Origin of the sequence: Leptothoe sp. LEGE 181152 (assembly GCF_032906605.1) — a bacterium.
GTDB classification, from domain to species: domain Bacteria; phylum Cyanobacteriota; class Cyanobacteriia; order Phormidesmidales; family Phormidesmidaceae; genus Leptothoe; species Leptothoe turfae.
In genome coordinates this window covers 115,344-230,686 of the sequence record NZ_JASATU010000032.1, presented here as the reverse complement: position 1 = coordinate 230,686, position 115,343 = coordinate 115,344, and the positions used below count along the sequence as shown (strand labels likewise).

Sequence of the window (115,343 nt, the reverse complement as noted above, 5' to 3'; positions counted from 1 at the left end):
AAGCCGCCGCAAAAAACAGATCCACCTGTACATTGATCTGCATCATGCCCGATGAAAAGGTAGCTGGTCCCAGGACATTGAGCACATCTTTAACGGCTGGATCCTGGGTATTAAATCGCAGCCGCAGTCGGCCCAGGCCCTGTTTCCAGAGCACCGGTACCTGGACTAACCACTGGAGCACTGCGCCGACCAGCGTGCCGATGGCCAGGGCCGCACCGCCCACGAGGGCATAGCCAGGTTCCGAAATTTTGTCCCCCAGGGTGAACAAAACAACCCCCAAAGAGACAATCACGGCACTGCTAGAAAACAGGGGACTAATGGACGGTAGCCAATAGTGATCAGCCGCATTCAGGGTGCCAAAACCAATGCCGATGAGTCCGGCAAACATGGCCATGGGGGCCATAATGCGGAGCTGCAAAATGGCAATATCTCGGGTGATGGCACCCGCCTCTACGTTTTCGCTCAGCCGATTCCCCAATATGCCAATAATGGATGGGGCAAAGATAACAATGGCCAGGGTGACAAACAACAGGCCGATCCCGACTAAGGTTGTAATGGTTTCTACCAGCGGAGCGATTTCACTCTTTTTACGATTAGCGACGCCTCGCACAATAGCGCTGTGGAAGGGGCCATTAATGCCCCCCAACAACACCAATAAAAAACCAGGGATAGCGTAGGCTAGACCATAGGCATCGGCCACGGGTCCGACAGCAAATGTGGCAGCAATGGCCTGGGTTCTGACTAAGCCAAAGACTTTGCTAATTAATGTTGCGATCGCAACAATGCCGGCAATACCAGCTAAAGAACGTTTTGTCACTGGACCCTCAACATTGAATACTCAACTATGGCGTGTTGTGGAGCCAAGTACAAATTGATCAGTGACAATAGCTGACCCAATTTTATGACGACTACGTTTCAAGCCCTGTATAAAAGATAATCAAATCTGTACTAAAGAACAAAACTGTAGTGAAGACAAAAACCACCCTGCCCTTCTGCCAGTTTGCATTCCAAGAATTTCACAGGAATTAGAGATTAACAAGTTTTGCACCACAGTTCAATACGTAATTTTACGGGGGCTGACCGTTGAACAGCAGAAATTCGATAGAGGCTCTGGGGGCCTAAATTTTCGAAAAAGCGACCTGGGCGGTCTTTAGGGTGGTTTACCCCCCTACACTGAACTCATCTATTATTTGTTGTTGAACCTTATTTCTGATGAGTCCCATCCAGGTCCATACCTTTCCCCCCCTATTAGAAGGCAGGCTAATCAAGCGCTATAAGCGGTTTATGGCCGATATTGAACTGGCGTCAGGAGACATTGTTACGGCCCATTGCCCCAACACAGGCCCGATGACGGGGGTTTGTCACGTCAATGGTCGGGTCATGGTGTCCCAGAGTGATAATCCCAAACGCAAGCTTGCTTACACCTGGGAGCTAGCGGAGGTCAATGACAATGGGCCTGTTTGGGCGGGTGTGAATACGGCGTTACCGAATCGTGTGATTCAAACGGCCCTTAACGAACGCATTTTTGACCAACTGGGTGCTTACGACACGATTAAGCGGGAAGTCCCCTACGGCACCAAAAGTCGAATTGATTTTTTACTCACCACTGACGACCGACCGATATACATCGAAGTCAAAAACTCCACCTGGGCTCAGGGGCAGCTTTGCCTGTTTCCCGACACAGTGACTACCCGAGGGCAAAAACACCTACGAGAACTCACCGCACTATTGCCGGAATCCCGAGCCGTGATGCTGTACTTCATCAACCGAGGCGACTGTGATCAGTTTGCCCCTGGTGATAGTGCAGACCCTGACTATGGTCAGCTGTTGAGGGATGCGATCGCAGCAGGTGTGGAGGTATTACCATGCCGATTTGATATTTCTCCAACCGGTATCGACTACATCGGATTGGCTGAACTAGTGCTATAGCGCAAAACATTTCAAAACATTTAAATATGCCGCAAATGGAATGCATATGAACTTTTTTAGAGATTGTGCGTAGATGTTATGTGCTTTTTGATACGAATTTTCCGTGGCAATGGCTACCTTTTTGCAAAGAAATTGATTCTTATCTTTTGGCAAACTTTTCCCCACGGAATCCACAAGTTTTCCACAGGTAGGCGGGGGTTTTCCACAAGTTTTCCACAGGTTAGAACGAAAGATAAACCTGTAGCTCCAGTTCTGGGGATAGCAACGTGAATCTAATGATTATGAGAAAGAGTCGATTTAAGACAAAGTAATGTTAAGAAAAAAGCTGAAAACCCTATTGACTTCGTTCTTTTAAAAATAGTAATTGTGAGATGCTCAATCATATTGACGTTGACAATGCCTCTCGCCATTAGCAAAATTATTTGACCACCACCGGGTTATCACGGTCCCAACGACATGCGATTTTGACGTTCACAGTGTTTTCAATGGGATTGATGATTTCTTGCTGCCCTCCTGCAGTTACATTCCGTGCATTCTCAGGACGGACGTGCTGCAACTATTGAGGTTTTCCCATCCATGAAAATTACTGTTAGTATCCTGGCGGAGATTCCTGAAGAACTCCATGAATCCTTAAAGGGCTATTTGGAGAATCATCCTGCATGGGATCAAGATCGGGTATTTTCGGCAGCGCTGTCGTTATTCCTTCTGCAAAACGGTGACAGCGATCGTCGAACGTCCAAAGTTTATCTAGATACTCTGTTCAATTACGCTGCCTAAGAAGGGGTATTAGGGTGAATGGGGCCTACTGATTTAAGAGAGTTGTCTAACTCCAACGATTAACAAACAATAGAGCTATTTTCCTTTGTCAGTGAGGTGTTTTATCGCATTTACCTTCCTGATAAAGGGAAATAGGTTGATCGATGTCAACAACTCGAATTCAGAGGTATTAGACGATCTAGCTGCACTCTTCTGGAATGATAATTCTCGGAGTAGAAGGCTCTTCAGCCCTTATGGCCTAAGAGTTTTGGGTATATTAGTATCATGCAATAGTTTTTAGCTCTATCCATGGCTGAGCCCTCTGCCTACCCCAGTTCGCGTCCTTTAACTAGCCAATCTGCCCAAGAATTACAACAGGTTTTTCAGCAGATTACTCACCACAGTTGTCCCCATCACTACAACTTTCATATGCATACCCATTGCTCCGATGGGAAGCTTAGTCCTGGTGAGCTGATGGAGCAAGCTATTAGTCTTCAACTTAAGGGATTTTCCATTACGGACCACCATACGATTCAAGGCTATAAACAAGCCTGTCAATGGTTGGAAAATTGGCGTTGGAAGCACCCGTCAACTTGGTCGGCCAGTCATCAGGCAAAACTACCCAGGCTTTGGTGTGGTGTTGAAATTACATCTAGCTTGCTGGATGTGGATGTCCATATTCTGGGCTATGCGTTTAATCCAGAACATGCAGCCTTCAAGCATTATTTGCAAGGGGGATCTCCCAGCGGGAATGACCGGGATGCCGCAGTCGTCATCCGGGCAATTCAAGCGGCTGGAGGGGTTGCTGTTTTGGCCCATCCAGTGCGATACCGCCGCCCCCCTGAAGAGCTGATTCCAGCCGCCGCCGCCTTGGGCATTGATGGTGTGGAAACGTATTATGCCTACGACCACCCGCCTGAATGGCGACCGACACCCAAAAAAACAGAACGTGTGCAAGGGCTGGCAGATACCTATGATCTGCTTAGTACCTGTGGCACGGATAGTCATGGGATGACACTGACGCGTCGAGTTTAAGCATAGCGGTTCTATTATTCCGTTGCCCCAGGACTCTGCTCGTTACTATCTGGTGGTTCGTTAGGACTATTATCTGGTGCGGTAGAATCTGGTTCGCTGTTTCGTACGATTTCTAAGAGTTCTTCGGCACTTTTGCAAGCCTCAGCGTCGTAGTTGACGATGAGCTCAAAGGGATAGCGAGTGGCTTGTTCCGTAGCCGGAAATTCGCTATTCATCAGGGTGTCTATGGCTACCTGGTTAAGGTAGTCGTAGCCTGTGCTACGTAAGACTTTCGGATTGCTGGGGGTGCCGTCTGGAGCTACTAAAATACCCACTTCGCCATTGGTGGGAGGATTTTGAGCACACAGGTTAAAACTGGCATCAAGGTTTAGTTCTCCGATTTCTGCGGTTTCCACAGCTCCATCCATAGCGCTGTCAGTTTGCGCTTCCCATGCTTCGTAATTGTCTGCTATTTCTTCTGGAGTGGTGCTTTCAGCATCATAATTAAACTTCGCCTGTAGCCGCTCCAGTTGTGTGGGCTCGTCTGTGGCTTCTGGATTAGCCGCTACCTCTGTATTCTCGGTATCCTCAGATATTACTTCCTGGTCAGACTGTTCAGGCAGCTCAGGCAGTCCTTCATTGGCTTCAGTTTGCTCCGCTGCGGCCTGTTCAGCTTGCTGTTGTTCCAGTTCGAGTTCTCTCGCTAACGTGTCCTGGTCTGTATCGATCTCGGGCACCACACTGGGCGGTGGTGCTGGAATGGTAATCGTCGTCGTTTTGCGATCGCGACTTTGACCCGATTGTGTAGGCGTATCTCGAATGGAAATATTGGGCCGTGGAATGTAGGGATTCTGGAAAGGGCGGTTGCGCCTCAGGGTATTGGGTGAGCTGAGGGATGGATTCGTTGTGCGATTGCTGCTGGAGCGATTAAAAATATTTGGCCGCGTAAAAATATTAGAACGGTTAAGGGAACTTGCATTGGGCAAGTTATTGATGGAAGGGCGCGAATTAATATCAGGAATGGCCGGTAGTCGTGAACGATTGAAATCAGGCAGTCGGCCCTGCTCCGCCGGAGATAGGGTTACCAGAGGGACAGTGCGAGGTGCATCTGCCACCTCTTCTTCACTAAAGGCGGCGAAGGATGCTGAGGAAAAACGAGGCATAGCCGCAAACAGCACACCATGGAAGCTCAGGGAGGCAATCGCAGCCACACCGTAGGGACTGGTGACGAGTTCCTTGAGTTTACGCAGAGTGGTTTTGACCAAAGATGGGCGCTGGGGAGATAGCTCAGGAGAGTTAGACATGGCACGTTGAGAGCACTATTCCCAAGTGCAATGGGGCACTTGGCTAATCAGTAAGAAAAAGTCAGGAATCTAATAGATCTGCACTGGGTCTGAATACTGGGATCAGCATAGACAATTTAGGGAAAAAGTGTGGCATGGGTGGCCAGTTGCGATCGCTCTTATGGTGTTTGCACGCCGCCTGAAGGTTTATCCTGCGTTTCCCCAGCATCAGCCACGTTGGTGGCACTAGACTGCTGATCTAGAGAAGGCGCAGGTGCTGCAGAGGGGGGCAGGGTATCCGTCACCAAACGTCCGGTACGTTTACCGCCAGATAAGCGTCTCAGGAGTTGGGGCGTCGGATCGTGCATTAGGTAGGTAACCGTATCTCCTGGTTGCCAGGTCCCTTGCCCTAAAACCACATCTAGCTTGCCATTGCGCTGCACGGTAATAGGCAGCAAATCACCACTGGTAATCAATTTGTTCAGTTGCTCGCGCTGTTTTTCAAAATCCTCATTTTGCAGTTGGGTGGTTTTTAATTCAGCGGCGTCATCTTTTAAATATGTATTCCAGGTTTTGATGGCAAGAGGTGTCGGCCTAACCTTACTCCCTTTGCCATTGGCTTTTGGTTCCGTTTCCTTGTCGCTGCGGGGCAATACCGCCAAAACACGGGGGGGCTGAAATTCTTCAGCGGCTCTTTCGGCCACCACCGAATTCACTTCTCCATTGGTCGTTAGGGCTAAAAAGGTACCAATGGAACTGAGCCCTGCTTCATCCAGCAGTTCGGCGTCCAAAGCACTGCTCAAATAAACCCGGAGGCCATCTTGTTTGGCCAGCTCGCACGCCTCTTCATCGGTATCAAACATGACGACTGATTCCCCCTGCTGGTTAAATAATCGCCCGACCAAACGACCCACAGGGTTACACCCTACGATCACTACACCAGTGGCATCGGCTTGGGTAATGCCTAGAAATTTTGCCACACTACGGGCCGTCAGTCCTTGGATAAAGACAGTCATGATGATGGTCAGAAATACCAAGGCTTTAATGGAATCACCACCGTTGATGCCCCGATCGGTGAGCAAAATTGCAAACAAGGAAGCAACTGAGGCCGATACGATGCCGCGGGGGGCAATCCAACTGAGGAAAATCTTTTGCCGCCAGTTGAGATCACTATTGAGGGTACAGGCATAAATATTGAGGGGGCGTACCAACAGCATCAGTGCCAAAACTGTGAATACTGAGCCCACACCTAAAGCAAACACACTGTCAATGGACAGGTCTGCGGCCAGCAAAATAAATAAAACCGAAACAGAAAAGACGGTTAGCTGGCCCTTAAATCTGCGTAATAGCCGTTCATCTGGCACCGATAACGCCCGTAAGACTAGACCAGCGGTGACGGCGGCCATTAATCCAGATTCGCTGCGCACTTCTTGGGCCAGGCCAAACAGACCCCATACGCTAGCCAGCACCACCAGGTTACGCAATTCTTCTGACAAAAAATCGGCGCGTTTGAGAAACTGCCCTAGCAAAGCACCGCCCACACCGCCAATGACAGCACCAATACTGAGCCGCTGGGCCAATCCACCCACAATGAACCCCACATCGGTGTCACCGTTGAGCAAAATATCAAGGACGACGACGGCTAAAATGGCCCCCACCGGATCAATCAGTACGCCCTCGCCTTCTAAGATAGTGGCAACTTTTTTCTCCACCTGCACCTGACGTAGCAAAGGGGTGATTACCGTTGGCCCCGTAACCACCACCAGCGAACCATACAAAAAAGCCAGGGGCCAGGGGAATTCACCAAACCAGTGGGCTGCCATGCCACCCCCCAGCAAGGTAATAAACGTACCGATGGTAATTAAATTACGTAGACTGCCAGATACCTGGCCCAGTTCTTTGAGTTCTAAATTGAGGCCACCCTCAAATAAAATCAGCGCAACACACAGAGAGACAATAACTTCTAACCCTGACCCCAGCACCTTAGGGTCAATGATCTGCAATGTGTCAGGCCCTAAAAGCACCCCGAAACTGAGTAGAAAAATAATGCTCGGTAACCGCAAATATTCAGCGACAACCTGGGCTGTGATACCAGCTAGGACCGCTAATACAATTTGCAGAGTGATATCAAACGGGGTTGCCATTGGCTAGATTTAAAAGGGGGGCCCCATGGATGGGGCCTAAATAATAAAATGTCACTATGGGCAGGCTGATGGAGTAACGGTGATAGCTTGTATCAGCCCAGAAAAGCATTCAAATCCTTAATCTAACATCTAACGTGTGAGGGAAACGGTCAGAATATAGCTGGCCTCCCAGTGTATAAGCGTTACTGGCCAAAAAAAAGGGTGGACCAAGGCCACCCAAATCACAGGAGTTATAAGGAGATACGACAATCCGACCGCCGGTAACATACCAAGGTCGAATGCCATGTTGGGTAGCAATTTTTAGCATACGAAAACTGTAGACAATCTACGGGAATTCGTTGCTAAAAATTGCTACCCACGCATATATCTTAATGGGAGTTTTTTGAAAACGGTAAGTTTATGGAGAAAGCTGTAAGATTTTTTTTTCAATAGATAGTATTGATCGTAAATAAAATTACAACCTGTATCAACTCTAAAATCGATCTTAACAATCAGTCGCATTCCTGAAAGTAGTGGCTATTTTGGGAATAGGAAGAATGTAGTCGACCGCTGCAATGCCTAAGGTTCTTGAGCTGGTTAGAATGAAGCTCACAAGGCTTGGCTTAGGTGCCACAAGGCTTGGCTTAGGTGCCACAAGGCTTGGCTTAGGTGCATTTATAGACAAAGGTCTCGCATTAACTCCAGTTCTTAACGCCCCTTCTTTTCACACTAGTGTTGCGCTATCGCCAGTTTTTTAAGGATCGAGCCCTGCGCTCCCAAAAGCTAGTTCAAAAGATAGATTTGAGCGAGGTCTACCCCTGCCCGACCTGCCGCCATCGAGGCACGATTAAGGAGATCACTCTGACTGAAGCGTTTGGTTGCGATCGCTGTCAGCAAATCTATGTGATTCGAGATGGTGGCTTCGGTCTAGAACAGCTATCAGGAGCCCATCCATATCGTCGCCTATGGCGTTGGACAGGTCATCAATGGAAGCAATATAGCCAGTTACCTGCATCTAGTTGGCTAGGGTTGCTGGTAATCATAGCTATATTGCTGGCTATCTCAGGATTTTGGCTGCTCCTGTCCACATCATTTAGGATTTTGGCTGTATTACTAGCCGGTTTAGCGGGCGGCGCTATTTTGACATCACGCCGTTGATGGTAGCCGGTTGCCTGAGCGGCGCTATTTTGACATCACGCCGTTGATGGTAGCCGGTTGCCTAAGCTAACTCAATAAAGCCGCCTGTACATCTTCTTGCTTGGGTATTTTGACCTTGGTGGCCAGCCCCAACTTAGAGAGCAGTTGAATCGTCATCCAGGTGACATCAATTTCCCACCACTTAAGGCCATGGCGAGCTGAGAACTGGAAAGCATGATGGTTATTGTGCCAGCCTTCTCCGTAGGTGACGACAGCCACCCACCAGCAGTTGGTGGAGTAGTCGTTGGATTCGAAGGTTTTATAGCCAAACTTGTGGGTGGCGCTGTTGACAAACCAGGTGCAGTGGTAAACCGCAACGAGACGTACAAAAATGCCCCACAGGACAAAAGACCAACCACCGATGACATACAGCAGCAAACCCAAAGCAACCTGCATTAGCAAAAAGTAATTTTCGCAGAACAGATAGAACGGATCCCTAGCAATATCTTTAGTCAGCCGGGGAACGTCACCATCAGCGGGCACTTCATAGAAAATCCAGCCCATGTGGCTCCACCAGAAGCCCTTGGTAGAGCTATGGTGGTCAACCGGCTGGTCAGAATGGGCATGGTGATGCCGATGCAGGCCAATCCACTCAATGGGACCATGCTGACAAGCTAGACTGCCGCAGAAGACAAAAAAATACTCCAGCCACTTAGGTACCGTAAAACTACGGTGGGCCACCAGACGATGCCACCCTAAGGTAATTCCTAAACAACCTGTCACCCAATGTAAAAAGAGCGCTACCGCTATAGCGCTCCAACTAAAGTTTGAAGGTAAGAATGCCAATAGGGCAATGCTGTGTACAGCGACCATAAAGATCGCTGTAGGCCAATTAATAGGAGGTTTTGGAACGTTTGCAACAGTCATGTAAAAATCTCAGCGTTAACGTAGGGGCCAACTTGCGTCACAATTAGAGCCCGCGTCATTAGCCCAGGAAAGCGAGTGAATAGCCTGAAGACACTGCAGCCGACAGAGCAAGCACTATTTTCGATTTTTTATGCAATTGACTCCCAGGTCAAGAAAAATGTTGCTCGAATCTTGGCAGCGTTTCGACAACATAAGGTGGGAACGCACCATTTCTCAGGGGTTTCAGGGTATGGTCATGATGATTTGGGACGGCAAACTCTAGATCAAGTGTTTGCTACTGTGGTTGAGGCGGAAGCCGCAGCTGTCAGGGTGCAGTTTGTCTCCGGAACCCATGCCATTACCTGTGCCCTTTTTGGGGTGCTGCGACCTGGTGATGAACTCCTGGCGGTTACTGGCGCTCCCTATGACACCTTGGAAGAAGTCATCGGTGTGCGAGGCAATGGCCAGGGGTCACTCAAGGATTTTGGTATTAGCTACCGGCAGATGCCCCTCACCTCTGAGGGAGGTATTGATTGGTCTGGTTTGGCCACAGCGATTCGTCCCAATACCAAAATGGTGTTGATTCAGCGGTCGTGCGGCTATAGCTGGCGCAGCAGCCTGACTGTCGACGAAATTGGTCAAATTGTCCGGGCGGTCAAAGCCCAAAACCCTGACACCGTTTGTTTGGTCGATAACTGCTATGGCGAGTTTGTAGAGACCCGTGAACCCACGGCAGTAGGAGCAGATCTGATGGCGGGTTCGCTGATCAAAAACCCCGGCGGTACAATTGTGACCACAGGGGGATATGTAGCTGGACGCGCTGACCTGGTGGAAGCCGCCACCTGTCGGCTCACTTCGCCAGGCATTGGTAGCTCTGGTGGGTCTACGCTGAATCAAAATCGATTGCTTTTCCAGGGGCTTTTTCTAGCACCGCAAATGGTGGGTGAGGCCTTAAAGGGCAATTACCTATTGGCCCACACATTTAGTCAGCTAGGCTATGCCGTGAATCCAGCGGTCGATGCGCCTCAGCGGGATGTGATTCAAGCGATACGTTTGGAAGACCCCGATAAACTGGTGGCTTTTTGCAGAGCAATTCAGCAGCATTCCCCCGTGGAAGCCTATGTGGAGCCGGTACCTGCTGGCATGCCGGGATATGATAGTCAGTTAGTGATGGCCGGTGGTACCTTCATTGATGGCAGTACTTCGGAGCTTTCAGCCGATGGACCTTTGCGCGAACCCTATGTGGTTTATTGCCAGGGAGGCACCCATTGGACCCATGTTGCGATCGCAGCCGAAGCCGCCGCCGCCGCCATCGGCCCTGCCACTTAACCTGCCAATTCAATTGTTACAATAGCTACACATAGTTACCCATCAGTACTCACCAGCGCCCCCATGATTACCGTTGCACTACCGAAGGGCTCATTGCTCAAAGACACTATCCGGATGCTGCAAGGGGCCGGGTTAGACTTCAGTGGATTTTTAGACAGCAGCAACCGCCAGTTGCAAATTCTTGAAAGCAGCGGTCGCGCCAAAGGCCTATTGGTAAGAGCTCAGGATGTTCCGGTCTATGTCGAATACGGTCAGGCTCAGCTCGGTATCGTTGGCTATGACGTGCTCTACGAAAAAGAGCCCAATGTAGCTCAGCTCGCTGATTTAGGCTTTGGCGGCTGTCGTTTTTCTGTGGCGGTTAAGCAAGATGGTCCCTATCGTTCTGCCCTGGACCTGCCCCCCCACTGCCGCGTTGCCTCCAAATTTGTCAATAGCGCCCGTCGCTACTTCCAAAGCATTGACTTGCCCGTTGAAATTATCCCTCTGTATGGTTCCGTAGAATTAGGCCCCATCACCGGCATGTCCGAAGCAATTGTGGACTTGGTTTCCACAGGACGTACGCTAAAAGAGAACAACCTGATGGAGTTGGAAGTTCTGTTTGAAAGCACGGCTCGGTTGGTGGCCCATCCTTTGAGCTATCGTCTGAATGTGGATAATTTGAGCGAGTATGTTGATTTGATTCGACAGCAATTGACGGTGGCGGCTTAAGTGCTGCTGTTTTTTGACCGTTGTTTGTAGGGGCGCACCGATGTGTGCCCTTCTTCCCTTCTTTCTCACCCCAATGGTTTCTCCTTCCGTCACAACTCCCCGCAAGGGTTCAACTTACGATTGGCAACTTTTCCAGCGCCTTCTCCCCTATATTCTTCGGGAGAAAAGGCACCTAGTTTTACCCCTGCTTTTACTGGTTCCACTGGCCTTTGCTCAGGCATTTCAGCCAGTACTAATTGGTCAAGCGATTTCGCTCGTTGGCCAAGAATCTGGAGCCTGGAGCTTTTTAACAGAGCGGTCTCTGCAAGAAGGATTAAATATCCTGATTGTGCTGTTGCTGTTATGCATAGGCACCCGACTAGCCCTGGATGGCTGGCAGAGTTTTTTGGTGCAGAAGGTGGGGCAGGACATCACCCGCAATATTCGTAATGACATGTTTCACCATGTCATGGCCCTATCGATGCGATTTTTTGATCGCACGCCTGTGGGGCGGCTGATCACCCGTTTGACTAGCGATGTCAATGCCTTGGGAGATGTGTTTTCCACCGGGGCAATCGGCATCTTTAGCGACATGTTTTCGATCGTGGTGTCGGTGGTGCTCATGTTGCTGATCGACTGGCGCTTGGGCTTGATGCTGATGTTGTTGCTGGTGCCTGTGACAGCCATTATTATTTATTTTCAGCAACAGTATCGCAAAGCCAATTATCAGGCCCGTGAGGAGCTGTCGGCACTGAATTCAAATTTACAGGAGAATATTGCCGGCATTGAAGTAGTTCAGCTATTCCGGCGTGAGAATTTTAATGCCAATCTGTTTCGAACTACCAATGAACGTTACATGCTGGCGGTGGATCGCACCATCTTTTACGATTCGGCGGTATCAGCCACATTGGAATGGATCGCGTTGGTTGCGATCGCCAGTGTTCTTGGTTTTGGTGGTTGGCTAGTGCTGGGCGAGAACATGGAAATCGGCACCCTAACCACGTTTATCCTGTTTGCCCAGCGGTTATTCGAACCACTGCGTCAGTTTGCCGATAAATTCACCGCCATTCAAGCTGGATTTACTGCGGTTGAGCGTTTGAACGATTTGTTAGATGAACCGATCGACATTAAAGATAGTGATGATCCGGCAGTGTTGCCCGAACCCACTGACGAGAACGATAATGTCTTACCCGGTGAGATTCGCTTTAACCATGTGAACTTTGGTTATAAGGCCGATGAATATGTTTTACGTGATTTAGATTTCACCATTCGCCCCGGTGAGAAAGTGGCATTGGTCGGGCCAACAGGAGCCGGAAAAAGTTCAATTATTCGCTTGCTTTGTCGCCTGTATGAAGTCAACGATGGCCAAATTTTGCTCGATGGCGTTGATATTCGTGACCTGGCCCAGAGCGATTTGCGCCAGCGCATGGCCATCATTTTGCAAGATGGATTTATCTTCTCTGGAGACGTAAGTAGCAATATCACCTTGGGTGAAGAATACACTCCGGCGCAGATTCGCTATGCCGCCGAATCCACCAATGTGGCCAGCTTTATCGAACAATTACCCCAAGGCTATGACACCCTGTTACGAGAGCGAGGCACTAATCTTTCCGGTGGTGAAAAACAGCTATTGGCCTTTGCCCGTGCAGCGATCCGGAACCCTGGCATTCTGGTGTTGGATGAGGCAACCGCAAACCTGGATGTGGGCACAGAGGCGAAGATTCAGTCGGCCTTAAATACGCTATTGGAGAACCGAACAGCAATAATAATTGCCCACCGCCTATCTACAATTCGCAATGTGGACCGCATTTTAGTGTTGAAACAAGGGCATCTGGCAGAACAGGGTAGCCACGATGAACTATTAGCCGCAGATGGTCTCTATGCAAGTTTGTATAAGTTACAAATGTTGGGCCAATAAGTGCCCTGGTATTGCAAGGCATCCATCTCCCTTGCCCAGTTTACTCTTCGCAACTGTCGACGATTGCCGTTAGCGAATACTCCCCACCCCAATAGCCATAGGTGCCAACATACCAAAGACCACTGCTCAAGGCTGGCCGAGTTTGACTGTGCACGGTAATCGTTTCGTCACTACCATTTAACCAGGGACGAAAGTCATATCTACCCAGGGTGGGTTTGTCGTCTTTCCTCACATACAGGTCCACATCACCCGCTGCTGCTTCGGTGCCGAGCATTTGCAACTCCAGTTGAGCTGTCCCATCAGGTACATCAATATAATAATGTTGCCATTCGCCGTTGCTAACTCTGCCTGTGATTGGTTGGCAGCTTATCAGTGGAGGCGCGATACCGGTCTCTTCAGCAATCACAAAGTCTCTGATGACGGCCATATGTTGCATGTTGCGGGCACCGCTGTCGTTGCGACGAACAGGTGCGACATCTGATAGGGGAGAATAAACACGGCTGTCAAAAACTAGACCATTAGAAAATGTATTCTCTCCAATGGTGACGGGCACTTCATATTCTTGCAAATCAACATCGGCAAAAACCCAATCATAGGGACGACGACGGCTTGAATTAGTATCGCCATCCCCATTTTGATCCACGGGATAGGGAGGGCGAGTATTGACCACCGTTCCTAGAGTTCGCAATGCGGTTTCTGTGATATTACGAGTATTTAGATCTCCACCAATGACCAATAAGTCTTCGTTAGGCACATTATCTTCAACAAACTCGATTAAAGCATTGGCTTGAATATTGCGTGTATTTGCACTCCGGGTGAGAAAGTGAACGCTGATGGCCCATAGATCTTGGTCCCCCGGCAGATCAATCTTGGCCCAGGCAAAGTCACGGTTGCTGACGGCGGGGTCATCCCATTCCCCCGAATCAAGGATGGGATAGCGGCTGATGACACCGTTGGGGATTTGGGCATCGTCTTCTCTGTAATAAGAGAACTCGTCTCCAAAGGTGCTTTTAACCCAGGCTGTAATGTCGCTATCAGAGTTATTGCCAATGTTAAATTCTTGGATTAAAACAATGTCGGGTGTTAATCCTTGAAAGATGCGAGTACCTTCGCCTGGATCGTACGATTGGCGATTGCCACTGCTCGTGTTGGCAGCCATAATGCGCAGGGTGGTTTGGGAGACCGCTGGTTTTGCCATCAGCATAGCCAGGACCAAGGCAAGTAATGATAAAGACGATACACGCTGAGTTATGGGGGGCACTATGGTAGTTTCCTCAATGGAGAATACTTGTGTTGTAACTAGTCTGTAGGTAGTGTGCCCTGAGCCTATCAACTTTATTTGTATTGTGGGTGTTTTGTAATGACCCTATGGACTCCGGATATGTATACCAAGGCGTGGAATTTTGCGGCAGATGCCCATAGGGGGCAGCGGGTACCGGGGACGGAACGACCGTACATTAACCATTTGGGAAATGTGGCCATGGAGGTGATGCGGGCCATTGCGGCGACACCGACGGTGCAGCAGCCGGATTTAGCGGTGCAGTGTGCACTGTTACACGACACGATTGAGGATACGACGGTGACCTATGGGGTGATTGCGGCTGAGTTTGGGCCAGACGTGGCGGCTGGGGTGTTAGCCTTGAGTAAGGATTCTGCGCTGCCGAAGGAGGCGCAGATGGCAGATAGTTTGCAGCGGATTCGGCAGCAACCTGAGGCGGTATGGATGGTGAAACTGGCGGATCGCATTAGTAATTTGCAGAAACCGCCGAAGCATTGGGGAGTGGAAAAGATTCGGCAGTATGGAGTTGAGGCAGAGATGATTTTGGAGGCGTTGGGGGAGGCGAATGCGTGGTTGGCGCAACGGTTGGCAGAGAAGATTGTTGCCTATGGGGTGTATGGTGCGATGTGAAGGAAAATGCTACCCGTGGGTGCTAAGTTTATAACTAGGCTTGTATAAGCTGTTGCTTAGCTGTAGTTCTAAATTGATTTTAGGCTTCATGATATGCCAGTATCCCAAGCTACTAGAAGACGGATTGTCTTTCTGGTCTTCATTGCCCTAGTCCTCGGATTTTATCGGTTTCGCTGGGGAATACTTGGCCTCGTCAATATTGGGCCACTCTCCCAGTCGTGTGAAAACATAGAAGTGCTCAATACCTATTTGAGCACTGGTGGAAGTCCCTCAGCTTATCTAGGTCGTACACCATTAATTATGTGTGCGACAGAAAAGGAAAACTATGAAGTCGTGTCTAAGCTGATTGACTTAGGAGTTAATGTCGATGCTGGCAAAAAACGTCCATATGTACCGATTATTATGGATTCGAGTACTGGAACAACAGCCTTGGATGTGTCAGTCAGAGCGGGAAATTTTGAAATCACAAAGTTGTTGTTTGAGAATGGAGCAAATGTGAACTGGGCAGACAATGTATCTGCTTCACCTCTCAATCTTACAATCGTATACAATCGACCCGAGTTTTTAACATTGTTTTTGGAGAATGAAAATACTATCTATGAGTTTGATGAAAGTCGAATTGTTGGCGCAGCCCTTGACGGAGATCTGGCGATATTCAGGGTTCTATTTGAAAAAGGCGTTCATCTGGAAAGGATCTATGAGTCTGCATTAGCAGGTGCGGCATCTAAAAATCATATACAACTCGTCAACTTTCTATATGAGCAAGGCATTTCTGTTGATGCAAAAAATAGTCGAACAGGACAAACTGCACTTCACCTCCCTGCTAAATTAAATCACGTCAAGATGGTTGAGTTCCTGATCGATGTTAAAGCCGATATTAATGTCAGAGATAATAGAGGAAATACACCACTGCATTATGCAGCTATGTCAAATCATGATGAGGTTGCAAAAATATTAGTTGACAATGGTGCAGACACAAATCTTGAAAACAAAAAGGGCAAAACGCCTCTTGAAGTCTCAATCGAGAATGATAGTTGGGCCTGCGAAACCCAACACCCCGCCAATTGTTCTCGCGATCATTAACCGATGAATTGAGATTGCATGTATCTCAACCATTGGCAAATTACCGACACACAGAAATTGCAAATTTTATATATTCCCTCCAAATCACGCATATCGCCGAGACCCGTAGGTTGGCGTTGAGCCTGCGAAACCCAACACCCCGCCAATTGTCCTCGCGATCGCAATTTACCAATGAACAATTGCGATCGAATAAATGTACACCATTCATTCCTAAAGGTTGGCATTGGGAGATTTCGGCAAGTCGGGTTTCATAAATTCAACCCGACCTACTGTTTGAAATCTTCGTTACGTCACCACAATAACTATTTCTAGCTGAGCTAGCCAGGACAGCAGTTGCACTCATCTGTTTTTCCTGAACTAGAGCTGATGACGGATGATATTTTCCAGGCGGCTGAATTGTAGAGGTTAATGTAAACAAAACTATCCGTTTGCAACAAAGCAGCAGAAAATACAAACAAAACTTTAGCTAGTGAACACAATGGGAAGTAGGCACTCGCACAATCGGAGGTCAACCCCATGGTCGTCCAAGGTACACCCACCACACCCACCGCTGCTCCTGCCTACGAAACTACCACCCAAACCATTGCCAAAGAGCTGCTGGCTCAAACCCAAGAGCGCCAGGGTTGGCTCGGGCAAATTCGCGATCGCATCCAACTCCACGACCAGCTACTCGGCTTCGCCATGGCCAATCCTGGCCTGCGCGTTCAATTATTTCGCCTGATCGACTGCCTCCCGGCCCTCTCCGATAAAACCGAAATCGCCCGTCATATGGATGATTATCTAGGGCAAGACATCGTTGAGCTACCCGCCCCCCTCAAAGCGCTGCTCAACTTTACCCAACCCGATTCAGTGCCTGGTCATCTGGCGGCCACCACCTTCTCCACAACAGTTGCCACACTGGCCAAAAAATATATTGCAGGCGAAACGATCGACCAAGTTTTTAAGAGTTTAAAGCACCTTAAAAAACAAAATCTCACCTTTACCCTCGATCTATTGGGTGAAGCTGTTATTACTGAAACAGAAGCCGAAGATTATCTCAATCGTTATTTGTTGTTAATGGAACAATTGGCTACACGCTTTCCTACTCAGCCGGTGTCCCTTGAGCGAAGTCGAAGGGAACGCCTACCCAACGCTCAAGTTTCAGTCAAGCTAACGGCCTTTTATTCCCAATTTGATCCTCTAGACCCCATCGGCACCCAAACTAAGGTTAGCGAACGTGTCCGCAAATTGTTGCGGAAAGCTGGGGAGTTAGGTATCGCTGTCCATTTTGACATGGAACAATATGTCTACAAAGATCTTACCCTGGCAATTCTGAAAGATGTGTTGATGGAAGATGAATTTCGTCAGCGTAGCGATATTGGAATGACCCAACAGGCTTATTTAAGAGACAGTTATCAAGACTTGAAAGAGATTCTTCAGTGGGTGGCTGAGCGCGGTACTCCCCTCACCGTCAGGCTTGTTAAAGGGGCCTATTGGGACCAGGAGATGATCAAGGCTATCCAGCATGGCTGGGCACCGCCGGTTTATCGTCATAAAGTTTCGACCGATGCCAATTTTGAACGGATGACTCAGCTACTGTTGGAAAATCATCAGGTAGTGTACGCCGCGATTGGTAGCCATAATGTGCGATCGCAAGCCCATGCCATGGCCATTGCCGATGCCCTGCAAATTCCCAAACGCTGCATTGAGCTGCAAGTTCTTTATGGCATGGCCGATAAGCTTGCTGTTGCTCTAGCCAAGCGCGACTATCGTGTCCGTGTCTATTGCCCCTACGGTAAACTCATCCCTGGCATGGCCTACCTGATTCGTCGCCTGCTGGAGAACACCGCCAATACCTCATTCCTGCGGCAAAGGTTAGACGCAACACCGATAGAAGATCTCCTGGCTAAACCCACCTTTGCCGAAGTCGATGTGCAACCTGCTGACCCTGTCCCTGTGGAACAATTTGCCAATGCTCCCGATACTGACTATGCGCAGCGATTGGCCAGACAAACGGCCCAGCAGGCACTAACTCAGGTTCGTAATCAGTTGGGCCAAACCCATTGGTCTTGGGTGAATGGGCAATACCTACCAACGGAAATCCTGGTGCCGTCGGTGAACCCTTCGAATCCTGTCGAGATTGTGGGGCAGATTGGCTTGCTGGATACGAACCAGGCGGATATGGCTGTTGCCGCTGCTAAGGCTGCCGTTGCCAGCTGGCGACATACCCCAGTTTCAGAACGAATCGCCTGTCTGCATCGTGCAGGTGAATTGATGGCAGCTCGCCGTGCAGAATTGGTTGCCTGGATTGTTTTAGAGGTCGGTAAACCGTTGCGAGAGGCGGATGCGGAAGTGTCAGAAGCGATCGATTTCTGTCATTATTATGCTGATGAGATGGAGCGGCTGGAGCAGGGAAAAGCAGCTGATCTGCCTGGGGAGACAAATCGATATCGCTATTTCCCAAGGGGGATTGCGCTGGTAATTTCGCCGTGGAATTTTCCGCTTGCGATCGCAACTGGCATGACCGTTGCTGCCCTTGTCACTGGTAATTGCACCTTGCTCAAACCTGCTGAAAATTCCGCAATTATTGCTGCTAAACTGGCTGAGATTTTAATCGCAGCCGGTTTCCCTCCAGGTGTTTTCCAACTGTTATTTGCTAAAGGTTCGACCGTAGGGGCCCATCTCGTTCAACATCCCGACATTCACCTGATTGCATTTACGGGGTCCAGGGAGGTGGGTTGTCGTATTTATGCAGATGCTGCTCAGCTGAAACCTGGCCAGCATCACCTCAAACGAGTCATTGCTGAAATGGGGGGCAAAAACGCCATTATTGTCGATTCTAGTGCCGACCTGGATCAAGCGGTGCAAGGTGTGGTGCAGTCTGCCTTTGGCTACAGTGGTCAAAAATGTTCTGCTTGCTCACGGGTGATTGTTTTAGAGACTATCTATGAGACATTTGTTCAGCGTCTGGTCGAGGCTACTCGTTCTCTTAATGTAGGAGCCGCAGATTATCCTGACACTAAGGTGGGTCCGGTGATTGATGCCGTATCCCAACAACGAATTCAGAAATTTATTGAGATTGGTAGAAAAGAGGGTAGTTTGGCTCTCTCAATCGAACCTCCCGATTTTGGTTACTTTATTGGTCCTACTATTTTTATTAATGTTTCTCCCGATGCGCAGATTGCTCAACAAGAAATCTTCGGCCCTGTCGTTGCTGTTATCTCGGCGAAAACGTTTGAAGAAGGGTTGACTATTGCTAACAATACTGACTACGCCCTCACGGGGGGGCTCTATTCTCGTACTCCTGCCCATATAGAACAAGCTCAAACTACTTTTGATGTTGGTAATCTCTATATTAATCGAGGGATTACGGGTGCCATTGTTGCTCGCCAGCCTTTTGGTGGTTTTAAGCTCTCTGGTGTTGGTTCAAAAGCTGGTGGTGCTGATTATCTTCTTCAATTTTTGGAGCCTCGCGTAGTGACAGAAAATATTCAACGTCAAGGCTTTGCTCCGATTGATGGGTTTGATTAGTGTTCTTTGCGGGTGAAAAAATATAAAACAAGTACCCCTATACAGAGTGGTTCAATCACAATAGTCTTCTAACTTAATGACATAGTAACTCTGTGCCCTTCCAAAAAATCAATCAATCGAGGTGCCCAATAGATAGTTTCTCTTAATTCAGAATACTCATGTCCGCTACATAGACACTATGGATGCAGCAACCATCAATCCCTTGTTAAGAAACAGGTCGCTTACCCCGCTTCTGTAGTAGCGTTATTGACTGAAGTCTTAAACGCCCTACCGCAATGACAACTAACTGGTCCAGCCTGTTACAGCAGCTCATTGATAAGCACTCCCTCTCAGTCGATCAAGCTGAATCACTGATGCAAGGATGGTTGACAGAATCGATTGATCCGATCATGTCCGGAGCGATCCTGGCGGCCTTACAATCCAAGGGCTTCTCCGCTAATGAACTAGCGGGTATGGCCCATGTCTTACAAGGGCAGTCCCTAGGTGGCATGGAGGCCGATGATTCGTTGCCCACACCCCGCATCGATACCTGTGGCACTGGTGGAGATGGTGCCTCTACATTTAATATTTCCACCGCCGTGACGTTTGTGGCCGCTGCTGCCGGTATCCCAGTGGTAAAGCATGGTAATCGCTCAGCATCTAGCAAGGTGGGCTCGGCTGATGTGCTGGAAGGTTTAGGTGTAGACCTTAGTACATCCCCTGAAAAAGCTAAAGCAGCGGTTAAGGAAGTGGGGGTGACATTCCTGTTTGCCCGTGGTTGGCACCCAGCAATGAAGGCCGTTGCGCCCCTTCGCGGTACGTTGAAAATTCGCACGGTTTTTAACTTGCTGGGGCCATTGGTTAACCCCTTGCGGCCTACGGGACAGGTCATTGGTGTATTCGACCCAGCGGTCATTTCTACCATGGCCGAAGCGTTGAACCAGTTAGGGATGGGGCAAGCCATGGTGCTCCATGGTCGCGAGGGTTTGGATGAAGCTGGATTGGGGGATGCAACGGATGTGGCTGTCTTAGCCAATGGTCAGGTGACTACTCAGGTGATCGATCCAAAACGTTTGGGGTTAGCCCATGCTGATATTGGTGCTCTGCGGGGTGGTGAACTAGAAGAAAACATGACCATCCTGCGTAATGTACTTCAGGGTAAAGGTACCCAGGCTCAGCAGGAAGCTGTGGCCCTAAATGCCTCTCTGGCCTTGCAAGTGGGGGAAGTGGTGACAGGTGATACCTTTGAAGCTGCCTGCGCTCAAGGTGTTATCAAAGCAAAAGAGATTATTGCCAGCGGTGCCGCTTGGGACAAGTTAGAGCAACTAGTCGCTTTCTTGAAAAATTAAAAACAACAACGTGAGAATAATTACTCATAAATCTTAGGGTGGGCTATGCCCACCCTAAGATTTATGCCATGGAACTTATGGCATAAGGTTTTCCTGCTGATGGGGAATCCATTGCGCCAAAATGGCTGCAATGGCCATTGAGAAACCGCCAAGGACGACAATACTAATCCGATCGCAACCGAAACAGGTCATCACCCAACCCAGCCCTAAAGAGGCAACAATCTCGGGGAGCACAATAAAGCAGTTGAAAATGCCCATGTAGAGGCAATTTTTTTCTGGTGGAATGGATTTAGTTAGTAGCGCATAGGGTAGTGAATGCATGCTGGCGATGGCAATGCCTACGCCAATCATCGGCAATAATAAGAATTCTGGCTGATGAATCCAGTTAATGGAGATTAATCCAATAGCACCACACAGCAGACTAAGACTGTGGGTGTGGCGTTCTCCTAACCTCGCAACAACACTATAAATACCTAGAGCGGCAACACAACACACCAGATTGTCGACTGCTAAACAAATGCCTGACCATTCAACACTTTTGGCATAAAGTGGTGTACCTGGCACAGCACCAAAAATATGATGGGCGATGGCTGGGGGCAAATAAAGGAACATGCAAAATACCCCTAGCCAGCTAAAGCATTGCACCCAAGCCAGATGTCGCATTGTGGGCGGCATGGTTGCGATCGCATCCCAAATTTGTTTGACCATACCGTCTTCAGAAGCCGAGGATGGCTTAATATCGTTTGACTCTGGTGTTGTCAGCACGGTCCACACCACGGTCCCCAAAAACACCGCTGCCCCTAAATAAAAGGACAACTTAATCGACAGCGGAATATGGCCTGCCATGGCGGCAGTATCTAACTCACTGAAGGGGTCGTTATTCAGGTGGGCTATCAACCACGGCATGGCTGATGCCAGTACTGCCCCAAGGCCACAGAGCAGACTTTGTACAATAAACCCCTGGGTTTGCTGCTCTGTGGGCACCAAGTCCGCCACAAATGAGCGAAATGGGGTCATGCTGACGTTAGCGGATGCATCTAGCAGCCAAAGCAGCCCTGCCGCTATCCATAGGCTCGATGCATTGGGCAGCAGAATTAGCGCGATCGAACTTAGGAGAGCGCCCCCTAAAAAGTAGGGTCGCCGTCGCCCGAGCGGTGTATGGGTGCGATCGCTCCAATAGCCAATCACAGGCTGTATCAACAGACCACTCATGGGCGCAGCCAGCCACAGTAGGGGGAGCTGATGAGGGGTTGCGCCCAGGGATTCAAAAATGGCGCTACCGTTGGCCATTTGCAAGCCCCAGCCAAACTGGATGCCAAGGAAGCCAAAGCTCATATTCCATAAAGCACCCAAATTGTATGGTTGATGCAACGTGGGGGAGTCTTCTGGGGAAAGAGATGCTTGAGAAACGATTTGGGTAACTTCTACCATGGCATTGCCATGGACTTAGCGGCAGATTTAATTGTGTGGTTAAACATAAACAACGTAAATTGCCACAGCCAATCAGCAAGCCATAGCGTTAGGGCAGGTTATGGACGATGTTGACAATTTTTAAGGAACAATTTTGTTTTGCTTGTACACACAATGCTGAACAAACAATGTCCAGGGGCACCAACTTAAGGCAGAACGTTCTCCCAAAGAGAGTAGTCAGGGGTCAGAAGTCAGTGCAGTACTGGATTCTGACCCCTGACTACTCTTCTAGCCAACATTTCTCAGCATAAGTTGATATCCATTCACAGAAAAATCTTTACCATAAATTGTCAATATCTATTCTAATTAAAGCCTGATTAATTATTTTGTTGCGAATATATATCTCTATGTAACGTCCTTTGAATCAGTCGTGCTTTCCCCGGAAACCGTTTCTACAATGGAATATATAAGTAGTCTTTGATATAGTGCTCTATGGCCAGCAAGACAGTCTTGACGACAACGGCAACTAAGACCGTTGGTGAGATGATGACAGCGCCTCCTTTGATGGCTACACCAGAGATGTCCCTCAAGGATGCAATTCAGCTGCTGGCTACCCATCGGATTAGTGGCTTGCCTGTGGTTGATGCTACTGGAGAAGCTGTTGGGGAGATTTCTGAAACTGATTTGATGTGGCAGGTGAGTGGTGCGTCGTTGCCCGCCTATGTCATGTTGCTGGATAGTATTGTGTATTTGACTAATCCCGCTCGCTACAGTCAAGAATTGCATAAGGCTTTAGGGCAGACTGTTGCTGATGTGATGTCTCGTAAGGTGACCGTGGTGCAGGCTGATGACGACTTGCAGCGGGCTGCTCAGCTCATGCATGACAAACAAATTCGTCGATTAGTGGTTGTTGATGATGACAGACACGTTATTGGCATTCTGACCCGTGGTGACATTGTGCGTGAACTGGCTCAGCAATACACCTAAAATGCATGTACGTATTTCACATGCATTTTTAACCTATGGGCATCTCGCCAGATCAAATAAAACAACAGCTAGCATCTGAAGATTTAGGTCAGCGGTTGCGAGCGGTCAATTTACTGCGGAATATTGATCCGGCAGTTGCGTTTGAGCTCATTCAAGCTGTCGTGAGTGACAGCAGCTCACGGGTCCGCTATGCCGCCATCAGTCAATTTTCTTCCTTAGGGAGCCAAGATAGAGACACTGCGCTTACGATATTGCGAGGAGCACTATTCCACGATCCAGAAGCGGATGTGCAAGCAGCAGCGGCAGATGCTCTTGGGGCCTTACATTTGGTGGAAGCCTATGATGATTTGGCGACCGCCTACAACAATACATCGGAATGGATTGTGCAAATGAGCATTGTTGCTTGTTTGGGAGAACTGGGTGTGGCTCGTGCTTTTGACCTGTTACAGCAGGCACTGAAGTCAGAAACCAATTTGATTGCGTTGACTGCTATTGGGGCCCTTGGTGAGCTCAAAGACCCTCGTGCAGTGCCGCTGCTGTTAGATTTTGTAGGCAGTGATGATTGGCAAGTTCGCCATCGTGTTGCCCAAGCACTCAGTCATTTTTTAGATAGCCCTCAAGCCGAGACTGTGCGTCCTGCGATGATGAGCCTAGCTGAAGACAGCTCGGAAATCGTTGCTGAGGCTGCTAAATATTATTTGCCATAAGCCGAGACTGTGCGTCCTACGATGATAAGCCTAGCTGAAGATAGCTCGGAAATCGTTGCGACTGCTAACTATTATTTTCCTTAGTTTTTGAGCGACTGACGCATCGTTGTGAGTCGCTTTAAGCCGTATCCATATATTTAAAAACTAGTAAATTTTTATTGGTGCATCTTCAATAAGAAATTAAGTAAAATTGAAAAATATCAACCGTATTTGTTCGGACTATAAAACGGGTTGTTAAATGTTACGAACAGATGCCTGGTTGAAATTACTTAGTATTAATTTGATGTGCTCCGGTTGCGACATAATTTAGCTTGAATTTCTGATGGTTAGCCCTTAATCAGAGATTAACCAGAAACTTTTTGAGACTGAGCTTTTGGGCTATAGATAACGTCCTATTGTTTATGGCATACCCCATCGTTCTTTCGCATGTTGCCAATCTTAGCTTATGGGTTAATCGCTTGCCTGGTATGCATCTTAGAACTTGCAAAGAGTAACTACAGCAAGCTAATACATATCGTTTATGTCGAAAAAAATGATTCAGTTCTAAAGGCTGAATCTAAAGCGGAAGTGAAATAAAAAATATTTTTATCTAAGCCTTAGAAAACATGAAAGTAGCAATTGGTTCGATAGTTTTTTCTGTTTTTCGGTTTGAGTTATTGCATATCTGATATATTAGATGTGTGCAAGAAGGCTTATTAATTCCCTGTAGTACGGATTGCTTACATCCATTTAAAAACTGTTTTTACTTTCGTATAGATAGTTCAAGTTTAATTTTTAAGGCTAAAGTTTGTGTTGATTTTAGGGCTGCCAGCAATATAGGCAGACTTGGTGTTGGGGATTGATTGCATGGTTAGTGCGATGACATTATCCAATGGAGTTAAGTGGGACAAACTTAGTTTTGCCTCGACTCTATATCTGTATCCAGTCATTGATACGTTATTGGAGCATGCGCCATCACAGATGCGTGATGAGCTACGTTTAGGTTTGCAAGAGGCTTTGGTCAATGCCGCAAAGCATGGCAATAGTCTGGACCCAAGTAAGCATGTTTCTGTTCAATATGCTGAGGTCCAGGGCTGTTATTGGTGGATCATCACGGACCAGGGGAATGGGTTTGAAATACCCCATGGCTGTCGTATTTGCCCTGATGACGGTTCAGATGGTGATAGCCTGGGCGACTGTGGTCGTGGTCTGTTTATCCTGCATCAAATTTTTGATCAGGTTCATTGGTCTCCTAAGGGCAATGAAGTTCACCTTTGTAAGCGTTTACGGCGTCGACCGAACTGGTTGCTCTGGTGGCAAGATTTACGGGGTGCTAAAGGCACCGTTGCCATGGGCTGAATGAGTCTGAAGCTTTTATAATTGGTATGCCTGTTATTTGGTAAGGCATGATCTGTTTGCGTCTTTGCTTGATGTAGGACATTAGCATCTATGGCCTACGAACCGCTGCATCACAAATATCGTCCTCAAACGTTTGCCCAGCTTGTTGGGCAGGGTGCGATCGCAACAACCCTTTCCAATGCCCTTCAGCAAAATCGCATTGCTCCGGCCTATCTTTTTTGTGGCCCTAGGGGAACCGGCAAAACCTCCAGTGCTCGTATTTTAGCCAAGTCACTGAACTGCTTAAGTAGTGAGGTACCTACATCTGCCCCCTGCGGTCAGTGTCAGGTCTGTCGTGAAATTACCGTTGGTGCCTCCCTAGACATTGTTGAAATCGATGCGGCTAGTAATACGGGTGTTGATAATATCCGTGAGCTGATTGAACGAGCCCAGTTTGCCCCAGTGCAGTGTCGTCATAAGTTATATGTGCTGGACGAGGTACATATGCTTAGTACAGCGGCGTTTAATGCTCTACTTAAAACCTTAGAAGAGCCCCCACCCCACGTTGTATTTGTACTAGCCACCACTGATCCCCAGCGGGTGTTACCCACGATTATTTCCCGCTGTCAACGGTTTGACTTTCGTCGCATTCCCTTAGATGCGATGGTTCAGCACTTAAATTACATTGCTCAGCAAGAGGCGATTGCCATTGCTCCTGATGCTTTGCAACTAGTAGCGCAGCTTTCCCAAGGGGGATTGCGTGATGCCGAAAGTTTGCTCGACCAGCTAGGTCTCCTCGATGGTGAAATTACCATTGAAGCGGTGTGGGATCTGGTGGGAGCCGTTTCTGAACGTGATTTGCTTGCCCTAGTCCAGGCAGTGAGTGCTGACGACGGTGCCCAAGTTCTGATTTTGGCCCGTCAATTAATGGATCGGGGCCGTGAACCTCTGATGGTGTTGCAAAGCCTGGTGGCCTTTTACCGAGATCTTTTGATTGCAAAAACCGCTGGTGAGCGCCGTGATTTAGTGGCAATTACCCCGCCTGTTTGGGCCGAGATGGTGAACTTTGCCCAGGCTTTGCCATTGCCATTGTTGCTGTCGAGTCAACAGCATCTGCGAGCTGCCGAAGTACAAGTCAAAAATACAACTCAGCCCAGGCTTTGGTTAGAAATCACTCTAATGGGCCTATTGCCCTCAGCGTTGGGGCAGGTAAATGTGGCGACACCAGTGGTGACTGCACCAGTGGTGACTGCACCAGCGGTGACTCAATCCATGGCTCAACCGTCTATGCCAAAAGCAATCAGTTCACCCCCGCCTGTGGCTGAACCACCCATTGTTGCTCAGAAGCATACACCAGAAGAAAAAGCTACTACAGTAGCCCCAACACCAGTACCTAAACCTCAAAGTGAACCGCAGAAGAATGTGGTTGCTCATGAGCCAGAGCCACAGCCAAAACCTCAGGAGGATAAGGCCGCAAAGGGCGCATCGGTTGTGAATGCTCGGCCTGCTCCTACTGACGCTCATATCCCTCAGCCTACGTCTGCTGTTAACAATTCGGTTGAACAACCTTCTGCGATGGCCGATGCCCCTGCCATGGGCAGTATCAATGATATTTGGGCCAAAATTGTGACTCAACTACAGCCCTTTGGTACAAAGGTTCTGATGCGTCAGCAAGCCAAGTTACTGACCTGTGATGGTGTAGAGGCAACGGTCGGTATTCGGTCTCAGCCGTTGATGCGCATGGCTCAAGATCGATTAAGTAATGTCGAGATTGCGTTTGAAAAAGTTTTCGGCCATAAAATCCGAGTAACGATGGTAGTTGCAGCGGAAGAGCAAGCGGCTGCCCCTGCTGCTGTACCGACATCGCCACCAACTGTGGTGCCATCAGTGTCGCCACCACCGGTTTCGCCACCACCGGTTTCGACGCCATCGCCACTCTCTAAGCCAACGCCCCATAGCGCTAGCACCACTTCTTCTCCTAGACTTGCTGATACGCCTGCGTCGCCACAACCCGCTGTGGCAGCATCTGTTACAGCGACTCCCTCTCCTCCAGCTCCGCCGCCACCCACTTCTACAGCCAGCAACGCGTCTATTGCAGCTAATGAATGGCAAGGAGAAAACGAACTGGACCGCAGTGTCAAAAGCTTTGCTCAATTCTTTAATGGCCAGATTGTTAACCTGGATGATGAGGCGACGGAAGTTCCCTCTACACCATCTGCGGAACCTGGTCCTGATGTCCCGTTTTAGAGGTCAAGCTAGTGGTGGAAGGGAATGGAGCAGAGGGGCAATAAGCCCACCACTAACCCTGAAAGGCAGCCATAGGTGACGAAGGACCATTGGGGTTGAAACCCATAATCATGGTCTGATAACAACGCATCAATCCGTCGACTTAATCGACTGCTAGGAACCGTACAGCTAAAGTTAGCAACTGTTATCGGTGAAAGGGGGGCGGCAATGACCTGTACCAAGGATTCTGCCAAGGTTAAACGATCAACCGAGTGGGTAGCCCAGTCATCGGCTCGAATTTCTCGTAGGAGTAGTAACTCCTGCCAAAGTTCATCCGTGTAAGGCAGCCAACAGGTGATACGTCGCAGCCATCCTAACCAGAAGAACCAAAACGTGTCGCGGTAGTGATAATGCGCTTTTTCATGGGCAATCACTGCCGCTAAATGTTCACTGTCAAGGGTGTCGATGAGTCCCTGGCTAATCACTAACTCCGACGACCAGAGCCCGATTTGTGCACTAAATGCGGTGTCTTCATCCATTAATCGACTGGGAGTACCCTGCACCATTTGCTGAGGATATTGCCGGATGTGGACAATGCTCTTGTGGGCTTGCCATCTCAGGTAAATCAAGATGCCCAGGCTAACGACTAAAAATAACCAGGCGGTTGTGTAACTAATCCAGCCTTCCAAGGGGCTGACTACATGACCGTGGGGACCCATGATAATAATGGCCACCGCAGTGGTTAGTAGCAAGATGGGGGATATCAGTAATAGGGATAAAACCGTTAGCCAGTGCGCATTTTGTAGACAGCGTCCAGTGAGGGCCAACCGGAGTAGGATTGCGGTTGCGATCGCACCCCCCATTAAACTCACATGCATCATGGCTATTTCTCCTGCCCCTGTTGGTTGTTTGAGCGAGCTCGTCGCGCTGCCTGAATACGTTTGGTAATGGCTTCTAGCTGGTCCAAACTATCTTGGTCAAGGGTATCTGCAAAGGCCGCCACAATATCTGGATTACTAGCTGCTAAAAACTGATGTAAACGCTCATGGGATTCCAGAATTTTGGCATTGTTGGCTGAAAGTAGGGGCTCCCAATGATAAGCCCTGCCCACCCGCCGCTTAGCAATCCAACCCTTTTTTTCGAGGCGACGTAGCACCGTAGCCACCGATGAATAGGTCAAATCCCGGTCAATATCTTCCAGAATTTGGTTATGAATTGCCGTTGCTGATGTCGTTCCCAATTGCCATAGGATATCCAAGATTTCAGTTTCGAGTGGCCCCAACGACAATCGCTTGGGGCGGTAGGCCGGAAATTTCGACATCGGCTAACTCTGAAGACACTAGTTTCCCTAACCAGTGTATCGCCCGAAGTCCGATATTCTCATTGCGGGTCTCATATTACTCACACAACTATAAACTGTGACCAAGTGTCACTTGAGATATCCAGAGTTAACTAACAGAATAGAGAAACTTAAATGCGCAGATGTGCAAATCAAGGTTGAATTTAGAGGTGGTACTTGCCACCTCTATTTTATTTTTTGTCTTCTTGTGCGACTTTGATCGCGACTGCTATAAAAAACGAGTCTAGCGATCTGAATCAAGATTTAGTGCATTGTGATCTGACTAAAGTCGTTAGCAAACCCACAGATTACGCCGCTGCATTCATCATCAAGGATGTCAGTTTCAGACAGGGTAGGCTGCCAGCCACCTAAATAACCAATAAAGCCGCCAGTTGACTGAGCCATGCGTAAATCACTGGTGGAATCCCCAATAACCATTCCCTGCCCAGGTGAGAGTCCGATGCTTTGGCACGCGGCGGGCAAAAAATCTGGTGCGCCCTTGGTAGGATGTGGGCTACTGGTACCCTGGAGCTTGTCAAAGTAGGTCTGTAGCTGATAACGATTAACAAAGTCCTCAAGATTGCTCTGGGTGTCAGCAGAAACCATGATCACGTTTAGTCCCACGTGCCTTAACCGCTGTAAAAAATCTAAAACGCCGGGGAGGAGCGGGGTGTAAGCAGCTTTAGGTGAACATTGCTGATCCGCTACTGTCAGACTGTGAATTGCCAGTTCTAATGCCTTTACCCATGGGTATCCTGCCATGGCAGCAGCAGCAGCGGTTCCAATAATAGTTTCTTGGCGACTGCCTACGGCTAATAATCCAGAAGCACTTAAACCCGTAGAGTCTATGCCCAATGCCTTGAGGGTAAGCCCATAGGCCCCTGGTAAACTTTGCTCCATCAGCTTTGCCTGGTTATAGCCCAACTGCTGAAGGTAAGCAGCCACATTGGCTAGGGTACCGTCTTTGTCTAAAAAGACAGCATCGATGTTTGTAAACTGTTTGCCGTTACAAAAGACAGTGACCACGGACTTAACTGTGACGAAATAAACAATAAAAAATGTGGGACGTTACGTCCCACATTTAGCTCAAGCAAGTGTCAGGTTACCTGAGTAGCCTTGCTATCTGAAGTAGATGGCTTTCTGCTGAAGAGAGCTAATTACTCCGCAACAGCCATTGCCGTTGCATCTTCATCGGTGTAGACGTCGTCGTCGTCGCTAGCTTCAACCTCGCCAGCAGCGGCAGCGGCTTCAGCTTCAGCCGCTTTCAACAATTGTTGACGATAGCGCTCAGCCATTTCCTCGGCTTTCTCAAACACGATGTCAGGGTTCTTGACCATATCACCGGGTTCGGGCTCAAGCTGTTTGGTGGATAGTGAAATGCGGCCACGCTCAGCATCAAGATCAATGATCATGACCTTGATCTCATCATTCACATTGAGCACCGTATTGGGCGTATCGATGTGATCATGAGAGATTTCAGAAATGTGCAACAGACCGCTGACACCACCGATATCGATAAAGGCACCGTAGGGCTTGAGACCGCGTACTGCACCAATCACCACTTCGCCCACTTGCAGACCGTTCATCTTACGCTCAACTAACGCACGACGATGGCTCAATACAAGACGGTTTCGCTCTTCATCAACTTCAAGAAACTTCAGGGGAAGAGCTTCACCGACAAGATCTTCCTTAGGTTTGCGAGTACTGATGTGGGAACCGGGGATAAATCCGCGCAGCCCTTCAATTCTTACCAAAGCTCCACCACGGTTAGTGGCAAATACATCAGAGCGAACAGTAGCGTCCTCGTTTTGTAGCTGACGTACACGCTCCCACGCTCGCATATATTCAATGCGTCGAATGGAGAGGGTTAGCTGGCCATCTTCATTTTCATCTGTCAAGATGAAAAATTCACGAGTCTCATTGGACTGAAGCACCTCATCCGCAGCTTCGACACGATTGATTGACATCTCTTGGATGGGCAAATAAGCAGCGGTTTTTGCACCAATATCAATCAAAGCGCCCCTAGGCTCGATGCTAAAAACTGTCCCAGGAACGATATCACCAGGACTGAAATGGTAATCGTACTGATCTAATAAAGCTTCAAAGTCTTCATGAGTAAAACCAATATCGGCTTGTGTCGTTTCAAGATTGACCATGCTAGATGTTTCCTACGGTTTCTCCATAATTGAGTGGACATGTTGTGCGTCTGTGTGCCGCCCCTACATTGATCCAGATTTTATCTCAGACAAGGCTAGGGCATCACTCAAAATGCGCTACCGTTAACCCTTTACTAAATAGCTCTGAGTGGTCAGACTCCTAGATAGATTGCTAATTGCTATCTAAAATGCTGACATGAACCTGAACTGGGCTCAGGACTTAGAGCCTTGCAAAGCAAGTAATACTAACACACATGAGGGCTCGACACGGAAACCCGTACCGAAAATTAGCAAACTACACAAACCTTCGCAAGACTATTTATGATAAGTGAATTTAGTCCTGCTGTCACTGACTATTAATGTATTGATGTAGGCTTATTTCTTGAGAATTGTATTTTCAAGGGGCCACATCCTACACGGTTAATGCCGAACCGTTACAATTACCGTTGGTTATGTAGGGCTGGGTTTCGGTCGTTGCTTCGTCCTCCTGTAAGTGGTTGAGGGCATCTGCAAAGTCTCGAATGCCAGTAAATTGACGATATACCGATGCAAAGCGGACATACGCAACTTCGCTTAAGGGTTGGAGCTGCTGTAAAACAAGCTCACCAATGTCTGCACTAGCAATTTCTCTGGTTGTGCGCTGCTGTAGGTCTGCTTCGATATTGTCAACGATGGTTTCTAAACGACTGGCTTCAATGCCTGTTTTTTCGCAGGCTCGAGCAATGCCTCTAAGGAGTTTGGAGCGATTAAATAATTCCCGATTGTTATTGCGCTTAACCACAGTGATGGGCACATATTCAATGCGCTCATAGGTGGTGAACCGACTATTGCACTTGAGGCACTCCCGACGACGTCGAATGCTACGGCCAGATTCTGCCGATCTCGATTCTAAGACACGATTGCTGGGATGCTGGCAAAAGGGACACTGCATAAACCACTAAACCCAAAATCAGTGAAGTGAGGGCCGCTTTAATCAGCGGCCCGCTTATTAGACCACGCTTAAAACAAAAATAGAGGCTAACTTCGCTAAATGCAAAGAAGTTAGTACCTCTATTATGTCATCCAGACTCTGTTAGGTAACAGATATGCTAGTTGCCAAGCTGGTTCAATGATTGATTTGGGCTTGGCAATCGAACATCTTTAGTCTTTTTTGATCCGGGGGGGCTCACGAAATGCGATCGCAAAAAAGAGCGTACCGATAATACAGGTGAAAATCAGAATGTAAGCAACACTTTCCATGGTTTCGTCCTACTCAATTTACAGTCAGTTCCACTGCTGTAGAAACAAGCAATGGTTGCCATTGGTTACTACCATTATTCCAAAAAAATGGCCCAGCGTAATCCATTCGCTGGGCCATTTCCTTAGCCTAAGACTCGTACTTAACGATTTGTTGCACGAGTAGTCGTGTCTCCAACCTTCTGGAAGAAGCCCCACTCAACCTGCTCCTCAGAGAGGTCGGGGTCAATACCAGCGAATACGTCGCGGTATAGAGTCCGGGAACCATGCCAGATGTGGCCAAAGAAGAACAGCAGTGCAAACACCGCGTGGCCAAAGGTAAACCAACCGCGAGGACTAGAACGGAATACACCGTCAGACTCTAGAGTCTCAAGGTCGAATTCGAAAGGTTCACCTAGTAAAGCCTTACGGGCGTAGCGCTTAACCCGAGCGGGATCCTTGATAGTTTGACCATCTAGCTCACCACCGTAGAAAGAAACGGTTACACCAGTCTGCTCAATACTGAACTGAGACTCAGCACGTCGGAACGGAATATCCGCACGAACTACACCGCTGGAGTCAGTCAAGATCACTGGGAAAGTCTCAAAGAAGTTGGGCAAACGGCGAACAGAAAGCTCACGACCCTCAGCATCTTTGAAGACAGGATGGCCAAGCCAGCTAGTTGCAATCCCGTCACCACTATCCATAGGACCTACGCGGAACAAACCGCCCTTAGCAGGGCTGTTGCCAACATAGTCATAGAAAGCGAGCTTCTCAGGAATATTCTGATAAGCTTCAGTACGGCTTAGTCCGTCAGCCATGTCGGCTTGTACACGGCGCTCAATCTCTTGTTGGTAATAACCAGAGTCCCACTGATAGCGGGTAGGGCCAAACAACTCAACAGGAGTAGTCGCGTTGCCATACCACATGGTGCCAGCCACTACGAATGCTGCAAAGAAAACAGCGGCAATACTACTGGATAGTACCGTTTCGATGTTACCCATACGCAACGCCTTATAAAGACGCTGAGGTGGGCGCACCGTCAGGTGGAATAGGCCTGCCACAATGCCGACAATACCAGCGGCAATGTGGTGAGCCACAATACCACCCGCATTGTAGGGGTTAAATCCAGCAGGACCCCATTCAGGAGCGACGGGTTGAACGTGCCCAGTGATGGCATAGGGGTCAGATACCCACATACCAGGTCCCCAGACACCGGTTAGATGGAATGCTCCGAAACCGAAGCAAAGTAAACCAGATAAGAACAGGTGAATACCGAACATCTTAGGTAAGTCCAAAGCGGGCTCACCAGTTCGGGGGTCACGGAATAGATCCAAATCCCAGAAAACCCAGTGCCAAACTGCTGCTAAGAACAGTAGGCCAGATAGCACGATGTGTGCCAGTGCAACGCCTTCAAAAGACCAGAAGCCAGGATCAACACCTGTCTCACCAGTCACACTCCAACCGCCCCAAGACCCGGTTACACCGAGGCGAGACATGAAGGGAAGAACAAACATTCCCTGACGCCACATGGGGTTCAGGGCAGGATCACTTGGGTCAAATGTAGCAAGCTCAAACAGGGCCATAGAGCCAGCCCAGCCTGCCACAAGTGCAGTATGCATTAGGTGTACAGAAATCAGTCGTCCGGGATCGTTAATAACGACTGTATGTACCCGGTACCAGGGTAGTCCCATTGACTACGCGCCTCCTCCTAGTTTGGAAATGTTAGCCGTACATTAAAATACCGATACAAACAGGCTACCAGATCCCCCCATTGACTCCAAAGGCAAGCCCCAATGAATTGCTATTTAGCAGTGAAGAAAACTGGAGATGATGGACAGATAGCCTTATGCGGTAATGAATCCAGACGATTCCCGACGGACTAATCCACTCAAATCCAAAGATTAAAGTGTATAAAGAAGTGTAACTAGAGTTCATAATCCAATGCAAGCTGAATTGCTTGGGATTGTGACACTCGCGGCATTCTCGACGTTATAGCGATTGCTTTTGGAGCCCTTCGATGCCCACTATTAAGTTTGTTAAAGAAGATGTTGAGGTCACAGCGGCGGATGGAGCGAATCTACGTCAGAAGGCGATAGATAACCGCGTTGATGTCTATACATTCACTGGCAAAATGATGAACTGCGGTGGATATGGTCAATGTGGTTTATGTGTCGTTGAAATCACTGAAGGGTTAGATAACCTATCTCCGCGTACTGCAGTGGAAGAAAAAAAACTCAAAAAACGTCCTGGTAACTGCCGCTTGGCATGTCAGACGCTGGTCAATGGACCGATTAGTGTGGTGACTAAACCGAAGAAGAAAAAGTGATGCATCGAATGCATTCAGTTGATTTATTGGGATTTAGTTAGCTTTTGAGCTAGCTGTATCGCTAACTTCAATTCACAAAGCTGTGGCTTCATTGAGTTGAACCAGAGTGATATGCTTAGCCATGTGGTTTGTTGTTGAGAGAGATAATAGCTGAGTCCTATGGAAGTTAATAATCTGGGGTTTGTAGCCAGCATCCTTTTCGTGTTTGTCCCAACCGTATTCCTGCTTATTCTTTACATTCAGACTAAAGAATAGTAGATGGGTCAACATGGCAACAGTGAGCTCAGCTTTCTGTTGATACCAAGCCGAAAGCTTTTTTGTGCAGAAGCCGATCGTCAGACTAAATGAGCATTTTTGTTTATTTATATTGCGCTTAGTCTATTGCGGACTTTTGCAGATACTTAGAGCAGATATTAAATATCTCAGGCTAGCTGTTTTAAGGCTAGGTATGGGTACTGGCCATGGCTAAGTACCCATTTTTATGGTTCCTTATACCCTGCTGTAGGCTTGCCATGCTTGCCAAAATACATAGGTGGCTAAAACGCACAGCAGGATACGAAATAATACGCTAACAACCTGTTCTGGCAGTTTGGGTAAAAAACGAGTGCTGATTTGGACGCCCACCAGACCACCTAGACCCAGGCTCAAACCAGCTCCATAGACGATATCTCCCTTAAGGCTGTTGTGGATGCAGGCAACACATGAGGTCAGAGCAATGACGGCCAAGCTATTACGGACAGCAGTTTTCATGCCGGTATTCATCAGTAATATCTGTAAGGGCACCATCACGACGCCGCCGCCCACACCGAACAAACCGGCCATAAACCCTGAGGTGCTACCGGTAATTAAACGAGCGGTAATGGGAGGGATCTGATTGGGGGGCTGGACTGTGGTCGCCACCCGCTTCTTTAAGCTAACCAGGTAGATATTGGCTAGCAGCAATATGCCAAATGCGGCTCGTCGCCAGTGTTCGGAAAGTAATTCTCCAAACTCTGTGCCTATGATGACTAGGGTGGCTGCTGGGATTGCCAACAGCACAACTTGGTTGGGCTGTAGGTAACCCATGCGCCAGTTTTGAAAACTGCCTGTGGTGGCTGTGATTAAAATAGCGAACAAACTGGTGGCAGCTGCTTGGTCTACATTGATGCCAAATAACAGCAATAAAGGCACCATCAGCACACCGCCACCAATACCCAGCAGTCCCGCTAATACCCCTGCAGCTAAGCCACCTAACGTTAACAAGACACTATGGGGAAGGGGCATGGGTGGATGAAGTAGACAATTTCAGCATTTTCCCACAGTTGTTGGGATGATGAATGCCTAGGTCATGCAGAGAAAATATAATTATGGTAGGGGTCCCAACGGCTATTTACTGACCCTGGGGCCGTATCGCTTAGGACTGGTTCAGGATCGGCTCTAGGTTAATGTACTGCTCAACGGTATTGGCCAGTTCGTTTAGCGTAGAATCCCGCTGGTCGCGGTAATTAGCAATGCCAGTGGGTAAAGACCCCAAGCCCCGCTGCTGTCTGAGGCGATTTAGCCAGGCTCGTCGCCAGGGTCCATTATCAAAAATACCGTGTAAGTAAGTGCCCCACAGGGATTCAGTCTCGTCGACGATACCCAGACTGCGATCGTCGAAAATGGGCTGGAACTTAGGCCCTGGTTCACCACCTTCAGGGGTCATCACTAGCTGAGTACGCCCGTGGTGAATCTCATAGCCATTGACGGGTAAGCCTTCTTGGGGGTACTTCGAGCTTACAGACCGCTGACGTGCCACTTTGTTTTGGGTAATCACTGTGCGCAAAGGCAGAATGCTCAGACCCCTAAAGCGGCCTTCTTGACCTTCTAGACCTTCTGGGTCAGCTAGCATTTGTCCCATTAGCTGGAAGCCACCGCAAATACCGAGGACTGTGCCTCCTGCTGCTGCGTAGTTTTGAATTGCCTCAGCCATGCCGGTGCGTTGCAAAATCAGCAAGTCAGCAATGGCTGTTTTGGTTCCTGGCAAAATCACAGCGTCGGGATGTCCCAAATCATCCTTAGGACTGAGATACCTGACATTAACTGAGGGTTCAGCCTCTAGAGGATCAAAATCTGTGAAGTTAGAAATCCTGGGTAGGCGAATAACCGCGATATTGAGTTCGGCGGATTGTTTTTCCACAGGGCGGTCCATGAGGGAAACGGAGTTTTCTCTAGGGGACGCGCTTTCAATCCAGGGGATCACACCCAGAACTGGAATGCCTGTGCGCTTTTCTATCCAATCAATGCCCGGCTGAAGCAGACTCTTTTGACCGCGAAACTTATTGATAACGATGCCTTTGACCAGCTCACGTTCATCGGGCTCTAGTAGCTCAAGGGTGCCGACGATATGGGCAAAGGCTCCACCCCGATCAATGTCAGTAACCAATATGGTCGGAGCTTTTAGGGCTTTGGCCACTCGCATATTAGCGAGATCTCGCTGTTTGATATTGATTTCGGCCGGGTTGCCGTCTCCTTCACAAATCAGTAGGTCAAATTCTTGGCCCAAGCGCGCCAGGCTTTCTTGTACTGCTTGCCAACCGGTTTCAAAATAAGTCTCGTAATAGTGGGTCGGCGTGGTTTGGCCAACGGGACGACCTTTGATGATGACCTGAGATGCTTGGCCGTTTTGAGGTTTTAGCAGGACTGGATTCATTTCGGCCTGCGGAGAGACACCTGCTGCCCAGGCTTGTACTGCTTGGGGATAACCGATTTCAGCGCCGTTAGCGGTGACGTAGGTGTTAGGGGCGGTATTGTGTCCCTTGAAGGGAGCTACTCGCCAGCCACGACGGCTCAACATACGACAAAGTGCTGTGACGAGTAGAGATTTCCCTGCGTGGGAGGTAGTACCCACTACCATAATGGCCTTCATGCTAGAGCGTCTCCCGGTTTAATTGAATTTTTAGTGATTGCAATATTGAGTTGAGATAGATAACTGAAATAACGGCTTTTCGATACAAGGTTTGGGAATTGTGATGTATAAGACTAGAAACTTGAATAAGTAAGGTGAGTAGTGAATCCTGAAACTTAACGTGTTGGCAGGCTGCTGTGGTTTGGGTAAAGCTTAACAGCAGTTGTGTTGAGGATGCTCATCACCTGCTGATAGGTCAGTTGGTGGTTAACCATCCGCACTATTGCTTAAACTTACCCAAACTTCATTACTTAGACATCGTCACTTTTGCGCACTGTCGCAGCTGTAGACGATAGTCTCAAAATTTACCTGGCTACGATAGCCAAGTCGGTAGTCTTAACCAACGGTTTCTGGCATTGAGTAAATAATCCAGGGGGCTCCCAGTGGAATCCGGACGACCTGCTGCTTCCCATTGTTCTACAAGTTGGCGGCCAATGGGTGTCAGACGAAAGCTGTCGGTCAAGCCTTGGCCATCGACTTCGCGACGGACGATGCCGACGGTTATTAACCAGCCCAGATGATTGTCGGCGGCTACTTCGGAGAGGGGCTGGCGTGTGTAACCGCTGAGCATGCCACGTGCGTCCATAATGGCACGTAGGGGAACGCTTTGCGATCGCATCGTCGCTAGCAGCTTCATATAAAACGGGGCACAGCGCACAGCTCGCTTGGCGCGAGTCAGGGTTTTGGGGGAGAGGGGCAGAGATGTCGAAGTCATGGGCAAATCGTCAATTGGCAGTAGGCAATGGGGGGGCAGATATTGGGTAGGGTGGGCAGCGCCCACCCTACTACGCAATTATTCTTCTTCGGTCTCAATAGTTGCGGTACCCATAGTTTCTTCAGTATCCCTGTTTAACCCATTCGCTGCATCTCCCGCTTCATTAACTGGGAAACGATTGAGCAGGTGGGCTGCCTGGCGAGCGGTTGATTTAACAGTGCTGGGCAAAAATGGTACGTGGGGAATTTGGGCCAATATATCGAGGGTGCGCCGCAGAATTCGAACGACATCCCCTTCGTCAAGACTGGTGTTTTGGCAAAGCTCATTCCATTCGGTTTCTAACGCCCATGTTTCCACCAGCGCAATGAGATTCCATTCCAGGGATACTGGCAGGGTGACCTGGTAGCGCCGCTGCTGCTGAAATATTTGACGCCGTGTGGAACGCAGACCTTCTAAGGCTGCTGTCACAGCATGAGATGTGCGGTATCGGGTCCAGGTATCGGGGCGGGTGATTTCGGTGACAATGGCTGCGCAAGCAGCGGCAAACTGATGGGGCGGCAGATGATCAAATTCACCAGAGCCCAGGGCCAAGGCTATCCACAGCTCATTTTCTCCTCGAATCGCGGCGGCCATTTTGCCAAAATTGGTCGGCTGGTTATTTTCTAAACCGCCAAAATTTTCAAGAATGGCCATCAGATTGAGGAATTCTTGCCAATAGCGACCTGCATATTTGTTGTATTTGGCTTTGCGATCGCTCAGCTCAGCTTCCAGGGTTGAAAGCCGCTGTTGCTTTTTCAATAGGGTTTTGGGCTTGCCAAATTGATTGAGGGGATGACTGTCTAACTTGGCCTCTACAGAGAGCATGCGATCGCGCTGTTCTTTGACCTCCGGTGCGAGCTCATCCAATGTCGGTAACTCTTGGGGAACAGCTTGAGCTACCGCAGCCGTAGTTTCATCGCCAGGGCATTTGTTGCCCGCTTTCATGGTGAGAGCATCAGGTGGAATCAGGTGATCCACCGCAGCGATGCGCTCATATTTTTCATACAGCGCAAAAACATCGCGGGGAGCTGCCATGAGCCATTGGTTATCACCGGTCAGACATACTAGATAGGGCACCTTGTTTGGCCCCTGTAATTTAGTGACCAATACCGCTGGTATCGGGTTGGCGACGGGGATATGTTTTCCCTTGAGGGATAGAACTGTGCCTGCGATCGCAAAGTTGATCACCGTGTGTAGATCGCCAGTCAATGTTTCCGTGGCCTGCTGATCCAAAATTTTCAGCAGTCGACGTTCCTCCCGCAGGTGTTCCTTTAATTTGGCATATTCGGCAATTTGCCCATCGCCAACGGCTGCCAACTGTTCACGAATCAGCTCAATATTATGCTCTACATCATTAATGGCCTGTTGTTGGGGCGTCAGATGCAGGGTGGAAAGATATTGACCAAAACTGCGTTCGACTAGATCGCGGGTCTCCTCCAGGGAATGGGTTTGGAGTAAATTCAGCACCATGCCATAGCTAGGGGTGAACTGACTGACCAGTGGGTCTGGTTTAGCCAGGGCTAAATAGCCAGCTTCCCTGGCCCCCTCAAAGGGAGTTTCTACGGTAACCACATGGCCTTCTACATCCATGCCCCGTCGCCCTGCCCGTCCTGCCATTTGCAAAAATTCTGAGGCATGGAGCAGCCGATGACCGCTATCGGTGCGCTTTGACAAACTAGAAATCACTGTGGTGCGCGCAGGCATATTGATGCCTGCTGCCAGGGTCTCGGTGGCAAAAACAACCTTGATCAACCCCGCCTGGAAGAGTTCTTCCACCAGACCTTTCCACGCAGGCAAAAGGCCTGCATGGTGAGCGGCAACTCCTCGATAAAGCGGTTCTACCTGGCCCGCCCGAGCCGCTTCCGGATTAGCAGTTAAGAATTCATCAATCCGCTGTTTGAGAGCTCGGGTTTCTAAAGGGTTAACCAAAGAAAGGCTACTAATGCTCTGTACCGCCTTGTCACATCCTTTACGGCTAAAAATAAAGAAAATGGCTGGCAGCATCTCCTTTTGCTGGAGCTGGGCAACCAGAAATTCATTGCCAGCAGTCATGGCCTTTTTCTTTTGCCCCTTCTGGCGGCGAGGGGGCTTGCGATGTTTTTTAAGCCGATCGTGGAGAGCCGTTTTCTTGCTATTTAGGAGTGGAAAGATGCCTTTACCCGTTCCAAAATGCATATTGAGGGGAACAGGGCGAAAGTCAGAATAAATCAGCTGACTGGGGCCATGAATCTTCCCAATCCAGTCGGTTAGCTGATCGCCATTGGCTACGGTGGCTGACAGCCCCACCAGTTGAATTTCTGGGGGGCAATAAATAATCGACTCTTCCCAGACAGTGCCACGTTGGCGATCGTTCATATAGTGGCATTCGTCCAGAATTACCGCCTGCACATCCTGAACGGCATCCCCAACTTCTCCCATGGTGGTGCCATAGAGCATGTTGCGAAAGATCTCCGTGGTCATCACCAGAATGGGGGCATCCCGATTGATGGACATATCCCCTGTGAGTAGACCCACCTGGTTATGGCCGAACTGCTCACGAAAATCCCGCAGTTTTTGATTCGACAGAGCCTTGAGCGGTGTGGTGTAAAACACCCGTCTATTGAAGTGAATCGCTCGGTGGATTGCATATTCACCCACCAAGGTTTTACCGGAGCCAGTGGGGGCACAGACGATTACGGACTGTCCTTTATTAAGCGCCTCAATAGCGTCGATTTGAAACGGATCGAGCTGAAACGGAAATAAATTTTCAGGTGCTAGGACCAAAACCTGGAAAGACCTTTACGTAATTGGGGAGTTTGACCACCTCATTGTGCCAGAGGAGTGTGGATGTTGGGAGAATTAATAGTAGGTATAGAGTTTAAGGCAAAATGTTTGTCAAAAGATAGGGGGCAAGAATTTAGGGGGCAATATCTCCTGATTCCCTGCACCTCCACCTAACCCAGATTTCTAAACTATAAGTTGATATCCATGATATGTGCCTGGTATCTAAACGAATTAGATAAATCCATGATGAAGAAATAGACAACCACTTTAATCACTAAGACTTGAGCCGCCTGATGTTGTCATCGGACAGCTTTCCTGCTGCCAAGTTTTTGAATCATTAGGGAACTTGGGCGGGTGACCTCCGATATGGCGGGGTTGCCACAAGGCGCAGCCCCTACGAGATTAGGCGCAGCCCCTACAAGATTGTCGATGAAAGACGATTCGTGACAATCTCCCGAGCGGTCTCAATCTACTGGTAAATGGTCTCCAGGCTGTACTATGGACTCAGCGAAATCCCTGTCGATCTGCTCTGGTCAACTGCCGTCTACCCATGTCCCATAAACTCCTATTTATTAGCAACGGCCATGGAGAAGATAACCATTCTTCCCACATTATTCGTAGTCTTTGGGAGCTAGAGCCGGAGCTAAATATTGCGGCTATTCCAATTGTGGGTCAGGGCCATGCCTATCGCAACATTAATGTCCCTATTGTGTCACCGACGCTGACATTACCGTCGGGAGGGTTCACGTATACTAATCGTCTGCGACTGCTCAGTGACATTCGTGCTGGGTTACTAACCTCGACGTTGCGACAGATTCAAGCCGTACGAAACTATGCCCCCAGCTGTGATTTAGTGTTTGCTACCGGAGATGTGGTTGGGCAATGTTTTGCCTATATTAGCGGTAAACCCTTCATTTCATTTACCTCATCGCTGTCTGCCATGTACGAGGGAACGCTCAAGATTGACATGGTGCTCAAGGCAGTGCTTAAGTCTCCCCGTTGTTTAACGCTGTTCTCGCGGGATGCTTACACGGCTAAAGACTATCAAAAACAGGGATTGGCTAAAGCCCAGTTTGGGGGGATTCCGTCTCTTGATCGGTTAAAGCCAAAGGGCAAAGACTTACAGCTGGATGTTGCTCGACCGATGATGGCCCTACTACCGGGCTCGCGAATGCCCGAAGCTATGCACAATCTGAAATTGCTTTTGGGGTTGGTGGTGGAAATTGCCAAACTCAATCCTCAAGTTCAGTTTTGCGCTGCTTTAGTGCCTGACGTTATGGCCTCTCTAGAGACCATTTCGGCTGATATTGGCTGGCATTGTGCTCCAGGCAAACTGACTTATGTGGTGGATGGTGAAGTAATCGCCACTGTCCTATGCTTTAGTGATGCGTTTAGTGACATTGTTTGCCACACTGATCTGGTTTTAGGTATGGCCGGTTTAGCGGTGGATCAGGCCATGGCCATTGGTAAACCCATTTTACAAATTCCTGGACCCGGTCCCCAGTTTACCTATGCTTTTGCTGAAGCCCAGGAGAGACTGTTAGGCCTTTCTGTGAAAACGATTGGTACTAAGCCAGCAACGTCGGCCATCTTCAAAGAAGCTGCCCAGTATGCCGTCAAGACTATCCAGGATGAGGCGTATATGAAAGCCTGTGTTGCCAATGGTCAAGAGCGATTTGGTCCGTTTGGTGCGTCCTATCGCATTGCCAAAGTGGTGCTAGATACTTTGGAAAAGCTGGATGCTGGAGTGATTGTGGCAGCTTGAGGGTGCGATCGCACCTGCTTGTCAAGTATTGTGAGTTTTGAATTTGAGTTAATGACACTATGGTCCAACGACAGCGCTCAGTTTATTGGCAACTGCTGCCTTTTTTAAAGCCCCAGTGGCCACTGTTTTGCTGGTCGTTTGTGTTCATTGTTTTTTATGTACTGACCACAGTTACGCTACCTTATCTGGCTAGTCAGGTAACTTACTACATTAGTCAGGGACAGGTTTCGAATATTGCCAGGTGGTTAGGGCTGACCACCATGGCGTTCTTAATTCAAAACTTGTTTCAATATGGGGAGAAAGTTTTTTCGATTCGTGCTTCCCTAGCATCGGTACTGGAGTTGAGAAAAAAAGTCTACGCCCACTTACATCGCCTCAGCATTGATTATTTTGCGACTGCTAAAACGGGTGATCTTTCCTATCGTTTGACTGAGGACATTGATCGGATTGGCGAAGTTATTTATAAGATGTCGCAGCAGTTTATCTCCTGCGTCTTGCAGCTAATTGCCATTCCCATCTACATGTTTTATCTCAACTGGCCCCTGACCCTGGCAGGCTTTTTGATTGCACCGTTGATGGCCTGGCTAATTGGCAGCTTTGGTAATCGCATGTTAGCCCTCTCTCGCCGCAGTCAAAATGAAATTTCTAATCTCTCTTCTTTATTGACTGAGGTATTAGGCAACATCCGAGTGGTCAAAGCGTTTGCTGCTGACGACTATGAAGTGGGCCGCTTTAGCAAGGTGGCCGATGAGAATCGCATTGCTAAATATCGCACGGAACATCTGACTGCAATTCAATATCCCGTGGTGGGCTTTTTAGAAGCAGTCAGCATTATGTTTCTGTTTTTGCTAGGCGGTTGGCAAATTGCGCTGGGGAATTTACAACCAAAGGAGTTTGTGAGCTTTTTGGTGGCTGTAGCCTTGTTAATCGACCCCATTAACTTAGTGACGCAGCACTATAACACTTTTAAACAAACTGAAGCCTCTGTTGAGCGAGTATTTGACATTTTTGCAGAAGAGCCCAGCCTGAGTGAGCGACTGAATGCTCAAGACTTGCCGCCGATTACGGGTAAAGTCGAGTATCGTAATATTGACTTTGCCTACACGCCTGGCAAGCCAGTGTTCAATAATCTTTCACTGTTTGTACAGCCTGGAGATGTGGTGGCACTAGTAGGGCCATCAGGGGCTGGAAAAACAACCTTGGTGAATCTGTTAGCGAGATTTTACGATCCGCAAGCTGGCGAGATTTTAGTCGATGGTACCAATGTGCGAGATGTGACTTTAAAGAGTCTACGTCAGCAGATTGGTATTGTTCCCCAGGAAACAACATTGTTTTCAGGCACCATTGCGCAAAATATTGCTTACGGTCAGACGAATCTGGATTATGACGCTATTGAAGCAGCCGCAAGGATTGCCAATGCCCACAATTTTATTGAACAATTCTCCCAGGGGTATCAAACCTGGGTAGGAGAACGCGGCGTTAATTTATCGGGTGGTCAGCGACAGCGCATTGCCATTGCCCGAGCAATTTTGTTGAACCCACGTATTTTGATTTTGGATGAAGCTACATCGGCATTGGATTCTGAATCGGAAGCATTAGTACAGGAGGCTCTGGAACGGGCGATGGAGAATCGTACAGTATTTGTGATTGCTCATCGGTTGAGTACTGTGCGCAAAGCGGATCGAATACTGTTTATTGAGAATGGGCAAATTGCTGAAGCAGGTACCCATTTTGAACTGTTAGAAAAGCGTGGCCGATACGAACAGTTTTATGCACAACAGTTTAAAGAGTGAGAGGGGATGTTTCCCCTCGACTCCGCTCGGGGAACGGTTGGCTGCACGTAATCGATTACCCCAAATTGGCTGAGTGTACCGATTACCCTGTGTTGGCTGAGCGGAGCCGTTCGCAAAGCGTCTCCAACGGAGTTAGCCAACGGCGCTATATTAGAGCTATGTCAAAGGTCTAACCATGGTTGCTGTATCCGTCAAGCGATTTACAACGGATGAGTTTCACCGGTTGGGTGAGCTGGGTTTCGTTGGTGATGGACCGGTTGAATTAATTCGGGGTGAACTGATTGAAAAGACTCCAAAGCGTACGCCCCATTCTGTGTGCAATACACGATTGGTGAGGCGGTTGATTTTATTGCTGGGGGAGCAGCCTACGGTGCGAGGGCAGGAGCCGATTACGTTGTCGGATTATAGTGAGCCGTCGCCGGATGTGGTGGTAGCAAAATATCGGGAAGATGATTATTTGGAAGGGCATCCGGGGGCGGCGGATTGTTGGGTGGTGATGGAGATTTCGGACTCGACGCTGGGGTATGACCGTAGTACGAAACTTGCGCTGTATGCGGAGTCAGGGATCTTGCATTATTGGATCTTTAATTTGGTGAACCAGCAGTTGGAGGTTTACCGTGAGCCCTATGAGGATAATCATGGGGAATATGGCTATCGACAGAAGGCGATTTACCTGGCAACGGAGCGGGTGGAGTTGCCAGTGGGGGAATGGTTGGAGTTGGATGGGGTGTTTCCGTAGGGTGCCGTTAGTGTTAACGTAACGCACCGCATGGTTTTTACTGTTTTCTGAAGCGATGAGCCAGAGGGTGTTGGGTTTCGCAGGCTCAACGCCAACCTACAGATGTCGGCGGATGTGGAGGCGATATTTTTGGAGGTGAGCTGCCTATTCTGAGGAGGCAAGAATGGTTAAAAGGGATGCAATATCGGCGGTTCCGACGAGAGGGAGGCACGTATTTTTTTACGGTGGTGACCTACAATCGGCAACAATTATTTGATACGCCGGAAATGGTAGAGTTGTTGCGAGAATCATTCCGTACGGTAAAACAACGTCATCCATTTACCATTGATGCCATAGTGGTTTTACCGGATCATCTCCATTGTTTATGGACCTTGCCAAAGGGAGATGCTAATTTCTCAACCCGTTGGCGTTTGATTAAAAGTGAATTTAGCCGCCATTGTCCTGAGCAATATAAATAACCATGCTCCCTTGCTCGTTATAAGAAACAAGAACAGGCTACCTGGCAACGTCATTTTTGGGAACATCTGCTCCGGGACGAAAACGATTTTATTCACCACGTTGAGTATATTCATCACAACCCAGCCAAACATGGTCTTGTTCAAAATCCTTACGATTGGCCCTATTCCAGCATTTACCTCTTCAGGCGACCGTGATCTGAAGAACCCATAAACCGTAGGTCAGGTTGAATTTATGAAACCCGACTTGCCAAAATCTCTCGACGTAAATTGATAAAAATGCATGGTGTACATTTATGCGATTAAAATTTACCGTTCAAAGTCATCTCTATAAAAAATGTTAAGGATGTTGGGTTTCGCGGGCTCAACGCCAACCTACAGATCCTGGCAAAGCGTACAGCAGCAACACTTGCTTGACTCATCGATCTGGGGCTGATAGCCTACACAATAAGCAACTGACCCAGTTGTTTTTCGCACCCAAAAAATTAGCTGCGCGAGATGGCGGTGCTACCAACACCACCACCCCGCTAACCCTTCCAACTGCTACTACCAGTTGGTGAGCTGTGAGCATTTTACAGCCACCCTGATTTTAGTTGCAGGGTGGCTAACTTTTTGGGGGCTTTCCTCCCTGTCGTCTCGTGGTTAAACACCCACAAAGGAAAACGCCCCTATGACCTTCTCAAACCAGGCACCCCCAACGGGTATGCCGCCCAGTCTACCTGCCGACTTTTCCAGCAGCCAGCCTCCAGGCAGCTCCATTCGCCATATCCTGCTCGGTCACCCCAGCCACATCCGCCAAACCATTCACCTGCTGCACAATCTACGGTACGTAGAAACCAGCCAGTGGAGTCCCCTGATTGAAGTGCCTGACAATCGGCTGATCCTGAGGCCAGAGCCGGACGACGTTATTAGTATGTTGGTGCGACGGTTGTAGACCTGTGCAATGAGCCAGAGGCTCAGTGGCGGTGCTCAGTCAGAGACTGGGCACCAGGATCAAAAGTACCTCAGCCATTAGTAACAGCAGGGTTGTAGTCGTACCTCCAAAATCTTTTGCAGAAACCAGTCGATCCATATATAAAAGCTGTTGCGTTACGCTACGCTCACAGCACCCTACAAGCGTTGAAAAGCGGATAAACTTCACCACCATCAAAAAGTTGCCTAGAATAGTGAGCGAATATTGCTGTTAATCGACCTTAGGTCAATGCCAGAATTTACTAGAATTACGTGGAATCCAGAAGTGATGGGGGGTAAACCTTGTATTCGTGGTTTACGTGTCACGGTGAGTACTGTTTTAGGATTAATGGCCGCAGGACGCACATCTGAGGAAATTCTGGTGGCGTATCCCTATTTAGAATCTGCAGATTTGCAAGAATCGCTAGCCTATGCGGCATGGCGTGTGGATGAGGTTGAAGTGCCACTTCAATCGGCATGAAAATTCTGATTGACATGAATTTGTCACCGGCTTGGGTAGGCTTTTTTGCTAACGCTGATATTGAAGCTGTGCATTGGGCTACAGTGGGTGACCCCAGGGCACCAGATCGGGATTTGATGCAATGGGCTCAAGAGAATAAAAATGTAGTATTTACCCATGATTTAGATTTTGGCGCTTTGTTAGCAGTCACCCACCCATTGATCCAAGCGTGTTTCAGGTAAGAACGCAAGACACGTTACCTGATGCTATTGGTGAGTTGGTGCTGATGGCTTTGCAGCAGTTCAGAGAGGAGTTAGTTTCTGGAGCACTGGTCACAATTGACGCGAAACGTATGAGGGCTCGTGTTTTGCCAATTACTCCTCCAAGTCAAAAATGAGCTGGCTGTTGGGGACATTTCTTGCAAAGTTTTCAATGTTGTGTCGAAGAGATGGTTATAGATTACATCGTGTAGCATCACTTAATAAATTTTCTGAAATTAAAACTAATTTCGTGTAATACGTAGCCCAAAAAATCCCGAGACTTCATCAGCCAATTCTTTTAACCCACTCACCGACTTCTCAGCGCTTCCTCAAACTTGGACTGGGCCAGACCATTATTGTTCTGCGTAGAAGCACTGACGTGCTTTTTCAAAACTCAATCCGAAAGGAGTAACCCGTGAAAAAATTACTACTGAATGGATTAGCAGCCCTGGCGATGACATCGACTGCTGCTATGGTGATGACCCCTGCTGCCAATGCAGTGTTTATAGCGGCCACCGTATCCGATGCAGGCGTGCTCAGACGTGGTCAAGATCACTACTTTGAAGTATCCGTTGAAGGCGACCCCTTACAACGTGTCCGTGTTCAGTGCATCACTTTCCATGAACTGGATGGCCTCGAAATTTTTGTTGGAGATAAAGCGGTTGAACCTTCTGTTAACTATGGTTTTGAAGAATTCACCCTCACATTTGCTGAACCCGTACCTACTGACGAGACAATTCGAATTGTCATGAAAAACTCTCGGGTACGCGGCACAGTCAATGCTGGTATCGATGTGCCTTACCGGGTATATGGCACCTATCCTAACCTGGGAGCTGAAGTTCCCCTAGGTACCGCCGTTATTAGAACTCCTGGTGGTGGTAGTCGATAGTTAAAAACAACCCGCTCAGATGTGCTCATGCTGGGCGGGTGTTCCCAATATTCTCCACAATCATGGTTAAAAACTTGACTGCTATTTTTTCGTGAGATTTTTTACACGCAGCTACTGGCTGACCTTAAGCAACGGGGTAAAACCCTCTTGGTCATTAGCCACGATGATCATTACTTTCACCTGGCTGACCGCATTATCAAGCTTGACTATGGCCGCATTGAGTCAGACGATGCGATCGCACCTTAGGTACCTGAACCCAATAACAAATACCCAATAACTGACACCCAATCACCCATCAACTACCTTCATAGGCCATTTGCCAGAAGTCCTTTTCTAATCTAGCAATGGTGAGAAATGCAGTTTCAGCCTGAGCTTGAGTGGTCTCGTCTGTATCTTGCAAAGCACTGTCAGCCTGTTGAGCCAGCAGCTCGACATAGGTGGTAAAGGCAGCATTACCCCAGCGGTCAGCAAATTCTGCATAGGGAGCGGGCATGGGGCTATGACCTTGCCAACCCTGGTTATAGGCCAGTTCAATGGCCCAAAAAGCAGTGGCTTTAACAGGATAGGGCTGTTGGGTCAAGCCTGCCATAAATTGGCAGTAGGTTTTACACGTGGGCTGTAGTGCCTGGTTGAGGTTGAGCTGACGTTCGGTCGCCTTGGCCTGAAACCAGGTCAGTTCGTCTTTGAGGGCGATGATGCCCCCCAGCAAAATATCTAAGTGAGCGGTGGGAGCTGCCTGGATTAGGTTGGCTGCAAATCGTGTGAATTCAATGACAAAATGGTAATCCTGTACCAGCCAGGTGTTAAATTGTGCGGCTTGGATCGAGCCCTGCTGGCATTGGGTGAGAAAGGGGTGCACAGTGGCGGCTTGCCACTGGTTTGGGTATTGGGTGAGGAGCTGTTGACAGGTGAGGGGCATGGGGGAGAACTGAAGGAATCTGTCAGAAATGTTTGAACTTAACGTTAACGAGAGAGATGGTTGTCTAACCATTCAATAACATCGTCCATGACCTGATTGCGGTCTAGATCATTATGGGGCTCATGGTAGCTGCCAGGATAAATTTTGAGGGTTTTGTCTGACGTGATGCGTGCAAAAATTTCTTCGCTACCTTCGACATCATTGACTTTGTCAGCACTGCCATGGACTAGCAAAATCGGCACCTGTAGCTGGGCAATATTGCGACGGACGGTTGCGATCGCAACCAAACATTCTGTTCCCCACCGCACTGTTGCCATGGAATGGGTGAGCGGATCGTCCTCAGTTTGATTCACAATGGCCGGATCGCGCGATAGGGTTTCTGCCCCAGCCCCCACATCCATCGAAAAGCGAGGCCAAATGCCAGACAGCGCTCGGGCAATCACCACTAGGTAGGGCTTGGCAATGCCTACGGGTCGGATGGGCGGACCGCTAATGATAATCCCTGTCAACCCTTGGGGGGCATTGAGCGCAAAGTCTAGAACAATCAACCCGCCTAGACTATGGCCTAGAACAAACAACGGCAGATTAGGCTCATGCTGCCGTACTTGAGTCAGGAAGGCCCTGACGTTATCGCGGTAATCTTGCCAACGGTTAATATGGCCGCGCTGCCCCTCAGACCGACCATGACCCTGGTTATCAAAGCCAAAGATGGCATAGCCTGCCTGGGTGAGGGCGGTGGTGACGGTGGAGTAGCGATCGCAATGCTCGCCAAATCCATGTACCAGCGCCAATATTGCCTTGGCAGTCCCTGATGGATACCACGCCTGATAAAACAGCGACAGCCCATTGGCACCGCAAAATCTATTTTCGAGTTGAGGCACTTGGATTGTAGTCATCCTGGGAACATGAGCGGACAGTTGTCTACTTATCTGTAATGTTACAAAACATTGCAGAGTCTGATTTTACAGGATCTCAACGGTGCCCTGTTGGCCATCAATCCGCACTCGCTGACCTGTGCGCAATCGCTGGGTCACGTCGGTCACATCCATCACTGCTGGAATCCCATATTCCCGAGCCACGATGGCTCCGTGGGAAAGCTGTCCCCCGACTTCGGCGATTAAGCCACCTAAGTTTGCCAGCAGAGGGGCCCAGCCCGCATCGGTATAGGGCACCACTAAAATCGTGTTTTGGTCGATGGGCACCGTAGTGTCCAATGTGTTAAGCACTTGGACTTTGCCCTCTAGAGTGCCCGGACTTGCCCCGATACCTGTTAACAGACGTCCAGTTTGTATAGGTGTCCTAGGGGCGGTAGACAAAGTGATGGGGTCTTTGCCGTAAACCAAATATGGAGGTTTCCATGCACCATCTATCTGACGTTGTTGACGACGAATAGCCACTGAACTAAGAAGGCTTCTATCTTGATCATAGACGGTCAAGCTGGAGGATGTCCCCCATGTCTGAATCTCAGGCCAGGTCAGAAAAAAGATATCCCCCGGTTCCTGTAGGCTGTGGTCGCGAAGGTAGTGCTGTTCTAACGCTAAGAAACAAGCCCTCAATTCCGCTAATAATCGGTTATATACTTCTGCAATGTTGCCTTTTAGATCCAGGCGAGTTTGTACCTGGCGTTGTTTCCAATTAGGTTTAGTAATAGTGCCCTTAGCCCCTTGGGTCGGTGCAGGGGGTTGTTTCAAGAATGTGACTAAGAGTGCTCTGATCGGAGCTGGTTGTTCCTGCCAGATCGGTACTGAAATATCTGTTGCTACCTCACTGAGATAACCATAGGAGGCCAGAAAGTTATCGAGTTGCTCAAAGAGTGGGGCGCTATCGGGTAGTTGGGCCAATGCGTGTAAACACTCTTCGCTATCGTCAGGGACAGTTTCTAGCTGTGGGAGTAAACCAGCATGCTGTCGGGCGATGTCTTTGATAGCCTCAACTGCTGCAAGTTCTGGATTAGAACGATAATTGAGCTGTGCACTATCCACTGTGAGAATTGCCTTACAGAATGCAAAACCCAGTGGTCCCAAAATGTTATAAAGTGTTGCTCGTTTCAGCAAAGACAAAATACTTTCTATCTGTTGTTTTATGTCTTCGGGGGAGAGTGTATGGGGCGATTTAAGAGAGTGCAGCCCAGGCTGAAAATGTGTTTGATAATCTCGTTTAAAATCTTTGGCTAATTGCCATTCTCTGGTTGCTAGTTTTAGGAGCCCTGGTAAATTCCGTAATGTGGCAGCTAGAGGCGGACGGCTAAACTTTGCGCCACGGGTCAGAAACTCTAAACTTTCGGCAGGCAGACCCATGCGGCTAAAAATATCTCCCAGGAGCGTAGCATTAAAGTACGCATGGGAACGATGAAGCATCGCCGTTTGTGAGAAATCTAAGCCAGCTGCCCGTTGCCCCAATACCAGAGTGAAGAGATCTCCCCAAACACCACAGGTGAGGGGCTGATTGATGGACCAGGTCAGGGGATGAATCACACCGGGAATCACCTCAGCTGCAATTTTGCGAGTCCAGAGGGGCCTTAATGTGGTGATTGGGCGACTTTGCAACACCCATATGTGTTCGCCGTCATAGGTCCATTCCACATCCTGGGGAATATCACCAAACCGTTGTTCCAGGTGGCGGGTTAGATAGGCAATTTGTTGAATCAGACGCGGGGGGATGGATTGACCAACTTGAGGTAGAGACGTGCCATGGCACGTCTCTACCTCCGTGGAGGATTCCTCATTTGGATCCATTGGTAAATCAACCGCGTCCGACAATTGCCAATCATCCCCAGATTGCATATCTTCTGGCGTAATTGTCACATGGTATCGCTGCGGTGTAATTTGCCCAGAAACAACCCGACTGGCCGGACCTGGCAGTGCCTCAATCACCACATCATGACCACACCGAGCAATCGGGTCGCGACTAAAGGCAACACCGGAGATCACCCCCTGAATTTGCTGCTGCACCAGAACGTTCATAGAGGCTTCAGAAAGCCCCAGATCCTGTCGATATTTGACGGCACTGGGGCGATTGTAGGCTTGGAAGCATGTTGCGATCGCACCCTCCAACCCTGCCTGGCTGACCACATCTGTCACCGACACATACTGCCCGGCTGATGACGCACCTAGACCGTCTTCCCCCACGGCTGAAGACCTTACCACCAGCGGCTGCTGGGGCGACGGCTGGCAAAGACCCAATAACGCTGACGGATCGTCCCCTGCTTGCAGAATGTAACCCATGGGCACCGGATACCCCCACGCCTTTAGCTGAGATAGGGTAGCCGCTTTATTCCCCACCTTAGTTGGGTCGAGCACCTGGTCTAGTGCCTGTAGGGCCGACTCTCCGCGAAAAAAGCGAAACAGCCGTCGCGATTCTGTCCGAGTGCCTTGGGTCGGCAGTTCCAAATCATCCGGCAGCTTCTGATAAATCCAGCCAATCAGACCCATTAAACAGGCCACCGCTGCCACTTGCATGCCATTGCTGTGAACCAATCCCGTGAGAACGGGCAGTAAAACTAATGCAAACATACGTCCCTGTTTTCGTTCTCGCAGTACTGTAAATGCCACCAAACTCAGCAGCCAGCCTAAAATTGCCACCAGCGGGTCGTAAACTAAAAAGCCCCAGCTTACGTTGGTCACCCCCGCACCTCGACTTAGCCAATAGCGTCCCATCACTAGCGCCATTAACGCCACCACTGGCCAGATCGGATCCCTTGGAAAAAAGTGCTGGGCCAGCAGCACCGCGCCAATCCCCTTAAACGCTTCCAGCGCCACAGCCCCCAACCCAACTACGGTGCCCCCGTGGTAAAACGCCGCTGACACCCCCACATTGCCGGTGCCCATCTGCGACAGCCGTTTTCCCGTGGCCAGCAGCACCCACCATCCCGTTAAGGGCAGTCCCCCCCATAGCGGGCAAACTAGAAAAATCAAGAGTGCGCCCCAAACCTGTGCCATATGCTGCTCAGTCAAAGGTCACTTCTATCTGAGCACTAGTCGAGGACATTGTGGGTAATCCTTAAGCTCAGTCTTAGCAATGGGTTATTGATTGTAATCAATCAGTCCACCCTTCGACTCATGCACCCATCCACGTCACTAGTGGGTAACCTGACGCCACACAGTACTCGTTCTTGGTTCTTGGGGTGATTATTTTTAATCTAGTTGAGCTTGGTTAAAGGGCTTGAACTCAAAACCCTTGCACCTTTTACTCCCAAAAATCCTCACATACCAAGCGAGCCGCGTCGCTTAGGTCGCCGTAGGCTAAATAATCCTCAATCCATTGGCAGCTCTGGCGCATTAGGTCTTGCATTTGTAGATTCCAGAGGCGCACCTGCCCATCGGCTCCGGCTGAGGCTAGACGGTCACCTGTGTTGTTAAACGAGCCTTGCCAGATGATGCCTCGGTGTCCTGTGAACGTGTGCAGCGGTTGACCGCCTGGGAGTTGCCAAAAGCGAATGGTGCCATCATCACTGGCGGAGGCAATGACATCGCCGTTGAGGCCAAAGGAAACGCTGCGGACCCAGTCATGGTGACCTCGCAAAATCTGTAGTAGGTCACCCTCTTTCCAGAGACGGATAGTGTTGTCACTGCCGGCTGAGGCGATGATTTTGCTGTCGGGGGCAACGGCAACGGCCCAGACACTGCCCGTATGGCCTGGCAAAATGGTGCCGGTTTGGTTCGCAAAGCTGGCGTCACCGATGGTTAGACCTGTTAAGTCCCATTGGCGTAGGGTGCCGTCTTCACTACCTGACACTAGATACTTGCCGTCAGGGCTGAAGGCAACGGTCCAGACCGTACCCTCGTGACCGCTGAGTTGACCGATGGGGGTGCCGTCGGTGTACCAGAAACGAATGTTGCGATCGCTCCCTGCTGACGCTAAATAGGTGCCATCAGGGCTAAAGTTCACAGACCAGATGGCATTTTGGTGGCCTTGGCAGGTATGTAATGGTTCACCATCAGCTGTCCAAAGCTTGACGGTATGGTCGGCACTGGCGGATGCAATCAATCGACCATCCGGACTCCAATCAACGCTATAGATACTGCTGTTGTGAGCTTGCTGGGTATGGAGTAGCTTATGGTCTCCCCCTACAGTGGCCCATATTTTTAATGTCTGATCGGCTCCTGCTGATACCAGTTTTGACCCGTTGGGCTGCCAGCACACATCCCAGACGATACCATGGTGTCCTTGGAGACTGGGGATGTCACGTGACTCTAGCTGCCAGAGGCGAATGGTGTTGTCATCACTGGCTGAGATCAGCTGTGTGCCCTGGGGATTAATGCCCAAACTGAGCACGCTGCTGCGATGTCCTTTGAGCGTATCCAAAAGTTTGCCATTCATATCCCATATGTGAATGTTCTGATCGTCACCCGCTGACATCAGGTATGTGCCATCAGGGCTAAAACACAAATCTCTCACCCAGTTTTGGTGCCCCTCAAAATATTGCAACAACTCCCCATCTAAATTCCAAAGCTTGATCAGATGATCATCGCCACAGGAGGCAATATGTTGTCCATCTGGACTAAACACAGCCTGCAATAACCAGCCGGCATGGCTACTCATGGCCTGTAGTAACTCACCTTCCGTATTCCAGAGACAGAGGGTTCCGTCTTCTGCCGCAGAAACCAGATATTGACCATCGGCGCTAAAGGCGATGGATCTGACCCAGTCCAGGTGGCCTTCGAGGGTTTTTAACCATTGCCCATCATGGGTCCAAAGTCTGACGGTGTGGTCATTACTGGCGGAGGCAATTAGTTTTTGGGTGGGGCTAAACGCCAGACTATTGACAGCGCCTGTATGGCCCGTCAAAATTTGCAAACATTGTCCAGACATGTCCCAGATACGGACCTTAAAGTCATCGCCAGCCGAGCCAATTAAGCAACTATCATGGCTAAACGCCACATCTAAAACACTGCCCTGGTGTCCAGTAAACACCTGCAACAGTTTGCCGCGAGCATTCCATAAACGCACGGTGCCATCGTCACTGCTGGAGGCCAGGTATTGACCATCGGGGCTGAAACAGGCTGAGAGCACCCAGTCTTGGTGGGCGTGAATGCGATGTTTCTCTCGCACTGTATGCAGAGCCTGCCACAGGCGAAATAAAATTTGATTTTCTAAATACCCCGATATGGGAGTCAGCTGACTTTGTTGTGCCCCTTTTAATGCCTCTAGTAAGGCACCTAAGCCATCGTGGGAGAGCAATAATGCCTGGGAGACCGAGGCCAGGGCCTGCATCTCCGCAGTTTCTGCCCGGTAGCGTTCCTCTGTAGCTTGGGCTAGGGCCATGGCTTGTTCTTGTAGGGCTGTGCGCAGCTGAGTTTCAAATTGTTTTCTACGTCGTCGTTCTGCTTCTAACACAGTGACCAATCCCGGTATATCCTGCTGCTTGATCAGATCCGCCAGATAATCATGGGCGAGTTGATAGCGGACGCTACTGCCGACGTCTCGACTTTCAAAGAGCAGGCCCGATTCTGCCAAAATTTCAAGGACAAGACTCAGCTGGTCAGGGTCTACCAATATGCCGAGAGATTCTAAGGATTCTTCTAATTCTGTCAGGGTTTTTAGCGGGCGTGTTGTACTTTCATCACTCAAGAGATAGAGAATGGTCTGCGCTAAGGTTTCATTTTCAGGTCCACAGTCTCGAATCACCCGATTTAAAAAACTGAGCACCAGCATTCGAATGGGGTCGTCTCCTAATTCTTTTTGATATCGTCTCAGGGTTGTAATGTTTTTACGTTGCAGTTCAGCCCCAACCACCTGCAACTCAATTGGACGCACTTCATGGTCTTCCGCCGTTAGATCAGCTACAAGCGCTTTAATCAATCCCTCTTCCAAATAAAACTGCGCATTGTCCGTCAGCTGACGAAGAACAGCCTCACATTCCTTTGGGGTAAAATTCCCCAAATAGTAACGTACATCCCGGCTCAAGATATCTAAATCGAGGTTGGCCAAACGTTCCCATTCCATTAAATAGTGCAAATAGTCATTGCGCAGAGCGAGCACAATTTTTAGGTAGGGGATATTCAGACAGTCTCGCAAAAAGTAGTAAAGAGAACGACGCTTTTCAACGGTAGGGCGCTCAAAGAAAAACTCTTCAAACTGATCAAAAATAAGAATGATTTGTTGATAGTTATTCTGCGCATGCTGGCGTAGGTGGTTTAATAAGCTCTCGCCTGTGATGGGAAACGAGACTTGGAAGTTGGGAGGGGCTGAGGGTAAGGATGAAGTGACCTGCTGTAGTGCTTGCAGAATCGAAATTTCCCAACTTGTGTATTGACGTATGAGCAGTGGCAGGGTGATGCGACCTTCAGCTGTAGCTTGCTTGAGGGTGGGGACTAACCCACTGCTGAGGAGAGAGCTTTTGCCCACACCTGACTCGCCATGGAGAACCACGAGGGTGTGCTGGGGCTGTAGTAAGCGTCCCACTAGATCATTAATCGCTTGCTGCCGCCCCGAGGCACGCATTTCAATTGGGGAAATGTCACTGGTGGTCTTAGCGGATGGAGCCCGATAGGGTTGTAGGGGACTGGCTCCAATAAAAGCCCGCAACCCCATGGAATTTTCCACCTGTCGCTGTTCTTGTTTGATGGCAAACGCTTCTAAGTAAAGCTGTTTGGCAAAATACAGGCTCTGGAGATTGCTAAGAATTTTCAGGTAAAGAGATGCATCATATCGGCGATCTGTTCTTTGGCGAGCATTCTCTAAATCATGGAGCGCTTCATCCAGTAAACTATCATCGCCCTGTAGCGTTTTAGCTTGTCCCCGGAGAAAATAGTAGCGACCTTGATGGTAGCGCAATGCCAATATAACCGCTTCAGGAGAGACCTGTACTGTCCTATCGGCAGTATCTGGCATAATTTGCCCTGAAGCTTGTGTGCTTTTGACAGCTTGAGCTAACAGCCTTAATGCTTCTGTCGCTAATTGTTGGGCCTCTGCTCCATTGATATGGGACAGCTCAGCTTCTGCTAAGTAACCATAGTCTTGGGCCAGACGCACCAGATCGTTTTGATGTAGGTCTCGCCCTTCCTTGGCCAAGGTGATGAGAGCATCCCAATCCTTGAGCTTTCGTAAGGTTTCAGCTAAAACATGAATAAAATTGGCCGTGCGGTCTCTACGGTGTTGTTGTCGAAGAACATTGAGAAAGCGTTCATAAAAGCGACGAGCCTGTCGATAAGAGCCGATGGAGGTAGACGGTTGGAGTTTGCCATGGGTTTGCCACCATAGCCCCAAGTGTAAGAGTAAAACTGCTTGTTGATCGCTGGTGTTTTCAACTGTTTTGTCGACCTGTATCCAGTAGTCTAGGCTCTGTTCGTAATAGTCCCTGGCGACTTTCAACCGCTCAGGTGTGTGGGCTTCTCGACCTTGGAGAAAATTTAAGCTGGCTTGTAGGGCCCCATCCAGTTGAACGTGATGTTGGTTGAGATCTGCGATCGCAAACGATAGTTCCCGCTCAGTTAAGATTTTTAGATGCTGGCTTAAGCTGGGCAACTGCGGTGACGAATAGTCGAGAAAATGATCATTATGGTTGTCTAGAATGTGAGTAAATAGCTCATTAGCACCACGATGTAAGGCCTCAATCAAAGCCTGAATTGGGTAATTCACCCGAATAGGAACCGCCGCAAAACTCTTGAGGTCGGCGGCATAGTGAGTCAGGTTTTGTAGAACTGTGTCATTCATCCACAGCACCACCGGATAGGGAAATTTGGTCAGCAGGGCATTGCGTCCTACATTGGCTGCCTTAAACAAAACATCCTGTGCTTCTACCTGATCAAAGCCAGTGACCATGACAGCTGCTGGCGTTTCAGGGAGTGATGCTTGGCGATTGAGAATTGCTTCGGTCAGAGAACGACTCGAAGCTAACAGCTCGACAGTATGAAACTGGTGAGTTTGGGCCAGAGCACTTAGCAATAATTGAGTTAGGCGTTGATAGTTAGCGCGCACCAGAATTAACGAAAATTGGCCACTGCCCAGCGTCATTGCCCGTTGGAGATCAGTCAGGGCTGTTTGGTTATGGGTAACAATTTCGGGTAGATCAGCCTGGTACATTGGAGGTGGTGGGCAGCCCCACCGGGCAATGGGCAATGGGCAATGGGCAATTAATTGTAGGGGCTTTCCTTGTGGGTGCCCTGCTATGGGTGTCCTAATTAATTATCAGCAAGCCAATTCTTAAAGCGATTCGTCTCCTTCAAGACTGGATTGAGATCAAACCAGCGACCGCCATTGTCTCGATATTCATAGAGAAATAAACTGCGTAGCAGCAAAATATAGGCTTCATTGCCCTGGGTGTCGGGGGTGCTAATTGCTTTAAACATCAGCTGCCATTCGTTTTCATCAATTAGCGCCATGAGAGAATCTCTTTCATCTCGAATGACGGCCTCAAGAACGGCTGATTGGATCGGTGGATCACCCTTTTGTAGACAACCATAAAGCAGCCTCATGAGATTGCGCATATGCCCACCACTGAGGCGACAAAGACGGTTGAGCACAGCAATATTTTCAAAAACGTCATTGATATGGTCGATGCGCTCGTTGTAGTTTTTATTGGGAAAAGCTCGGGCCAGCACCATTTGCTGTAACAGTGCTAACCCTGGCTCTGAGGTGGTGCCATCGCGCTGGGTGACGGGCACCATGGGTAATACTTTAGGAGAAACACCAAACCGATTGGATAAACGCGGTAGGTCGTCAGAGAAAACAAGAGCAAGGGGAATGGTATATAACAGATGACAGTTCAGACGCTTGAGCTGCTCACCGCGATCAATAAATAGATATTCTGACTGGGTGCGACCATTGGCCCGTTCTACGGGATCAATGCGGTCGAGGTTGTCGACAATGACCACCAGCCCCTTTTTGCCTTTGGAACGGAGTGTGGCGATCGCAACTTCCAGTAGCTCTTCATTAATGGCATCAATAATGCTCTTCGTCCGTGGTTCCAAATACTGACGCATACGACTACGCATTTCTGGACTCTCTTTTGCCCTGGCAGTAATCGCTGCAATCCCAACCGAGAAACTGACGTCGGCAATTTCCATAGGTGTTTGTAGAGTTTCCGCTAGATTGCGAAATAGATTCACTAAAGCCGATGGTTTCAGCGTAATGCCATCATTTTCTAAACTCTCCACCACCTGATGGGCAATCATCAGCAGAATATCACTGATATCCACATCAGCCATTTCTAAGTCCCGGTCTGACTCAAAATAAACCACATGCAGACCCTGCTGCTCTAGCTGGGCCTTGAGGCGTAGTAGTTCTGTCGACTTGCCACAGCCAATATTGCCTGTAAAGAGTTGTGTGGTAGCCTCATCAGGAGAAAGTAAGGTAATTGTACGCTCCAGTTCTCTGACAATATCTCCGCCTCGCACTGACGAAAAGTCAATGTAATATTGCCGATCCTCAGCCTGTACTAATCGTAATGGACGGCTGGGGTTTGCAGCACGATAAAAACGAGGCAGATCTAGAACCATTGATACAGAACATCACAATATTCGTCATCCTAGACGAATTTATAACCAATGAGTTGCGTGGTTTGAGTGCTGTTGATCACTAACTACCTAAGGGGGGTTGATAAAGACTACCTATTTTTAAGACATGCAACAGGGTTTGTCACATTATTCTAATGAAAGTAAAGATTTCCTTGGGGGGCGTAGAGCCTCTAACGATCTGCCTAAACTAGATGCTGAAATATCTGTGTGCATCATCGACAAGCAGTCTAAAGGAAGCTAAAAAACGATGACCTTAATGCCAGATCATAAGCGTAGTTCCCAGGCAGACACTTATCCCGACAATATCAACTACGCAATCTATGAATTAATTTGGGCTTTAGGTATTGTTATGGTTTGCCTATTTACAGCCATGGCGTTGATTCGCCATTCTTAAAATCTTTCGGCGTTACTGCTCCTCAGGAAGATTTAATCTGAAAAACACAGGCCTCGAATAAGCTTGCCAGATAGAAGATATTATGTAGTTCTATGCTGGGGAGGTAATTGCCTCCCCAGTGATTGTTATAGATATCATGATGGTTTGTATGACTGCTATTACCCGTAGGCTGATGATAAGCATTATGGTTCCATGTTTATCATTCATTGGCAGCTGTGTCGTTGAGGATTCGGTATCGTCACAGGTGATAGCAGAGCAAACTCAGGCAAGTAACAATATGGAACAGGGCATTCAGGGCAAAGTGATCCAGCTGTCTGGTGATTTTATGCCACAGATTGGAGCTACAGGAGAGTCACAAAATAGTCAGTCTGCTCTAGCTACCAATATTTGGGTATTTACTGGCAAAATTCAGCCAGAAATTCTCGATCCTCAGTGGATATCAACGGTAAATGCGAGGGACCATGCTCAGTTGTTACAGGTTGTTGAGTCAGACAGCAATGGCGAGTTTTCCATTGCTCTAGAGCCCGGTGTCTATACTCTTTTCTCTCAAAATAACGAGGCTTTATATCTTAATTCTTTTGATGGTGAGGGCTATTATGCTTCTGTTGATGTCAAAACAGGGGCTATTAGCGCTGTTGAACTCGTGAATAGTGAAGGAGCTGTTTTCTAGAGACTGATTGATTAGAGGTTCAAGGCCTTTGTTTTGTCTTGATTTCTAAGAGACCTTCCTGGACTGGCTGCGTGGAATTATGGTGCTAGAAGTCGCTATTTTGAATGTGAAGTCAGGAGAGGCTGTCGCGTTTGAACAAGCATTTTTGCAAGCTCAATCGATTATTAGTTCTATGAATGGCTATGTTAGCCATCAGCTACAGAAGTGCATGGAGCAGGAGAATCGCTATATCTTGCTGGTGACATGGCAAACCTTGGAAGATCATACTCAAGGTTTTAGACAGTCAGCTGAATATCAGCAATGGAAAGCCTTGCTTCATCACTTTTATGATCCATTTCCTGTGGTTGAGCATTACCAATTGCTCGCAGGCAACAAGAGGTTGGAAAGCTAAACACTAAAAAGCTGAGCCCCTAACCAAGAAGCTCAGCCGATTGTTTCGCGCAGATGACTTATACCAAATCCGAAATTATTATCCCCGATTAAAATTGGATAATCTCGTAGGGGCCATCCCTTGTGGTTGCCCTTCGATATCGGGGGCAGGTAACCAGGGATTTTGTAGTTAGATGTCTGCCATGACTTTTTCCCAGACTGCCAATAAGCGATCTACATTCTCGGGCTGGCTGTTGTAGCCCATGAGGCCAATACGCCAAACCTTGCCGCCCAACTCACCGAGACCATTGCCGATCTCTATGTTGTGGTCCTTGAGCAGTTTGCTAGTCACTGCTTTTGCATCGACACCCTCAGGTACCTTCACAGTTGTCAGAGTGGGTAAGCGATACTCCTTGGGCACGTGGCAGCTCAGACCTAACTCTGCCAGACCGTCCCAGAGCTTTTCTGCAGTCTGTTGATGACGGTCCCAAGAGTTTTCTAGACCTTCTTCAAGAACTAGACGCAGAGCTTCACGAATAGCGTAGGTCATGTTGACAGGAGCTGTGTGGTGATAAGTACGCCCCTGGCCCCAGTAGTTGCGCAGTAGGGAAATATCTAGATACCAATTGGCCACTTTAGTCTGACGCTTGTCCAGCTTTTGCAAGGCCCGTTCACCCATGGTAAATGGAGAGCTTCCGGGAGGACAGCTCAGACCTTTTTGGCTGCAGCTATAGGCCATATCCACTTTCCATTCATCTAAGAAGATGGGGACACCGCCGAGGCTTGTAACGGTATCAACCAATAGCAGACAGTCAAACTCACGACACAAGTCACCCACACCTTCGAGGGGCTGACGCGCACCTGTAGAGGTTTCAGCGTGGACCAAGGCTAAGATAGCTGGACGATGCTCTTCCAGGGCCGCACGCAATTCGCTAAGGCTGAATACTTCACCCCAAGGCTTACTTATGCTGCGGACGTCGGCACGGTAGCGACCGGCCATATCAAATAGGCGATTACCAAAGTATCCGTTGATGCCCACTAAGACCACATCACCAGGTTCTATCGTATTGGCCAGGGTGGCTTCCATCGCTGCTGAGCCGGTGCCACTGATGGGCAGGGTCATGGGGTTTTCAGTTTGCCAGACGTAGCGCATCATGGCCTGCACTTCGTCCATCAAGTCGAGGTAAACCGGATCCAAATGGCCGATGGGCTGACGGTTCATGGCCGCTACAACATCGGGGTTGGAGTTGGAGGGGCCAGGACCTAGGAGTAGTCGCTCAGGGATGTCCAGAGCTTTGGGGGGGATGCGAAAAGTTTCATTGACCTTGGGTCGGGATGCAGTCAGACTCATAACGATTATTAGCGGACAGCGATGGTGATATCTAGCAAACGGTAGCTAAGGCGACAAAATATTTTTTTCATTGTCTGATGTAATGGCTCATTCGTTAAATCAAGACACTAAATAAAAGCGGTAGCTATGATATGTGACGCTTTGCATTACAGTATTTGCGACAGAAGACGTTGGTGCTCTGGGATCAGGGTGGAGGGAGTGAGCAAATGCAATTGGAGGAATTAAAGAACCGCTGGCGGTTGGCCCCTGGGACTGAATATCGTTGCGATCGCACCCTCAACCTTTACAAAACCCCCACAGCTGCCGAATTAGTCACCCAGGCTGCAGCGGGACGTCAGCTAAAAATTGTGGCCATTGAAGCTAATAGCTTGCATGTGATGCTCTGTGCTGACGATTATCCAGGCTGGCTGCGATTAGACGATGTAGATGCCCTTGACTTAGCGAGTGCGCCTTACCATGCTCTGATGGTTACCCGACCTGATGTGGAACAGGCAATTCCTGGAGCCATTGCCTTTGCCGAGGCGGCCATGGCTGTGCCCAATGAATATTTGTGGGGAGGCACTGTAGCCCCAAACTATGACTGTTCTGGTCTGGTGCAGGCGGCCTTTGCTGCGGTGGGCGTGCCGCTGCCCCGTGATTCCTATCAACAGGAGGACTTTACGGACACGATTGAGATCGGTGAGTTGCTGCCAGGGGATCTGATCTTTTTCGGTACTTCAGAGCGGACCACCCATGTAGCCCTGCATCTGGACCAGGGGCGCTATATTCACAGTTCGGGTAAAGACCAAGGACGCAACGGCATTGGCATTGACTCAATTTTTGATCTGAGCAATCCCGTTAGCCAGGCTTACCACATCCAATATCGGTGTTGTGGCCGTATTATGAAGGGCTATGCACCCCAGAAGACACACTGATAGGTAATGTGTTGATACTGTGTGCTAAACCTATATCCAAATACCTGGCTCAAATTCAAAGTCTGGATTTCAAAACCTGGAGTTTTAATGGTGAACACGGTTTAATACTCGTGAACACGGCCCAATTGTTTCACACCGACGTTTTATGCGCTGGTTTCCTATATCTATGGTTAAACGCATCTTTCGCTGGTTCTTATTTGGCGGCATTCTATTTTTCTTGGCCAAAACGCTTAAGGATCATTGGCAAGAAGTTAGAACCCTTGAAATTACTAGCGCTACATTGTCCCTGTTAACCATAGCTTTGGGCATAAGCTTGATTGCTCACATCTGGTCGGGATGGGTCTGGCATTTAATCTTAAAGACCATTGGCCAGCCTCGAGATGGCCGCTGGTCTACAGCGATTTACCTGAAAACTAACATTGCCAAATATTTACCGGGTAATGTGTGGCATTTTTATGGTCGTGTGCTGGCGCTGAAGTCATCAGGGTCGTCCACAGGTGCAGCCATTGTGGGAGTAGTGCTGGAGCCTGTGCTGATGGCGGCAGCAGCTCTAGGATTAGCGGCTATCAGCTTTAGCTTGACCGTCGGAAACCAGTGGCTATTGGTGATTCCTCTGGGGGCTTTGGTGGCCATGCTGGTGGCGATTCATCCCCGTTTTCTTAACCCCCTACTACGTAAGTTGGGCAAAGCAAAAGCTCAGTCCCAGGGCTTAACGGTGATTACCAGTACGCTGCGGATGCAGTCTTATCCATGGCGCTCGCTTTTGGGAGAACTGGGGTTTGTCTTTCTCCGGGGCCTGGGTTTTATTATGACGATTGTGGCGCTGCAGCAGGGGCTGCAACCCAGTCAGTTTTTCACGATTTTAGGCTCGTTTAGTTTGGCCTGGTTATTGGGCCTGTTAGTGCCTGGTGCTCCCGGTGGGGTGGGTGTGTTTGAAGCAGTTGCGATCGCACTCCTGGGTAATCAGCTACCCAACGGCCTGCTGATCAGCAGTGTCGCCCTCTACCGACTGGTGAGCACCATGGCCGAAGCCCTTGGAGCTGGCCTTATTTGGCTAGAAGAACGGATTGCCGATGTTATGGCACCCATGGCCAATATGAGAAAGCGGCTTTTATTATTGCCACCTGCCAAGGATGACATTTCTTATGAAGCAGATGAGCCAATGTCCGCTTTGCTCGAAACAGATCCGCAGGAGATATCCGAGGTTTCCTATGTAGTCCCTCCTCAGGAACCGTCTTCGTCTGAAGAGACATCCCTCCCAGAAATCACCATGTATGGTGAAGATCCTGACGCTGATGACTTAGAGGGAGATTTTGTCGGTGACGAACTGAGCGAGGACCCTGGGGAAGATGCCCCTGCCCCTGTGGATTTAAACAAGTCAGGTCCCATGCTGCCATCTTTTGTTCCCCAGGCCTTTAAGGGGGAAGGAGAACCTACTTCAAAGTCTTTTTCCCCTAGAAATAGTAGTTATTAGCATTAGTTTTAAGTTCTAAGTTTTGAGTAGGAAGTGATATGGGAAGTTTAGGCTCTTGTCAGTTGTTTTGCAGTAGGCCTGTGACTCGATCAACAATGTAGTTGGCCGTCTGTTCTAAAAACATCAAATCTAAGGTATCGACAGTATCGCTGGCTTGATGGTAGTTGGGGTTGCGAAAGTTAGCGGTGTCACTCACCATGACGGCTCCAATGCCTTTTAGCCAGAAGGGGGCATGGTCGCTACGGAACAGATCTGGCATAAAGGGCAGTACTCCGATGGGGACTGGTAATGTGACTGCCTTGAGGGATGAGTCCGATGCAGTGGCGGGCTTAGTCTCAGTTTCAGTGGCAAAGGTCGCTAACAGTTCTGGATGATCGGTATCACCAATCACGCCAATAAAGTCTCCTGTGGATGGTAAATCTTGTTGTTCTAACCCTGGTGGGTAGGTTTGGCAGCCGGTTTCATAACAGGCGTACCCTAGCATTTCTAGAATAACTGCACCCGCTAACCCATCAAGGTTAGCGGCATCATTAACAAATGCATTACTCCCTAACAGACCAGCTCCTTCTGGCTGCAACTCTTCCTGATCAAAAAAGACGACCTGTAGGGTTTTATGGGTGGGGTAGTCGGCAAACAGTCGGGCAATTTCTAACGCGGTGACGACAGCGCTGCCATTGTCGTCTGCGCCGGGGGACCCTGCCACTGAGTCATAGTGTGCGCCGACTAGAATTTTTTGCTCCGGTGTTTGGGTACCTGGGCGAATAACGCTGAGATTAGTGCCTACACTATCGCCAGAGCCGAAGGTTTGGGTGCTGGGTTCGTAGCCGTAGCTTTGGAGTTCTTTGATCAAGTAGGTGCGGGTGCGGGCCAGGGCAATGTTGGTGTAGCGTTCAGCGGCCAGGGTTTGAAGGTGCGATCGCAACCGCCCGCTATCCACCATGAGGCCTTGGGGTTGGGCTTTGGAGGAGACCTCATAAAACATAAACATGCCGACGGCTAAGGTTAGTACACTTAGCCACAGCCCTACTCGATGCCTAAATTGATTGCCCATAACCTATATCAAGTGTGGTTGATGTATCCGATATGGAGATGCTGCCCACTGTAGATAGCGGTACTGAAAACCGTCTATCAGCAGCTTATTTCTATTTTATGAAAACGTCATCGAAACTTGGTCAGTCTAACCAGCGCCATGTTGTTTGGCTAGCAGTGGGCTATGGTGGATTATTTTTACTGATTCTGTGGGCCGCTTACACCAATAATTTACCGCTCAAGTTACTGGGGAGAATCCCCTACTACGACAAGATTGGCCATGTGGTGCTTTATGCGCTAGCCAGCTATTTGGGCCATCGAGTGCTAAATCGACGTCACTTCAAAGGCATACGATATTTACCCATTTTCCCAGTGCTGTTTAGCTTGGCGATGACGGCAGAAGAGATTGTGCAAGGCCTATCCCCCTATCGAACATTAGATTCCCTCGATTTGGTGTGCAGTTTAGGCGGTGTCGTGTTGGGCTATTTTCTGGCCCAAGGCCCTGGAAAACGCAGTTAGAGATTTGTTAAAAAGCATATCCACCGTAGGGGCGCACCGCCGTGTGCCCTTCGACATGTACGCTATAAATAACTTTGATAGACGGCGAGAGTTAAGTTTAATCAGGATCTGCATTGCTGCATGGACCCATCGGTGCAAGAATTAGTCCAATGATGCGTCAGCTGGAGTCATCGTGATGGTTGCATCGCAGGATAGTAATGAACAGGTTTTAGCGGCCTTCCAGAAAATTCTTGCAGACCGCAAAAAGCTAGGGTCCCGAATTGCCACAAAAGAGCAGGAAGCTGCAGCTGCCAAAAATGCACAGATGCTAGCTGTGGCATCTGCCTATACTGTTGACGGTATTGTTAAAGGCCTAGCCGATCTACAACTGGAGTTTGGCAGCATTGTAACTGAGCTATCAGAAAAATTAACCGCTGAATCCTTAAAGCTGGGGGAATTGGATCAGGCCATTGAGATCGAAACGCGTCATCTACAAACTCTGAAGCAAATTCGCGTAGTGGCTGACACCCTCCATCTGCTGACCCAAGAGCATCAGGACAAACTCAGAAGCCTTGAGCAAACCGAAACTGAACAGCAAGCGGCTCTGGAAAAAGAAATGACTGAAGTGCGATCGCACTGGGCTAAAGATCAAGCCGATTTTGAGCAGACCGTGCGCGAGCAGACAGAGCGGTTAACCAAAGAACGAGAGCGACAAGAAGCAGACTATCAATATGAACTAGAACGCAAGCAAACCGTTGATGCCAATGAGTTTGACGAGACACGCCGCAATCAAGAAAAAGAATTGCAGGACACTGGGCAAGTCAACGATCGGCAATGGACTGAGCGAGAGAGAATACTAGAGGAGAATCAGCCCCTTTTAGATGACTATCAACAGCGTGTAGATGTCTTCTCAGCTGAACTTAGTGAGCTAGTCGAAGTAACGAGAGAAAATGCGGCGACTGCCGTACAGCAAAATGCAGACGTGCAAGCCGAACTGCTGGAGAAGGAGTGGGAAGCCACCAAACAGGGCTACGAGTTTACGATTCAATCACTGGAGCAGAAAATTCAAGAACAAACTCAGCAAATTGAAAGCATCAATACTCAATTGCAAGAGACCATGCAACAGTCCCACACGCTGACTATAAAAGCGTTTGAAAAATCATCTTCCACGGCTGATTCTCAGGAAAGAGGAGGTTAGCATGACCGATATACCAACGAATAGAAATACAAAAGCGCAGATTCTAGACGCTTATAATGAATTGCTCAAAGAACGAAATAAGCTAGAAAAGCAGCTCGACAAACTACAGCAAGAGCCAAAGGCACGTCCCACAACCGTTGTAGAGACAAAACCCTCTGAACCTGTGAAAAAAATGAGCCAGCAGCCCGTCGATCAGCCACAGGACAAAATGACAGCCACCATTAGCACCCTGGCTGGGTTACAAGGGGGATTTGGTAGTGCCGTCAGTGAGCTGTCCGAAAAGCTGACTTCAAAAGCGGCTCAACTACAGGCTCTCCGGTTAGCCGTTGCCGAGGAACTGTCGCAACTGGAGGCTTTGCACAATTTAGATGATATCCAAGCCGATACCCTGGATACCCTAATCCAAACCTGTGAAGACAACAGTAAAGCCTTTGAATCCGACTTTAATCAAAGGAGTGACACCCTCGAAAATGAACTACAGAATCTGAAACAGTCCTGGGCAAAGGAGCAGGAGGAGCATAAGCGTTCTGTGAAAGAGCGGGATGAAGAACAGCAAAAAACCAGTCAGCGAGAAGCTGAAGAGTATGACTATACTCTCAATCTCCAGCGCAGTTTAGCGCAGACGGAATACGATCAGGCTCAAGAGGAACGCTACAGGGATCTTGCAGAGGCTAAGCAAACCCTGGAGGAACAGTGGGCAGAACGGGAAAAAGCCATTGCTCTCCAAGAACAACAATTTGCCAAGCTAAAGGCTCAAGTCGAAGCCTTTGAGAAAGAGAAAGCAACGGCCATCAAGCAGGCCAAGGCAGAAGGAGAACAAACAGCCAGTGCCCAGACAAAAATAGCAGCAGATCTGCGAAATAAGGAATTGGATGGCTTTAAGCGTGTGTATGAACTGAGGATTCAGGCCCTGGAACAAACGATCACGACCAGTGAGGAACGGATTCAGACCTTATCGAAACAGCTGGCGGCAGCCCTAAAACAAGTTCAGGATTTGGCAGTGAAAGCCATTGAAGGCGCATCAACTATTCAATCCTTTGAGGCGTTTAAGTCCCTGGCAATGGAACAGGCCAAAACCCAAATGAAGGGAAAATAGTCTAGTCGGTAGCGGCACATTTTGCGAATGCGGCAGCATCCTTGTATTTCCCTGGTTGCATCATTCTGACGTGGAGTAGCTCGCCTGTAAAAATGGATAGATACACCTATTGATATTGATAAGTTTTTGTTCGTACAAGGGAACCTTAAACCTGAGCTAATTCCCCATCATCCCCGCAGTCAGGGCCATTCCTATGCAGGTTTCTAGGAATTTTGCATTTCTCAAGGTTCATAGCTTAGCGCTTGTCAGGCTGGGTACGCTAGCTGAAAATTATTTTGCAAACGATCCGAACACCTGTCTGATTAAGCTGCGTCAGTTTGGGGAGCAACTGGCTCAGTTGGTAGCTGCTACGGTTGGTCTCTATGAAGACCCCGATGAAAGCCAATTTGAACTCCTGCGGCGGTTAGAGAATCGTGGAGCAATTACGGGACAAACCACCCAACTTTTTCATGAAATTCGGAAGGTGGGTAATCGGGCTACCCACGGTAGCTATGGCGAACATGGGGCCGCACTGAGCCATCTGAAATACGCTCGGTAGCTTAGGTATCTGGTTTCATCGCTTAATTGATGCGCAATTGCGCGAGGCGGGTTGGGAGGTTGATACGGAAACATTGACCTATGGCAATGGCACTCGTCCCCAGAAAGGGAAAAATCTAGCCATTGCTGAATGGCCCACCGCCGATGGACGGGCTGATTATATTTTATTTGTGGGGTTGGCTGCGATCGCAGCCGTCGAAGCCAAACGTAAAAGTAAAGATGTATCTGGGGCAGTAGACCAGGCCAAGCGCTATAGCCGGGGATTCCAGACAGCCCCACCCGGTGGTCCCTGGAGAGACTACAAACTGCCGTTTGTGTTTGCCACCAATGGTCGAGAGTTTTTACCCCAGCTTGAAACTAAGAGCGGCATCTGGTTTTGTGATGTTCGGCGTCCAGAAAACCTGCGCCGTCCCTTACGCAGTTGGTATAGCCCAGCTGGTTTGCTCGATACCCTAGCCCAGGATATCGAGCAGGCCCAGACGCAACTGGCTCAGGAGCAATTTAACTACGGCTTTGACCTACCAGCATATTTATCGTAGTTTGAAGCCTGGAGGGCGGGCAGCGGTGGTACTGCCGGATAATGTGCTGTTTGAAGCGGGGCAGGGGCAAAAGATTCGGGCTGACCTGATGAATAAGTGTAATCTCCATACGATTTTGCGATTGCCGACGGGGATTTTTTACTCGCCGGGGGTAAAAACAAATGTGTTGTTCTTTCATCGGGGGAAGACGGAGAAGGACAATACGGAAACCGTGTGGGTGTATGACCTGCGGACGAATATGCCTAGCTTTGGTAAGCGGAACCCATTGACACGGAAGCATTTTGAGGAGTTTGAAACCTGTTACGGGGAGGATGCGAATGGGGGGAGTTCCCGGAGCGATCAAGGAGAAGAGGGGCGGTTTCGGTGCTTTAGCCGAGAGTTTATTCGGGAGCGGGGGGAGAATTTAGATATTTCCTGGCTGCGGGATGAGAGTTTGCAACCGGCGGAGGATTTGCCAGAGCCGGATGAGATTGCGTCAGCGATAATGGAGAAGTTACGGGTAGCGATGACGGAAATGGAAGCATTGAGCGCGTTGCTGGAGGAGTAAACGATGCCTAAACTATTGGATAAAGATGCCAGCTACACGTTTCGTTCGTATTTTGAGCTGCCTTACGATACGGATGAGGTGTTGGCAGAATTTGGCTATAGCTATACTCAAAAACGGTTGAGTCTACCCAAAACCGATAAGACATTATCTGGTCTCGATCAGCTTAAGACCCAAATTGAGGAAACGCTGCCCTATGTACAACTCACCAGTGAAAGTGCCAAGCGTAAGGTATTGGTCGCCCCTGTTTTGACGCGCGTTGCCACACTTTGTCACCAGGTTTTGCGATTCGAGTATTCATTAAAGGTTAGTAATTGGTTACAGGGTAATTTAGATTATCTAATTCGTGCGCGACATCAGGTGATTGTGGTTGAGGCAAAGCGGGATGATCTTACCCGAGGGTTTACGCAACTGGCGGTGGAGATGATTGCTTTGGCGATGGTGGATGATGCGCCGTCAACGATTTATGGGGCGGTAACGATGGGGAATCTATGGATTTTTGGGGTGTTGGATCAACAGAAGAAATTAATCACTCAGGATATTGGGGGATATCAGGTGCCGGATGATGTGGAGGATTTGGTGCGGGTATTGGTGGGGATTTTGGTGGGGTGATGGGGGACTATGTTGGTGGACCGTGTTTACCCTGCATGGGGCGGTTGGTAATGGCGTTAGGTGTTGCGGGGCTGGCACAAGGCACAGCCCCTACGAAATGATCTATTTTGAATGGGGTTAATAAATTTGAACTTGGTATCGACATCGACATCGACTCGTAACCTTTACCCTGACCTAACCGTAACTCTCACCTCACCTGAATTGTTGCGATGAAGGACAACTTACTGTCGGGGGGTGTGGGGGAGTTAGGCCCCCACGAACAGGAGGGTTTCAGGGAGGAAAGCCCTGAGCAACTCTTATCGCGATTAGGCAGTTTTCAACCATTGTTGCTTGAGAGAATGGAGGATTTTTTGAGTAGCCCTGAATTAGAGCATATTCCGCCATCTTGGCAATGGAGCACATTATCTGAAATCGCTGCTATTAAAGGCGGTTTAACAAAAGGAAAGAAACGGAAAGAAACTGATAAACTTTTGACGGTTCCATATCTACGTGTCGCTAATGTCCAAAGAGGTTTTTTGGATTTAGAAGAGATCCGTTATATTCAGGCAACTGAGGATGAACTGAATCAGCTAAAACTAATTTCAGGAGATATCCTTTTTACTGAAGGTGGTGATAGAGATAAATTAGGACGAGGATGGATTTGGGCAGGAGAAATTAAGGAATGCATTCATCAGAACCATGTTTTTCGTGCAAGATTATATCTACAAGAATTATCACCTAAGTTAATCTCTCTATACTCAAATAGTTTTGGTCAAAAATACTTTCTTGGGGTTGGAAAGCAGACTACCAATTTAGCTTCGATTAACCTGACAAAACTTTCGAATCTGCCCATTCCCATTCCCCCCCTCAACGAGCAACACCGCATCGTCACCAAAATCGAAGCCCTAACCACCCGCAGTCGCAAAGCCCGCGCAGCCCTCGACGCCATCCCCCCATTGCTGGACCAGTTTCGGCAGTCCGTCCTCGCCGCCGCATTTCGGGGTGACCTGACGGCAGATTGGCGGGCACAGAATCCCGATGTGGAACCTGCGGGAAAGTTGTTGTAGCGGATACGCGCGGAGCGACGGATACGATGGGAAGCAGCTGAACTGGAGAAGATGAAGGCGAGGGTAAGCTTCCGAAGAATGATAAGTGGAAGGAGAAGTATAAGGATGTGGGCGTGATTGATAAAAGTATCCTTACTCGACTTCCTCAACTACCTGATAAATGGTGTTGGACAACATGGGAGTCAATTCTCGCGTATGACGACCGAGCATTTAAACGTGGACCATTTGGTAGCGCGTTAAAGAAATCTATCTTTGTTTCTTCAGGATACAAAGTGTACGAACAATATTGCCCAATTAATGACGATTGCTCATATGTCCGTTATTACATCACTCCGCAAAAGTTTGAAGAGCTAAAGGAATTCGCTGTCAAAGCAGGTGATTTCTTAATAAGTTGTTCGGGAGTTTCACTTGGCAGAATAACTCAGGTTCCCCAGGATTTTGAGGAAGGTGTTATTAATCAAGCATTATTACGTGTTCGTCTGCATAATGATGTCATTGATGATCAGTTTTTTACGTGGCTGTTTAGATCTCCAATTTTTCAAAAGCAGATATTTAATAATGCAACAGGTTCTGCGATCCCAAATGTTAAGGGAGTCAAAGAATTAAAGGCTATGTTCGTTCCTATTCCTCCTTTGGAAGAACAGCCTGTGATTGTTGAGAAGCTTTTATGTCAATCAAATGGAGGAGACATTATTGCAGAAGAATTACAAGAATCTCAAAAATCTCTCAGTTACCTCGACCAATCCATCCTCGCCAAAGCCTTCCGAGGCCAACTCGTTCCCCAAGACCCCAACGACGAACCCGCCAGCGTGCTGCTAGAGCGTATTCGGGTGGAGCGAGAGAAAGTGGGGAAGAAGAAGGGGAAAGGGAGAGGGAAAAGAGTGAAGGGATTAGGGGAGTAGGAGAGCAAGCCGGAATGTTTCACGTTCACCAGAGAAAATTTGTAAGACTTACCACTTCGTTCATACCAATAGAAACATGATCGGAGGGAGCCAAAACCGGCTGCTTGGGGTCCCTCCGAGTTCCCCAAACCCCCATGGCTAGGGCCGGGAGGCCGCCCTAGGACCCCGCCTACTGGGTTGTCCCCAATTGCATTAAAGTAGGGGTTACGGCGGGGTCGATTAATCAGGTTATCGCATTGTTGTTTGGTCCATATTCAAGTAGAGTATGCCTTTGCTCGAATAGGCTTTCAATGCCTTCAGATTTTCTGTTCAGAAAATGAAACAACCCTGGGGAAGCAGGGGCGGAGATGTCTTTAAAGATCTTCCAAATACAGTGTTTTGAACTCTTCTGCCGCCTGGGGTTGAATTTGCTTTAAAGCCTTAATCAAACTAATGACCGTTTCAGAACTAGGATCCCGCACCTCATTGGCCCAACGATAAACATTAGATGCACCGATCCCCATAACGGCAGCCAATCGCCCCTGGCTAATGCCGTGGCTCTCCATTACCACTTTAAGTACCTTACCCGCTCTGCCCATGCCTTTGATCCTTACAAAGGCTGCGACATTTCGTATACAGTCCAATTGGACTGTGATATCCTGATTTAGTCCAATTGGACTGTGCCTATTTTAAGGATAGGCATTGCCTTTATCGCTGAATCCTTTTCTATGGAAACCCAAGCCTTTGTGACACTCCCTCAGCCTGGTGTCACGCCTGAATCTGCGCTCCAGGTTTAGGCACCGCATAAAGCTGACCGGGAGCCGGTAAAAATCTTGATTATCGGTTCCGAAGCTGCCGTCAACACCATCATCCATAGCCTGCACCACCACCGCTTTGCCGAACCGTTTGAGTGGACCCCATTTTTACCCACGGATCGTCCGATTCAGATTCAGGCCGGGGAGGCGTTGCGATCGCTAGTAAAATATCTGCCCCGTTCGTAAACTGCTGCTGTGGGCAGAGCCAACACCCTACGCTCCAGGCAGAGCCTATACCCAACGGGTCAATACAATAGTAAAGTCCTGCAACTAGGAGACCGAAATTCTAAAGCAAGGGCCATGAAGCTGGAAGGCGAACTGATTATCCCCGAAGCCAAGATGAATGAGTCCACCGTCAAACTCTATGACCGCATCTCCCTGAACCGCGACTTTCCTGAGTACAACCTCAAACAGGGCGATGTGGCCACTTTTATCGACACGGTTCCCGATCCCGAGGGTATCGAAGAAGGCTATATTCTCGAAGTCTTTAATGCCCTAGGCGAATCGATTGATGTCGTGACTGTACCCAAGTCCGCCGTGGAACCATTACACCCTAATGAAATCCTTTCGGTGCGTAACCTGGTTCAGGTTTGATTTGCTCAATCCAGAGCTAGAGCTATCCCAACCACCTGTCCCTGGTCTTACCACGGCCATACAACGCCGCTTTGCAAATATTTTTGAATAGACCCCATTTTGACCCACGGATCGTCCGATTCAGATTCAGGTGGGGGAGATGGTGCGATCGCTAGTGAAATACCTGCCACGTTAGTAAACTTTTTGCTAGTGGCAGAGCCACCACCTACGCTCCAGGCAGAGCCTGGGAGCAAGTTACATGAGGAACACATTATGCAAGGCGAAATCGACCAATATGGCTTCGAGCGCATCCAACTCACCAGCCTGATCGCCCTCAACCAGTTAATTGCCGAGCGCTTTGACCTCACCCCACGTCTCTACACCACCGATCTCCGTGCCGCTCTGGAACTCGTCATCTGGGCCTTAGACCACGACGACTTTCCCTACTTCGCCATCTTCAAATCCGCTGACGAAGCTTTTCCCAGTAAACCCTTTGGCGTTGGCTTTGCTCGCAAAATGTGGCGGTATGCTGAAACTGGTGCCCTAGCCATCTGTCTAGATGCCCTCTATCAACTCAAACAAATAGAAGTAGACCTTAAACTCGATGAAGCAGAGTAGCCCATCACGATTAATCCCATGACTTGACATCACGGCTGAAGCACCCGTAATTTGCTCAGTATTCACCGCACTACTCTGGCCCCAAGCATTTCCATGAAACTCGATCCTGCTGACGTACAGCTCTTCTTTGATTTGATGCTGCCCTTGCAGTGGTACGTTAGCCAGCAAGCAAAACTATTACCCGACATTAAGACCTTTAAAGCCTACACAGACAGCTCCATGGATGACAAAATGATTGTCAGAGATTATCTCTTTGACCATCCTGAGCTAATTGATCAATTCATCCAAGACAATCCAAACAATCTGGAGGCGGATAAACTCAGCCTCATCGACCCATGGAAAAACTTTATTCATGGCGACTTTTTTATTGAACGGCTGCTCAAAAAATACAGCATTTTTATAGACGATAAAGAAAACGTCTACGCCGTGCTAGGTCTCATGGAAGGTTTGGATGCCTTTATGGACAAGCGGGATTTACCAGTGCGAGTAAAAACCATTCTGTTGCCCTTTAAAGGCAAGATTATCTATGACGGTTTTTTTCGCTGGTACAACATCTTCTTTGGTAGCGGCATCAAATCATCCCTCAAACAAACTTACCTGATTGCCAAAGATAACAACGCCATTATTGACACCCTTGAACCAGACGCCATACCGACCCAGAAGAAGGGTAAAAAGGTTCGTAAACAATCCGCTGATCAAGACTGGGGTCCCCTCCTGGATGAACTGGCTGAAAAAGCTAAAAAGCTACGGGGTGGTGGCGGACAGCCCGCTACCTACAGCCCTATTTTTAGCCTGGTGCGTACCAGTATTGAACTGGCCCAACTGGCCACCGCTGATTCACCTGATATCGATAAACTGTTCAAAAAGGGAGCCCGACTCGATACGCTGCTACAACAAGTGGAGAAGGCCCTGCTGAGAAATGTATAATCGATTTATACTGCCCACTGATCATTGGAGGTGCGATCATAAGTGGCAAAGCCACCACCACTACCCGCTCCAGGCAGAACCTTGGGAATGAGTTAACCTACCTCACTATTACTCTCCTCAGAAGTCTCAAACTCAATCCCTTCATATAAATCAGCCAGGGCAATCTCAACGGGCACCGATACCAATGAAAAAGAGGTATCTAACCCCTGGTGCTCCGTCAATAACCACTGATGCTCAGATTGTTTTACGTGATGTTCCACAAAAGGACGATACTGGTCAATCAACACATATTCTTGAAATGAGTCAATAGTGCGATAGTGAACAAACTTATCGCCGCGATCATAGTTTTGAGTGGATCGTGAGAGAGTTTCAGCAATCAAGATCGGATTAATAACCGTATCCTTACGTCCTGGTTTCAGCCCAAGTGGATCCGCAACCACCATCACATCTGGATACGTGTATAGATCAATCACTGGAATCCATAATCGCTGATCCGTCACAAACACCGTATAAGGTTTCTTCCGTAAGCCAAACCACAGTAGCGCATTCAACGCACTCGATAGTTTATTATGCGCAGGTGTACCCCCTGTCATTTCTACAATTTCTCCAGTCCGGTATTCATGGCGCAGCTCGGACTCCAATTCCAGAGCCAGGTACTCTTCAGCCGTGTAGGTCTTCGGTTTAGATGTGGCAATCGTCATCGTTTTGCCCCCGTGTGCTAGCTCAAATGTAAGTTAAACCGATAATTTTAGCTATTCACTAAAATCCTTTACCCTTCTTTTTCTTTTTCGCCCCTTTACCTTTCTTACCCAATGCCTTGACCTCTTGCAATGGTGACTTACGAGGCTTTACAGGCTTAAGGGGCTTTACAGGTGCTGGAGGCTCAGCAGGCGCTTTACCAACGGAAGACGGTTTCTGCTCAGCTTGATTCGGTGTCATTTTCCCAGCCACATCTGAGAACATAGCCCCCCAGTCGCTTTTTTCAGAAGGCTCAGTGCTCAACGGTTCAGATTCATTAAACGTGTCAGTAAACCGTTTAGCCTCCGCCTCAAAGTCTGCCTCCGTTTGACAGGCTGGCTTACCCCAACGATGGATAAAGCTATACTGCCAGAGAGGCCCCGGCCAATGCTTTAGCAACGTTCCTTTGTGATTAGTTGCCACCTGAATGGCCGACTCATACACAGAGTCTGTAATCACCCCTGCCGTGCGCAAAAAGTCATATACATGGGGAATTCCCCACAATGTTGCGAACCCCTTCGATTGGCGAGACGACAAAAAGCCACCAATCAGCTGACTGACATAGCGATCCAGATTCTTTGCATTAATACTAAAGAAACGGTCTGGATGGGAGAGTTGTTTTTTAGACAGATCCCGTTCTTCTAAAGAACTCATGACTGCTGACCAAATCGCCTGGCTACAGACAAAACTCAGCTGATACTGGTTCGCCATGTGGATATTGAATCGCAGCGATAATTGAGGAAAGACTGCGCTAAGCTTCTTTTGAAATAACGCTATGATTTCAGGCCCATCCAGCACCTGGCCAGATAGGTTTTGGAAAATTTCCTGTTGTATTGCTGGTGTCTTTTCAAAGTCAAAGAGTTTAGCATCCTTTCCCCAAGCCTCCCAATCAACTGACTGGCCTTGCTGAACTTGCCGATAGGCTTGCTCCAACAAATCAGCAATGACAACTGTACCAAACGTATCTGATGAGCCTCCTATCAAATCTCTGGAGGTGGCGACAGGCTCATACACAGCATGACTTACCTCAACTGCCTGATCTCGGGCATCATAAAAGCGCAGATCATCCATCATAGGCAAAAGAAAATCGATGCTTTTGACTGGGTTTTGCCGATAGCGAGCCAGTTCTGAGGCGATTACCTCTAACTCTCGTTTAAAGAGCGCTACTCGAATGGGGAAATTGTCAAAATAATAGAATTCTTTCTGGTATAGCTCAGGCTGTTGCTGCTGAAAGATTTCTGTAAAGGCTAATGCCTCCTCAATTAAGTTGTTTCCCTCCAAGTCACATTGCACATCTATCAGCAAGGAAGCAATATCTTCCTTTTCTGCAAACGCTAGCGGAATGGGTTTAGAAATAGCCTCTAGCAAAAGCTGGTGCTGCTCCTGGGGAGACGCCTCACTAAAGTGTTCGTACCATTGATCGAAATCTTCTATAAATAGAGACATAGCAAGCTGATAGCAGGTGAGCCTTGGCCACATGCTATCGCGATCCTTATATGTTCCTGTAGCTACACCTTAATGTTTTAATACAGAGCAATAATGATCACGTTAGGTCAAGTACAGGTGCACTTCAGATGGCGAAGGTCAAAAAGTCGGAAAACGTACCCAAGGCCATGCAGGCCAAGTTCGACAGCATTGTGACCATTACCGACGAGTTTGCCAAACAATATCTGAATGATGAATATGCTCAGTTCATTCGCTATGCCGTTGCAGCCCTATGTCGTAAACGACCATCGCCGTTAGCCAAGGGGCGCGATAAAACCTGGGCCTGTGGCATTACCCACGCCATCGGTATGGTCAACTTTTTGTTTGATCCGTCCCAAGACCCACATATCAGTGCCAAGGAGTTATATCAAGCCTTTGGAGTAAGCAGCAGTACTGGACAAGCCAAGTCAAAACTGGTGCGCGATATCCTCAACACCCATCAAATGGATCCTGATTGGTGTCTATCTAGCAAGTTAGACGACAACCTCATGGCCTGGATGATTTCGGTGAATGGATTTATGGTAGATGCCCGCTCAATGCCCAGACATATTCAAGAAGAAGCATTTGCTAAAGGCTTGATTCCCTATCTTCCTGACAGTGAAGAGGAGGCTCAGGTAGATGCCTCAATGCCAATTCACAGTAAAACAGAGGCAACGAAGCAATCTGATGAAACATTGTTTGTTTTATATGTCGTTATCATTGCTGGGCCAGTAACAGACGAGTTTATAGAAGCAAATCCTGAGATCTCGCGCACCATTGAAATTAATGGCAGACAAACCCTCCAGGACCTGCATCGGATTTTATTTAGTGCCTTTGATCGAGAAGAAGAACATCTCTATGAATTTCAGGTAGGGGGACGGGGACCCAATGATCCTAATGCAACCAGGTATGGGGTGCCAATGCCTGGTGACCCCAGTTCTGTCAACGATGTTGCTAAAGCTAAACTAGCCTCGTTAGGGTTATCTCAAGGAGACTTCTTTGGCTACTGGTTTGATTTTGGGGATGACTGGTGGCATCAGATTGCGGTGATGGATATTAAAGGGAAAGCACCTAAAGGGAAATATCCCAAAGTGACCGCAAGAGTTGGTGCTAGCCCACCCCAATATGCAGAATTTGATTGAGATCAAGGTATGAAGCCTCAAAGAGAATTAATCGGGTTGGATTAATATCTCCTAATCGTTGTTTTGTATCAGATTATTGCTTGATTTCTCTATCCTATTGGCCCAAGGGTACTACCACGTATACTACTGAGGAAGGTGCCATACAAATCGGGATAAAATCATCAGTGTTTCCTAAATACCTCCAATATTGGCGTAAAATAGGGCTAATTCCCACCCTTGCTTTTAGCCTTTTCTGCATTACCTCAAAACTGCCCCAAGCCAGTGTCTTAGCAGAAACGTCAGGTGCTACAACTGCCACCTTTGACCTCAATGCTGATCTGCAAGAGCAAGCGGAATTTTATAATCTGCCCTACCCCTCAGACTTTCGTCTCGATGAAAATGGTCAACCTGATCTGTCAGGATTTCCTGTTTTCTCAAAACATGGTGTTGGTCTATTTAAGCGCCTAAAAAGCATCGCTAGCGATCGCCCTGGATTTCCTACCACTGCTGCAGGCTATTTTCGTTTTAATCAACCCCTCGCACCCCTCAATATTGATGACCTGATCCCAGCTGTCAGCGATTCTCCTATTCTCTTGATCGATATCGATCGCAACTCGCCAGAACGGGGTCGTCTGTTTCCCATTGTTGCCACTACTCCAGAACCTGACCCCTATTACGTGCCCGAACATTTACTAGCAGTCTCTCCCTATCCGGGCATTGTGCTTAAACCCAATCGCCGGTATGCCTATGTGGTGCAAGATTCCCTAAAAGATATTAACGGCCAAGCGCTAAAAACCACCGACATCTTTGCCCAACTGAGAACAGGTAATATTCCTCAAGGGCAAATGAGACGAAAGTTCCTGGCCTACGTTCTCTATAAGCCTCTGTGGGAAACGCTTGACCAACTAGGTGTTGATCGAGAGAGCGTAGTGGTTGCCACGGTGTTTACCACGGGTGATGTGGTGGCTGACATGGCCAACCTTTCTAATCAAGTCTTAGAGCAGTACCGTCCTGATGTGCGCTCATTCGCGTATGATCCCAATCACGTTATCTCGGATCTTGACTACTGCAAATTTACTGCCAGGATAAAATTACCCCAATTCCAAAAAGGCTTTCCACCCTACTTCTTTCCTGAAGAGCAAGAAGGTCTATTTGTGTTTGATGCCAGTGGCGACCTAAAACGCCAACGTTATCAAACTGTTCCTTTGGTAATTACGTTGCCAAAAACGCTGATGCCGCCAGAGGGCTATCCATTGGTCGCTTACTACCACGGTACTGCTGGGCTGAGTACCCAAGTGGTCGATCGAGGACCCGTCCCCAGGCCTGACGTCCATCGATTGCTGAATCAAAGACCAGCACCGGAACTGAATCGATTGCCCGATCGAGGACCTGCCGATGTAGTGGGTCGTCATGGGTTTGCCTCAGTGGGCAGTACGTTACCGCTGAATCCAGAACGTCTTGATAATGTTTCAGCGGTTGTTTTTTCTGAGTTGTTGGATGGTCGTATATATTTGAATCCGGTTAATCTCTCTGCCTATCGTGATACCTTTCGCCAGGGAGTGATTGAGCAACGTCTTTTGCTGTCAGCTTTGGGGCGTTTACAGATTCCAGCCGAAGCACTAGCAGGTTGTGAAGGTCCCTCGTTACCTGTGGGAGAGACTCATTTTCGTTTACAAACGGATTCAGTCATTGCTTTGGGGCAATCGCAAGGGGCCCAATATGCCGTGATGATGGCAGCGGTTGAGCCAAAAATCAAAGCTGTTGTTCCCACTGGCTCAGGAGGCTTTTGGGCTTTATTGTTTTCCATCTTGACGAATTCTGATCAACGTCAGGAGGCTTTAGCAAGATCTTTGCCTGATTATTGCCAAGAGCTCTTGTCGAAAGGTTTGCCTGAAGAAGAATTACCAGGTGATTGCACAGTAGATGACTTTCGAGAGATTGGCAGACTATTAGGGCAGGTGCTCGAACGCTCGGAACCGCTAAACCATTTGTACCCGGCGTTGCGTTTACTACAAAGTTCTTGGGAGCCGGTAGAGCCCATGGTATATATGCCTCGGATTGCTAGACGACCATTGCCTGATCATCCGGTGAGATCGATCTATCAACCTGTTGGGCAGTTCGATAGTGATTTCCCTGAAGACGTCTTCAATGCAATGGCGCTGGCGAGTGGTGTTCAACAGGCGGGACCTACACTTTGGCCTGGAATGCAAGCATCTTTAGCATTAGAGGGATTCGATGGAATCTTGTCCTATCCGGTTTCTGACAATTTGATCAGTGAAACAGGCGTTCCTTACACTGGGATTGTGGTGCAATATGAGGGAGATGGTATTAAAAACTCCCACACTATTTTTTCTCAAAGCCTCAGTGTGAAATACCAATATGGTTGTTTTATGGAGAGCATTCAGGAACAGGAGTCAGCTACTATACTGGCTCCCCGAGCATTCTTGCCTCCTTGTTTGTTTCCATCCATATGGCCATTGCCTTAGTGCCATGGCATAGTGTCACGTCTATGAAAAGATGCAATATTTTGTTTTATGAGGTGTAGAGGATGTCTTCAAAGATGGCGAGCTTGGGTGCTGAGTCAATCATTTCCATTGAACTCAACTATTGTTATTTAGCTTAATTCAGAGAATTAAAGCGTTACCCTAATCAGAGATAGGCGATCAGTCGATTAGGAAGGAGCTATGTACGGAATTGTAGGTGTTGAGGAAATATCAGCTCCGGACTTTGCCCAGCGGCTGGCAGAGGATGGGTTACAGCTGGTAGATGTTCGAGAACCAGAGGAAGTTGCGATCGCACACCTCTCCAACTTTATCTATTTGCCTCTGAGCCAATACGCTGACTGGGCTGATCAAATCTTTACCCATTTAGATCCCAGTCTTGAAACCATTGTCATGTGCCACCATGGCATTCGTTCAGCCCAAATGTGTCAGTGGTTACAGCGTCAAGGGTTTGAGCGCACCAAAAACCTATCTGGTGGTATCGATGCCTACTCTCGCCTAGTAGATAATACCGTTCCCCGTTATTGATGACTTAGAGGGGCTGCCTCTGGTAATTTGGTAAATCTAAGATTGAGTTGAGAGTCTATGTTTGGCCAGCTACTGCTAGGGCACTAGCTCCACTCACTGCTCACCACTCAAAAATTCCATGCTTAGCCAGCTTCAAACCCTTGTCCGTGAAGTTGATGGACGTTATGCCACCGACACAGAGCTAATGTTTTTGCAAAATTACCTGCAAACGGCTCGTCTACGGTTTAGTGCCTATCAAAAAATTCAGAAAGCCGAGACCGCTATCATTCAACAGGTCAAACAAAAACTAAAGGCTACTGACCCTCAACTGCTCCGGCGGGGCAAAGTTGATCTCAGCGCTAAGTGGCAACGGGATGCTGTGATCGGGTTTCGCTACTGTGCCCATGCGCTACTAGTAGCTGACGAAGAAGGATTAGAGGAGCGTCTTTTGCTGTGGTTTCAGTCCATCATACGTTCCTTTAAGGCCCAGCAAAGCTGCGACATTACCTACAAAATTATGCAGGATGTAGTGCGTCAGCATCTAACGCCGCAAGAAGCAGAGCTATTTTGTCCAATTTTGGCCCAGGCTAGACTTTTGCTAGGGCAATAGCGTTACCCTGAAGGTACGCTCATGTATCGCAGGTCTTATGGATATTCCATCGGTTGGCGCCCACAAGTTGCGTCAGCAATATCCCAATAAACACAATTACTATAAGTTTGCCGATTTTTTCCAGTTCAATGCATCTAAGGGCACTATTTCTGACTGGCATGGCAGCCGTAATATCCTGACAAGTGAAGATTTCATCATTGGTTTGTTAGAGGGCTTGGAAGAAGAAGTGGGAGCCGCTTCAGCCGCTGTGATGTACTCCATTGGTTTGGAATGGGGTAAACAAGACTCATTATTTTTTGACCAGTGGTTTGAGCGGGAGTACAACGTTAGTCCCCAGCAGGCTAACCTTATGTTTCTATTAGAAACCTGGTGGTGGCCCTTTACGGCCCAAGGTTGGGGCCGTTGGGAAATTGACATGGCCGATCGCACCCAGGGGTTTATGTTCATTAACCTCTTTGACTCAGCCGTTGCACGCACTTTGGGGGATGTGGGTAAACCCGTCTGCTATCTGTATGCAGGGCTATATGCTGGCTTTTTTACTGAAATGGTACGTAAACAGCTTAGCTGTATTGAAATTCAGTGCTATTCCATGGGGGAAACCTACTGTAAGTTCTTATTGGGGGCCCGAGAACGAATTGATGCGGCGGCGTTTTGGCTAAATGAAGGGGCGACAGCTAGCGATATTCAAAACCGGCTGCGTTCCGGAGATTCATTGTGATGGCTAACGATGTAATCAAGTCTGAAGTGAGCAGTCAGCCCCTGGAAATTATCTCAGTTGGGGAGTTTTTTCAGCAAATCAACTGGTATGGCAGGACAATGCCTGGTATGGATGAGGCAGACCTGGCTAATACTCCCTATGAAACGGTTGGGCAATTTTTTGCTACATTTCCTTGGCAGGGAGCAGGGGGGGCTACGACTGCTGACGATTGGGATGCAGTGAAAGATGATGAGACTGCCCCCATGGAACAAGCTACTCTCACGCTAGAAGACCTATCGGCGCTATTTTAGGTCTGTCGGTTATTTTGAACACGCTAGTTTTGAATAAAATTGCCCTCTAGCATCACCATGACAACGCCTCCTAGCCAGCACATTTTGCGACAGATTGAGCTTCAACCAGATAAGAGCTATCTGACACCTCAGGAGTTGAGTAGTCTGGGCCGGTATGTTGGCAGCTTAACGGATCGTGTCCGCGCATATCGCCAGCTGCGTGAGTGGGAGGTTAACCTGATTCAAGAACTGGTGGATCGGCTGCCGACCGAGCTGAAGGAAAATACTAGGGCACTGGAACAAAGTATCAAACAAACGATCTTGATCCTGCGCTATGCCGCTTTAGGCATGCTGGTGGATGACGTACATCTAGGGCGACGTCGCTTAGAGGGATGGTTGCCAACGATGGTGATGGTTTATCAGACCCAATCAATCGATGTATTGCTGCAAAAATCCCTCAATCAACAGCTGCCCAGGCTATTAACTGACTCCCAGTTTGCTTTACTACAACCAGCCCTAGAGTCAGCACAACAGCTCTTAAAAGATGCCGTAAAAGAAGAGGGGGCAGAATAGAATTTCCATTCTAAAAAACTTGCCGATGATAAAATTTCTCCACGTAAGCGTAGTTTCAGTACGAGAACCTTTGAGGGACTCATTGTAATGGTATTAGTCGCCGATTTACTTGCAGACACTAATCTGACGTCCAACTACTTTGCCAGTGATGTCTATGTGCATGGCAGCCTAGATCTGGGGTTATTGGAGAATCGTCGTGGTGATCGGCTACTGGCTTTACCAGAAACCCTGATTCGGGCAATTTATTCAGGGTTAGATAATGAAACTGGTCAGGCCTCAATGTTGGTGTTATATAACTGTGGGCGCTGGTGGGGGAAAAATTTTTACACACGCTTTTGCGAAGAGCTAACTGATTACCACAATCGTTCGATATCCAGTTTGTCAATGTCTGAGTTTATACAGGCTTTGCAGCAGTGTTGGGTGACCCATGGTTGGGGGCAAATCAGTTTGGATAATACCTATAAACCTGACGGATTTTTGGTGGTAAAAATCCGCGCATCGGCTTTTATTGACTATGCTCCTCAGTTAGAAAGACCTGTAGGATTTCTAGAGATGGGCGCATTACAAGCATTTTTCAGTGAATTGAGTGAGCAAACGTTGCACTGTGTACAAACAGCTTGCGAGTCATTGGGGGCTGAAGAAAATTGTTTTGTTCTGGGTGTCGAAGAGCGATTGGCCCTGGCAGAGGCAGGTGTAGAACAAGGGCTTTCCCACGCTGAAATTATGAGCTTACTGGTGGGCCAGGGAGCTTAGTCGCGTGCCAACGGATTGATAACGGGATTTAGTGAACATGAGCCATCAGCGGTCTAGCTATCGCCTGTTGGGGCTGGTCGGCAACGGTCAGTTTGGGCGTGTGTATTGCGGTGTGCATCGCAAGACCGGGCAACTGGTCGCCATTAAGTATTTACATCGTCATAGCTTATCAACCCATGCGTTTTTGCGAGAGCTTCACTGCTTATTGAGTTTGTCGCATCCCCATATAGTTGCCTGTCACGCTTTAGAGCATTGTGAGGATGGGCGGCGTTTGGTCTTGGAATATTGCGCCGGTGGTACATTGCGATCGCACATGCTCAGCCCCCTCAGCGTGGCTGATATTCTCACCCTGGTGTCAGATGTGCTCTCGGGGCTGGCCCATGCCCATCAGCAAGGCATTATCCACTGCGATATTAAACCCGAGAATATTTTGCTCAGCTACAGCGATGGTCGCTGGCGAGCCAAGATCTCAGACTTTGGTATTGCCAAACTTACCCAAGACCAGCAAAATCACCAAGGCACAGGACAGACGGGATCCCCGGCTTACATGGCACCAGAGCGTTTTTATCGCCAGTACTCCCCATCAGCAGATGTATACGCAGTTGGCGTGATGTTGTTTGAGCTGCTAGTAGGTCAACGCCCCTTCACCGGTACGCCTATGGCCTTGCAATCAGCCCATTTAAACCAGCCTGTGCCTGATGCAGACCAACTTAGCGAACCGCTGAAACATATTATTGCCAAAGCCTTAGAAAAGTTGCCTGCGCGCCGCTATCCAACCGCTGCGGAAATGTTGGTTGACCTCAAACAATTAGATCCCTCTAGTCTGAATCTTGGACAGTCGCTTAACGCCCCAAAGATCGATTACGTTTCCTACACGGGCAATCCCCTACATCGGCTGACTCAACCAGTCACCCATTTTCAAAAGCTATCAGCGGCATCCATTACGCAGGATGATGAGTCAGCTGTCGAGTCCACAATGCTGATGGTCCACGGTTTACAGCTTGCTACTCTCCAACAGCAGTCACTCAACGTCTCACCGCAAATTCTCGATGCGTCAGTACAAGGGCTACATCTATCCCCAGCCGGACTGATGGTGAGTACGGCATATACCCTTTGGCGTGGTGCAACCCCTGAGTGTTTGACCTCCCTGAGTCATTGGCCATTGCCTGCCATGGCTGCCGTGGCACCGCATCAACGTTGGATAGCTACGGTTAGTCCCAGTACCAAACAATTGACCATTACCCAATTACGTGAACCGACTCAGACCCCTGTACGTCGGCCCTTGCCTCCAGATATTGAGATCCATCAGGTAGTGGCGATTGATAAGGCCCACATCGGTATTTTGGCCAGTAGTGCTGGTTCAGGCAGCCAGCTGATGTTGTGGAACCGTCGAGGCATGTATCTGACCTCACTGGATTTAGGGATCACGCTGCAGCAGCTTACGCCCACAGATCAGCGCCATCAATGGATGGCTATCGATGTCCATGCACCTCACACCGTTGTCTTTCTCACCCTCAAACCCCTGCGCATGACACGCATGATTTTGGATATTTGCCCGGCGCTAATGCTGGATTTGCCCTGGGGATATCTTTTCAGCAACACTGTAGGACGCATGTTACTGCTTGACCGCGATTTCTATCCCATTGGGGGTATTCAGGGGCCAGCTGGGGTAACTGCACTGACTGCTATGAGTGCCCATGAGTTACTAGTGGCCACATGGCAAAACAAACCGATTGGGCTCGGGGCGCTCCATAGGTTAAACCTGCAAGAATTTGATCTGGATATGATTTTTTAAATGCCTCAGTTAATTGCGTAAATTGACTTGTCCATCAATGCCATTCTCTTCCAGCCATTCTAAGCGCTCTTGAGCATCAGCCTCATTGACATAGGCTCCGGCCTGCATAAATACTTGACTTCCCATCTGTGTACGAAAAGCATCAGGGACCAAGCTCTGAAGTTTCTCTGCATCAGCCATATCTACGAGCACACGATAGCGAAACGTTGCAGTTAGGGCGACTGAGCCTGGCGGTGTCAGGCTCAGTGATCCACTCCGACTGGGAATGGCTATCGATGGCACAGGCAGCCGCTCACCATTGGTTGTGGCTGTGGGTATATCAGGGCGTACATCGGGGGTAGTGAGGTCACTACTGTTCTCTGCTCGTGGAGATGAGGCTGGCTCAGGTCTGCCATTGAGTCGGGTTAACAGTTGCGAAACACCTTCCCGCTGTCCAGATGATGAATTGTTTTGGTTAATATTCGGTGCACTGGCTGGAATAACGGCGATGGGGATAGCATCATCATCAGCACTGGTTTTGGTTGGAGCCGCAGCAATGTCCTCCGTTGCAGTTGGGGCGGCTTCATCAGCGACATCAATAACGATTTCGTTGTCCTCTGATGATGGGGCCTGGCGGGTGGATGATGGGGCCTGGCGGGTGAGGGATGCTTGAATATTGACGGGGGCTGGGGCAGCCGATGAGATGGCTAGATGCTGTCTGTAAGATGCGATCGCACCCGTTGTCTCATCAGTTTCATTGTCATGAGTCGCTGTATTAACACGCTCTAGTCCATCCTCTGGTTCATGAGTCTCAGATAAACCTTCTATAACCGGATTGGAATCGGCTGTAGCTTGGTTGATGGCTATATCAGTTGCAGGAATATCAGCTTCGGGCTGTGCCAGTTCTGTTGTTTCTGCTTGCACATCAATAGGACTGCTAGTCTCAGAGCTGCTAGTCTCAGAGCTGTTAGTCTCAGAGCTGTTAGGGGTAGATGCTGGCCTTGTTAAGACCGCTGGCCTTTCCTGTACTGACACCGTAGGTATTCTCGTTTCATGGGAAACCTCAGATACTTTAACGGCGACGATATCAGTAGAATTCTCAGCTATAGCGGCTGTAGTGGTGTCTACTTCCACCACACCATTGCGCCCATTGTCATCCAGAACATTAGCTTCTAAAACAGGACGGGCATTGTTTTTTAAGGCAATTCCCACCTCATTGCGTGTAATGCGATTATTGTTAATAACGGGAGTCGCCGGGTTGGCCACAGTGATAGCTCGGCCTGTCGTTTCAAAATAGTTGCCTCGCACAAGGGCACGACTATTTCCCTGAATGCTTAAACCGTACTGGTTACGGTTGAAATAGCTGTTTTCAATGACAGGATCACCATGGGTAATCTGAATGCCCGCAACAGCGTTAGCAACAAGCGCGACTCTACGCAGAATTGGTGAGCCTGCTGAAATCCACACACCGTTTCCCTTAGAGTTAGAGATGACGACATTGGCAAGACCGGATCGATCAGCCGCCAATATAGTTGCATTTTGAGTGCCGTTGCCATCACGGAAATCTCCTCCACCCGTAATAATTGTGTTGCGGGTTTGACCTGCACTTCCCTGAATCGTAATACCTGGTCGTAAACGCAACGGAAATTGTTCCCCCGACTCTTGGCTGTAGTGCCCCGGTGCTAGCAAGATTACCGTGCTGGTGTTGGTGGGAGCCATCCGTAAGGCTTGGGTAATCGTTTTATAGGGTTGTTCGGCACTGCCAGCACCTTGTATATCAGTGCCTGTGGCTGCATTGACGTGCAAGACACCATAGCTTTGAGAGGCTTGACTCATGCTGATGGTGTTTTGTGCAGTCGATCCATGTTGGGCTTGTGCTCGCGCTGGAAGAGCCGTCATGAGGGTGGCCACGCTTAGCAGCACTACCCTGTCCAGCAGGTGTTGTTTTATGCGTTTTGTTGCGTTCATCGTCGAATCCACTATCGTGATTGCCCGGAGAGTCTATTTCTCCCGGCTATTTGCGATGACGCTCTGCCCACCATCCCAAATCTATGGTTAGTACTGCAAATGTGCGGTGGGTGCGTGAGGCAGGATGTCGTTAATGCCTAGATTGTTTATGCCTAGCGATTTTGATGGGGGGGTGAAAAAATGTCAACCCCCTTGTGACAGATTTCTTTGATTTTCTATGCTTGGCCACCACAAAAACTCAGATTAGTTTACGCTGATAACGAATTTACAGCTGATACGATGGGAAGGCTTTGCCTTCATGCTGATCTTGTCTATGCACTCTGAGCCAATTGCTGCAAAACAGTCTCAGAAAGTACTGTATCGAATTCTAGATGCCAACCTGGACCGGGCTCGCGAAGGCCTCCGCATTATTGAAGAATGGTGTCGGTTTGGGTTAAATGATGCCACTTTGACAGAACAAATTAAATACCTGCGTCAGACCCTGGGCGGTTGGCACAGCGATGATATTCGTCAAAGTCGCGACACCCCAGGAGACCTGGGTACGGCCCTGAGCCATCCCCAAGAAGAACAGCGAGATACTATGCAAACAGTGGTAAAGGTCAACTGCTGTCGCGTTCAAGAGGCACTGCGAGTGCTAGAAGAGTATGGCAAGCTCCATGCTAGTGAAATGGCAACGGGTGCCAAGCAGATGCGCTATCAGCTGTACACGTTAGAAAGTAAGCTGCTGGGCCATAATGTGCGGCAGCTTCTGGCCAAAGCGCGCACTTATCTCGTGACATCTCCCCATGATCGTTTACTAGATGTTGTGGAGTCGGCTTTGAAGGGGGGGATTGATATTGTTCAATATCGTGAAAAGCAAGCCGATGATGACGTGCGACTGGAGTTGGCCAGCAAGATCAAAGCCCTTTGTCATCAATATGACTCGTTGTTTATTGTGAATGACCGAGTGGATATTGCTGCAGCTGTCGGGGCAGATGGCGTGCATCTGGGGCAACAAGATTTACCCATGGCAGCAGCGCGTCGCATTCTGGGACCATTGCCCATTGTGGGGCGCTCCACCACAAACTCTGTAGAAATGGCTAGAGCCATTGACGAAGGCGCTGACTACATTGGCGTTGGGCCAGTCTATGCCACACCTACAAAACCTGGAAAAGCTGCGGCTGGTTATGACTACATTCGCTACGCTGTAGAAAATGCGCCGATGCCCTGGTTTGCTATCGGTGGCATTGATCTCACCAATGTGGCCTTAGTGCGAGACGCTGGTGCACCCGGTGTCGCCATTGTGCGGGCTATTATGCAAGCCGATGACCCGCTCCAAATAACTCGTTCCTTTAACCAGCACTTTGAGTAATAGATTCCTTCTCCCTTTCCTATGAACACTAGCTCTGAAGCAACCAGCATTATGCTGCAAGTCAATGGTGAATCGCAGTCCTGTGCTGAGGGGACGACGTTACCCCAGTTGCTGATTCAACTGACTATGGATCCACGTTTGGTCGCTGTGGAATATAACGGTGAGATTTTGCATCGTCAGTTTTGGGAAACGACTGTGATGCAAACTAATGACCGCTTAGAGGTGGTGACCATTGTTGGCGGCGGCTGATCGTTCACCAGGCTTCGTTAATCAGTGTTAAGAATCGTCGAGGCTTGTGTGTCGTCGGTCGGCTACGCAGGGGCGGTAATCCCGCCTCTTTTGACTCACCATATGGTCTAACTAAAAACGTTAAAGTAAAGAGGGCTACACCTTGGTGGGTTTCCCCGCCTGAGTAGAGCCTTAGTAGACCTGTCTCAGCGTTTTTCTATACCCTGCATCATGAGTCGATTTAAGCTAACCCGATTTACGTCTTGGTTACGCCCACTGCTCAAGCCGTTCTTGGTTTGTTTCCTGGCATTGGTTCTAGTGTTCTCTCAGGCTGATAGCGCTTTAGCGGCCCGTGCTGGCGGGCGCATTGGTGGCGGCAGTTTTCGGGCTCGTCCATCCTCTGGTCGGACGTATTCGTCGCCCCGTAGCTATCAAGGTCCGTCTCGTGGTTACTATCCTGGCGGCGGGTTTGGCTTTGGTTTTCCACTGGTGATGCCGCTGTTTGGTTTTGGTGGCGGTGGCCTATTTAGCTTGCTAATCTTTTTTGCGATCGCATCCTTCCTGGTCCGCAGCTTCCGCTCCACTGGCTTTGGCGAAGGAGAGACTTACACGCCTAATCCAACGGTTTCTGTCGCTCGTTTACAGGTGGGATTACTGGCCAAGGCTCGCCACCTTCAGGACGACCTTAACCGCTTAGCAACCTCCTCAGACACCAGCTCATCGGCTGGGCTGAGCAAAGTACTACAAGAAAGTACGCTGTCGCTGCTACGTCATCCCGAATACTGGGCCTATGCAGATACTGAAACCGTCCAAACCAAGCTAACGTCTGCTGAGGTGGAATTTAATCGCTTGGCGCTGATGGAGCGAAGTAAGTTCAGCCATGAAGCAGTTTCTAACGTTAATAATCAAATCTCTGGTGGTAATAGCGCTACGTTGCCCGACGCTGACGGCAATTTACAGAGTGGTGAATACATTATTGCAACCATGATTGTTGCTGCCCAAGGTAAGTTGACGCTGCCTAACGTGAATTCCGAGCAAGACTTGCACAAAGCCTTAAACCAAGTTGGGGCGATTCCGAGTGATGAACTCGTGGCGGTTGAGGTAATGTGGACGCCCCAGGCCAGTGGTGAAACCTTAACGAATGATGAGGTTATTGCCCAATATCCAAATTTGAAGTTGGTTTAGGACTGTAACTGATCAGTTGTAGCGACATTGATTAGCGATGCTTAAACGGGAGTCCATCTTTTGGGCTCCCGTTTTTTATTGGACCCTTTTTTATTGGGTGACTTAGGCCCTGCATACGTGAAATTTTGTTTTGACGATTACCTTGATGTCCTATTGTTTTGACAAATGTTTTTCACTTTCGAGCCTATCTAAGTACAGATCCGGGTATAGTGGTTCCGGCTTGAGGGGCCGACCCGGTAGCCGAAAATGAACTAATGTGCTTAACTTTTGAACAATCTCCCTTGCGCCTGTTTTTTAGAAGGTTCCCATGCTTGTTCTGCTTACCCGTGTTTTACTTTGGGCCACTCTTGGACTCTTAGTTTGGTACATTCTGACTAAAATCATTCCAAAACAGTACCTGACTTGGTTTGGCGGAGTAATTGTTCTGATTCTGATTGTTGCCTCCTTTGCAGATCCCAATGATGAAACAATTGGAACTATTTGGCGGCTGCTCTCATTGCCATTGACGCCTCTCGGGGCAACAATTTTGCTGTTGGGATCTGCAATCAGTGACGGTGTGGGAAAAGTAAAAGGGCAGCAGGTGGCAGCGGCCTTGGCTATTTTGGTCATTACCAGCCTGCCGATTTTTAGTCGCTTCATCGTTGCCCGCTCAGAGCTAGAAGTGCAGCAGGCATTTGCTGCAAGAGCGGCCCAGTGTGCTGAGGTTTGTCCTGCCGGTTTAGAAGGACCGCGATTAGACCGGACAGGGGCGATTGTGGTGCTGGGTAATGATGCTGGAGATTCGCAAGGAGCCGTTGCCTTTCAAAGTGCGAGTGATCAAGCATATAACTCAACGCTGGTACCCCGCTTAATTTATGGATCTCAACTTTATAATGAGGCTCGTCAAGCAGGTGCCGATCCGTTTGTAATTGTGACCGCTGACCCCGGTGGAAGTGGTGAAGCTAGTCAGGTCAAGCGCCAGAATATTAGAACGGTTCTGGTTAATAATGGAGTGCCTGGAGAAAATATTCGTTTTGAGTCCACTGGTTTGAACGTCCATGGCACAGCTGATAGGGTAGATCGATTTTTGCGTAATCAGCAGGTACTACCGGCGAGAAATAATCGCAATGAGCCGACCGATCCACGGATTATGCTGGTGGCTCCAGCCATGACGATGACACGCTCGGCATTGACCTTTGAGAATATGGATATGCAGGTCATTGCTAAGCCGACAGATTTTTACTCAGTCAATACATGGTCCGGGAATGATACGTTTTCCCGATTGCCTGACATCATTCCTAATGTAGATGCCCTACAGCTAACATCCCGCTATTGGGATGAGGTGCTGACATCCACCTACTATTTTCTACGGGGTTGGCTCCCTGACTTCGACTTTGGTTGGGACTCTAATATCGAACTCTAATATAAGCCATCACTGCTTAGGGTCATCACCGCTCAGCTTGTACTAAAAGGCAAGCTGGGCTTTAGGGTACTACGATAGTGAAGCAGCGATGGCTGCAGAAGCGTTTCGAGTACTTTTATGGCAAAGTCTAGGCTGCAGTATCTAACCAGCTATCTTCAACCACATCGTCGACATCTTTTCGTGGGTATTTCAACCCTCTTGGTGGTTAATATCCTGAGCGTATGGATTCCCTTAATTATTGGTGATGCAGTTGAGCGCCTCAAAATTGCCTTTAGCCAGGGCACTATTTTGCGCTATGTGCTGTTGATTTTGGTATTAGCCACGGTCATGTGGGTAATACGTATGGCGTCACGAGTGCTGATCTTTGGTGTGGGGCGTAAGGTTGAGTTCGATCTTAAACAGCGCATTTTTGAGCATTTGCTGTCGTTAGAGCCTGCCTATTTTGCAGAAAATACCATTGGTGATCTGATCAACAGAGCCACCAGTGACGTGGATAATATTCGCCGGTTATTAGGGTTTGCCGTACTTAGCTTGGCGAATATCCTATTTGCTTATAGCTTTACTGTGCCAGCGATGCTGCGTATCAGTGTGCGTTTAACGTTGGTGGCGTTGGCTATTTATCCGGTCATGATGCTATTGGTGGGCTCCTTTAGCAATCGTCTGCGGCAAGAACAGTTGGATGTTCAACAGTCACTGTCTGACCTGAGCACCCTGATTCAAGAGGATATGAGTGGCATTGGATTGATCAAAATCTACGCTCAGGAGACAAACGAGCAACAAGCGTTTGCTCAGCGTAATGATGAAGTACTGGAGGCTAATTTATCCCTGGCTCGTACCCGTAATACGCTCTTTCCGTTGCTGGGAGGTTTAGCTAGCCTAAGTTTGGCCATTATTTTAGCGGTGGGGGCTCGCAGCATTGCTGCAGGCACGTTGGCTGTAGGCGATTTTGTCACCCTTTTGCTTTACGTCAATAACCTGGTTTTTCCAACCGCTCTGCTCGGATTTACGATTACGTCCTATCAGCGGGGTGAGGTTAGTGTTGACCGCATTGAGGCAATTTTTGCGGCTCAGCCGAGGGTGGCGAGCGTTGCCAAGGCATCATCTTTGCCTGTGGGTGAAGTATCTGGCCGATTACAGGCTCAAGGGTTGACTTATGCATATCCTGGCACTGATACGCCAGCGATTCAGGATATTTCGTTTTCTATCGAGCCTGGGGAGACCGTTGCTTTAGTGGGCCCCATTGGTTCGGGTAAATCTACACTGGCCAAAACCCTACCCCGGATTTTAGAAATTCCGGAAGGGCACCTGTTTATAGATGATTACGATGTGACCCAGGTAGCTCTGCCAGATCTGCGACGGGCAATTGCTTTTGTTCCCCAAGACAGTTTTTTATTCAGTACCAAAATTAAAAATAACTTGCGCTATGGGGTGCCGTTGGCAGAAATGCCTGAGATTGAGCAAGCGGCAAAACTCGCTCAGATTCGGAACGAGATTGCCAATTTTCCTAACCAATATGACACCGTTGTGGGTGAGCGCGGGATTACGTTGTCTGGAGGTCAGCGACAGCGAACGGCGTTGGGAAGGGCACTGCTGGTGGATGCTCCTATTTTGGTACTTGATGATGCCTTGTCTAGTGTTGACAACCAAACGGCAACTCAAATTTTGGATAATTTATCCCACGGTACCCAGCGCAAGACGGTGATTTTTATTACTCACCAGATGTCAGCTGCGGCAAATTGCGATCGCATTATCGTAATGGATCAAGGTCGCATCGTTCAGACAGGCAGCCACGATAGTTTAGTCCGGCGTTCTGGTTTATATCAGCAACTTTGGAATCAGCACAAACTTAAAGAAGTACTCCAATAGTGCTTATAAAACCCATGGATGTTTAGCTACAGCTAAACATCCATGGGTGCAAAATTGAATTACTATTTGCCATTGTCCAACTCATTCAAACTGGGGCTAATTCAGGCTTCATTAGCTAATTGCGCCGGGCAGTGCAAAGATCGGCAAATACATAGCCACCAAGATTGAACCAACCATACCCCCCAGAAAAATAATCATAATGGGTTCCATAATGCTGGTTAAGGCTTTAACGGCTTGTTCAACCTCATCCTCATAAAAGTCTGCGACTTTCATCAGCATTTGGTCTAATTCACCTGTTTCCTCACCAATGCTAATCATCTGAATGGCCATAACAGGAAAGACTTGGTGTCTTTGTAAAGCCAGGCTGATCATGCCCCCTGTCTGAATCTCTGAACGAGCCTCTTCAATTGCATTGGCAATCACCTGGTTGCCAGAGGTATCTCGAACAATTTCTAAGGCTGTCAAAATGGGAACACCTGAGCGCGAAAGTGAGCCAAATGTGCGGCAGAATCTTGCAGTTGCTGACTTTTGAACTAAATCACCAAATAGAGGCAGCTTCAAGAACAGACGATCCATTGTTTCCCGGCCAGCGCGGGTTTTGTAGTACTGTCTGTACGCAATTCCAGCAATCACTAGGGCTGCAATCGTTAACAAAACCAGGAGAGGATTACGCAGAAATCGGCTTATGTTGATCATAAACTGCGTAAAAGCTGGCAGCTCTGCCCCAAGCTCAATAAAGATCTCTTCAAAGATGGGCAACAGGAAGACCGTCATACCAATAAAGATGGTGACCGCTAGAACCCCTACCGTTACTGGATAAGCCATAGCAGACTTAATCTGGTTCTGTAAGCGATTTAGATCCTCCAAAAGCTTTGCCAGACGATTGAGAACCTCATCCAGCACACCACCGACCTCTCCTGCCTGAACCATGCTCACATAGAGCAGATCAAAGCTAGCTGGATGCTTGCGCATCGAGTCAGATAAGTTGTTTCCCTGTTGGACATCAGAGTTGATCTCCAGCAGGGCTTTCTTTAACTTGGGGTTAGGGCATTGCTCACCCAAAATTCCAATGCCTCTGACTAGGCCAACCCCAGCATTGACTAGAGCCGCAAACTGACGCGAAAAAACAGCCTTATCCTTAACCGAAACCTGAACTAGAGAGGTTTTCATATCCTCCCAATTTAAATTCAAGCCTCGATCTTGCTTAATGCTCTGAATATAAACTCCACGCTCCTTAAGCATGGTGCGAGCTTCACCAGGCGAATCAGCAACAACCTTCTCACGTCGTGTACGACCTGTGGTGTCTCGACCTGTAGCAACATAGGTAGGCATGGATTTTACCTCTGCAAATTTTAGGCTTATAAGTTATGGAAGGCTTTATACAGCGTTGCCTGATTTTTAGGCAACCCCCAACGTTAACTAGTAAGGAGTTGGTAAATCAGACATCAACCTTTAACTAACGGCGTGCACCAGTAGCAGAACGACCACGCTGTTGATTCCTGGGAGTACCGGTACCACTAGTGGTACCAGCACCACCTGCATTGATCAAGCGTTGTAATTCGTCAGCTCGGGACGATTTGCCTATGGCACTTTCAAAGCTAATCGTGCCAGCTTTATGCAAATCCGCTAAAACCATCTCTAACGTCTGCATGCCCAGCTTACCGCCAGTTTGAATAGCACCATAAATTTGAGCGGTTTTACCTTCTCGGATCAAGTTAGAAATCGCTGGGGTGACCACCATAATCTCTTGAGCCATTACACGACCAAACTCACCAGGCTTGGGATTTGCTTTAGGAACAAGGGTCTGACTGAGAACAGCAACCAGAGAATTAGAAAGCTGTACACGTACTTGCTGTTGCTGTCCCGGTGGAAACACATCAATCATTCGATCTACAGTTTGCGCCGCAGAACTTGTGTGTAAGGTACCAAAAACAAGGTGCCCTGTTTCTGCCGCTGAAATTGCCAGGGAGATCGTTTCTAAATCCCGCATCTCACCCACCAGGATGACATCAGGATCTTCCCGTAGCGCTGCCCTAAGTGCGTTAGCAAAACTCTTAGTATCTTCACCAATCTGGCGTTGATGAATCAAACTCTTAATGGGCTCATAGACAAATTCAATCGGGTCCTCGACTGTCAGAATATGCTCAGCCCTGGAATGATTAATATCATTGATCATTGAAGCCAATGTGGTCGACTTGCCCGACCCCGTTGGCCCAGTCACCAAAATCAACCCCCGGGGCTTTCGAGCTAACTCAATTACGATATTGGGGAGACCTAGTAAATCAGCACTTGGAATTTTAGAACTCAGCGCTCTTAAACAGGCGGCATAGGTGCCTCTGTCCTTATAAACATTGACCCGAAAACGCGCTAAGCCTTTAACACCGTAGGAACAATCTAGCTCCCAAGTCTGCTCTAGGTGTTTCCGTTGGGTATTATTGAGCATGCTGAAAATCAGTCGTTGACACTGTTCAGGTGTCAGCGGTGGATGTTCAGTTGGGGTGAGGTGACCACTAACCCGAATGTATGGGGGCAAACCTGCTGAAAGGTGAAGGTCAGATCCGCCTCGCTCAACCACCTCTTCCATCAAGTCTTCGATCATCATTTCCATAGGGCCACCTCAGGTAGATATCTACAAAATCGTTATAAGCAGAGAAATAAAGGAAATAGAGAAGCTGGTCAGCAGAGCTCAACATAAGTAATGGAGATGATTGTACCCATTTCAACCTTATGAATTACATCTAGTTAGCTTAGTTAACTAGTTTGGAAGCGCGGTGTTAGACAATAAGGACAATCCAACCAGTCGTGGTGTAGTTCGGCACCACAGGTGGAACAGCTTAAAACACTCTTACGTCTGGCCTTGAGCTCGGCCTCCAAGCCTGTATCGGTGAATGTCACGCGTTCTACTTCTTCTAATGTTGTGTAGCCTTGCTCCACAAGATTAAGACTGTAAGACAGCAAGGTTTGCATTCCTTCTTCGACGGCAGCCTCCTTAATATGTTCTGCAGGTGCCCCATCAGAAATCATTTTCTGCAAGCCTTCGGTTATACGCATAACCTCATACACACCTACTCGGCCCTTATAGCCTGAACCCTGACAAGTTTGGCAAAGCGCACCGGTATTGTTAGCCGTTTCAGCTTGCTCTGGAGAAACCGTATGGGCTCGATAAAACTTAATGTCACCGCTAGAAGAACTAAGGCCAAAGCGGGCCAGCTCTTCACTACTGGGGGTATAGGCTATTCTGCAATCGGTGCATACTCGCCGTACCAGACGCTGTGCCAGCACACCCACTAATGAACTGGATACTTGGAAAGCTTCCACCTCCATTTCATTTAGACGGGAAATGGCACCTGCTGCATCGTTGGTATGCAAGGTCGTTAATACAAGGTGGCCGGTGAGTGCTGCTTCAATGGCTGTTTTAGCTGTTTCGGTATCACGGGTCTCACCCACTAGAATGACATCGGGGTCTTGCCGTAGAAATGCCCGCAAAAGCAGTGGAAAGTCGATGCCTTTTTCACGAATAACTTGTACCTGAGTAATGCCTGGTAGAGCATATTCAATTGGATCTTCCGCAGTACTTATATTGATGCTGGGATCATTCCGCTCTGCCAGGACTGAATAAAGGGTCGTCGTCTTACCTGAACCTGTGGGTCCCGTTACTAGAATCAACCCATAGGGGGAATTGGTCATCTCCCGAACGATGCTCAGAGTTTCATCATCCGTGATCAGCTTATCCAAACCAAGCTGGGTATTGGTATTATCTAGAATTCGTAAAACGACTTTCTCACCATAGCGACTAGGAATAGTGCTAACCCGAAAGTCAACTTTACGTCCTTGGAATACTCGCCGAATCCGACCATCCTGGGGAATACGTCGCTCTGCAATATCTAGCTCAGAAATGATTTTTAAACGGGCTGTAACCGCTGGGATAATCTTTTTAGGAAATTTTTGAAAAGCCTGACGTAGAACCCCATCACGGCGAAACCGAATACGTAAAAAGTCTTCCTGCGGCTCGACGTGAATATCAGAAGCCCCTTCTTGGAGAGCCTTAACTAATATTTTATTAACTAATGCAATAACAGGAGCTGCACCTGCATCCTGAACTGCTGTGCTTAAATCAGCTTCTTCATCCAGGGCATCTTCAAGTCCGGCATCATCAAGGTCTAAATCCTCTAAATTTGAGTTGACATCTACAGCCTGTTCAAAATCTCGTTGCTTTTCTTTGGCAACTTGATCATCTAAATATGCCGAAATCATCCGTTGATAGTCTTCAACGGTGATAACCATGCGGCGTAACTTTAGATTTTTCGGGCGTAAGATGCGATTGAGATCATCCTGAGCCTCTAAATTCTCTGGATCCACCATGGCCACGAGTACCGTGGAAATATCATCTTGGGTGGTTTGAGAAAGCGGTAGTAAACGATGGCGGCGACAGATATCAACGGGAATTAAACTGTCAATTAAATTGCCAACTTTTGTATCAGATACACTTTCAAGCTCTGGATCTAGTGACTCTACCCCGTAGAGGATCTTAAGTTCGAATAGCTGTTGTTTCTTATACTGTCGTAGGAGTTCTGGACTCAGCTGCTGACCAGTCAGTGACTCTAATACATCAGTTAACGAGCGTCCTGACTTTCGACTTTCAACCAATGCCTGTTGCATTTGGTCAGTATCAACGTAACCCGCTTGAATTAGCTGGTTGCTAAATGGTGAAAAGCTTCTTTGTAGAACAAGCGCTTTCCGAGATGATGATGAGGAATTGGTCATAGTCGCCGCAGAAAATCCTTACAGAAGGTTGCCCACAAAACGCTTTTCTGTAGACAGCTACAATCGGGGGCTTTATCCTGTAAATTCAGGATGCTCCCAAACGTTGCAGCGTATCGTACAACGCTGCTTCATTTCCCGATAATAGCTTGAACAATAGCATCCAGCTAGCCGCAATACTGGCATTGTGAGTTGAAAATGAATATGGCAATCGAAAATATATGTGATGCCTGCCCTAATTTTATGTAGTCATTACGTTGCAAAATGCACTATTGTGATACGTCTAAGGTGATTGTATAGAGACTACAGACCAGGGTGGTGTTGGGCTTTCTAGGCTAGAAACGTGGTTTTTGATCTGGATCCTTACATAAACGGGGTCTTAGCGTGGCGCAACTCGCTTAAAATATCAGCGTCTAAGGCAATGGTTACCCCCTATGTTCTGTTATTGATGAGGTTAAACGATGGTAGAGGACGTTAATCCGGCAGAAAACGTTAATCCAGCGGAAAGTAATTCTATGGAAGAGGATGAAGCCTCTGATGTGATCAATGAGGTGGATGAAAATATTGAAGAGCTTAAGGTTGAAGACGCTGATATAGATATAGATTTTGAGAATGAGTTGCCTGAGGTTGCCTCCAATGATGTAGCGGCTAAGGGGGCGGATGCTTCTCCAGATGATTTGGCTGCTATCTCTAATTTGGAAGACCAAGTAGCACAGCTAAAAGTGCAATTGGAGGATAGGAGTAGTCAATATTTAAGGCTGACAGCTGATTTCGAAAACTTTCGTAAGCGTACGAGCCGTGAGAAAGAAGACCTTGAACTTCAAATCAAGTGCAATACCATTAGCAATATGTTAGAGGTTGTGGATAACTTTGAGCGGGCTCGGGCTCAAATTAAGCCTCAAAATGACGGTGAAATGGCTGTTCATAAGAGCTATCAGAGTGTTTATAAGCAACTGGTGGAAGCTCTTAAGCGTATCGGTGTGGCTCCAATGCGAGCAGAGGGTAAAGAATTTGACCCTAATCTACATGAAGCTGTAATGCGTGAACCGACAGATGAGCATGCTGAAGGTACAGTTATTGAAGAATTAGTAAGGGGATATGTTTTAGGGGAGCGAGTTTTGCGTCATGCCATGGTCAAAGTTGCTACTCCTTTAGAGGAATAACTCCGAACTTCCGAACTCTATTGAAGGTAAAAAATACTTGCTCAAAACATAGCTGAGCTAGTTCTTAAAGCTAGCTCGGTTATGAAGCTTTCTTGAATATCAAGGTGCTTTATTAGAGTTTATGGTTTTGGGTATTGTATTTATATTGGAGAGTAGCTCAAGCATGTTTTCCAAATGTGCTCATTGCAGATACTTTCTGTGGTTGAGAGTTATCAACAGGGTGTAACCATATAGCAATTTTTTACTTAAAGCATATATCTATATCGGTTAGTCCATACGGCTAATGCTTGCTATAAGTTCAGTGCATCCTTTGAATGGTTTTTGCCAATTCTTATTTTTTAGAGAAATATGGATTTACTGTGCAAGCTAATGTTGGTTGGTTGATGGACGTCTATTTCTAAAAAGTTGTGTGATTTTCTGGAGTAAGCAGGCTCTCAGATGGGTAAAGTTATTGGCATTGATTTAGGAACTACAAATAGCTGTGTTGCTGTTCTAGAAGGTGGCAAGCCCGAGGTGATTACTAACACTGAGGGTGGGCGAACTATGCCGAGCATTGTTGGATTTGCCAAGAATGGAGAACGGTTGGTTGGCCAGCTAGCAAAGCGTCAGGCCGTTACGAATGCAGAAAATACTGTTTACAGTATTAAGCGCTTCATCGGGCGTCGTTGGGAAGATACGTCCAGTGAGAGATCCCGAGTGCCTTACACGTGTGTACGCGGAAAAGATGACACGGTGGATGTTCTAATTCGCGGCAGGGCTTACACTCCACAAGAAGTGTCTGCCATGACTCTACAGAAGCTGAAGCAGGATGCAGAAGCTTATCTTGGTGAGGAGGTTACTCAGGCTGTTATTACAGTACCTGCTTACTTTACCGATGCCCAGCGCCAAGCAACCAAGGATGCTGGGAAGATCGCTGGCCTAGAAGTGTTGCGTATTATCAACGAGCCAACGGCCGCTGCCTTATCCTATGGTCTTGACAAGTTAGATCAGGATCAGACTGTTTTGGTGTTTGACCTGGGCGGTGGCACATTTGATGTTTCCATTCTGCAGCTCGGAGACGGCGTTTTTGAAGTGAAAGCCACGTCTGGTAACAATCATCTTGGTGGTGACGATTTTGACAATAGTATCGTCACCGCTTTGTTGGATCAGTTTCGTGACCAGGAGGGGATGGATCTATCAACGGATCGTATGGCTCTACAGCGTATCCGTGAAGCGTCAGAGAAAGCCAAGATTGAGCTTTCGACTCGGGCTACAACATCTATTAATTTGCCTTTTATTGCAGCAGATGAAGCTGGACCTAAACATCTGGAGTCTGAGCTGTCCCGCACTAAATTTGAAGAGTTGGCGAAGCCGCTGGTTGCAGCAACATTAGAACCTGTAGGACAGGCTTTGAAGGATGCTGAGCTGACGCCAGATGACATTGATCGGATTCTACTAGTAGGTGGCTCTACAAGGATTCCAGCTGTTCAAAAGGCTATCACTGATTACTTTAACGGCAAGACACCTGATCGCTCTGTGAATCCAGATGAAGCAGTGGCCTTAGGCGCGTCTATTCAGGCGGGTGTGCTAGGAGGTGAGGTCAAGGACTTATTGCTATTGGACGTGACTCCCCTATCGCTAGGGATTGAAACCTTAGGTGAGGTGTTTACTAAAGTAATTGAGCGAAATACTACCATCCCAACTAGTAAGTCGCAGACTTTTTCAACGGCAACGGATGGTCAAACGTCGGTGGAAGTCCATGCTTTGCAAGGTGAGCGGGCGATGGCTCGGGATAATAAGAGTCTTGGCCGATTTGAGCTGACAGGTATTCCACCTGCACCTAGGGGGATACCTCAAATTGAAGTTTCCTTTGAAATTGATGCTGACGGTATTCTGCAAGTAGCTGCTAAGGATAAAGGCACTGGTCGGGCGCAGAGCATTCGTATTACTAACACAGGCGGTCTAACGTCTAGTGAAATTGATAAGATGCGCGAGGAGGCTGAAGCCTACGCGGACGAAGATGCTCGTCGCAAGATCGTTGCTGAAATGAAGAATAAGGCTGACACCCTCTTCTATAGCTATGAGTCGACGATGCGGGAGAACGCTGAGTGGATCAGTGAAGAGCGTAAAGCTCAAGCTCAGGAGTCTGAGGTTGCATTGCGGGCTGCCCTGCATAATAAGGACATTACGCCTGAAGAACTTCAATCAGCACTAGATGCATTGCAACAAACTATTTTTGCAATCGGTGCTGAGATGTATCGCCAGGTGAATGAAGATAACTATGATATTGCGATGGATGAGACGACTCCAGATATGTCCACATCTGAGCCTGTTGAGCCCATTGGTGCCGAAGCGACTCCAGTAGAAGAACCTGCGTCAGTAGCCACTCCTGAAGCTATAGATCTGTTGGCTGATGATCCGGAGTTTGATTTGGATGCAACTATTACGGCGGATTACGAAGCGATTGAATAGTAACCGAATGATTAGAGTACGGGAATTGCGAATCAGTAATGTGCCGTGCTTACGTAGAATAGTTGGATAGGTTTCCAGTTGTCGTTGTTAAGCTAGCATTCTATGGCTCGTGATTACTATGAGGTGCTCGGTGTTTCCCGGGGGGCCGATCAGGATGAAGTAAAGCGCGCTTATCGGCGGCTGGCACGTAAGTATCACCCTGATGTCAATAAAGATCCGGGTGCAGAAGACAAATTCAAAGAGATCAATCGAGCGTACGAGGTTTTATCTGAACCGGAAATTAGGGCTCGGTATGATCGCTTTGGCGAAGCTGGTGTGGGTGGTGCTGCGGCTGGTGGCGCAGGCTTTCAAGATTTTTCTGATATGGGTGGTTTCGCCGATATCTTTGAAAGCTTCTTTAGCGGATTTTCTGGTGGCCCCAGTCAGGCTAAGCGACGTGGTCCTATGCGTGGGGACGATCTACGTCTCGATCTGAAATTAGACTTCACTGAGGCTATTTTTGGCGGTGAAAAAGAGATCAAAATTAGCCATTTAGAGAACTGTATGACCTGTAAGGGTTCTGGTGCAAAACCGGGTACTCGTCCTCGGACTTGTTCCACGTGTAGTGGTTCAGGTCAGGTGCGTCGAGCTACTCGCACACCCTTTGGTAGTTTTACCCAGGTTTCAGCTTGCCCTACCTGTAATGGGACAGGTGAAGTTGTCGAAGATCGCTGCGAAGTTTGTGGCGGTGCAGGGCGTAAGCAGGAAACTAAGAAGCTTAAAATTACAATTCCTGCTGGCGTAGATAATGGCACGCGTTTGAGGGTTTCCAACGAAGGGGATGCGGGGATGCGTGGTGGCCCACCGGGTGACTTGTATGTATACCTGTTTGTCAAGGAACACAGCAAGTTTAAGCGTGATGGCATCAATGTGCTTTCGGATCTCAAGGTGAGTTATTTGCAGGCTATCTTAGGCTGTGATTTGAAGGTGGATACTGTTGATGGGCCAGTGGATGTGCATGTGCCACCAGGGACCCAGCCCAACACAGTTGTGACGATGGAAAATCGTGGTGTGCCTAAGTTGGGTAATCCAGTTAGTCGTGGTAATCACTTGCTAACTGTTCTAGTGGATATTCCTACTCGGATTAAGACTGAAGAACGTGAACTGCTGGCTAAATTAGCTGAAGTGCGAGGTGATTCAGTCTCTAAGAAGGGGTTGGAAGGTTTTTTAGGTGGTCTGTTTAAGGGCTAGGCTTGGGACGCCGACGATTAAGATATTTCTTTTGTAGTATGACGGATGTTTTGAATCGACCTGACGAAACGTTGGATTTGCGTGGGACACCCTGTCCTCTGAATTTTGTGCGTACCAAGCTCAAGTTGCAACGAATGCCGCTTGGTGAACTTTTAGAAGTTTGGCTGGATGCTGGTGAACCTGTGGAGCAAGTCCCCGATAGCCTACGTTCAGAAGGGTTTCTAATTGAGGCATTGGAAGTAAGTCCAGAAGGTTACTTTGCACTGCAGGTGCGACGACCTGTGGTATGAGGGGAGCAACGGAGTACTTAACCTTATCGTCCATTGAAGGAACTGTAGTTGCCTGTCAGGCAAATTACTATCAAGTTAAGCTGTCTCTAGAAGATGCTGAACCTCATTATTTTTTGTGTACCCGCCGTGCTCGTTTGAAAAAACTTGGGCAGCAGGTGGTTGTAGGCGATAGGGTTTTGGTGGAAGAGATTGATTGGCAGGATAAGCGAGGCGCGATCGCAACCATTCAAACGCGTACCAATTTGCTCGACCGTCCCCCTATTTCCAATGTTGACCAAATCCTTTTAGTGTTTGCCTTAGCTGAACCTGCCTTAGATCCTGCTCAGCTGAGTCGATTTTTAGTTAAAGCAGAATCCACGGGCATTCCCGTGACCCTTTGTCTCAATAAACGGGATCTGCTTTGCCAGGAGTCAATTGACCACTGGCAAACGCGCTTAAGTGATTGGGGCTATGAGCCTTTGCTAGTAAGCGTTCGAGAAGATAAAGAGCTACCTGTCGCTCTGATGGAGACCTTAAAGCATCGAGTGAGTGTTGTTGCTGGTCCTTCAGGTGTAGGAAAGTCGAGTCTTCTGAACCGTTTAGTGCCTGATGTGGATGCTCGCACCAATGCAGTTTCTGGCAAGCTGGGTAGAGGGCGGCACACCACGCGCCATGTGGAATTATTTGATTTGCCAGCCGGTGGTTTGTTAGCTGATACCCCTGGTTTTAATCAACCTGATTTGACTTGTCCCGTTGAGACGTTGATGGCATGTTTCCCAGAAATCCGTCAGCGTGCGGGCCACTGTCAGTTTAATGACTGCCTCCATCGCGATGAGCCTGGCTGTAGTGTTCGCGGTGAGTGGGAGCGCTATGACTATTACCTGTCTTTACTCAATGAAGTACTGCACCATCAGCAGCAGTTGGATGATCGTCCCACTGCTGAGGTGACTGAAAAAGTGAAGATGGGCAGCGATGGTCAGGTACAACACGAGCCGAAGCTAGAGGCTAAAAAATACCGTCGCACATCCCGTCGTCGTCATCATCAAGACTTGCAAGACATGTGCTACGACGTGATGGGAGCGAAGTCCATTGATGATGTCGATGATGCAGTTCTAGAGGAATATGGGTTTTGAGTTTTGGCGCATGAGGGGTACGGAGTAGAGAGTATGGAGTGGATATGGGGGCAGAGGCTGTTCTTCACTCTCCATTCCCTACTCCCCCAATGTTTTCCAAAAACTTGCTTCCAATTGCTGACTATTTTTACAAGAATTTCGATACCACTGTAGCCGTAGTGTTTGTTTCTCTGCGGAAGTCAGTTGCCAAGGATGAGTAGAATGGTGGATGCGATCGCAAATACTCTGCAAACAGAGCGCGGCACTAACTGAGATATTAAAGCTCTCACTAAAGCCATACATTGGAATTGTGAGTAACCTATCGGCTTCAGCCATGGCAATCTCTGATAATCCATCCAACTCATTGCCAAAGAGTAAGGCGATGGGTCGCTCGGTTGGCAACGCAGATAGCTCCAAAGCCTCTGTGTGTGGTGTAGTTGCTACGATGCAATAGCCTTTAGCTTTGAGGGCTGCAATGCAATTGCGTGTATTGTCCTGTTGTTTGGTGTAACGATGGGTTGTTAACCATTTTTGGCAACCTCTAGTAACATTGAGATTAACCTTAAAGCTCGTAGTTTGTTCGATGATATGTACGTCTTGGATGCCAAAGTTATCGCAGTTACGCAAGACAGCTCCAGCATTTTGACTGGTGTGCAGATCCTCAAGCGCTACAGTGACATAGCGGGTGCGAGAGGCTAAAACCGTTTCAATTTTGGCCCTTCGTTCCTCTGTTAAAAACTTTCCCAGATAATTAATGAGTTCCTCGGTAGTCTCATTACTCACCGGACGGTGGGCAGTGCTCATCTGCTCTTACCGATGCCACTCGGTTACACCACCAGGCTTGTCAATGAGAGTTATGCCTTGGGCGGTCAGGTCATTGCGAATTTTGTCGGCCAGAGCGAAGTCTTTTGCCTTTTTAGCGGCTAGTCTCTGCTCGATCAAATTGGCGATTTCCTCGTCACTGGGACCGTCCTGTTCCATAGGACTATCCTCTGGGGTGGCCTCAATACCCAGGACCTGGGCAAGGCAAACGAGTGTGTGCCATTGCTGCCGTAGGCTGTCACTATCTGCATCAGCTTTGCCCTCATGGATCAAGAGATTACCTTGGCGGCGGAGTTCCTTGGCGAGTTCAAAGAGAACGGCTACCGCTTCAGGCGTATTGAAATCATCATCCATAGCGTTCTGAAAACGCTGTACGGCATCGCTCTCATGGTCAAGCTCTAGGGAAGCATCTTGCCACTTCAGCTGAGCACCATGGTTAGCACCAAATAGCAGTCCGTCTTTGAGGGTTTGCCAGCTTTTGGTGGCGGATGCGATCGCATCTGCCGTGAAGTCCACTGGCTTACGATATTGAGCCTGGCAGAGAAAGAGACGTAACGCCATGGGGTGCAGACCGTCATCTGCATCCAGGAGCTGACGAATGGTGGTGAAATTGCCCAAAGACTTGGACATCTTTTCACCGTTCACATTCACCATGCCATTGTGCATCCAGTATTGGGAGAGGGGGTGACCTGTAGCCGCTTCTGACTGGGCTATTTCATTCTCATGGTGTGGAAAGGTGAGATCGCCTCCCCCCATGTGAATATCGATGGTGTCACCCATGCGATCACGCACCATAGCTGAGCACTCAATGTGCCAACCAGGACGTCCTGGACCCCACGGTGATTCCCATGAAGGTTCTTCCGGTTTAGCCCCTTTCCATAGGGCAAAATCAAACGGATCTTTCTTTTTCGATTCGCCACCCGCTACTCGACCGCTGGCACCAGCTTGCATATCATCTAACTTACGACCCGAGAGCTTACCATAGCCATCAAACTTGCGGACTTTGTAATACACATCGCCCCCAGTGGCGTAGGCATATCCCTTATTTTCTAATTCACCAATCAGGCGTTTAATGCCGTCGATGGTGTGAGTGGCGTAAGTATACTCATCAGCCTCCAATATGTTCAGCCGCGCCATATCTTCGTGGTAGGCCTGAATAAAGCGTTTTGACACGGCCTCCATGGTGGTGCCCTCTTGGCGGGCACGGTTCAAAATTTTATCGTCGATATCGGTAAAGTTTTGTACATAATGCACATCGTAGCCGCGCCATTGCAGATAGCGACGTACTGTATCCCAAACCACATAACAGCGAGCATGGCCCAGGTGGCAATAGTCATAGACCGTTACACCGCAGCAGTAAATCTTAGCCGTACCTGCTTGTAACGGCTGAAAGGGTTCCTTGCAGCGGGATAGGGTGTTGTAAAGGACTACGCTCATTAAACGGGTGAATATTACTGCTATGGCTCTCTAGCCTCATCATTTCCTATGGTAAGCCGGTTTGGTGCCGGAAGATATGGCGCAGAGCATTCGCAAAAATGAGATTACGCTCATTGCTCAATCGGTGTCTGTCATACATGGCTCACCAAAAAGGGGCGGTACAAAAAAGTACCGCCCCTCAGGTTCCAAGCTCAAGGTAATGGAATGAATCTAGAAGGTCACATTTGCAGCCTGAACAGTTTCAACCTGCTTCTTCTTGAGCACCAACATAATCTGAGTCACTGCTGCGGCTCCTAAAAAGGCTAGCAGGCCCTTAATGCGACCAGGGCTTTGTAGAACAATCTCAGTGTCATGCTGACCAAAACCACCAACGTTGGGGTCATTGGTTAAAGCAGCACCCGTTTCAACAGTATCGCCCTTAGCAACAATTAACTCTGGACCAGGTTGTAGGCTTTCGGTAACGGTTTCACCATCAGCGGTTTTGATAGTGATCTCAGTACCGCTGTCGCCCTTAACAACATCTGTAATCACGCCACCCTTAGATGCGGTGTAAACCACATTATTAGTTGCTTGACCTGTGGGGTAAAGTTGACCACGACCACGGTTGCCACCAATGTGGATCTGATACTTACCAAAGCTAACGTTGTTATCGGTGGCTGGGTCAGGCGATAGAACAGGGAAAACAATTTCCTGATACTGCTCACCGGGGACAGGGCCAACTAGCAACCAGTTTGGATGCTCATCACTGTAAGGCATGAAATAGGTGCTACCCACTTCTTCCTTAATCTCTTCCGGAATGCGATCTTCAGGAGCTAGCTGAAAACCGTCAGGCAGCATTAGAACTGCACCTACATTCAACCCACCTTTGCTACCATCGCCCAGTACTTGCTGAGCATCAAGGTCATAGGGTACCTTGACCACTGCCTTAAAGACCGTGTCAGGGAGTACAGCTTGAGGAACTTCAATCTCAGTCTTCTTCTGACCTAGATGGCAGTTGGCACAAACAATGCGGCCAGTTGCTTCACGAGGAGTTTCGTAGTTTTCCTGGGCCCAGAAAGGATAGGCGGCTGCCGATTGAGCATTGGTCAGTACCAGGCTTAGGGTTGCGATCGCAACTAAAGCACTAGAAGCGATGACCTTCAGCAGCTTATTGAACACGCTTAAAAAGTTAAATTCCATCCGTCGCACGCTAGCAATCCAATTACGTAGAGAGAAATCAAATGAAACAGACAACCTAAGCCCACCAGGGAGCATCGCCTGTTCTAAAGTCGGTGTCGGTCCAAGGGCTTAGAGTTACCTTGTCATCATCTTTGGACACACTTGCGTTAGCCAGGGCCAAAGAAAGAGGCGCTGGGCCACGCACTACCTTACCAGTGGCATCATACTGAGAACCATGGCAAGGACACTTAAACTTATTCTCGCTAGCGTTCCAAGGAACAACGCAACCCAAGTGTGTGCACACGGCATTAACGGCGTAGCTGTCAAGAGTACCATCGTCAGTTACGACCAAATACGTTGGATCACCCTTTAAGCCTTGAACCAAAGAGCGGTCACCAGCACCGTGAGTCTCTAGATAACTGGTAGCTACCACATCGTTACCTAATTCATCCTTAGCAGTAACGCCGCCACCGGCTGAGCCGCTGCTCGGAGGTAAAAAGTACTTAACAATGGGATAGAGAGCGCCCACAGCCGTACCAGTAGCTGCTCCAAAGGTGAGCAGATTCATAAATTGGCGACGCCCTAAATCAGGGACATCAGGGTTTCCAGAAGCTTGAGCCATAACTGTCAGACTATATATGCGAGTATGAATCTAAAGGCTGCATCGCCCAGTACAAACCCCTGTAACAAGTAACCACAAGTACATTTGTGGCTCATATCGTCACAGAAGTTTGCAAATTGCTATGAGTATTATTGCATTTAGCCGCCTCAGAAAAACTGTTCTTCCTAAGGCTCACTGGTTTCAATAGTTAGTAGGTGTCGCTTTTGAAGCTTATTTTGCCATGGCAAAACCATGACTTAAAAAGACGCAAACCCTCACCAGACAGTTGCTCCCCAGACCACACCTCATTTATTAACTATCTGAGCCTATGATTTGAAAAATCTGTATCTTATTTACTTCTCATAGAGGTGCGTTATCTGAAATCGTGTAAATAAATGTAAAATAACGGGCAGTTTAGCGACCTATGACCCCAGAAGACTTTCAAGAGCTACTCATCAATAAATGGGGCTATTCCTTTGACGTTCAAATCCGCAAGACTTCTACCAAGGTCTTTTTCCAAGTGATGTGGCGTTATCTAGAGCAGGTTTCTTTCCCCATGGATGAGGACGAGTATTTGGCCCATCTCAAAGATATTGTGCTGTATCTAGAAGCCATGGGGTGTTTGACGCAGGTGCAAACTGCAATTGAGCAAACGAATGAGCGTCCTAGATTGGGTAAAGCCGTTAGTATCCCTATCGATTTAGGAAGACGAGCTTCTGAGTGGCTGCTTGATTAGTGCATTTCTTTAAAGCAAGTTTCTGAGAGGCCCATTGAAATAATGCATATTTATACATTGGTGGAACTGTGATTATACCCAGCTGAATGCTTGATTTTTAGGTGTTAGAGCCCTACATTCAGGTCTCTAAAGCCCGCACGAACTTGGGCAGGAGTTGGTTAGGAATATTTAGGCAAGAGATGTACTAATGGCTGATCTGTCTGATAAAATCTGAACCAAATTGTATTCTTAAATACACAATCTGCAATACACAAAATATTGCTGAAATCTGGTGGTTCAAGCTACAGCTTTTGAAAACTAATTTGACTTTTTGGTAGTCACCTAAAACTTGCATAAAAGCAGGATAAACGTGTGGCGTCAAAATTTTAAATCTGGCATTAATTACTCATGCAAATCAATTGCCTAAATAACAATTCCACATAAAAATGCACATGCTTATGCCACAAGCCATGATTTGATGACTTGAGTACGCTGAATTTCAGCATATTTCTGTCATTTTGTTCTAAGTGATAGACATTGAAGCGTTATGCTAAATAGCTATTACTGAGGTTAGAGACAGTTTTTCTAAGATGAGAAAAAACTCATGGATGTCTAATTCTCTACTGTTTGGCCACTTACTAAAAACTTGATGTTTTTACTGGTATCAAAAACTTAGTGTGTGTGTGTCGAAGAAATATCTCACTTAGGGAAAAACAGAGCAAATTATTCTAAGACCGATGTTACGATTTGCATGAATTCGCTCAGTATGCTTTGAGGGCCTGCCGTGATCAGCTCTGCAACACTGCCTGCTAAACCCACTGTACCTAGCTTAGAAGACAACAGTCGCCTGAAGTTATTTTCAGGGTCATCGAATCCAGCCCTCTCAAGGGAGGTTGCTCGTTACCTGGGAATTGATTTGGGGCCGATGGTGCGTAAACAGTTTGCCGATGGTGAGCTGTATGTTCAAATCCAGGAGTCCATCCGTGGATGTGATGTCTATCTGATTCAGCCAACCTGTCGACCGGTCAATGATCACTTGATGGAGTTGCTGATCATGATTGACGCTTGTCGGCGGGCGTCTGCTCGTCAGATTACAGCGGTGATTCCGTATTACGGTTACGCTCGCGCGGACCGCAAAACTGCCGGTCGAGAATCGATTACCGCTAAATTAGTTGCCAACTTAATTACCCAAGCGGGTGCTAATCGAGTTTTGGCAATGGACTTACATTCATCCCAAATTCAGGGCTACTTTGACATTCCTTGTGATCATATCTATGGGGCTCCAGTACTGGTTGATTACTTGGCGAGCAAATGCCTGACTGATTTAGTGGTGGTATCCCCTGACGTTGGGGGGGTGGCACGGGCACGCGCTATTGCCAAGCGACTCAACGATGCCCCTTTGGCCATTATTGATAAGCGTCGTCAAGCCCACAATGTTGCTGAGGTCATGAATTTGATTGGCGATGTAGAGGGCAAAACAGCCGTTCTGGTGGACGACATGATCGATACGGGCGGAACTATCTCGGAGGGGGCAAGATTGCTGCGGGCCCAAGGGGCCCGCCAAGTATATGCCTGTGCTACCCATGCTGTGTTTTCACCACCAGCAGTGGAGCGTTTATCCAGTGGGGTGTTTGAAGAGGTGATTGTGACGAATACAATCCCTGTGGCACCGGAGCGTCAGTTTCCTCAGCTGACGACCCTCACAATTGCTAATTTGCTGGGGGAGACTATTTGGCGCATTCACGAAGAAAGCTCCGTTAGTAGTATGTTTCGCTGAGGTCGAATCCTTAGGACTGATCCAGTGTGAATGAACTCTAATAATTCTGATGGAGAGGTTTTTAAAACCTCTCCTATTTTTTACTGATTTTCTCGTGGCCGTCAGTATCTCATGTTTGTAGGAAGCTGATGAAGTCTGGGCCTCTTGTGTTAGTAACGGAACAGTTTGGTATTTAGCGCACGTTGTATGAGCTTAGTACCACATATTGATGAGGCGATGATGAAGGCTGTTGGCCATTGACTATCTCTGGAAACTTTAGGGGTGCATGCATAGACTTGGTAACTACATTGCTGTTTAGAACCCATGGTAAAAAGCACGTCTATCCTCCAGTTGGCTAGTGCTGTTCTGGCCTTGTTGGTTTTTAATCCTAAACTTGTACAGACTCAATTAGCGCGTATACCGTTTTCGCTGTCTGGAGCTGTTGCTCAAGCTGGATCGCTGCAGGCTCGACTGCCTGACCTCGATCAGCGATTGCTGAACGCTGTTCGCAGTGGTGATATACGACAGGCAGAATTGGTGCTTAACCAAGGTGCCAATGCAGATGCTGGCAATCGTTATGAGGGGTATCCAATTGCGATCGCAACTGAACAAGGAAACCGAGCGATGGTCCAGTTGCTAGTGGCCAATGGGGCTGATGTCGATGTGGTTAGTACCGGTGGGCAAACGGCTCTGGGTAGAGCCGTTGACATGGGCAACCTTGACCTGGTCCGAATTTTAATCAACGCTGGTGCATCTCCTGACCGGCGGACTACCTATGGTGTGCCGCTGTTATACCGTGCCACTGAGATGGGCAATCATGAACTGGTCAGACTGCTTTTGCAGGGGGGAGGCAATGCCAATGCTCAAGTTTCTGGCATTACCTCTTTATACAAGGCTGTCGAAATAGGAAATTTGGCAATTGCGCGATCATTGCTGGCGGGAGGTGCAGATCCAGATCAGGCGACTCCGCTATATCGAGCAGTTGAGGTGGGTAATGCAGAGTTAGTTAGGCTATTGCTGAACTATGGCGCTAACCCACGCATAAGTCAGCGCGGTGTGAGTGCATTGGGCTTAGCCCGTGCCCAGGGGAACCGTGAGATCGCTACCCTGTTGCGAGACGCCATGTGATGACGTCATCTAGGTCGTCGCTTAATCGATGTAGGCGTGACAGTTGTTTGGAACTAAATTTAATATGCCTGAACGTACTTGATTGATCGGTATCCAAACAGCATCGTGAGTTTTCTGGCCTTCGATGAGTTTGTACGTCTGATCTAATCGATAAAAAATAGAGTCAGCAAAATCACAACGGAATAGCTGAATCAACTCATGGCCAAGTTTTCCGTTACAAACAAAAATATTGTCTAAGCACGTCAGATACCTGATGTTTATCAAGTCTGCCTGGATTTCTTCTTGAAATTCTCGTTTAAGGGCGTTGACACTAGTTTCGCCAAAATCGATGCCACCCCCCAGAAAACGATAGAAGGGTTTATCTTTGATGCTGTCGTAACCCTTGCTAACAAAAACATGCCCTTGATGCTGAATTAAGCCAAGGGCAATCGGTCGAATACGTGGCTTGCCCATGAAGTTTTCTGCAATGGCAGTAGTGCTGGTGCTATTGGGGTCTACCCAATCATAATCATTGCTCTACCCGAGAATTAGAAAGACTCATCACCTTTCTAATTCTCGGACTTGCACATCAGAATTTATACCTTTTCGATGGCACGGGTCACTGTCTGTAGAGATTCCCTCAGGCTACGAACAGCAGCAATCATAGCAATCTCATTATTCAACTTATTAACTGCTGAGCCGACACCGACACCGGCTGCACCGGCTGCAATAGCCATGGGAGCTGTGACATCTGAAATACCTGATGCGCATAGCACAGGAATACATACAGCGCGTGAAATAGCATGGGCTGCCGCTAGGGTTGGCGTCGCTTTCTCGATTAAGCCAATACATCCAGAATGTCTGGGTTGGCTACTGGTGCCCCCTTCAGTTTGAATAATGTCTGCTCCCTGAGCCACAAGATTTTCGGCCAGCTGTACTTGCTCATCCAGGGGCAGTGTATGAGGTACTGTGACTGACAACGTGATATGGGGCAAAAGCTCACGAGTTTGTTGAGTGAGTCTTAAGACGTCATTGGCGCTGAAAGTTAGCCCTTGAGCATAGAAAGCATCAAAATTACCAATTTCAATGAGTGTGGCACCGGCGGCAACAGGCGCTAAAAATGCCGTTGGATCAATGGCTGAAACACAGATTGGTAAGCTAATTTGCTCACTCACCTGATGGACAAGATCAGCATCCGCTGCAATATCAACAAATGTGGCACCTCCTTGCTGAGCGGCCTTAGCTATGGCCAAAACATTGGCTGCATCAAAGTTGGTCAAGCCACTGATAATCTTCAGTGCATGGCCTTGAGAAAAGGCAGCATGGAGGTTGGGATGGATAGTCATAGGTGTCTCAGACAAAATCGATCAGGCTTATTGTGCCAGAGGTTGGGGGCAGGCAACAGTAAAGAATCGAGCCTCTGCTTCTAGTTAATGCCTCCTAGTATCTCTCGCTTAACGTCGTCAGGTGGTTGATTGCCATCGATGCGTAGGAGTCGTTGGCGATAATCGTAGTATTCGAGCATTGGAATCGTGGTTTCGGCCAGGGTCTCAATGCGACGGCGTAGGGCTTCAGGGTTATCGTCAATAGCTGCTCGGTTTTCAGAACGTTCAATCAGAGCATGGGCAGGTAGTTCCAGCCAAATGGCATAGTTCACTTGAGTATTTAAAGTATCGAGAAAGAAGTCGAGTTCTTCCGCTTGGAAGGCGGTGCGGGGATATCCATCTAGGATCCACCCTTTGGCTGCATCTGGTTGCTGCAAGCGCTCTTTAATTAGAGCGATCATTAACTTGTCAGAAACCAGCTCTCCTTTGGCCAGAGTTTCTGAAACTTGCTGCCCCAGGGGTGAATCAGCTGCAATTTCTGCTCTGAGGGTATCTCCTGTGGAAATCCAGGGAATGCCAAAGTGCTCGCTGAGC

General features: G+C 48.3%; 101 protein-coding genes and 2 pseudogenes (2 of these 103 cut by a window edge). 65 read left to right on the top strand and 38 right to left on the bottom strand.

The genetic code is table 11. The features are described from left to right. Window positions 1-817: the 5' portion of a murein biosynthesis integral membrane protein MurJ gene (gene murJ / locus QGP82_RS18215; protein WP_163662918.1), read on the bottom strand. Its footprint begins 788 nt before the window's first position; the window shows 817 of its 1,605 coding nt (coding positions 1-817); it begins with the start codon at window positions 815-817; the stop codon falls past the left edge of the window. Between the two features lie 395 nt (window positions 818-1,212). Here murJ and sfsA point away from each other — a divergent pair, with 395 nt between their 5' ends. The 3 genes from sfsA (at window position 1,213) to QGP82_RS18200 (ending at window position 3,720) form a co-directional block, all read left to right on the top strand. Next, window positions 1,213-1,929, top strand: coding sequence for a DNA/RNA nuclease SfsA (gene sfsA / locus QGP82_RS18210; protein ID WP_499060584.1), 717 nt, complete (start codon window positions 1,213-1,215; stop codon window positions 1,927-1,929). A 576-nt stretch (window positions 1,930-2,505) separates the two neighbouring features. Further along, complete coding sequence (locus tag QGP82_RS18205; protein ID WP_006516492.1) at window positions 2,506-2,706, top strand: DUF2811 domain-containing protein; 201 nt, start codon at window positions 2,506-2,508, stop codon at window positions 2,704-2,706. 288 nt (window positions 2,707-2,994) lie between these two features. After that, on the top strand, window positions 2,995-3,720 hold the full coding sequence (locus tag QGP82_RS18200) for a PHP domain-containing protein (RefSeq protein ID WP_163697139.1): 726 nt from the start codon (window positions 2,995-2,997) through the stop codon (window positions 3,718-3,720). A gap of 14 nt (window positions 3,721-3,734) precedes the next feature. On the opposite strand, the gene QGP82_RS18195 is transcribed toward QGP82_RS18200, so the two are convergent. Next, window positions 3,735-5,003: an energy transducer TonB gene (locus QGP82_RS18195; protein ID WP_499060582.1), complete on the bottom strand. Its 1,269-nt coding sequence runs from the start codon at window positions 5,001-5,003 to the stop codon at window positions 3,735-3,737. Between the two features lie 158 nt (window positions 5,004-5,161). Continuing rightward, complete coding sequence (locus tag QGP82_RS18190) at window positions 5,162-7,126, bottom strand: cation:proton antiporter (RefSeq protein ID WP_163662907.1); 1,965 nt, start codon at window positions 7,124-7,126, stop codon at window positions 5,162-5,164. Between the two features lie 711 nt (window positions 7,127-7,837). Between QGP82_RS18190 and QGP82_RS18185 the strand changes: the two genes are divergently transcribed. Beyond that, the gene (locus QGP82_RS18185; protein ID WP_163662905.1) at window positions 7,838-8,263 is read left to right on the top strand and encodes a hypothetical protein; all 426 of its coding nucleotides are present in this window, start codon (window positions 7,838-7,840) and stop codon (window positions 8,261-8,263) included. Between the two features lie 66 nt (window positions 8,264-8,329). Here QGP82_RS18185 and QGP82_RS18180 read toward each other — a convergent pair whose 3' ends face one another. Further along, window positions 8,330-9,169, bottom strand: coding sequence for an acyl-CoA desaturase (locus QGP82_RS18180; RefSeq protein ID WP_163662902.1), 840 nt, complete (start codon window positions 9,167-9,169; stop codon window positions 8,330-8,332). Between the two features lie 75 nt (window positions 9,170-9,244). On the opposite strand from QGP82_RS18180, the gene QGP82_RS18175 reads away from it, so the two are divergent. The 3 genes from QGP82_RS18175 to QGP82_RS18165 all read left to right on the top strand — a co-directional run bounded on the left by QGP82_RS18175 (window position 9,245) and on the right by QGP82_RS18165 (window position 13,082). Then, window positions 9,245-10,477 carry a methionine gamma-lyase family protein gene (locus QGP82_RS18175; protein ID WP_499060580.1) on the top strand — a complete coding sequence of 411 codons (1,233 nt, stop codon included), beginning with the start codon at window positions 9,245-9,247 and terminating at the stop codon, window positions 10,475-10,477. A 63-nt stretch (window positions 10,478-10,540) separates the two neighbouring features. Continuing rightward, window positions 10,541-11,185, top strand: coding sequence for an ATP phosphoribosyltransferase (gene hisG, locus QGP82_RS18170; protein WP_163662897.1), 645 nt, complete (start codon window positions 10,541-10,543; stop codon window positions 11,183-11,185). A 73-nt stretch (window positions 11,186-11,258) separates the two neighbouring features. Further along, entirely contained in the window at window positions 11,259-13,082 is a 1,824-nt protein-coding gene (locus tag QGP82_RS18165; protein WP_499060579.1) for an ABC transporter ATP-binding protein, read from the top strand. A 40-nt stretch (window positions 13,083-13,122) separates the two neighbouring features. Here QGP82_RS18165 and QGP82_RS18160 read toward each other — a convergent pair whose 3' ends face one another. Beyond that, on the bottom strand, window positions 13,123-14,343 hold the full coding sequence (locus tag QGP82_RS18160) for a pre-peptidase C-terminal domain-containing protein (RefSeq protein WP_499060578.1): 1,221 nt from the start codon (window positions 14,341-14,343) through the stop codon (window positions 13,123-13,125). A 99-nt stretch (window positions 14,344-14,442) separates the two neighbouring features. Between QGP82_RS18160 and QGP82_RS18155 the strand changes: the two genes are divergently transcribed. The 4 genes from QGP82_RS18155 (at window position 14,443) to trpD (ending at window position 20,912) form a co-directional block, all read left to right on the top strand. Next, window positions 14,443-14,991 carry an HD domain-containing protein gene (locus tag QGP82_RS18155; protein WP_499060577.1) on the top strand — a complete coding sequence of 183 codons (549 nt, stop codon included), beginning with the start codon at window positions 14,443-14,445 and terminating at the stop codon, window positions 14,989-14,991. Between the two features lie 93 nt (window positions 14,992-15,084). Continuing rightward, window positions 15,085-16,074, top strand: coding sequence for an ankyrin repeat domain-containing protein (locus QGP82_RS18150; protein WP_499060576.1), 990 nt, complete (start codon window positions 15,085-15,087; stop codon window positions 16,072-16,074). A gap of 516 nt (window positions 16,075-16,590) precedes the next feature. Next, window positions 16,591-19,584, top strand: a complete 2,994-nt coding sequence (pruA, locus tag QGP82_RS18145; RefSeq protein ID WP_499060575.1) for an L-glutamate gamma-semialdehyde dehydrogenase — start codon at window positions 16,591-16,593, stop codon at window positions 19,582-19,584. A 275-nt stretch (window positions 19,585-19,859) separates the two neighbouring features. Then, a complete protein-coding gene (gene trpD / locus QGP82_RS18140; protein WP_499060574.1) occupies window positions 19,860-20,912 on the top strand; it encodes an anthranilate phosphoribosyltransferase in 1,053 nt (350 codons plus the stop codon). Window positions 20,913-20,987: 75 nt separating this feature from the next. Here trpD and QGP82_RS18135 read toward each other — a convergent pair whose 3' ends face one another. Then, window positions 20,988-22,343 (bottom strand): MFS transporter, encoded by a 1,356-nt coding sequence (locus tag QGP82_RS18135; RefSeq protein WP_499060573.1) that lies wholly within the window; start codon window positions 22,341-22,343, stop codon window positions 20,988-20,990. Window positions 22,344-22,814: 471 nt separating this feature from the next. On the opposite strand from QGP82_RS18135, the gene QGP82_RS18130 reads away from it, so the two are divergent. The 4 genes from QGP82_RS18130 (at window position 22,815) to QGP82_RS18115 (ending at window position 27,580) form a co-directional block, all read left to right on the top strand. Further along, entirely contained in the window at window positions 22,815-23,309 is a 495-nt protein-coding gene (locus QGP82_RS18130) for a CBS domain-containing protein (RefSeq protein ID WP_499060572.1), read from the top strand. A gap of 35 nt (window positions 23,310-23,344) precedes the next feature. Further along, on the top strand, window positions 23,345-24,016 hold the full coding sequence (gene nblB / locus QGP82_RS18125) for a phycobilisome degradation protein NblB (RefSeq protein ID WP_163662873.1): 672 nt from the start codon (window positions 23,345-23,347) through the stop codon (window positions 24,014-24,016). Window positions 24,017-24,862: 846 nt separating this feature from the next. Next, window positions 24,863-25,354 (top strand): ATP-binding protein, encoded by a 492-nt coding sequence (locus tag QGP82_RS18120; protein ID WP_499060571.1) that lies wholly within the window; start codon window positions 24,863-24,865, stop codon window positions 25,352-25,354. A 90-nt stretch (window positions 25,355-25,444) separates the two neighbouring features. Then, window positions 25,445-27,580, top strand: coding sequence for a DNA polymerase III subunit gamma/tau (locus tag QGP82_RS18115; RefSeq protein ID WP_499060570.1), 2,136 nt, complete (start codon window positions 25,445-25,447; stop codon window positions 27,578-27,580). 8 nt (window positions 27,581-27,588) lie between these two features. On the opposite strand, the gene QGP82_RS18110 is transcribed toward QGP82_RS18115, so the two are convergent. The 7 genes from QGP82_RS18110 to psbB all read right to left on the bottom strand — a co-directional run bounded on the left by QGP82_RS18110 (window position 27,589) and on the right by psbB (window position 33,963). Beyond that, window positions 27,589-28,440 carry a M56 family metallopeptidase gene (locus tag QGP82_RS18110; protein WP_163662865.1) on the bottom strand — a complete coding sequence of 284 codons (852 nt, stop codon included), beginning with the start codon at window positions 28,438-28,440 and terminating at the stop codon, window positions 27,589-27,591. Between the two features lie 2 nt (window positions 28,441-28,442). Further along, on the bottom strand, window positions 28,443-28,880 hold the full coding sequence (locus QGP82_RS18105; protein ID WP_006516457.1) for a BlaI/MecI/CopY family transcriptional regulator: 438 nt from the start codon (window positions 28,878-28,880) through the stop codon (window positions 28,443-28,445). Between the two features lie 282 nt (window positions 28,881-29,162). Further along, window positions 29,163-29,924: an HAD family hydrolase gene (locus QGP82_RS18100; protein WP_499060569.1), complete on the bottom strand. Its 762-nt coding sequence runs from the start codon at window positions 29,922-29,924 to the stop codon at window positions 29,163-29,165. A 131-nt stretch (window positions 29,925-30,055) separates the two neighbouring features. Further along, the gene (locus QGP82_RS18095) at window positions 30,056-31,054 is read right to left on the bottom strand and encodes a 30S ribosomal protein S1 (RefSeq protein WP_163662857.1); all 999 of its coding nucleotides are present in this window, start codon (window positions 31,052-31,054) and stop codon (window positions 30,056-30,058) included. A 412-nt stretch (window positions 31,055-31,466) separates the two neighbouring features. Further along, a complete protein-coding gene (gene nrdR, locus QGP82_RS18090) occupies window positions 31,467-31,985 on the bottom strand; it encodes a transcriptional regulator NrdR (protein WP_499060568.1) in 519 nt (172 codons plus the stop codon). 209 nt (window positions 31,986-32,194) lie between these two features. After that, the gene (locus QGP82_RS18085; protein WP_006516453.1) at window positions 32,195-32,293 is read right to left on the bottom strand and encodes a photosystem II reaction center protein T; all 99 of its coding nucleotides are present in this window, start codon (window positions 32,291-32,293) and stop codon (window positions 32,195-32,197) included. A gap of 140 nt (window positions 32,294-32,433) precedes the next feature. Next, window positions 32,434-33,963, bottom strand: coding sequence for a photosystem II chlorophyll-binding protein CP47 (psbB, locus tag QGP82_RS18080; RefSeq protein WP_163662852.1), 1,530 nt, complete (start codon window positions 33,961-33,963; stop codon window positions 32,434-32,436). 326 nt (window positions 33,964-34,289) lie between these two features. Between psbB and QGP82_RS18075 the strand changes: the two genes are divergently transcribed. Further along, complete coding sequence (locus QGP82_RS18075) at window positions 34,290-34,598, top strand: 2Fe-2S iron-sulfur cluster-binding protein (RefSeq protein ID WP_163662849.1); 309 nt, start codon at window positions 34,290-34,292, stop codon at window positions 34,596-34,598. 159 nt (window positions 34,599-34,757) lie between these two features. Beyond that, window positions 34,758-34,853 (top strand): photosystem II reaction center protein PsbM, encoded by a 96-nt coding sequence (gene psbM / locus QGP82_RS18070; protein WP_006516450.1) that lies wholly within the window; start codon window positions 34,758-34,760, stop codon window positions 34,851-34,853. 234 nt (window positions 34,854-35,087) lie between these two features. Here psbM and QGP82_RS18065 read toward each other — a convergent pair whose 3' ends face one another. The 4 genes from QGP82_RS18065 to QGP82_RS18050 all read right to left on the bottom strand — a co-directional run bounded on the left by QGP82_RS18065 (window position 35,088) and on the right by QGP82_RS18050 (window position 41,041). After that, entirely contained in the window at window positions 35,088-35,861 is a 774-nt protein-coding gene (locus tag QGP82_RS18065; RefSeq protein WP_499060567.1) for a sulfite exporter TauE/SafE family protein, read from the bottom strand. Between the two features lie 130 nt (window positions 35,862-35,991). Next, window positions 35,992-37,485 carry a cobyric acid synthase CobQ gene (gene cobQ / locus QGP82_RS18060; protein ID WP_163662843.1) on the bottom strand — a complete coding sequence of 498 codons (1,494 nt, stop codon included), beginning with the start codon at window positions 37,483-37,485 and terminating at the stop codon, window positions 35,992-35,994. A 352-nt stretch (window positions 37,486-37,837) separates the two neighbouring features. Continuing rightward, the gene (locus QGP82_RS18055) at window positions 37,838-38,239 is read right to left on the bottom strand and encodes an Npun_F0494 family protein (protein WP_163662840.1); all 402 of its coding nucleotides are present in this window, start codon (window positions 38,237-38,239) and stop codon (window positions 37,838-37,840) included. Between the two features lie 78 nt (window positions 38,240-38,317). After that, window positions 38,318-41,041: a DEAD/DEAH box helicase gene (locus QGP82_RS18050; RefSeq protein WP_499060566.1), complete on the bottom strand. Its 2,724-nt coding sequence runs from the start codon at window positions 41,039-41,041 to the stop codon at window positions 38,318-38,320. Between the two features lie 550 nt (window positions 41,042-41,591). On the opposite strand from QGP82_RS18050, the gene QGP82_RS18045 reads away from it, so the two are divergent. The 8 genes and pseudogenes from QGP82_RS18045 to QGP82_RS18010 all read left to right on the top strand — a co-directional run bounded on the left by QGP82_RS18045 (window position 41,592) and on the right by QGP82_RS18010 (window position 48,353). Continuing rightward, a complete protein-coding gene (locus QGP82_RS18045; protein ID WP_163662834.1) occupies window positions 41,592-42,806 on the top strand; it encodes a lipid-A-disaccharide synthase-related protein in 1,215 nt (404 codons plus the stop codon). Window positions 42,807-42,865: 59 nt separating this feature from the next. Next, a complete protein-coding gene (locus QGP82_RS18040; RefSeq protein ID WP_499060565.1) occupies window positions 42,866-44,599 on the top strand; it encodes an ABC transporter ATP-binding protein in 1,734 nt (577 codons plus the stop codon). A gap of 175 nt (window positions 44,600-44,774) precedes the next feature. Next, window positions 44,775-45,338: a Uma2 family endonuclease gene (locus QGP82_RS18035; protein WP_499060564.1), complete on the top strand. Its 564-nt coding sequence runs from the start codon at window positions 44,775-44,777 to the stop codon at window positions 45,336-45,338. Window positions 45,339-45,514: 176 nt separating this feature from the next. Further along, window positions 45,515-45,991, top strand: a pseudogene (locus QGP82_RS18030) (REP-associated tyrosine transposase). A 472-nt stretch (window positions 45,992-46,463) separates the two neighbouring features. Further along, window positions 46,464-46,727 carry a hypothetical protein gene (locus QGP82_RS18025; RefSeq protein WP_499060563.1) on the top strand — a complete coding sequence of 88 codons (264 nt, stop codon included), beginning with the start codon at window positions 46,464-46,466 and terminating at the stop codon, window positions 46,725-46,727. A gap of 267 nt (window positions 46,728-46,994) precedes the next feature. After that, window positions 46,995-47,225 (top strand): DUF433 domain-containing protein, encoded by a 231-nt coding sequence (locus QGP82_RS18020; RefSeq protein ID WP_163695783.1) that lies wholly within the window; start codon window positions 46,995-46,997, stop codon window positions 47,223-47,225. Continuing rightward, the gene (locus QGP82_RS18015) at window positions 47,222-47,446 is read left to right on the top strand and encodes a DUF5615 family PIN-like protein (RefSeq protein WP_499060562.1); all 225 of its coding nucleotides are present in this window, start codon (window positions 47,222-47,224) and stop codon (window positions 47,444-47,446) included. The genes QGP82_RS18020 and QGP82_RS18015 overlap by 4 nt, the downstream gene beginning before the upstream one ends. Before the next feature lie 433 nt (window positions 47,447-47,879). Beyond that, a complete protein-coding gene (locus QGP82_RS18010; RefSeq protein ID WP_499060561.1) occupies window positions 47,880-48,353 on the top strand; it encodes a hypothetical protein in 474 nt (157 codons plus the stop codon). 295 nt (window positions 48,354-48,648) lie between these two features. Here QGP82_RS18010 and QGP82_RS18005 read toward each other — a convergent pair whose 3' ends face one another. The 5 genes from QGP82_RS18005 to QGP82_RS17985 form a co-directional block, all read right to left on the bottom strand. Beyond that, on the bottom strand, window positions 48,649-49,272 hold the full coding sequence (locus tag QGP82_RS18005; RefSeq protein ID WP_163662817.1) for a TenA family protein: 624 nt from the start codon (window positions 49,270-49,272) through the stop codon (window positions 48,649-48,651). 44 nt (window positions 49,273-49,316) lie between these two features. Beyond that, window positions 49,317-50,168, bottom strand: a complete 852-nt coding sequence (locus QGP82_RS18000; protein ID WP_499060560.1) for an alpha/beta hydrolase — start codon at window positions 50,166-50,168, stop codon at window positions 49,317-49,319. A gap of 66 nt (window positions 50,169-50,234) precedes the next feature. After that, on the bottom strand, window positions 50,235-53,210 hold the full coding sequence (locus QGP82_RS17995; RefSeq protein WP_499060559.1) for a glycerol-3-phosphate acyltransferase: 2,976 nt from the start codon (window positions 53,208-53,210) through the stop codon (window positions 50,235-50,237). 247 nt (window positions 53,211-53,457) lie between these two features. Further along, the gene (locus tag QGP82_RS17990; protein ID WP_499060558.1) at window positions 53,458-58,296 is read right to left on the bottom strand and encodes a WD40 domain-containing protein; all 4,839 of its coding nucleotides are present in this window, start codon (window positions 58,294-58,296) and stop codon (window positions 53,458-53,460) included. A gap of 98 nt (window positions 58,297-58,394) precedes the next feature. Beyond that, window positions 58,395-59,711, bottom strand: a complete 1,317-nt coding sequence (locus QGP82_RS17985; protein WP_163662805.1) for a P-loop NTPase family protein — start codon at window positions 59,709-59,711, stop codon at window positions 58,395-58,397. Between the two features lie 265 nt (window positions 59,712-59,976). On the opposite strand from QGP82_RS17985, the gene QGP82_RS17980 reads away from it, so the two are divergent. The 3 genes from QGP82_RS17980 (at window position 59,977) to QGP82_RS17970 (ending at window position 61,184) form a co-directional block, all read left to right on the top strand. Then, complete coding sequence (locus QGP82_RS17980; protein ID WP_163662803.1) at window positions 59,977-60,123, top strand: hypothetical protein; 147 nt, start codon at window positions 59,977-59,979, stop codon at window positions 60,121-60,123. A gap of 184 nt (window positions 60,124-60,307) precedes the next feature. Then, window positions 60,308-60,793 (top strand): hypothetical protein, encoded by a 486-nt coding sequence (locus QGP82_RS17975; protein ID WP_163662800.1) that lies wholly within the window; start codon window positions 60,308-60,310, stop codon window positions 60,791-60,793. 79 nt (window positions 60,794-60,872) lie between these two features. Further along, entirely contained in the window at window positions 60,873-61,184 is a 312-nt protein-coding gene (locus tag QGP82_RS17970) for an antibiotic biosynthesis monooxygenase family protein (RefSeq protein ID WP_163662797.1), read from the top strand. A 168-nt stretch (window positions 61,185-61,352) separates the two neighbouring features. Here the strand turns inward: QGP82_RS17970 and QGP82_RS17965 are convergent, their stop codons facing one another. Next, window positions 61,353-62,513 (bottom strand): pyridoxal-phosphate-dependent aminotransferase family protein, encoded by a 1,161-nt coding sequence (locus tag QGP82_RS17965; protein WP_499060557.1) that lies wholly within the window; start codon window positions 62,511-62,513, stop codon window positions 61,353-61,355. 206 nt (window positions 62,514-62,719) lie between these two features. Between QGP82_RS17965 and QGP82_RS17960 the strand changes: the two genes are divergently transcribed. Next, a complete protein-coding gene (locus QGP82_RS17960) occupies window positions 62,720-63,427 on the top strand; it encodes a C40 family peptidase (protein ID WP_499060556.1) in 708 nt (235 codons plus the stop codon). Window positions 63,428-63,593: 166 nt separating this feature from the next. Beyond that, window positions 63,594-64,901, top strand: coding sequence for a lysylphosphatidylglycerol synthase transmembrane domain-containing protein (locus tag QGP82_RS17955; protein ID WP_499060555.1), 1,308 nt, complete (start codon window positions 63,594-63,596; stop codon window positions 64,899-64,901). A gap of 58 nt (window positions 64,902-64,959) precedes the next feature. On the opposite strand, the gene QGP82_RS17950 is transcribed toward QGP82_RS17955, so the two are convergent. Then, window positions 64,960-65,952 carry a M28 family peptidase gene (locus tag QGP82_RS17950; RefSeq protein ID WP_499060554.1) on the bottom strand — a complete coding sequence of 331 codons (993 nt, stop codon included), beginning with the start codon at window positions 65,950-65,952 and terminating at the stop codon, window positions 64,960-64,962. Between the two features lie 14 nt (window positions 65,953-65,966). On the opposite strand from QGP82_RS17950, the gene QGP82_RS17945 reads away from it, so the two are divergent. From QGP82_RS17945 to QGP82_RS17905, 9 genes and pseudogenes are all read left to right on the top strand, one after another. Further along, window positions 65,967-66,449 carry a VanZ family protein gene (locus QGP82_RS17945; RefSeq protein WP_499060553.1) on the top strand — a complete coding sequence of 161 codons (483 nt, stop codon included), beginning with the start codon at window positions 65,967-65,969 and terminating at the stop codon, window positions 66,447-66,449. A gap of 175 nt (window positions 66,450-66,624) precedes the next feature. Beyond that, window positions 66,625-67,626 carry a hypothetical protein gene (locus QGP82_RS17940; protein WP_499060552.1) on the top strand — a complete coding sequence of 334 codons (1,002 nt, stop codon included), beginning with the start codon at window positions 66,625-66,627 and terminating at the stop codon, window positions 67,624-67,626. Window position 67,627: 1 nt separating this feature from the next. Beyond that, window positions 67,628-68,722: a hypothetical protein gene (locus QGP82_RS17935; RefSeq protein ID WP_499060551.1), complete on the top strand. Its 1,095-nt coding sequence runs from the start codon at window positions 67,628-67,630 to the stop codon at window positions 68,720-68,722. A 193-nt stretch (window positions 68,723-68,915) separates the two neighbouring features. Next, a complete protein-coding gene (locus QGP82_RS17930; protein ID WP_499060550.1) occupies window positions 68,916-69,260 on the top strand; it encodes a DUF4145 domain-containing protein in 345 nt (114 codons plus the stop codon). 37 nt (window positions 69,261-69,297) lie between these two features. Then, complete coding sequence (locus QGP82_RS17925; RefSeq protein ID WP_499060549.1) at window positions 69,298-69,798, top strand: type I restriction endonuclease; 501 nt, start codon at window positions 69,298-69,300, stop codon at window positions 69,796-69,798. Beyond that, window positions 69,782-70,345: pseudogene (locus QGP82_RS17920) on the top strand (N-6 DNA methylase); the annotation flags it as partial. The gene QGP82_RS17925 and the pseudogene QGP82_RS17920, both read left to right, overlap by 17 nt. Before the next feature lie 3 nt (window positions 70,346-70,348). Then, window positions 70,349-70,954 (top strand): hypothetical protein, encoded by a 606-nt coding sequence (locus tag QGP82_RS17915; RefSeq protein WP_499060548.1) that lies wholly within the window; start codon window positions 70,349-70,351, stop codon window positions 70,952-70,954. Window positions 70,955-71,163: 209 nt separating this feature from the next. After that, complete coding sequence (locus tag QGP82_RS17910; RefSeq protein ID WP_499060546.1) at window positions 71,164-72,000, top strand: restriction endonuclease subunit S; 837 nt, start codon at window positions 71,164-71,166, stop codon at window positions 71,998-72,000. A 107-nt stretch (window positions 72,001-72,107) separates the two neighbouring features. Beyond that, entirely contained in the window at window positions 72,108-72,902 is a 795-nt protein-coding gene (locus QGP82_RS17905) for a restriction endonuclease subunit S (protein WP_499060545.1), read from the top strand. A gap of 353 nt (window positions 72,903-73,255) precedes the next feature. Here the strand turns inward: QGP82_RS17905 and QGP82_RS17900 are convergent, their stop codons facing one another. Beyond that, window positions 73,256-73,480 carry a helix-turn-helix domain-containing protein gene (locus QGP82_RS17900; RefSeq protein ID WP_163662767.1) on the bottom strand — a complete coding sequence of 75 codons (225 nt, stop codon included), beginning with the start codon at window positions 73,478-73,480 and terminating at the stop codon, window positions 73,256-73,258. Window positions 73,481-73,714: 234 nt separating this feature from the next. Here QGP82_RS17900 and QGP82_RS17895 point away from each other — a divergent pair, with 234 nt between their 5' ends. From QGP82_RS17895 to QGP82_RS17880, 4 genes are all read left to right on the top strand, one after another. Then, on the top strand, window positions 73,715-73,882 hold the full coding sequence (locus QGP82_RS17895) for a hypothetical protein (RefSeq protein WP_163662764.1): 168 nt from the start codon (window positions 73,715-73,717) through the stop codon (window positions 73,880-73,882). Between the two features lie 153 nt (window positions 73,883-74,035). Next, window positions 74,036-74,290: a DUF4926 domain-containing protein gene (locus QGP82_RS17890; RefSeq protein ID WP_006516406.1), complete on the top strand. Its 255-nt coding sequence runs from the start codon at window positions 74,036-74,038 to the stop codon at window positions 74,288-74,290. A gap of 99 nt (window positions 74,291-74,389) precedes the next feature. Further along, window positions 74,390-74,887: a hypothetical protein gene (locus QGP82_RS17885; protein ID WP_499060544.1), complete on the top strand. Its 498-nt coding sequence runs from the start codon at window positions 74,390-74,392 to the stop codon at window positions 74,885-74,887. Window positions 74,888-74,980: 93 nt separating this feature from the next. Further along, complete coding sequence (locus QGP82_RS17880) at window positions 74,981-75,814, top strand: hypothetical protein (protein WP_499060543.1); 834 nt, start codon at window positions 74,981-74,983, stop codon at window positions 75,812-75,814. Window positions 75,815-75,906: 92 nt separating this feature from the next. Here QGP82_RS17880 and QGP82_RS17875 read toward each other — a convergent pair whose 3' ends face one another. Further along, on the bottom strand, window positions 75,907-76,515 hold the full coding sequence (locus QGP82_RS17875) for a Uma2 family endonuclease (RefSeq protein ID WP_499060542.1): 609 nt from the start codon (window positions 76,513-76,515) through the stop codon (window positions 75,907-75,909). 58 nt (window positions 76,516-76,573) lie between these two features. After that, complete coding sequence (locus tag QGP82_RS17870) at window positions 76,574-77,998, bottom strand: hypothetical protein (RefSeq protein ID WP_499060541.1); 1,425 nt, start codon at window positions 77,996-77,998, stop codon at window positions 76,574-76,576. A 128-nt stretch (window positions 77,999-78,126) separates the two neighbouring features. Here QGP82_RS17870 and QGP82_RS17865 point away from each other — a divergent pair, with 128 nt between their 5' ends. From QGP82_RS17865 to QGP82_RS17825, 9 genes are all read left to right on the top strand, one after another. Continuing rightward, complete coding sequence (locus tag QGP82_RS17865; RefSeq protein ID WP_499060540.1) at window positions 78,127-79,158, top strand: plasmid pRiA4b ORF-3 family protein; 1,032 nt, start codon at window positions 78,127-78,129, stop codon at window positions 79,156-79,158. Between the two features lie 164 nt (window positions 79,159-79,322). Continuing rightward, the gene (locus tag QGP82_RS17860; RefSeq protein ID WP_499060539.1) at window positions 79,323-81,623 is read left to right on the top strand and encodes a hypothetical protein; all 2,301 of its coding nucleotides are present in this window, start codon (window positions 79,323-79,325) and stop codon (window positions 81,621-81,623) included. A 198-nt stretch (window positions 81,624-81,821) separates the two neighbouring features. Next, a complete protein-coding gene (locus tag QGP82_RS17855; RefSeq protein WP_163662752.1) occupies window positions 81,822-82,166 on the top strand; it encodes a rhodanese-like domain-containing protein in 345 nt (114 codons plus the stop codon). Between the two features lie 118 nt (window positions 82,167-82,284). Then, window positions 82,285-82,755 (top strand): bilin-binding protein, encoded by a 471-nt coding sequence (locus QGP82_RS17850; protein ID WP_006516398.1) that lies wholly within the window; start codon window positions 82,285-82,287, stop codon window positions 82,753-82,755. A gap of 37 nt (window positions 82,756-82,792) precedes the next feature. After that, window positions 82,793-83,473 (top strand): V4R domain-containing protein, encoded by a 681-nt coding sequence (locus tag QGP82_RS17845; protein WP_163662750.1) that lies wholly within the window; start codon window positions 82,793-82,795, stop codon window positions 83,471-83,473. Next, complete coding sequence (locus QGP82_RS17840; protein ID WP_163662747.1) at window positions 83,473-83,763, top strand: hypothetical protein; 291 nt, start codon at window positions 83,473-83,475, stop codon at window positions 83,761-83,763. Before QGP82_RS17845 ends, QGP82_RS17840 begins: the two co-directional genes overlap by 1 nt. 57 nt (window positions 83,764-83,820) lie before the next feature. Beyond that, window positions 83,821-84,315: a bilin-binding protein gene (locus QGP82_RS17835; RefSeq protein ID WP_163662744.1), complete on the top strand. Its 495-nt coding sequence runs from the start codon at window positions 83,821-83,823 to the stop codon at window positions 84,313-84,315. Window positions 84,316-84,402: 87 nt separating this feature from the next. Then, window positions 84,403-85,068: a V4R domain-containing protein gene (locus QGP82_RS17830; RefSeq protein WP_006516394.1), complete on the top strand. Its 666-nt coding sequence runs from the start codon at window positions 84,403-84,405 to the stop codon at window positions 85,066-85,068. A gap of 37 nt (window positions 85,069-85,105) precedes the next feature. Then, on the top strand, window positions 85,106-86,863 hold the full coding sequence (locus QGP82_RS17825; RefSeq protein ID WP_499060538.1) for a serine/threonine-protein kinase: 1,758 nt from the start codon (window positions 85,106-85,108) through the stop codon (window positions 86,861-86,863). Window positions 86,864-86,872: 9 nt separating this feature from the next. On the opposite strand, the gene QGP82_RS17820 is transcribed toward QGP82_RS17825, so the two are convergent. Beyond that, a complete protein-coding gene (locus QGP82_RS17820) occupies window positions 86,873-88,810 on the bottom strand; it encodes a DUF1565 domain-containing protein (RefSeq protein WP_499060537.1) in 1,938 nt (645 codons plus the stop codon). A gap of 313 nt (window positions 88,811-89,123) precedes the next feature. On the opposite strand from QGP82_RS17820, the gene QGP82_RS17815 reads away from it, so the two are divergent. The 5 genes from QGP82_RS17815 (at window position 89,124) to QGP82_RS17795 (ending at window position 94,842) form a co-directional block, all read left to right on the top strand. Continuing rightward, window positions 89,124-90,161, top strand: coding sequence for a thiamine phosphate synthase (locus QGP82_RS17815; protein ID WP_250565677.1), 1,038 nt, complete (start codon window positions 89,124-89,126; stop codon window positions 90,159-90,161). A gap of 21 nt (window positions 90,162-90,182) precedes the next feature. Further along, window positions 90,183-90,410 (top strand): sulfur carrier protein ThiS, encoded by a 228-nt coding sequence (gene thiS / locus QGP82_RS17810; protein ID WP_490793624.1) that lies wholly within the window; start codon window positions 90,183-90,185, stop codon window positions 90,408-90,410. Window positions 90,411-90,620: 210 nt separating this feature from the next. Next, window positions 90,621-91,574, top strand: coding sequence for a DUF1517 domain-containing protein (locus QGP82_RS17805; protein WP_499060536.1), 954 nt, complete (start codon window positions 90,621-90,623; stop codon window positions 91,572-91,574). Window positions 91,575-91,881: 307 nt separating this feature from the next. Further along, complete coding sequence (locus QGP82_RS17800) at window positions 91,882-92,976, top strand: YdcF family protein (protein ID WP_163662731.1); 1,095 nt, start codon at window positions 91,882-91,884, stop codon at window positions 92,974-92,976. Window positions 92,977-93,093: 117 nt separating this feature from the next. After that, window positions 93,094-94,842 carry an ABC transporter ATP-binding protein gene (locus QGP82_RS17795; RefSeq protein WP_163662729.1) on the top strand — a complete coding sequence of 583 codons (1,749 nt, stop codon included), beginning with the start codon at window positions 93,094-93,096 and terminating at the stop codon, window positions 94,840-94,842. Between the two features lie 111 nt (window positions 94,843-94,953). Here QGP82_RS17795 and QGP82_RS17790 read toward each other — a convergent pair whose 3' ends face one another. The 3 genes from QGP82_RS17790 to QGP82_RS17780 all read right to left on the bottom strand — a co-directional run bounded on the left by QGP82_RS17790 (window position 94,954) and on the right by QGP82_RS17780 (window position 99,606). After that, window positions 94,954-96,174 (bottom strand): type II secretion system F family protein, encoded by a 1,221-nt coding sequence (locus tag QGP82_RS17790; RefSeq protein WP_006516386.1) that lies wholly within the window; start codon window positions 96,172-96,174, stop codon window positions 94,954-94,956. A gap of 124 nt (window positions 96,175-96,298) precedes the next feature. Then, window positions 96,299-97,450, bottom strand: coding sequence for a type IV pilus twitching motility protein PilT (locus tag QGP82_RS17785; protein WP_163662728.1), 1,152 nt, complete (start codon window positions 97,448-97,450; stop codon window positions 96,299-96,301). A gap of 143 nt (window positions 97,451-97,593) precedes the next feature. Further along, window positions 97,594-99,606 (bottom strand): GspE/PulE family protein, encoded by a 2,013-nt coding sequence (locus tag QGP82_RS17780; protein ID WP_163662725.1) that lies wholly within the window; start codon window positions 99,604-99,606, stop codon window positions 97,594-97,596. A 458-nt stretch (window positions 99,607-100,064) separates the two neighbouring features. Between QGP82_RS17780 and grpE the strand changes: the two genes are divergently transcribed. The 5 genes from grpE to rsgA all read left to right on the top strand — a co-directional run bounded on the left by grpE (window position 100,065) and on the right by rsgA (window position 105,849). Beyond that, window positions 100,065-100,766 (top strand): nucleotide exchange factor GrpE, encoded by a 702-nt coding sequence (gene grpE, locus QGP82_RS17775; protein WP_250564885.1) that lies wholly within the window; start codon window positions 100,065-100,067, stop codon window positions 100,764-100,766. Between the two features lie 438 nt (window positions 100,767-101,204). Continuing rightward, window positions 101,205-103,217: a molecular chaperone DnaK gene (gene dnaK / locus QGP82_RS17770; RefSeq protein WP_163662723.1), complete on the top strand. Its 2,013-nt coding sequence runs from the start codon at window positions 101,205-101,207 to the stop codon at window positions 103,215-103,217. 102 nt (window positions 103,218-103,319) lie between these two features. Continuing rightward, window positions 103,320-104,447 carry a molecular chaperone DnaJ gene (gene dnaJ / locus QGP82_RS17765; protein WP_163662721.1) on the top strand — a complete coding sequence of 376 codons (1,128 nt, stop codon included), beginning with the start codon at window positions 103,320-103,322 and terminating at the stop codon, window positions 104,445-104,447. A gap of 38 nt (window positions 104,448-104,485) precedes the next feature. Next, window positions 104,486-104,737 (top strand): sulfurtransferase TusA family protein, encoded by a 252-nt coding sequence (locus tag QGP82_RS17760; RefSeq protein WP_163662719.1) that lies wholly within the window; start codon window positions 104,486-104,488, stop codon window positions 104,735-104,737. Further along, window positions 104,734-105,849 (top strand): small ribosomal subunit biogenesis GTPase RsgA, encoded by a 1,116-nt coding sequence (gene rsgA, locus QGP82_RS17755; protein ID WP_163662717.1) that lies wholly within the window; start codon window positions 104,734-104,736, stop codon window positions 105,847-105,849. The genes QGP82_RS17760 and rsgA overlap by 4 nt, the downstream gene beginning before the upstream one ends. A gap of 78 nt (window positions 105,850-105,927) precedes the next feature. Here the strand turns inward: rsgA and QGP82_RS17750 are convergent, their stop codons facing one another. The 4 genes from QGP82_RS17750 to petC form a co-directional block, all read right to left on the bottom strand. Continuing rightward, complete coding sequence (locus tag QGP82_RS17750; protein ID WP_499060534.1) at window positions 105,928-106,632, bottom strand: TrmH family RNA methyltransferase; 705 nt, start codon at window positions 106,630-106,632, stop codon at window positions 105,928-105,930. A gap of 6 nt (window positions 106,633-106,638) precedes the next feature. Then, entirely contained in the window at window positions 106,639-108,087 is a 1,449-nt protein-coding gene (gene cysS / locus QGP82_RS17745) for a cysteine--tRNA ligase (RefSeq protein WP_499060533.1), read from the bottom strand. Window positions 108,088-108,297: 210 nt separating this feature from the next. After that, window positions 108,298-109,266 (bottom strand): cytochrome f, encoded by a 969-nt coding sequence (gene petA, locus QGP82_RS17740; RefSeq protein ID WP_490795297.1) that lies wholly within the window; start codon window positions 109,264-109,266, stop codon window positions 108,298-108,300. A 55-nt stretch (window positions 109,267-109,321) separates the two neighbouring features. Then, complete coding sequence (petC, locus tag QGP82_RS17735; protein WP_163662711.1) at window positions 109,322-109,867, bottom strand: cytochrome b6-f complex iron-sulfur subunit; 546 nt, start codon at window positions 109,865-109,867, stop codon at window positions 109,322-109,324. A gap of 403 nt (window positions 109,868-110,270) precedes the next feature. On the opposite strand from petC, the gene QGP82_RS17730 reads away from it, so the two are divergent. From QGP82_RS17730 to QGP82_RS17720, 3 genes are all read left to right on the top strand, one after another. Beyond that, on the top strand, window positions 110,271-110,582 hold the full coding sequence (locus QGP82_RS17730) for a DUF3067 family protein (RefSeq protein ID WP_006516374.1): 312 nt from the start codon (window positions 110,271-110,273) through the stop codon (window positions 110,580-110,582). A 763-nt stretch (window positions 110,583-111,345) separates the two neighbouring features. Beyond that, window positions 111,346-112,338 carry a ribose-phosphate pyrophosphokinase gene (locus QGP82_RS17725; RefSeq protein ID WP_163662709.1) on the top strand — a complete coding sequence of 331 codons (993 nt, stop codon included), beginning with the start codon at window positions 111,346-111,348 and terminating at the stop codon, window positions 112,336-112,338. A gap of 303 nt (window positions 112,339-112,641) precedes the next feature. Then, window positions 112,642-113,445 (top strand): ankyrin repeat domain-containing protein, encoded by an 804-nt coding sequence (locus QGP82_RS17720; RefSeq protein ID WP_163662706.1) that lies wholly within the window; start codon window positions 112,642-112,644, stop codon window positions 113,443-113,445. 21 nt (window positions 113,446-113,466) lie between these two features. Here the strand turns inward: QGP82_RS17720 and QGP82_RS17715 are convergent, their stop codons facing one another. The 3 genes from QGP82_RS17715 to QGP82_RS17705 form a co-directional block, all read right to left on the bottom strand. Next, entirely contained in the window at window positions 113,467-113,898 is a 432-nt protein-coding gene (locus QGP82_RS17715; RefSeq protein WP_499060530.1) for an NUDIX hydrolase, read from the bottom strand. Window positions 113,899-114,020: 122 nt separating this feature from the next. Continuing rightward, complete coding sequence (locus tag QGP82_RS17710) at window positions 114,021-114,770, bottom strand: DUF561 domain-containing protein (protein WP_163662700.1); 750 nt, start codon at window positions 114,768-114,770, stop codon at window positions 114,021-114,023. Window positions 114,771-114,850: 80 nt separating this feature from the next. Then, window positions 114,851-115,343, bottom strand: partial view of an adenylate kinase gene (locus QGP82_RS17705; protein WP_348917911.1) — the 3' portion only. 134 nt of this gene lie beyond the right edge of the window; only the last 493 of its 627 coding nucleotides appear in the window; its start codon lies off the right edge, out of view; the stop codon is at window positions 114,851-114,853.

What these genes read in the sequence shown, in the direction of transcription:
- QGP82_RS18130 (WP_499060572.1), top strand. Translation starts at nt 22,815, where the DNA reads ATGGCCAGCAAGACAGTCTTGACGACAACGGCAACTAAGACCGTTGGT.
- QGP82_RS17910 (WP_499060546.1), top strand. Translation starts at nt 71,164, where the DNA reads ATGAAGGACAACTTACTGTCGGGGGGTGTGGGGGAGTTAGGCCCCCAC.
- QGP82_RS17720 (WP_163662706.1), top strand. Translation starts at nt 112,642, where the DNA reads ATGGTAAAAAGCACGTCTATCCTCCAGTTGGCTAGTGCTGTTCTGGCC.
- QGP82_RS18040 (WP_499060565.1), top strand. Translation starts at nt 42,866, where the DNA reads ATGGTCCAACGACAGCGCTCAGTTTATTGGCAACTGCTGCCTTTTTTA.
- QGP82_RS17850 (WP_006516398.1), top strand. Translation starts at nt 82,285, where the DNA reads ATGCTTAGCCAGCTTCAAACCCTTGTCCGTGAAGTTGATGGACGTTAT.
- QGP82_RS17935 (WP_499060551.1), top strand. Translation starts at nt 67,628, where the DNA reads ATGACCGATATACCAACGAATAGAAATACAAAAGCGCAGATTCTAGAC.
- psbM (WP_006516450.1), top strand. Translation starts at nt 34,758, where the DNA reads ATGGAAGTTAATAATCTGGGGTTTGTAGCCAGCATCCTTTTCGTGTTT.
- cobQ (WP_163662843.1), bottom strand. Translation starts at nt 37,485, where the DNA reads ATGAAGGCCATTATGGTAGTGGGTACTACCTCCCACGCAGGGAAATCT.
- QGP82_RS17970 (WP_163662797.1), top strand. Translation starts at nt 60,873, where the DNA reads ATGGTGCTAGAAGTCGCTATTTTGAATGTGAAGTCAGGAGAGGCTGTC.
- QGP82_RS18065 (WP_499060567.1), bottom strand. Translation starts at nt 35,861, where the DNA reads ATGCCCCTTCCCCATAGTGTCTTGTTAACGTTAGGTGGCTTAGCTGCA.
- QGP82_RS17875 (WP_499060542.1), bottom strand. Translation starts at nt 76,515, where the DNA reads ATGACGATTGCCACATCTAAACCGAAGACCTACACGGCTGAAGAGTAC.
- QGP82_RS17845 (WP_163662750.1), top strand. Translation starts at nt 82,793, where the DNA reads ATGGATATTCCATCGGTTGGCGCCCACAAGTTGCGTCAGCAATATCCC.
- QGP82_RS18055 (WP_163662840.1), bottom strand. Translation starts at nt 38,239, where the DNA reads ATGACTTCGACATCTCTGCCCCTCTCCCCCAAAACCCTGACTCGCGCC.
- QGP82_RS17940 (WP_499060552.1), top strand. Translation starts at nt 66,625, where the DNA reads ATGGTTGCATCGCAGGATAGTAATGAACAGGTTTTAGCGGCCTTCCAG.
- QGP82_RS17855 (WP_163662752.1), top strand. Translation starts at nt 81,822, where the DNA reads ATGTACGGAATTGTAGGTGTTGAGGAAATATCAGCTCCGGACTTTGCC.
- QGP82_RS18195 (WP_499060582.1), bottom strand. Translation starts at nt 5,003, where the DNA reads ATGTCTAACTCTCCTGAGCTATCTCCCCAGCGCCCATCTTTGGTCAAA.
- QGP82_RS18095 (WP_163662857.1), bottom strand. Translation starts at nt 31,054, where the DNA reads ATGGTCAATCTTGAAACGACACAAGCCGATATTGGTTTTACTCATGAA.
- QGP82_RS18150 (WP_499060576.1), top strand. Translation starts at nt 15,085, where the DNA reads ATGCCAGTATCCCAAGCTACTAGAAGACGGATTGTCTTTCTGGTCTTC.
- pruA (WP_499060575.1), top strand. Translation starts at nt 16,591, where the DNA reads ATGGTCGTCCAAGGTACACCCACCACACCCACCGCTGCTCCTGCCTAC.
- QGP82_RS17825 (WP_499060538.1), top strand. Translation starts at nt 85,106, where the DNA reads ATGAGCCATCAGCGGTCTAGCTATCGCCTGTTGGGGCTGGTCGGCAAC.
- QGP82_RS18135 (WP_499060573.1), bottom strand. Translation starts at nt 22,343, where the DNA reads ATGGTAGAAGTTACCCAAATCGTTTCTCAAGCATCTCTTTCCCCAGAA.
- QGP82_RS17975 (WP_163662800.1), top strand. Translation starts at nt 60,308, where the DNA reads ATGGTTCCATGTTTATCATTCATTGGCAGCTGTGTCGTTGAGGATTCG.
- QGP82_RS17800 (WP_163662731.1), top strand. Translation starts at nt 91,882, where the DNA reads ATGCTTGTTCTGCTTACCCGTGTTTTACTTTGGGCCACTCTTGGACTC.
- QGP82_RS17960 (WP_499060556.1), top strand. Translation starts at nt 62,720, where the DNA reads ATGCAATTGGAGGAATTAAAGAACCGCTGGCGGTTGGCCCCTGGGACT.
- QGP82_RS17750 (WP_499060534.1), bottom strand. Translation starts at nt 106,632, where the DNA reads ATGAGCACTGCCCACCGTCCGGTGAGTAATGAGACTACCGAGGAACTC.
- QGP82_RS18205 (WP_006516492.1), top strand. Translation starts at nt 2,506, where the DNA reads ATGAAAATTACTGTTAGTATCCTGGCGGAGATTCCTGAAGAACTCCAT.
- QGP82_RS18000 (WP_499060560.1), bottom strand. Translation starts at nt 50,168, where the DNA reads ATGACTACAATCCAAGTGCCTCAACTCGAAAATAGATTTTGCGGTGCC.
- nblB (WP_163662873.1), top strand. Translation starts at nt 23,345, where the DNA reads ATGGGCATCTCGCCAGATCAAATAAAACAACAGCTAGCATCTGAAGAT.
- QGP82_RS17815 (WP_250565677.1), top strand. Translation starts at nt 89,124, where the DNA reads ATGCACTCTGAGCCAATTGCTGCAAAACAGTCTCAGAAAGTACTGTAT.
- QGP82_RS17950 (WP_499060554.1), bottom strand. Translation starts at nt 65,952, where the DNA reads ATGGGCAATCAATTTAGGCATCGAGTAGGGCTGTGGCTAAGTGTACTA.
- petA (WP_490795297.1), bottom strand. Translation starts at nt 109,266, where the DNA reads ATGGAATTTAACTTTTTAAGCGTGTTCAATAAGCTGCTGAAGGTCATC.
- QGP82_RS18105 (WP_006516457.1), bottom strand. Translation starts at nt 28,880, where the DNA reads ATGTCGAAATTTCCGGCCTACCGCCCCAAGCGATTGTCGTTGGGGCCA.
- QGP82_RS18180 (WP_163662902.1), bottom strand. Translation starts at nt 9,169, where the DNA reads ATGACTGTTGCAAACGTTCCAAAACCTCCTATTAATTGGCCTACAGCG.
- QGP82_RS17830 (WP_006516394.1), top strand. Translation starts at nt 84,403, where the DNA reads ATGGTATTAGTCGCCGATTTACTTGCAGACACTAATCTGACGTCCAAC.
- sfsA (WP_499060584.1), top strand. Translation starts at nt 1,213, where the DNA reads ATGAGTCCCATCCAGGTCCATACCTTTCCCCCCCTATTAGAAGGCAGG.
- petC (WP_163662711.1), bottom strand. Translation starts at nt 109,867, where the DNA reads ATGGCTCAAGCTTCTGGAAACCCTGATGTCCCTGATTTAGGGCGTCGC.
- thiS (WP_490793624.1), top strand. Translation starts at nt 90,183, where the DNA reads ATGAACACTAGCTCTGAAGCAACCAGCATTATGCTGCAAGTCAATGGT.
- QGP82_RS17995 (WP_499060559.1), bottom strand. Translation starts at nt 53,210, where the DNA reads ATGGCACAGGTTTGGGGCGCACTCTTGATTTTTCTAGTTTGCCCGCTA.
- QGP82_RS17880 (WP_499060543.1), top strand. Translation starts at nt 74,981, where the DNA reads ATGAAACTCGATCCTGCTGACGTACAGCTCTTCTTTGATTTGATGCTG.
- rsgA (WP_163662717.1), top strand. Translation starts at nt 104,734, where the DNA reads ATGAGGGGAGCAACGGAGTACTTAACCTTATCGTCCATTGAAGGAACT.
- QGP82_RS18115 (WP_499060570.1), top strand. Translation starts at nt 25,445, where the DNA reads ATGGCCTACGAACCGCTGCATCACAAATATCGTCCTCAAACGTTTGCC.
- QGP82_RS18120 (WP_499060571.1), top strand. Translation starts at nt 24,863, where the DNA reads ATGGTTAGTGCGATGACATTATCCAATGGAGTTAAGTGGGACAAACTT.
- QGP82_RS17865 (WP_499060540.1), top strand. Translation starts at nt 78,127, where the DNA reads ATGGCGAAGGTCAAAAAGTCGGAAAACGTACCCAAGGCCATGCAGGCC.
- cysS (WP_499060533.1), bottom strand. Translation starts at nt 108,087, where the DNA reads ATGAGCGTAGTCCTTTACAACACCCTATCCCGCTGCAAGGAACCCTTT.
- QGP82_RS17900 (WP_163662767.1), bottom strand. Translation starts at nt 73,480, where the DNA reads ATGGGCAGAGCGGGTAAGGTACTTAAAGTGGTAATGGAGAGCCACGGC.
- QGP82_RS17760 (WP_163662719.1), top strand. Translation starts at nt 104,486, where the DNA reads ATGACGGATGTTTTGAATCGACCTGACGAAACGTTGGATTTGCGTGGG.
- QGP82_RS17955 (WP_499060555.1), top strand. Translation starts at nt 63,594, where the DNA reads ATGGTTAAACGCATCTTTCGCTGGTTCTTATTTGGCGGCATTCTATTT.
- hisG (WP_163662897.1), top strand. Translation starts at nt 10,541, where the DNA reads ATGATTACCGTTGCACTACCGAAGGGCTCATTGCTCAAAGACACTATC.
- QGP82_RS17795 (WP_163662729.1), top strand. Translation starts at nt 93,094, where the DNA reads ATGGCAAAGTCTAGGCTGCAGTATCTAACCAGCTATCTTCAACCACAT.
- dnaJ (WP_163662721.1), top strand. Translation starts at nt 103,320, where the DNA reads ATGGCTCGTGATTACTATGAGGTGCTCGGTGTTTCCCGGGGGGCCGAT.
- QGP82_RS18005 (WP_163662817.1), bottom strand. Translation starts at nt 49,272, where the DNA reads ATGCCCCTCACCTGTCAACAGCTCCTCACCCAATACCCAAACCAGTGG.
- trpD (WP_499060574.1), top strand. Translation starts at nt 19,860, where the DNA reads ATGACAACTAACTGGTCCAGCCTGTTACAGCAGCTCATTGATAAGCAC.
- QGP82_RS18110 (WP_163662865.1), bottom strand. Translation starts at nt 28,440, where the DNA reads ATGATGCATGTGAGTTTAATGGGGGGTGCGATCGCAACCGCAATCCTA.
- QGP82_RS18020 (WP_163695783.1), top strand. Translation starts at nt 46,995, where the DNA reads ATGCCAGAATTTACTAGAATTACGTGGAATCCAGAAGTGATGGGGGGT.
- QGP82_RS17980 (WP_163662803.1), top strand. Translation starts at nt 59,977, where the DNA reads ATGACCTTAATGCCAGATCATAAGCGTAGTTCCCAGGCAGACACTTAT.
- QGP82_RS18035 (WP_499060564.1), top strand. Translation starts at nt 44,775, where the DNA reads ATGGTTGCTGTATCCGTCAAGCGATTTACAACGGATGAGTTTCACCGG.
- QGP82_RS18200 (WP_163697139.1), top strand. Translation starts at nt 2,995, where the DNA reads ATGGCTGAGCCCTCTGCCTACCCCAGTTCGCGTCCTTTAACTAGCCAA.
- QGP82_RS17790 (WP_006516386.1), bottom strand. Translation starts at nt 96,174, where the DNA reads ATGCCTACCTATGTTGCTACAGGTCGAGACACCACAGGTCGTACACGA.
- QGP82_RS17710 (WP_163662700.1), bottom strand. Translation starts at nt 114,770, where the DNA reads ATGACTATCCATCCCAACCTCCATGCTGCCTTTTCTCAAGGCCATGCA.
- QGP82_RS17780 (WP_163662725.1), bottom strand. Translation starts at nt 99,606, where the DNA reads ATGACCAATTCCTCATCATCATCTCGGAAAGCGCTTGTTCTACAAAGA.
- QGP82_RS17715 (WP_499060530.1), bottom strand. Translation starts at nt 113,898, where the DNA reads ATGGGCAAGCCACGTATTCGACCGATTGCCCTTGGCTTAATTCAGCAT.
- QGP82_RS18075 (WP_163662849.1), top strand. Translation starts at nt 34,290, where the DNA reads ATGCCCACTATTAAGTTTGTTAAAGAAGATGTTGAGGTCACAGCGGCG.
- QGP82_RS17990 (WP_499060558.1), bottom strand. Translation starts at nt 58,296, where the DNA reads ATGTACCAGGCTGATCTACCCGAAATTGTTACCCATAACCAAACAGCC.
- grpE (WP_250564885.1), top strand. Translation starts at nt 100,065, where the DNA reads ATGGTAGAGGACGTTAATCCGGCAGAAAACGTTAATCCAGCGGAAAGT.
- QGP82_RS18015 (WP_499060562.1), top strand. Translation starts at nt 47,222, where the DNA reads ATGAAAATTCTGATTGACATGAATTTGTCACCGGCTTGGGTAGGCTTT.
- QGP82_RS18155 (WP_499060577.1), top strand. Translation starts at nt 14,443, where the DNA reads ATGACCCTATGGACTCCGGATATGTATACCAAGGCGTGGAATTTTGCG.
- QGP82_RS18190 (WP_163662907.1), bottom strand. Translation starts at nt 7,126, where the DNA reads ATGGCAACCCCGTTTGATATCACTCTGCAAATTGTATTAGCGGTCCTA.
- QGP82_RS17890 (WP_006516406.1), top strand. Translation starts at nt 74,036, where the DNA reads ATGAATGAGTCCACCGTCAAACTCTATGACCGCATCTCCCTGAACCGC.
- psbB (WP_163662852.1), bottom strand. Translation starts at nt 33,963, where the DNA reads ATGGGACTACCCTGGTACCGGGTACATACAGTCGTTATTAACGATCCC.
- QGP82_RS17820 (WP_499060537.1), bottom strand. Translation starts at nt 88,810, where the DNA reads ATGAACGCAACAAAACGCATAAAACAACACCTGCTGGACAGGGTAGTG.
- QGP82_RS17930 (WP_499060550.1), top strand. Translation starts at nt 68,916, where the DNA reads ATGCAGGTTTCTAGGAATTTTGCATTTCTCAAGGTTCATAGCTTAGCG.
- QGP82_RS17805 (WP_499060536.1), top strand. Translation starts at nt 90,621, where the DNA reads ATGAGTCGATTTAAGCTAACCCGATTTACGTCTTGGTTACGCCCACTG.
- QGP82_RS17915 (WP_499060548.1), top strand. Translation starts at nt 70,349, where the DNA reads ATGCCTAAACTATTGGATAAAGATGCCAGCTACACGTTTCGTTCGTAT.
- QGP82_RS18165 (WP_499060579.1), top strand. Translation starts at nt 11,259, where the DNA reads ATGGTTTCTCCTTCCGTCACAACTCCCCGCAAGGGTTCAACTTACGAT.
- dnaK (WP_163662723.1), top strand. Translation starts at nt 101,205, where the DNA reads ATGGGTAAAGTTATTGGCATTGATTTAGGAACTACAAATAGCTGTGTT.
- QGP82_RS17965 (WP_499060557.1), bottom strand. Translation starts at nt 62,513, where the DNA reads ATGAGTCTGACTGCATCCCGACCCAAGGTCAATGAAACTTTTCGCATC.
- QGP82_RS17730 (WP_006516374.1), top strand. Translation starts at nt 110,271, where the DNA reads ATGACCCCAGAAGACTTTCAAGAGCTACTCATCAATAAATGGGGCTAT.
- QGP82_RS17835 (WP_163662744.1), top strand. Translation starts at nt 83,821, where the DNA reads ATGACAACGCCTCCTAGCCAGCACATTTTGCGACAGATTGAGCTTCAA.
- QGP82_RS17840 (WP_163662747.1), top strand. Translation starts at nt 83,473, where the DNA reads ATGGCTAACGATGTAATCAAGTCTGAAGTGAGCAGTCAGCCCCTGGAA.
- QGP82_RS18085 (WP_006516453.1), bottom strand. Translation starts at nt 32,293, where the DNA reads ATGGAAAGTGTTGCTTACATTCTGATTTTCACCTGTATTATCGGTACG.
- QGP82_RS17985 (WP_163662805.1), bottom strand. Translation starts at nt 59,711, where the DNA reads ATGGTTCTAGATCTGCCTCGTTTTTATCGTGCTGCAAACCCCAGCCGT.
- QGP82_RS18025 (WP_499060563.1), top strand. Translation starts at nt 46,464, where the DNA reads ATGACCTTCTCAAACCAGGCACCCCCAACGGGTATGCCGCCCAGTCTA.
- nrdR (WP_499060568.1), bottom strand. Translation starts at nt 31,985, where the DNA reads ATGCAGTGTCCCTTTTGCCAGCATCCCAGCAATCGTGTCTTAGAATCG.
- QGP82_RS17785 (WP_163662728.1), bottom strand. Translation starts at nt 97,450, where the DNA reads ATGGAAATGATGATCGAAGACTTGATGGAAGAGGTGGTTGAGCGAGGC.
- QGP82_RS18045 (WP_163662834.1), top strand. Translation starts at nt 41,592, where the DNA reads ATGTCCCATAAACTCCTATTTATTAGCAACGGCCATGGAGAAGATAAC.
- QGP82_RS17870 (WP_499060541.1), bottom strand. Translation starts at nt 77,998, where the DNA reads ATGTCTCTATTTATAGAAGATTTCGATCAATGGTACGAACACTTTAGT.